Here is a 111,843-nt window from a genome sequence, read left to right as displayed (position 1 = left end):
GGACATTGCTAAACACCTTCGCCCTCTTGCATGAGTGAGTCAATCAACAAGGGCGACAGGTAGCCTGACACGGAGGGCGTTTGAAAAAAGTGCCTCGCCGTAAGGGCGAAACCGCCAGCGGCCGTTACCGCAGGAATGGATATGTACACCAAGAAAGAGAATGGTCGTCTGTCAGGACGCCTTCGCGAGCAGGCTCACTCCCACAGTTTAAATAGGCGCATACCCGACGCCCGGGCACTCGCACAACAGCGGGGAAGAATGTTAGCGTGCTTGGCATTCTCCACGCCCGACGAGCCCTCCTCCCATGAAAAAGACCGTCCTCGCCTTCAGCCGCGTCACCCCCGAAATGGTCGAACATCTCAAGCAAGACTTCGACGTCATCGTGCCAAACCCGAAAAACGGCGACATCAACGCCCAATTCAACGAAGCCCTGCCCCACGCCCACGGCCTGATCGGTGTCGGTCGCAAACTCGGTCGCGCACAGCTGGAGAACGCCGCCAAGCTGGAAGTGGTGTCCAGCGTCTCGGTCGGCTACGACAACTACGACGTTGCCTACTTCAACGAACGCGGGATCATGCTCACCAACACCCCGGACGTGCTCACCGAAAGCACCGCCGACCTGGCGTTTTCCCTGCTGATGAGCAGCGCTCGTCGTGTTGCCGAACTGGACGCCTGGACCAAGGCCGGGCAATGGCAAGCCACCGTCGGCGCGCCGTTGTTCGGCACTGATGTACACGGCAAAACCCTGGGTATCGTCGGCATGGGCAACATCGGCGCGGCCATTGCCCGTCGCGGTCGCCTGGGCTTCAACATGCCGATCATCTACAGCGGCAACAGCCGCAAGACCGAGCTGGAACAAGAACTCGGCGCGCAGTTCCGCACGCTGGATCAATTGTTGGCCGAAGCCGATTTCGTCTGCCTGGTGGTGCCGCTCAGCGAAAAAACCCGGCACCTGATCAGCCACCGTGAACTGGCGCTGATGAAGCCAAGCGCGATTCTGGTGAACATCTCGCGTGGCCCGGTCGTCGACGAGCCGGCCCTGATCGAAGCGCTGCAAAACAACCGCATTCGCGGCGCCGGTCTGGACGTCTACGAGAAAGAACCGCTGGCCGAGTCGCCGCTGTTCCAGCTGAAAAACGCAGTGACATTACCGCACATCGGTTCCGCCACCCACGAAACCCGTGAAGCCATGGCCAACCGTGCATTGGCCAACTTGCGTAGCGCCTTGCTGGGCGAGCGGCCGCAAGATCTGGTCAACCCGCAAGTCTGGAAAGGCTAATGACAACGGGCAGACGTTTTTAAGCGTCTGCCCGTTCGTTCAAGCCAATTTGCCATTCCCCTGCAACGCAGGTGGCTTGGGCTTACGGAATACCAACACGTTACCCAGCATCACCAGCACCAGGCCCACCAATGCCGGTGCAGTCCATTGGTAGCCTTCGGCAAATGCCGACACGTTCAACGCCACCACCGGGAACAACACGGTGCAATAGGCCGCGCGTTCTGGCCCCATGCGCCCAACCAAGGTCAGGTAAGCGGTAAAACCGATCACGGAACCGGGAATGACCAGGTACAACAACGAGCCGATGTAACGGGTGCTCCATTCGATGTCGAACGGAATGCCTTTGACCAGGCACCACACCGACAACATCGCCGCGCCATACGCCATGCCCCAGGCGTTGGTGGTCAGCGGTTTCAGACCGGCCTTCTGCTGCAGGCTCGACAGCATGTTGCCGGCCGAGAAGCACAGGGTTCCGAGCAGCGCCAGGCCCAGGCCGAGCAAGGTTTCCGGGCTCGCGGTGTGGCCCGCCAGTTCAGGCCAGAACAGCAGGCCAAGTCCGAACAAACCCAACGCACCGCCCATCAGCACATTGCGGGCGACTTTCTGGCCGAAGAACACCCGCGCATTCAGGGCGTTCCACAACGTTGCGGTAGAAAACACCACGGCGACCAGGCCGCTGGGAATCCACTGGCTGGCTGTCAGGAAACACATGAAGTTGACGCAGAACAGGCACAGCCCCTGCGCCAGACAAATCAAGTGCCCGCGTCGGTTCATCACTTGCAGACGTCGACTCAGCAGCAACATCGCGAACAGCACCAGCGCCGCGAGGCCGAAGCGATAGACGATCGACACCGGAATCGCCACCACGCCCAATTGCCATTTCAAGGCAATCCAGGTGGTGCCCCAGATCAGCACGGTCAGCAAGTACAACGACAGGTTCATGGCAAACACTCCTCAGTAGAGGCTCAGTGTCCTGCGGGCGCTCGGATCGCACTTGCATAAACTTGCGCTTTTGTCCGCGCAGAGGCTGGCAGGCCAACGTCTACGGAGTAGGATGCTAGGCGTTGGAGAGAACCGATCATGCCCGCACTGGAAACGCTGCAAGTCTTTCAAGCCCTCAACCGCTCGCCCAATGCTCGCCTTGAGCACAGCGCCGAGCTCGGTGACGGCATGGCTGCAGCCTTGTGGAGCAACCATCACGACGCCCAGGACTACGAAGCGCCGAGCCATCACACGCTGTCGTGCTACATCGCCGGCGGCACCGGCACCTTCCGCCGCGACCAGCCCGGCACCAAGGGCGGCCCGGACAAGCTGTGCATTCTGCCGGCGGATCACCAGTCAGGCTGGGTGATCAATGGCGACATTCGCCTGGCCCACCTGTATTTCAGCCCCGAACAATTCGCCCTCGGCTGCGTCACGCTGCTGGACCGCGAACCGCGTGAACTGCAATTACGCGAAGGCACTTTCCTCGACGATCCAGCGCAAGCCCGACGCTTTCGACAGATGCTGACCCTCAACTGGGACGAACCCGGCGAACGTTTGCTGACCAGCAGCCTGGCTCATGAAATGCTCAGCCACGTATTGCTTGGCCAGGTCGGCATGCGTGAGGGGTTGCGGCTCAAGGGTGGACTGGCGGCGCATCAGCGGCGGCTGTTGGTTGAGTTCATCGATCATCAATTGGCCGAGGCCATCAGCCTTGGGCAGTTGGCTGCGCTGTGTGCGCTGTCGGAATATCACTTTGCGCGGATGTTTCGCGAGAGCTTTGGTTTGCCGCCGCATCAGTATGTGCTGGCTCGCCGATTGGGCCGGGCGCGGGAGTTGTTGCGCTCGACGTCGCAGCCGTTGGGGGAGATTGCGTTGGCGTGCGGGTTTGCCAGTGCGAGTCATTTCACCAATCGGTTTCGGCAGGCTTTGGGTGGGACGCCTGGGGAGTATCGGCAGGCGTTTTTGCGGTAGTACTTAAGATGATTGGCGCCGGTGAGGCCGCCATCGCGGGCAAGCCCGGCGCCCACATTTGACCGCATTCTCATGAAGGAACTCGATCCCTGTGGGAGCCGGCGGTGCGGCGATTCGACTTGCCCGCGATGAACGATGACGCAGTCTTCGATCAGAACTCCAACGTGCTCGACAACAACACCTGCCGCGAATCCCCCATCGACACAAAGAACCGGCTCGCCGCCGAGGTGTAGTACGTGCGGTCAAACAGGTTCTTCACGTTGAGCTGAAACTTGACCCGCTGCCCTTCAACCTTGGTGTCGTACGTGGCGAACGCATCCGCCACGGTGTAGCTCGGCAGGTCAAAATCGTTCACAGCGTTACCCGCTCGCTCACCGACATAACGCGCCCCGGCGCCGACCCGCAACTGATCGCCACCGACAATGGTGCCAAAGTCATAGACCGCCGACAGCGAGCCGCTGTTCTTGGCGACGTTTTGCAGCTGCTTGCCTTTGTAGTTGGGGTCTTCGGTGACTTCGGCATCGGTGTAGGCGTAACTGCCGATCATGCTCCAGCGATCCGTCAGCTGTCCCGTCACGTCCACTTCCAGGCCACGGGAACGCACTTCGCCAGCAGCGCTGTAGATCGTCACCGGGCCTTCGGAGTTGGCCACCAGCACGTTGCGTTTCTTGATGTCGAACAGCGCGATGTCACCGGTGATGCGCCCCGGCAGGTCGAACTTGGCGCCGATTTCCCAGGCCTTGGCTTCTTCCGGCGCAATGCTGCCATCGAGCACGGTGCTGCTGCCGCTCAAAGGCGCGATGGTGGAGTTGGGTTTGAATGATTCGGTGTAGCTGCCGTAGAACGACAATTCATCGGTGTAGCGATAGACCAACCCCGCGCGTGGTACCCACTTCTGGCCGTTGCTGTCGGTGTTGGCCTTGAACGGCACGCCTTTGCCGGCGTATTGGTCGTATTCCTGGAAGCGCCCGCCCGCGACGAAAACCCATTGATCGGTGAGGTGAATCGAGTCCTGCAGGAAGATCGAGTCGCTGCGCAATTCATCGGTTTGCGCGCTGTCCGCCGGGCTGACGGTGGTGCCGGCGACTTCGCGACCGTAGACCGGATTGACGTAACTGAAGGTGCTCAGGCTTTTCTGGCGGATCAGGTCTTCGCGGTAGATCTTGCGGTACTCGTCATCGACGCCGAACACCAGGTCGTGTTTCATCCCGGCGAACTCGACATTGCCTTCGAGGCTGGCGGTGGTGAAGCGGTCGGTGCTGATCGCATTCTGCGTGCCGTCCATGCTGCGGGTCAGCGTGCCTTTTTTGGTGTCGATGGCGGTAACGCGCACCTGGCTGGCGTCGTAGGTTTCACGGTTCCAGCTGTAGCCGAAGTGGGCGGTCCAGTTGTCGTTGAGTTCGTGATCGGCCTCGAAGTGGTACAGGTCCGAACGGCCTTCCATGTTGTTGAACGGCTCGTCGAGGCGCTCGTTGCGCGAGATGTCCAGCGGGTGGTTGGTGCGCGGATCGATGATCGTGCCACGGTCAAACGGGGTCAGGAACTCGCGGTGTTCGTAGGAGAACAGCAGCTTGGTGCTTTCGCCAAACCAGGCCAGCGACGGCGCCACCAGCGACTCGCGGTGGGTGCCGAAATTGCGCCAGTAATCTTCATCTTCGTGGTCCAGCACCATGCGGTAGGCGAGGCCCGAGGTGCCGAGCGCGCCGGTGCTGTCGAGGCTGCCACCGCTGCCGTTTTTGCCATCGCCATAGGTCGAACCGCGCAGGGTCAGGGCGTTGTATTGCTCAAGTTCCGGCTTCTTGCTGACCAGGTTGACCACCCCGCCCGGGTCTTGAATGCCGTACAGCAGCGAGGCCGGCCCCTTGAGCACTTCGACGCGATCGACGCTTTCATTCATGCCGCGGCCCTGCACGATCGGCATGCCGTCGCGCATGATCGAACCGTTACGGTTGTCACCGAAACCGCGGGTCATCACTGAGTCCTGAGTGCTCGCCAGCGTGTTGCCCTGAGTGATGCCGCTGACGTTGGCCAGCGCGTCATCCAGATTGCGCGGCAGCTGATCGCGAATGACCTGGGCCGGGACGACGTTGACGGTCTGCGGAATTTCCTGGAGCAAGGCCGATGAGCGCATCACCGAACTGGTGGGCGGCGGTTGATAGCTCATGGATTGATCGGCGACCGAGGTGATGGTGGTCGCGCCAAGGTTCAAGGTGCCGGCCGTGGGTACGGGTTCCAGCATCAGGGTTTTGGCATCGGTGCGGCGGAAGGTGAAGCCCGAGCCGCTGAGCAAACGCTGCATCGCTTGCTCGGCACTCAACTGGCCATTGATCGCCGGGGCGGTGAGGCCATACGGCGCTTCATCGGTGTAGACCACGCTGATGCCGGTGACCCGGCTGAAGTCGCTCAGGGCCTGGGGCAGCGGTTTGGCGGCGATGGCGAAACTGAACTGGGCACGCTGTTGCGTGTTGTTGGCTTCAGCCGCCGAGGCAATGCTCGATGGCAGCAAGGCCAGCGCCAACATACTCAGTGCCGAAACACCCAACCACTGTTTGACCGAACCCGATTTTGCCCTGGACTTCATTGCTCATGACCTGTGTAGAACCGCTACGGATGCGAATGACTCGCAGTTTCAGTCACACACGGATGGGGGTTGGGTTTACCTCATCAAAATGTTGAAAATATTTTTGTTTGAGGGATGTGGTGGTGAGTCTGCCCGCCATGGGGGCAGAGGCTTTAGCGCAAAATAATCAGATGCCCCAACACGTTGTGCTGCTCAAACCCCAACACCCCCTGCAACGAACTCAACACCGCTTGCGGATCCTTGCTCGGAAAGCTGCCACTGATTCGCCGTGCCGCCAGCTCATCGTTGAGCAATACAATCCTCCCCGGGTAATAGCGACCGAGGTCCTGCACCACCTCCGCCAACGTCGCCTTGTAATAATTGAGCCAGCCCTGACGCCAGGCCAACTGCGCCTCGCTGTCGACCGCATGCAGTTTTTCCGCCGCGCCCTCGCCATAGGCCACTTGCTGGCCGGCGGTCAGAATTTGCGGCTCGGCGTACTTCTTCGCTGTCACGCCGACCCGTCCTGACAACACCGTGACCTGAGCACCCTGCGGTTGCAGGCGCACTTCAAACTGCGTGCCCAGCACTTTCGCCTGGCCTTGTTCAGCGTCGACCACAAACGGATCACCCGTATGCGTCACGCTGAAAAACCCGGCGCCGCGTCGCAACTGGACGTGCCGCTCACCGCGACTGAAATCCACGGCAATGGCACTGTCGGCATCCAGCGTGACGCGCGATTGATCCGCCAGGGTCACGGTGCGAATTTCCCCCGGCGCCGAGACATAGTCCGCCCCCAGGTCGTCAATCCAACGCGCTGGCTGCCAACCCGCGCCGAGGCCCATCATCAACAACAGGCACGCCGCCATCGCCAACGCCCCCGACCAACGCCGAATGCTGTGGCGGCGCGATTGATTCATGGCATTGAGATAACCCTGCAAGGCGAAAGCGTCTTCATCGGCCAGGGTTCGCGCCGGCGATTCGCTCAATTCCCACAGCACTTGAGCCTGTGCATAAGCCTCGGCGTGTGCGGGATCAGCCTTCAGCCAGTGACTGAACGTGAGTTGATCGCCACTGCTGGGCTGGTCATGCAGCAAGCACAGCCACGCGAAGGCGGCCTGTTCCTGAGCGGGCGTCGGGATGACGCGTTCAAGCTGATTCACGGTGCTTTCCCTGGCGTGCGCGTGGGCGGTTCCCGCAGGCTGGCCTTGCAGGCATCGAGGGCGCGCATCATATGTTTTTCCACGGCACTTTGGGACAAGCCCATGGCTTTGGCGATTTCGGCGTACTTGCGACCGTGGATGCGGTTGAGCAGGAAGATTTGCCGCGTGCGTTCCGGCAAGGCGCGCAGCGCCGCTTCGACGTGACGCAAATCGTTGCCGGCTTCCAGGGCGGCTTGCGGCTCACTGCCATGGCTGTCTGGCGCGTCCGGCATCCAGCCTTCATTGACCCGCACTCGCGTGCCTTCGCTGCGTAAATGGTCGATGGCAATGTTGCCGGCGCAACGTAGCAGGTAGGTGCTGAGTTCCTCGACCTGCACCAGCGGCCGACGCCAGAAACGCAGGAACAAGTCCTGCACCAGGTCCGCCGCCGTCGCCCGACACCCCACGCGCCGGTTCACCAAAGCTTCCATCTGCGAACGCTGGGAAAGAAACACGTGCAGGAAATGCGCGCGTGCCCCGCGGTGTTCATCGTCGTGAGATTCAGGTGGGAGGGTGATCATCGGGTCAGCCTTGCGCACATTCGGCGACGGCCAATCGAGAGCGAACCGGGAGCGTGGTGGTGTCTGTCATGGTGCGACCTTGAAACCGGTAAGGCCGCGTGAAAGTCATCGGGCCAGCGAGGGCGCAATATTAATGATAAATATTCTCATACGCAAAGAGATCTGATTGCCGGATACGGATCGCGCACATCCTGTAGCAGCCTTCGGCAGCTGCTACACAGAACGTGTACCGCCGGAAGCCCGCGAAACCCAGAAACAAGAACGGGCCTGCATCAGCAGGCCCGTTTTCAGGGGTGGAAAGATAAAAAGCGAATCAGCTGTCAGCCGTTTTGCGCGGCTTGCTCGTTCTCGAGAAATTCTTCCTCAAGCAGCTCATCGGCTGCTGCTCGTTCGAACGGCACCACAGCGGCACGTGGTTTGCCTCGCAGTTTGCCGAACAGGTGTTCCAGCGCATGTTCGAGTTTTTCGGCCGCGCCGTCGATCGCCAGTTCCAGGTTATCGGCTTTATGAGTGACAGAAATCGGTTGGTGGCCTTTTGGCCGCGCTTCCAGCTGGCAGCGCATGTCGTGCGGTCCGGGCTTGTCGCCGTTTTCGTCTGACAGGTGGACCTCGACGCGGGTCAGGTCCTCTGCATAACGTTCGAGCGTGCTCTCAATGGTAGTACGTACCCACTCCTCCAGTCGGATGCTGCTTTGAATATGGTTATCGCTGTTGACTTGGATTTGCATAGTTCATCCCTTATTTCAGCTAGCTCGCGAGAGGCCCTTCGGCTAGCCCTTGGGCGTCATCACCGTGACCTCTTACTTACACAATCGGTCTGCGCGCAGAACAATTCAACCCCTAAAAAAAGATAAATATGGATTCGCAAAAAAACCCGGACAACGAGCAAAAGCGCTGTTAAGGTCGGGAGTTGGGTCGACACGCTTCTTTGTCATAATTGCTCACATCTGCTGCTCTGCCAGCGGGTGCAAACTTCGAAAGATCCCCGCCTCCTCCACCAGCCAGTCATGCACCGCGCGCACGCCTGGATGGCTCAAGGCCCCCGGCGCATACAGCAGCATGTAGCGCTTGTGATTGGGCACCGCCAGCCCGAACGGCACGATCAATGTCCCCCGCTCCAGCTCATCGTTGAGCAATGTGCGTCGCGCAATCGCCACGCCCATCCCGGCAATGGCCGCTTCGATGGTCAGGTGATTGCGATTGAAGGTGTGCCCGCGCCGCACGTCGGCGCCCTCGAAGCCAATGGCATTCAAGTAGAACTCCCACTCCGCGTATTCATAACTGCCACGCCAGGCGGTGATGTCGTGCAACAACGGGAAATGCATCAGGTCCGCCGGGCCATGCAGCGGCGGTCGGCCGCGCAGCAGGCTTGGGGCACAGACCGGGAAAATCTGCTCGTCGAGCAAGGCTGTGGATAACAGGCCAGGGTAGCTGCCATCGTTCAGGTCAATGGCCAGATCGAAATCACCTTCGTGCAGCGGCACGCTGCTGTCCTCGGCCACCAGACGCAACTGGATGTCCGGAAAGCGCTGTTGCAGACGTGGCAGACGGGGCGTCAGCCATTTGCTCAGGAACGACGGAATCGAGCGTAGCCGTAGCGTTCCGCTGATCATTCCGGCGTCCAGTCGGCGCAATTCCGCATCAATGCTGCCATACGCCTCGTTGACGGTAATGGCCAGGCGCTGGCCTTCAGCGCTCAGTTCCACCCCTCGCGCACGACGGTGAAACAGGCGGAACCCTAAACGTTCTTCCAGTTGGCGGATTTGCTGACTGACCGCACCCGGCGTGATGTGCAGTTCTTCGGCGCAACGGGTGAACGACAAGTGCCGCGCGGCACAAGAAAACACGTGCAGCCAGACGTAGGTCTGGGCATGCAATTGACGGCTCATTGTTTAGTCCCACTAAAGGCTGTCTTAGGAAGTTTCGTTGGTCACGGCGGACCGAGGTTGGCAGTATCGCCTAGATTGCGCTCGTCCTACAAAAATGGCAGCGATTTCTCTTCCATTGCTTGTATAGGGTTTAGCATGGCTATCAGTGTTTTCGATCTCTTCAAAGTCGGCATCGGTCCGTCCAGCTCCCACACCGTCGGCCCGATGCGCGCCGCCGCAACCTTCGCCCAGGCGCTGGTTGACCAGCATGTGCTGGACGCCGTACGTCGGGTAGAAATCCGCCTTTACGGCTCCCTGTCAGCCACCGGCGTCGGCCACGCGACCGACCGCGCCTGCGTCATGGGCCTGATGGGCGAATGGCCGGACAGCATCGATCCCACGTCCATCGACAGCCGTATCCAGACCTTGCGCGAAACCGGTGAATTGTCCCTGGCCGGTACATCCACAATTGCCTTCAACTGGCAGCACGATCTCCTGCTGCTGGACGAGAGCCTGCCCTACCACCCCAACGCGATGTCGCTGACAGCGTTCGGCGAATCCGGCGAACTCTACGAACAAACGTACTACTCGGTGGGTGGCGGTTTCATCATCGAAGCGGCCCAAGCCGAGTCGGGCATCGCGCCTGCCAGCGATGTAGTGCTGCCGTACGATTTCTCCAGCGCCGCCGAATTGCTCCGGCTCTGCAACCAGCACGGTTTGCGCGTTTGCGAATTGATGATGGCCAACGAATTGGCGTGGCGCAGCGAATCCGAGATCCGCCAGGGTTTGCTGCACATCTGGTCGGTGATGCGCGAGTGCGTTGAGCAGGGTTTGCGTCACGAAGGCATCCTGCCGGGTGGCCTGAACGTGCCCCGTCGTGCGGCGAAACTGCACCGCAGCCTGCTGGAAATCGGCAAGCCGAATGTCATCACCTCCACCCTGTCGGCCATGGAGTGGGTCAACCTGTTTGCCCTCGCCGTGAACGAAGAAAACGCCGCGGGCGGGCGCATGGTCACGGCACCGACCAACGGTGCGGCGGGGATCATTCCGGCGGTGCTGCATTACTACATGAAGTTCAACCCGGACGCGTCGGACGACGACGTGGTTGCGTTCTTTCTGGGCGCGGCGGCAGTCGGCATTCTGTGCAAGAAAAACGCCTCGATCTCCGGCGCGGAAGTCGGCTGTCAGGGCGAAGTCGGTTCGGCCTGCGCGATGGCGGCCGCCGGTCTGGCCGACGTGCTCGGTGCCACCCCGGAGCAACTGGAAAACGCCGCCGAAATCGGCCTGGAACACAACCTCGGCCTGACCTGCGACCCGGTCGGCGGCCTGGTACAAGTGCCGTGCATCGAGCGCAACGCGATTGCCGCGGTGAAAGCGATCAACGCCACGCAAATGGCCCTGCGCGGCGACGGCAAGCACTTCATTTCCCTGGACCGGGTCATCCGCACCATGCGCGATACCGGCGCGGACATGCATGACAAATACAAAGAGACGTCACGCGGCGGTTTGGCGGTGAGCTGGGTGGAGTGCTGATTGCACTGTCTGCGGTCATCTGCGCATTCATGCCCTGAAACGGGCAGGCAAAAAGAAGGCGGGCCGCTTGATGGTCAGGGCACCCGCCTGTTTTCTGCCGTGATCATTGTCCGACAATTTTTCCGGCATGCCCCTTGCTAAGTCACCTCTGAGGCAAAAGGACTTTTGAAACCTCAGCGAGCGATCGGCCGATGGTCTGGTGGTGCGAACCAACCCGGATATGGCCGGTCAACAACTGCACGTTCAATCAGGCGGTGACGCATCATGGACAACCCCTTTCAGGTCATTACCGATGCCTTTGCACCGGATTACCAGATCAACCTGAGCATTCAGGGTCTGGACGGCAGCATCATGCTGACCCTCTCCAACAGCGGCCGCGTGGTGGCCAAACGGATGATCAGTGCCGAACAACGCAATGACCCCAAGCGCCTGAAGCGCCTGGTGCAAAGCATTCAGTTCGGCATCGCCATCGAGCAGGGCCACAGCGCCATGACCATCCTCGAAGCCATGACCGACGGCGACAGTCGCTCCCTGCCACCACCGCCAGTCAAAGGCCGGCCGCGACCTTCGATCCGGCTTTAAAGCTCGCCCTTCTCCACTTCGGGATGTTCACTGGAACCCGCACCGACCTTGCGTTGCGGGTGTTCAATCTTCACCGAAGGGAATTGCGACGAGGCGTAGCGCACCACCAGAATCGAAAACGCCAGCAGCAGAATCCCGCCGCACAGGTAGATGATCCCCACGTCCGGCGGATTGTGGTGCGAGACGTTGGAGATCAGCAGTCGCGTCAGTGCGGTGATCGCCACGTAGATCAGGAATCGTACTGGCATGTGGTTGGTCTTGAAGTAAATCCCGACCATCGCCCCCAGCTCGAGGTAGATGAACAGCAGCAAGATGTCGTCGATCTTGATGTGCCCAGCTTCGATCATCTGCAAGAATTCCATCACCGCTGCGTAAGCGGTCACAGCACCGATGGCGAACAACGCCAGGTAGTGGAACGTCTCGACGAACAGATTGCCCAGGGACTCGGCCAGTTGGTGCACGTTCTGCCGCAGGTTCTCGGCCCAGTTTATTTTCACGATGATGCTTCCTTAGCTCGGTTCGAGCGGATGATGCTGGATTGACGTGACGGTTGTTCTGCATGCAGAAAAAAGGCCAGTCACTCTCGGTGAGATGGTGATGAGTTGTTGCTGGACACTTTTGTGGTGTATCCACTGACGCCATCGCGAGCAAGCTCGGCTCCCACAGGGATCTGTGACGTTCACAAAACCACTGTGGGGGCGACATAGTTCACCTGACAAACGCCAATTTCGGTCTACATTAAAAAGCCACTACCCAAAGCGCAGGGATTCGCTTATCCTTTTCGCTGTATATAAATACAGTGGTCGAAACAGACAACTAATGTGAAGGCATGTGAGGTGGTGAATGGCCGTCGAAGTGGTATACCGCAGCAGCCGAGATCTGGAGCGCTTGTTCATGGATAAAGCCGAAGCTGACCGTCATGACAAAATGCTCGAACTGGCTGAATTGCTGGCTGAAGTGTTGCAAAAAGCCGTTCCGTCCCTGACTGAGCAGCAAGTGGAAGAAGCCGGGATTTACATGGCGAAGAATCGCGATGTGTTCGCCAAGGCATTCAAGAGCCAGCCGGATGCGTTGTCCGAACTGCTGAATGCGCCGGTTGAAGTGGTGGCACAGGCTGAACCTGCCGAGTCGGTTGAAGCCGCTGAGCCGACACCGGCCAAGCCCGCCAAAGCGACCAAGACGCCGAAATAAGCAACGCCCGAATTGAATAGGCCCTGAGTCGAAGGACTCAGGGCCTTTTTCATGTCCCGGACAAAAGAGTCGCTCAGCGGTACAACACTTTCTCTGCCAATTCGTCCGCCACCCGCGCCGGCGAACGTTTTTCCGCTTGGGCATGGGCGAAGACTTCGGTCAGCCGTGAGGCGATTTTTGACAGGTGTGCAGTGATGGTTGTCAGCTCTTCGCCGCGGTGTTTGAGCGAAACGTAGATCAGCCCACCGGAATTGATCACGTAGTCCGGCGCATACAGGATGCCCCGCCGTTCAAGTTGATCGGCGACTTCCAGGTGCGTCAGTTGATTGTTCGCGGAGCCGGCCACCGCCGAGCAGCGCAGTTGTGTCACGGTGTGGCTGTTGAGCACGCCGCCCAGGCCGCACGGCGCAAGGATGTCGCACGGTGTGCTGAGCAGTGCGTCGTTGGCAATCGGGTGAGCGCCCAACTGCTCCATCGCCAATTGCACCTTGCCGTGATCGATATCGCTGACCAGCAGTTCCGCGCCAGCCGCGTGCAGTTGTTCGGCGAGCGCATAACCGACGTTGCCCAAACCCTGGATCGCCACCCGCAGGCCTTCCAGGTTATCGCTGCCCAGACGGGCCATCGCGGTCGCTCGAATACCGGTGAACACGCCCATGGCCGCATGCGGCGCAGGATCGCCGGCCGACGTCGTGCTGGTGACGTGTTGGGTCTGTTGGGCGATGCAATCCATGTCCGCCACCGAGGTGCCGCTGTCGATGGCGGTGATGTAGCGACCGTCGAGCTGATCGATACAGCGTCCGAACGCCTCGAACAGCGCGGCGCGATTTTCCACATGGATCGGGCGAACAATCACCGCCACGCCGCCGCCCTGAGCGAGCCCGGCCAGTGCCGCCTTGTAACTCATGCCTTGCGCCAGGCGTATGGCATCCTCGACCGCGGATTCGTCGCTGGGATAGGCAAGGTAACGACAACCGCCCAGGGCAGGCCCGAGCCGGCTGTTATGAATGGCAATGACCGCCTTCAACCCGGTGACCGGGTCGACGCTCAGATGCAGCGATTCAAGGCGAGTGCTTTGCATGAGAGCGAACATCGCGGGGCTCCCGAATCACTTCTTGTAGTCGCCAGTATAGGCTTGCGCCCAAAAATTGCAGAAGCGCGCCGGAATAAGCGGAGCCACATTGCAGGCTTTCGGACATAACCTGAAACCGGATGTGTGCAGCACTGGACGAATGCCGGAGACGGGGCTAAAACGAGGCATCTGCCGGAGATTTTGATGACGCCCCGCCAACGCTTCTTCGATTGCCTGCAACGTTCACCGCCCGCGCTGTTCGAAGCGGCGCTGTGGATGGCGGTCGAGCACGACTCAAGGCTGAATCCCGAGGCCGTGCTGGCCGACTTCAGCGACCTGACACAGCAAGTCAGCCATGGCTTGCCGATGTTACCGGTCAGCGAGCTGGCCCAGCCGTTGTTGCGGCGGATGAATGACCTGGGGTTCGCGCAGGACGACTTCACGCCGCTGCGCCCGCAAGTGGCCCTGCTCAATAAAGTGCTGGAACTGCGGCGCGGCCAGCCGCTGTCCCTGGGGCTGATTGCGCTGGAATTGGCCAAACGCCTGGAGATCCCACTGGTGGGGGTCAACTTCCCCGGGCACTTCCTGCTGCGGGTGCCGGGCGCCGACCACCTGCTGGACCCTTGTGGCGGACGTCGTTTGTACCCCAACGACTGCCGGGAGCTGCTGCAACGTCAGTACGGTCCGAACATGAAACTCGGCGCCGACCATTTACTGACGGCAGACCCGGTGCAGATGCTGCAACGCCTGTCGCGAAACCTGCGTCAACTGCACCTCTCCCACGATGACTACATAGGCGCCTTGGTCGACGCCGAACGAGTGCTGGAACTGGGCGATGCCAGCGCCGCCGATTACCTGGCCCGGGCCAGCCTCTATCAGCGCCTGGACTGCCCGAATGCCGAGCGTTTCGATCTGGAGCATGCGCTGTTGCTCAGCGACGACCCGATCCAGCGGATTCGCCTGACCGAACGCCTGGGGCACCTGCCGCCCAACTCAATCGTCCACTGAGAACCCCTGCAGGCTCATTCCTACAGTTTGATTTCGGTATGGCCTGCATTTATGCCTGCCACAAGCCCGTTCCCACATATTGATCGAGTGAGGCTTTATGGGGTGTCCGGCTGGTTGGCCGGGTGGGCCTTGATGAACGCTGGATGCGTGGCTGCCAACGCCGCGACCCGGCGAATCCGTGGATACGCTTCGAGGGCGATGTTGAATCGCTCGGCCGCGTACAGCTGAGGGATCAGATAGACATCCGCCAATCCCGGCTCATCGCCAAAGCAATACCCTTGATCCCCGATCAACTGCTCCACCGTCGCCAGCCCCTGGCTGATCCAGTGTCCGATCCACTCCACCACGTGCGGTTCGTCATGGCCTAACTGGCGCAGCTTGTTGAGCACGCTGACGTTGTGCAACGGATGCACATCGCAACCGATCACCGCCGCCACACCGCGCTCGTGTGCACGGGCGGCAAGGTCCTTGGACAGCAGCGGCACCTGTGGATAACGTTCTTCGAGGTACTCGATGATCGCCGGTGACTGAATCAACAGGTCGCCTTCATCCGTGCGCAAGGCCGGCACCCGGCCTTGCGGGTTGATGCTCAGGTAGGCCGGCTGACGATGTTCTCCACCTGGCGATGCAATCAGGTTGATCGGCAGGGCCTGGTAATCCAGGCCCTTGAGCGCCAGCGCAATACGCACCCGATAGGACGAAGTCGAACGGTAGTAGGTATAGAGTTCCATCACCCGATCCTCTTAACGCGCCGGCAGTACTTTGCCGCGGCATTCGCCGAAACCGATGGACGCGAAACCCTCACGGCGGCAACGGCCACGCAGGATGATCTCGTCGCCGTCTTCAAGGAATTTACGCACTTCGCCCGATGCCAGCTCGATCGGCTTTTTACCGCCCTCGGTGATTTCCAGCAGGCTGCCGAACTGACCGTTTTCCGGACCGGACAAGGTGCCCGAACCGAACAGGTCGCCGGCCTGCAACTGGCAGCCGTTGACGCTGTGGTGTGCAACCATTTGCGCCACAGTCCAGTACATGTGTTGGGTGTTGCTGAGCGTCAGGCGATGGGCCGGCAGGTTTTGCTCGCGCAGGCCTTCGGTAAGCAGCAGCACTTCCAGCTCGATGTCGAACCCGCCAGCGGCCTGGTCGCGCTTGTCGAACAGGTACGGCAGCGGCTGCGGATCGCCTTCAGGGCGCGCAGGCTGGGCACGACGGAACGGCTCCAGCGCTTCGGCAGTGACGACCCATGGCGAGATGCTGGTGATGAAGCTTTTTGACAGGAACGGGCCAAGCGGCTGATATTCCCAGGCTTGAATGTCACGCGCCGACCAGTCATTGAGCAGGCAAAAACCGGCGATGTGATCGGCAGCGTCACCGATGGCGATCGAGTCACCCATCTCATTGCCCTGACCGATCCAGATACCCAGTTCCAGTTCATAATCCAGACGTGCGCACGGGCCAAACGTTGGTTCGGTCTGACCGGCCGGCAGGGTCTGCCCTTTCGGACGACGAACGTCAGTGCCCGACGGGCGAATGGTCGAGGCGCGACCGTGGTAGCCGATCGGCACGTACTTGTAGTTCGGCAGCAGCGGGTTGTCAGGGCGGAACAGTTTGCCGACGTTTTGCGCGTGCTCGATGCCTACATAAAAGTCGGTGTAATCGTTGATTTTCGCCGGCAGGTGCATCGTGCAATCAGCCGCCAATGGCAGCAGTTTTGCGCCTTGGGCTTCGATCTTGCCGTGCAGCGTGCTGCCGTCCCTGAACAGTTCGATCAAGCGTTCACGCAGGGCAACACGTGCTTCGCGACCGAGTTCGAAAAAAGCATTCAACTGACCGCCACGGGTCGCTTCGACCGCGGCTTTGGCTGCGCCGTCGAACAGGCCGGCATCCAGTGCCGCCTCCAGATCAAAGATATGGTCGCCAATCGCCACGCCGCTACGCGGGGCCGAACCGTTCACGCTGAACACGCCCAATGGCAGGTTTTGCAGCGGAAAATCGGTATGGCCGTTGGCAGAGGCAACCCAGCTACGAGTGATGGAAGTCTGAGTCATGGGTTATCTCCGGGTCGGGTCGAAAGTGGCGGGCAGCGTGGCCCAGCAGGCATCGTAATTAGTTTGCAGTTGCGGACAGTCGAGGGCAAAACGGCTCGGGCGCAGGACCTGGCTGGTCTCGAACATGAACGCCATGGTGTTGTCGATTTTCGCTGGCGCCAGCTCCGCGTTGATGGCCTTGGTGCAGGTTTCGCCGTCCGGGCCGTGAGCGCTCATGCAACTGTGCAAGGACGCGCCACCGGGCACGAAGCCTTCGGCCTTGGCATCGTAAGCGCCCTGGATCAGGCCCATGAATTCGTTCATCAGGTTGCGGTGGAACCACGGTGGACGGAAGGTTTTCTCGGCGACCATCCAGCGCGGCGGGAAGATCACGAAGTCGAGGTTGGCCAGACCATGCACGCTGGTTGGCGAAGTCAGGACCGTGAAAATCGACGGGTCCGGGTGATCGAAACTAACCGTGCCGATGGTATTGAAACGGCGCAGGTCATATTTGTACGGCACGTTATTGCCATGCCAGGCGACCACATTCAGCGGTGAATGATCAAGCTCACACCCCCACAACTGACCGAGGAATTTCTGCACCAGGGTGGTCGGTTGCTTGAGGTGTTCGTAGTGCGCAACCGGCGTCAGGAAGTCCCGCGGGTTAGCCAGGCCATTGCTACCGATCGGCCCCAGGTCCGGCAGACGCAATGGCGCGCCATGGTTCTCGGCGATGTAACCGCGCGCTTGTGGGTCGAGCAGTTCGACGCGGAATTTCAGCCCGCGCGGCAGCACGGCGATCTCCAGCGGCTCCAGCTCCAGCACGCCAAGTTCAGTGGCAATGCGCAAACGGCCAAGCTCAGGCACCAACAGCATTTCACCGTCGGCGTTGAAGAACACGCGCTCCATGGAGCGGTTGGCGCGATAGCTATGGATGCTGATTCCGGCCGGTTTTTCCGCGCCCGAGTTGGCCGCCATGCTCACCAGCCCATCGATGAAATCGGTCGGCTCGGTCGGGATGTCCAGCGGGTTCCAGCGCAGGCGGTTGGGGGTCACTTCACCCAATGGGCCGCCGGCCAGTTGCCGCTCCAGTTTGACGAACGCCGGATGATTGGCCGATGGCTGTATGCGGTACATCCAGGTCCGCCGCGCTTCGCTGCGAGCCATGGTAAACGCAGTGCCGGAGAACAATTCGGTGTAGAGGCCATACGGGGCTTTTTGCGGGGAATTCTGGCCGACGGGCAGTGAGCCGGGCAACGCTTCACTGCTGAATTCATTGCCGAAGCCGGACTGATAAGCCAGCGCTGGCGCGGTTGAATCAGGGTTCATGGAGCCTCCTGAACGGGGACTAGGCGATGGCCTGTCACTCTGTTGAAGAGGTTCGGCACGCCAGGGTTATTTTTATCGTAATCTGATTACGCATAACGTAATTTGATTGGTATTGACCGTCAAGCTATAAAGACGCCCATTCGTCCCGGGATCAGACCGCCTCCATGGAAACGCCGCGCAACAACGACAAACAGAAAGTCCGCTCGGCCGAGGTCGGCACTGACATCCTCAAGGCCTTGGCCGAGCTGTCGCCCTCGACCTCCCTGTCGCGCCTGGCCGAACACGTGCAGATGCCGGCCAGCAAGGTTCATCGTTATTTGCAGGCGCTGATCGCCAGCGGCTTTGCCGAGCAGAACCCGGCCACCAACCATTACGGTCTCGGCCGTGAAGCCTTGCGTGTCGGGCTCGCTGCACTCAACAGTATGGACGTGCTGAAAGTCGGCGCCCTGCCCCTGGCCGAGCTGCGCGATGAGCTGAATGAAACCTGTTTTCTGGCGGTGTGGGGCAATCAGGGCGCGACCGTGGTCCACATCGAACCGGCGGTGCGTGCGGTAACCGTGGTGACGCAATTGGGTTCGGTGCTGCCATTACTCAGTTCGTCCACTGGCCTGGTGTTTGGCGCTTATCTACCGAAACGGGAAACCGTGGACTTGCGCAATCAGGAACTGCACAACGCCACGGACCATATCTTGGCGGACGATCAAACCTATACGGCCTTGTGCGAACAGATCCGCGAGCGCGGCCTGCATCATGTGCATGGGTTGTTGATGCCAGGGGTGGATGCCTTGTCGGCACCGATATTCAACGCCGTGGGGAATGTCGCGGCGGTCTTGACCATTGTCGGCCCGACCTCGTTGTTTCACGCCGACGAAAACGGCCCGGCGGCGCAGCGATTACTGGCGGCGACGCGGGCCGTGAGCTGGCGGATGGGGTATGAGGCATCACCGATGTCTCAAGACCGGAGCTGATCAGCTCCGATCAATCATCCTCGGGATAACGCCTGGATGTGGGTCCGACCGTCAACCGATCACGTGGGTCGTACTCTCGGGGGTCCAGTGCGGCACAGCCACCGCCGTGACATAACTGATTCCAACCGGCACGCCCGTGACGGCGGAGAGCACGTCGCTCAGATCCCTGATTGTGGACAGCAGGCCAAATGCTGAGGCCGCCGATCCTACCGAGGCGACTTTACCCAGGTACATGACGATTGCCCCACGCCACGCGGTAGCAAAATGCGCATTGGCGCCTGCAGAGTCGCCATGGCTGGATGCAATGATGCCTTGCACGATCGAATGACTGATCTTCAACACGCTGACAACGAAACCCACCGGCGGGACAAAGATTGAAATCACATCCAATGCCACTTCGAGAAGAATCTTTGTCTCCTGCCAGAACGCTTCGGCTGGCGAAGTGGTCAGCACATCCAGATCATCAAGCGAGCGATCAATCAGGCTTTCGTATTCGGCCTTGAAGTTGTAGACCGGATAAGTACCGCCTAACCCGGGCACTGGCTGCGAACCTCGCGGATCACCGGACTTGCTGATGTAAGCGCCGACCCTGTCCCTCCCACGCAAACCGGCCAGACTCAGAAGATGCTCACCCAAAATGCGATCGTTCTCGATAGCCTTGGATAAATCACCGACCCAGATAAAGGCTTTGCCGGGCGAATTCGGGACATAGGCGAACTTCACATGCCCCTCACCAAAAACATACCCTCCCGTGATGCGCGCACCTTCAAGCCAGAATTCGTAAACCCCTTCGCCAGAAGATAGTTTTATAGCAGAACCGGCTCTTTGCACGCCGTGAGCTTCGTGCCCAATAGCAAACAGTCTTTCGCTCAATCCAACAAACCGACACTCTTGGCTTTCGCAACCGCTTGCGTCCGGCGCTCCACACCCAACTTCCCGTGAATTCTCCGTGCATGTGTTTTCACCGTGTGCAAGGAGATAAACAACTGCTCGGCTATTTGTTGATTTGAATTGCCCAGCGCAATCAGCTTGAGCACTTCCACTTCACGCAGACTGAGTGGATTGATTTCACTCACCGGCAGATTTTTTTCCGAACGGTCCCAAGCCTCCTCCAGTACCGGCAAAAGATCAGGCTGACGCAATTGCAACTCACTGAGCGCCTGGTGAAGGCTATGGTGCCTGGAGAGATTCAATCCTTTGCGCAACCCATCCCGGGCGCCGACCATGTCACCGTTCTGCCACGCGACTTCAGCCGCGGCGAACAGCAATTCAACCTCCAGCGCCCGCATCCCTGCGCGTTGCGACTGCTCAAGTGCCTGGGCGAAATGGTTCAGCGGGTCTTTGGCCTGATGCAGAGCGACCTTTGCCAACACCAACAGATAATCGATACGCGCAATCAACATCAGGGTCGCGGGAGGCGCCTGCCTCGCATGCGGACCACGATAGTGGCGCAGTACACGACTGAGCGCCTCATGAGCCAGTTCCGGGCGCCCCTGCTGAAGCCAGAATTGACTGCTGATCTGCAACAGCACACCGCGGTAAACGGTGTCAGGAATCTGCCGTTGCTGCATCAAGCGCTCGGCATCGCGCAGCTGGACAAAGGCTTGGGCGTAGTCGCGCTGATTGGCCGCCACCTGCGCCAAACCGAGGAAACCGTAAAGCACCCGTTTGTCGTGGTTGCGCAAACAGATGAGCAGCCCCGCTTCGAAATACGCGGCAGCCTGCGCATCCAGGCCCTGGCACAAACTCAAGCGCCCACGGTGCAAGGCAATTCGCCCGAGCAGGGGCTCGGCGATCCGCGGCTGTTGAGTGAGCAAGCCCTGAACGTTGGCGAGCAACTGGTCGGCTCGTTGAGGGGCTCCACGTTGCTCCAGCAATTGCGCATGATCGAGCTCCAGCAGCCCTTCGAAAACCAGCGAGCCTTGCGCCCGCGCCAGGCACAACGCATCGCGGTTTATCGCCTGCGCCACTTCGAGCTCCCCCCTGAGCAGGGCCTGTTGCGTCAGACCCGAAAGGCACATCAAGCGCACGGTCCACAGGTCAGGACAGAGCTCGCTCAGCGCCTCAAGAAAATGCGCGCGCGAGCCCTCCATACGCCCTTGCAAATGCAGCAACCAGCCCTGCTGCGCCTGCCACCGTGCGATCAGTTGTCGCTGCTGGACCGCCGAGGGTTGTGGGGTAAAGCGCGACAACTGTTCGATGCAATCGGCGGCTTGCTCGAATCGTCCGGCAAACAACAATGCCGCAGTGATCAAACCGACCAATTGCGCTGAGCCGAACATAAGCTCTGCGCCTTGATGCTCATACAAACGCAACAACAGCACGACCGTCTGCTCCTCGAACAAATGCTCGAAACTGAAGTGCTGCAACAGACTCACCGCGACCTCAAACTCTTCAGCCAGCAGCGCCTGCTCGAACGCCGCTTTCCAATCCAGTTCAGCGGCGAACCACTGACAGGCGCGGCGATGCCAGGAACGTCCGGCCGGCCATTGTTCATCTCGCATCAATTGCATGAGTGGAGGGAAGATCTGCAGCCAGTCGGCCGAGTCCTGCCAGGGCTCGATAAAGCCCCCCAGATCCTGCAACGTCTTCAGGCATTGCGCGCCCTCCCCTGCGCCAAACAGGTGATCGCACAAACGTGCATTGAAGCGAGGCAAATGCGCGAGCACCCGCCAGGCCTCTGTCAACTCAGGGGTCAGGCTGGTAAACAGTTCGTGTTCGAGGTAATCGAGCAACGTGTCAGGTCGGCTGTGATGCGGGTCGTTACGCGACCAGTCGCATTTTTGCAGCAGCGCAACGCGTACTCCAGCACACCAACCTCCGCTGAGCTGGATAATCTTGCTGGCGGCGGTGCTTGCATCGGCCGGTGTCAGGTGGCGCAACAGCGAGGCAACCTCGGTTTGGTTGAAGGCCAGCGTGGCGCGCTCGCATTCGTACAATTCGTCATCGAGCAGCAACCGCGGCCAGTTGCATTGCGGGCGACGGCGGGCGCCCAGCCACCAGGTCAGCGCCGGGCTGCTGACGGCCAGCATGCGATCCAGCAGCTGATCGAGTTCCGGGTTCGGAACGCGGCAATAGTCATCCAGAAACAGCCAGGTCGGCACTTGCAATCGAGCCATCGCGCCAAGCATCGCCGGCTCTTCTGACGAAGCCAGCCCCAGCGCTTCTGCCACGCTCTGACGAAAATCCGCCGCGCTCATCACCCTGCCCGACAACGGCAACCAGCACACCCGGCACTGCGGCGGCGCCTGCAACAGGCAGTCGGCAAGCAGCGCCGACTTGCCACTGCCAGCGGGTGCGCAGATCAATTTCACCCGCGCGGTAGACGCCAGCAACGGCTCGCTCAAGCGCTCACGCGACAGGTGATGAGAAGACAGACGGGGCAGGAATCCGGAACGGTCCAGACACGGAGTCATGGCGGTCATTGCAGCGTGCCTTTTTATAATTGTGAGGCCACCCTAGACCTGTCTAACCCGCTTGTTGAGAAGTATTCAGGGCGTTGATCGACAGCCATAAAAAAGGCGACCCATCGGTCGCCTTTTGCACGGTGAATGGATAAAGCCCTTACCGAACCCCCTCCGCACGCAGCGCCGATGGCGTGTAATCGGCGATCTTGGCTTCGAAGCCAAACTCGAAACTGTGCTTCTCTTCGTTCTTCATCCCCAGCGCGATGTATCGGCCGGCGATGATGTCGTAGAGCGCTTCCAGCGTGTACGCCTGAGTCTGGTGATCGTAGTAATACTGAGCATGCCCTTCAGCCACTCGCCACAGTTGCCCGCGACCGTCGTAGTGATCCGCCAGCGCCACTTGCCAACTGTCTTCATCGATGTACATGTGGCGCTTGGCGTAAATGTGGCGCTCACTCGGCTTGACCGTGCCGACCACTTCCCAGACACGGTGCAGTTCATAGCGGGTCAGGTCCTGATTGATGTGCCCGGCCTTGACGATGTCGTCGTATTTGAGGTTTGGCGAGTCGAGTTTGTAGCTGTTGTACGGAATGTACATTTCCTTCTTGCCGATCAGTTTCCAGTCGTAGCGATCCGGCGCACCGGAGAACATGTCGAAGTTGTCGGAGGTGCGCAGACCGTCAGCGGCGGTGCCCGGGCCGTCATAGGCCACTTGCGGGGCGCGACGTACACGACGCTGGCCGGCGTTGTAGATCCACGCCAGACGCGGTTCCTTCACCTGATCGAGGGTTTCGTGCACCAGCAGCACGTTACCCGCCAGACGCGCTGGCGCGGTGACCGACTGTTTGAAGAAGGTCAGCACGTTGGCGGACTTTTCCGCATCCAGGTCCTTCATCAGTTGCGGGACGGCGATTTCTTCCTCGAAGCGGATCGGCGTGTAGCTGCCGTTCGTTTGCGGGGTCACCTGGGTGATGATGCGTTTGAGGTTACCGCCGTGGTATCGGGTGATGTGGTTCCACATCACTTCGACGCCGTTCTTGGGAATCGGGAACGCGTAGTAGCGGTTGCCGGTGAAACCGGCCAGGCCGTTACCATCGTTGATGGTGGTCACGTTCAGCGCACTGCGCTTGGCCGACTCGTAGATTTCCGGCGGCACGGCCACGGTGCGATGGGTCGGGTAGACCGGGATCTTGTAGGTTTCCGGGTAGCGCTTGAACATCGCCACCTGGCCTTCCGACAGTTTGTCCTTGTACTTGTCGACGGTCGCCGGGGTGATCACGAACAGCGGTTTTTCGCTGGCGAACGGGTCAGCGAGAAAGCCTTTGCTGTCCACCGCGCCAGCGTTTTTTGGAAGGCCACCGGTCCAGGCCGGGATCGAGCCGTCGGCGTTACCGGCCTTCTCGGCCCCCAGCGGCGTGAGGCTGGTGCCGAGTTTGTTGGCTTCTTCCGGCGACACTGCCGCCATCACGTTGGCGGCCAGCAAACTCAGGGCCAGGGCGCTGCATTGCAGAATCATCTTGCGCATTGAAATCATCCTTCTCAGCCAGATCAGAAGTTCACGCCGAAGCTCAGCGCCACGAAGTCGCGGTCTTCGAGGACGTTGTAGTCACCGCCGAAGAAGTCGGTGTAACTGAGGCTCGCGGTATAGGTGTTGCGATAGTCGGCATCGACACCGACGCTGACCGCCTTGACGCCTTCGTTGAACAGCCCGTTGGGGCCGTAACCGGCAACGTCATGGGACCAGGACAGGTTGGGCTTGAGGTTGACCCCGGCGAACACGTCGGCGTAATCGAGGATTGCCCGGGCGCGGTAGCCCCACGAGGTCGAGGTGACAAAGCCTTCGGTGTCGCCACCGAAACCGTACTGGCCGTACACCGAGTCGCGGCCGTAACGCAGCTGACTGCGCCCCTCCAGACCACCGACGTGAACCACGGCCGCTTCGCCCACCACGGTCAGTCGTTGCGCGCCCAGTACCTGATCGAAGAACTGCGTCAGGGTGCTCTGGATTTGCGTGACTTCCTTGCGGCGGTAGCCTTTGTTGTCAGCGCCAGGCGTGGTGGCAATCGGTGATGCAGCACCACCGGCAATCGGGTTGAGCAAGGCCAGGGTCAGGTCGTTGGTGTTGACCTGTACCGGGGCGTTCGGGCGATAGCTGATCTCACCGCTCCACGCCGTGCCGGTCGGCAAGGTGGTGGAGAAGCTCGCGCCATACAGACGAATGTCTTCCGGGTAATCGAGGTAGTACTGGCCGCGACCGAGCATCACGCTCTGCGCCAGCCCCGAACCGCTACCGGGTGCCAGACGGTTGGCGATACCGACCATGCCCGGCAAGCTGGCCAGTGTCGACGCGCCGGCCGTGACGGTGCCCACCGTCGGTGTGCGGCTGTGGTAGTTCATGAAGTACAGGCCGTACTCGGTGTCATCACCGAGCCAGCGCAATGCGGTGCCCCACTGCCCGGAGTCCCGCGCATCGCGGTCGCCACCGCGGGGAACGACCACGCCTTCGCGGGTCACTTGAATCGGTTGGCCAAACGCGGCTGCCAGCGGCGCCAAAGGAGCAATCGCCGGGCTGCCGACGGTGTAGTTGTTGTTGCAACCGTCCGCCGCCACGTCGACAGCGAAGAACGTGCCGCAGTTGTCGAGAACGGTCTGGTCCCACTCCAGTTGGTAGAACCCGTCGACCGAGAGCTGATCCGTCAGGCCTTGGGAAACGTACAGCATGTTCACGGGGATCAGGCCTTCCTTGATCTCGGCACCGGGGCGACGGAACGCAGAAACGTCGATCGGGTTGATGCTGTTGATCGAGTTGCCGATGAAGGTACTTTCACCCCAGCTCACTACTTGCTTGCCGGCGCGCACGCTGCCCGGAAGCTCAGCGATGGAGTAGTTGTGATAAACGAAGGCGTCGAGGATTTGCGCGCCGGAAGACTTGGCGCCTTCCTTGCGGCCGTGGTCGCTGATTTGTTTGAACGGACGATCTTCATCCTGCAATTCGAAGTCGTACCAATACTTGCCCCGCACGAACACACCGGTGTCGCCGTACTTCAGTTCGAGGTCGTGGATGCCCTTGACGATTTTGGAAAAGGTTTCGCCCTTCCCGAAGTTCTGCCGTCCGTCATCCCCGGTCGACGACTGCCCGGTCCCGCCGTTGACGGTGCCCACCAACGATTTCTCGGCATCGCGCATGCCCCAACTCGCGCCGACGGACAGTGAGGAGTCAAACGTGCCCTCGATCTCGCCGATATTGAATGAAACAGCCTGCGCCTGGGCACAGCAACCCAAGGCCACCGCAGCGGCCAGCGCTTGCGGTTTGAAGATGGCGCGCATTGTTGTTTTTGTCATGCGTCTTCCCCGGTGAGTGACAGAAGGCCCCACCCTACTGCCGCAACCGGGGAGCGATAAGCGCACCAAGGAGGTATTCGCGGTGTACCTCTAAAGGATGAATGGCCAGACGGGCCGCGGCTTTGCGCCGGGCATCGATGGGCTGGATGGAGGGTTATCAGTCAGACGCATGGGCCTGGCGACCACCGACCTGTAGCAGCTGCGGAGCAACGCGAGGCAGCTGCTACCTGGGTGTGGCCAGCCGGGACTGTTACTCAGGCTGCAACACTGCATGTCGCGAATCGCTATTTTTCCTTTGAGCTCAACGGCTTATTCTTGCCGGGCTTTCACGGTGAACCGCCGGACAGCACGAAGCCATGGCGTGTGATCAACCCACGCCATCGGCGACAGAATCCAGATGAATCGACGCTTTTTCGATTGATCGCCCCGTGTACACAGACGTTGATTTGTAGCTCCTGATCCAACGTCTTACTTGGCCGCTGCGTTTGCAGCGGCCTTTTTTATGGGCGACATTCCAAGATTAGTAGACTGACAAACGAGCAGAGTTGCAGACAGTTCTCTATATACCTTTTCGCTAATCGAGTGCGCGGCTATCGGTGGCAGTTCAACTCTATTTATCGACCCCCTACACAGACTTCGGAAAGCGACTACAGGACTCAGTAAACACGCGAAGCGCAACAGCTATTAAGGTTAATTACAGCTCAGCCATCAATACTAACTACGGCTGACTTCAATTTAACCAAGAGCCGTTTTTTCATGAAACCCGTCATCTACAACAAACACCACGCCACCCAGAGTTCCAACAGCCGCGTACGTTTTCTGATTTTTCACTACACGGCCGGCAACTTCTCCAGTTCGGTCAATGCATTGACCGGCCCGAATGTCAGCGCACATTATCTGGTTCCGGACATCACCGATCCGAGTTACTTGAACGCCGGCTACACCGGGCAGGAAGTCTTCAGCCTCGTCGACGAAACCAAACGTGCCTGGCATGCGGGTGTCAGTCAGTGGGGTAACCGCAGCAACCTGAACGACACGTCTATCGGTGTCGAAATCGTTAACCTGGCGACATTCAGCCAAGGGGTGTTCAATTTCCCGCCGTATCAGCCAGAACAAATTGCTGCGATTGAAGATCTGGCGCTGAACATTCTTGAGCGCTATCCGGATATCCGCCCGACCCACGTCTTGGGCCACTCTGACGTTGCGGTCGGCCGCAAGAGTGACCCAGGGCCGAAGTTTCCCTGGCAGGCCCTGTACTTGAAAGGCATTGGTGCCTGGTTCGACGATACCACCCGCGACGCCTATCTTCAGCAATACAACGAAACCGGCATTCCAGCCCGAACCGAATTGCTCAAGCAGTTCAAAACCTATGGCTATGACGTTTCAAATGCGTCTACCGATCAAGGCTTCATGCAACTGGTTCGAGCCTTTCAGTTGCACTTTCGCCCTCAAACATACGACGGAATCATGGACGTGCAAACGGCGGCGAATCTGGCCGCATTGGTTCGCAAGTACTTTCCTTGATTATCGCTGCAGCTCCGAACACTAAGCACCAGCAAGGTCATCAACAGTGACCTTGCTGGCCTCCATCAAAGCGAATACTTCTGCAAATTTCCCATCATTTCCTTCAGCGCTTCAATATTGTCCTTAGGATGCGCCGCGCCCTCGAAATCACAAATCTGCTCCCACTGCGCCGCTACATCCTCCGGCGAGAACCCCACCCGCGGATCGAACCCGGCACCGAGGCTGCGTTCCCAGCGCACCTTGCCCATCCAGCCGCCACCGACTTCAAACAAACCGGAAGTCTCCTTGCAGTTTTCACTGGCCAGGTACACCACCAGCGGGCTGACCAGTTCCGGTTTGAGTTGTTCGAACACTTGCGGCGGGATGAGGCCTTCGGTCATGCGCGTGCCGCCAGTCGGAGCGATGGCGTTGACCAAAATGTTGTTCTTGCGCCCTTCAATAGCGAGGGTGCGAGTCAGGCCGTAGAGGCCGAGTTTGGCCATGCCGTAGTTGGACTGGCCGAAATTGCCATAGATGCCCGAGGTCGACGCGGTGAAGATCACGCGGCCATAGTTTTGCTCGCGCATGTGCGGCCAGGCGGCGCGGGTGACTTTGTAGGCGCCTTCGACGTGGACGCGGTAAACCAGGTCCCAGTCGGCGTCATCCATCTTGTGGAAAGTTTTGTCGCGCAGGATCCCGGCGTTGTTGACCACCACATCGACACGGCCGAAAACATCGAGCGCGTGCTGGACGATTTTGTCGCCGTCGGTAACCGAATCATGGTTGGCTTCGGCGATACCGCCAGCCTCACGAATCTCGGCGACCACGCGATCTGCTGCGGACGCGTTGGCACCCTCACCTTGCGCCGAGCCGCCGAGATCGTTGACCAGCACTTTGGCGCCCTGTTTGGCGAACAGCAGCGCGTGTGCCCGGCCCAGGCCGCCGCCTGCACCGGTGACGATCACGACTTTATCTTCGAAGCGCACAGACTCATTCATGGGGAGAACTCCAGCAGGCCAGGGACAATAAGCCCGAGTGTCAGGCACGGCGCTGCGGGTCACAATGAATAGGGGTGAGGCTGAATGGTGCCCGATAAGGCAGGGGGATAATCAGGAGTACGCGAACCTGCGCGGCGGCAAAATCAGCCGATCACGAAACTCCAGATAGTGCTTGAGCACCTGCACCGGCGCTTCAGTCTGTGGGTAATGGCCAATCTCGGCCAGCAGAACCGTGTCCGGATTGGGGATCAGCTCCCGATAGCGCGCGACCATGTGTGCACCGGAAATGGGGTCGACCTCGCCATCAATGACACGCAACGGCACTTCACCGCGCTGCATGGCGTCGACCCAACGATCGCGATGGACTCGCCGCTCCGGGATATAGGTAATGAGCTTGTGCATGATTCGTGGGCCGTGATTGCTCTCGACCAGCCCCCAGAAATCATCCATCTCACTTTCAGTCGGCCGGGTCATCCGCCCGAAAATCTGCCGAAAACTCTTCACCAGCGCGTCACGCGTGAAGGCGCGGCCAATCATCCAGCCCAAGGGGCTGAGCAGCAGCTTTTGCGCCAGCAGCGGACGATGGGTTTCGGGAAACAGGCCACCGTTGAGGAACACACAACTGGCGAGGTGAATGCGGGTTTCGTAATGCCGGGCCAACAGTTCCTGCGCCACGCTGTCGCCATAGTCGTGAGCCAGCACGTGCACCGGTTGGGTGACACTCAAATGCGCCAGCAACGCCTGTTGCAAGTCCGCCTGTTCGAGCAGGCTGTATTCGTGGTCCACCGGTTTGGCAGAGTCGCCGAAACCGAGCATGTCGCAGGCAATCACTCGATAGCGTTGCGCCAGTGGCTGCCACAAGTAATGCCAATCCCAACTGGCAGTCGGAAAGCCATGAATGAGCAACAGCGGCTCACCCTGCCCGGCCGTCCAATAGCGAATGGTCTGGCCACGGAATACGAACGTCTGGCCGCGTTTGCGCCAGACACACAGGGGGATCTCGGCGAGTGGCATTAGAGTTTATAACCCGGGTCTTGTTGATCGAGTTTACGTAGCAGCGCCGGCCAGGCCAGCGCGCCACCCATCCCTTGAGCACTTTTGGTCACGCCGGCGATCATCGCCTTGGCGCCCGCCAGAATCTGCGGTTGGATGGCGATCAATTCGGCGCCGCCATTCTGCGCCAGCACCTGAATATCGCAGGCGCGCTGGAAGGTAAACATCATCAGAAACGTATCGGCGATGGTGCCACCACAGGTCAGCAAACCGTGGTTGTGCAGCATCAGGAAATTGTTTTCACCGAGGTCGGCTTGCAGGCGTGCCTTCTCTTCATGGTTCAGCGCCACGCCTTCATACGCGTGGTAAGCCAGGCTGGACAGGACAAACAAGGATTGCTGACTGATCGGCAGAATGCCCTGTTTTTGCGCCGAGACTGCAACACCCGCCGCGGTGTGGGTGTGCAGTACGCACACCACATCGTGGCGAACTTCATGCACGGCGCTGTGAATGGTGTAACCCGCCGGGTTGATCTCGTAAGGACTGTCCATCAACTTGTTGCCGGCCTGATCGACCTTGACCAGGCTTGACGCGGTGATTTCGTGAAACATCAGCCCGAACGGGTTGATCAGAAAATCTTCGGTGCCCGGCACCTTGGCCGAGATGTGCGTAAAGATCAGATCGTCCCAGCCATGCGCGGCGACCAAACGATAACAGGCCGCCAGATCGACGCGAGTTTGCCACTCGGCGGCACTGACCTGACCTTTGACACTGTGGGGTGACTGGACGGGAGCAACATTCACGGCAAGACCTCCTGTTCTTATTGTTCTGCTGTCGTCACAGCAGTCTAGTCAGCCCCCGGTTTTCGTGTAGTTGCATTGGCAGCCAGCTTGATGGCCTAGCGAGTCAGCGGCGCAATGAGTCTGGATCCATGTCAAAGGACCGACGCCAGTAACCCTGTAGCGAACAGACTCAGTTGCCTCGTCAGAAGTATGACGAGCCTCATCTTCAGCGCAAAGCGCTGACCAATTCTTCGAGCCAGGGCTCGGCATCGGTTTCCGGGGTCACTGTTTCGCTGGCGTCCAGACGCAGCATCGGAAGTACTTCATGCAGCCCCAGCTCACCGAACAATTCGTGCATTTGTTCGCCGCCGCCACAGAACGTATCGCCATAGCTCGCATCGCCCAAGGCGATGACCGCTCCCGGCAGGCCGCGCCAGGCGCCGGGCAGTTGATCGCGAATCATCGAATACAACGGTTGCAGGTTGTCCGGCAATTCACCCATGCCGGTGGTCGACGTCACCGCCAGAAACGCTTGCGGTTCGAAAGCCAGGACATCGGCCAGTGACGCGCGCGGGTTGTGCAGGGTTTCGTGACCGGCAGCGTTCAAAATTTTTGCGGCGTGACGGGCGACTTCTTCAGCCGTGCCGTACACCGAGCCGGAAATAATGGCGACTTTCATCAATCTGATCCTGAAACTGAGTGAAAGACCGGATATTAACAGCAGGACCTGCATTGTTCTTTTAGAATGCAACACACCCTCAAACCGGAAAGGACTCTCCGATGATCAATGCTCAACTGCTGCAAATGGTGATCAACGCTTCCAACGACGGCATCGTGATCGCCGAAAAGGAAGGCGAGCAGGACAAGATCCTGATTTACGTCAACCCGGCGTTCGAACGACTGACGGGTTACACCAGCGAAGAAATCCTCTATCAGGATTGTCGTTTCTTGCAGTCGGGCGACCGGGATCAGGAAGCGCTTCCAACCATACGCGACGCATTGAACAAGGAAGGATCCTGCCGGGAAATCCTCAGGAACTACCGCAAGGACGGCACGCCTTTCTGGAATGAACTCTCGCTATCGACAGTGAAAGACCCGAACGACGGGCAGACTTATTTCGTCGGTGTGCAGAAGGACGTCACGACGCAAGTCAAAGCACAGCAGCGCGTGGCGCAACTGGAATCACAGTTGGCCGAGGCGCTCGCCGAACTATCTGCGCTGAAAGCGACGAACGGCGCAAACAAAACTGCGAATTAAGTGTCATTAACTACAATCACCAATGACTTTGTAACTATACCTTTCGAGCAAGCCATGCAGCGCGACGCACTCCTCACTCAGGATGAGCTGGATTTCATCCAGACCATGCAACACAACCCGCAGCTCAATGTGCGGGATGCGACGTCGAGCCTGCTCGTCAACGGTGGTTCGCAGATACGTGATTTGCTCACGCGCCTCGCCGCTCATGAGCAAGTCACCATCCAGGCCAATTTCGAAAACCAGCAAATGACCTTCCCCCTCCACCTGGTGGAAGACGAGTTTCATGCGCTGCATTTGCGTCTGGGTGTGCCAAGCATTTACGAAGACGGGCCAATGGTCCGTCCTTGGCGCTTGGTCCTGGAAGAACCGGTGGCGCTGGAAAACGCCAAAGGCCAGCCAGGCACGATGTATGTGCATGAAGTGTCGTGCAAAGGGGTTTTGCTGGAAGTCCGCAACAAGACCAAGCCACCCAAGCATTTTGCCTTGTGGTTCAGCCCGTCCGGCTATGAACGGATTGCATTGCGCGGCAGCTTTGAGCGTGAAACCGAACAGGGCTTTTACGCCTACGAGTTGAGCCAGTCTGACAAGGACGAAACCGAACGTCTGCGCCAGTACATCCTTCAGCAACATCGCCTGACACACCCCGCCCTACATATCTGAATCTCAGGTATCCAGATTTCCCGCCAGGAACTGTTTCAGACGCTGGCGCATCACCGTCCCCTCATTCCCCAGACAACCGATCGATGACCCGGCCAGGCTTTCCTGAGCCAGTTCCGACGTGTCGCCGGCGAGCAACAATCGACAATCCAGGCTCATAGCCAGGCGATTTAGCCGCCGGGGCAATTCTGCGGTCGGCGCGTGATTGGACACCAACACCAACGCCTGGGGTTTGACCCGCTCACAGATCAGGGTCAACTCGTCGAAGGGCTGACCAATCGCCAGCACCTGAATCGCCGAATCGACACTGCTCAAGTACAGCGCGGTGATCAGGACTTCCAGCTCACGGGCCTGGTCGGCCAATGCACAGACGATGATTCGACGTGGCTGCATGACACGCACCAGCAGCAGCCTTTGCAACACGCGAGAACGTAGAAAGCCGTCCAGAAAAAGCCACTTGCTGGTCAGGCCGAAGGCTTCATGGTGGTGCAGCAATTGCTTCCAGAGCGGCAGCAAAATGTCCTCGAACACCACTGAGAGCGGGTAACTGGAGAAGATCTGCCCATAAACCTGCTCCAACTGCAACTCGTCAAAGGCCTTCACCGCGGCCAGGACTTGTTCCTGCCATTGGGTGTAGTCAGCCTGAACGAGTTCGTTGGGAATGATCTGCGCCAGCGCCTTGAGCGGTTCGATCTTGGCGAGGATCTTGCCAACCTTGCTGACTGCGACGCCGCGCTCGACCCAGTCGAGAATGCTACGAACGCGCTCGATATCGGCCATCGAGTACAAGCGATGCCCACTTTCGGTGCGCAAAGGCTGGATCAGACCATAACGCCGCTCCCAGGCACGCAGCGTAACCGGGTTGATCCCCGTCAGACGCGCTACCTCTCGAATTGGAAATAGCTCTTCCTGCTCAATGGAAAGCTTCACCTGCGCGGTAGTAGATGTATCGTCAGTCAGTACCGGCATCAGAAAATCGACATCCCTGGTCAAATTGGATCCCATTTAACCCTCCCCCTCCCGGACTTTTCAAGGCATTTATTAACGACAAACAATGTTGGGGGCTTGGCCATAATCAGGAATAATCCTTGCTTGTCTCAAGTCGCAGCCCACCACCCCGGTGCTGTGCCTGGCGAAACGCCTACCCGGTGTACCGCAAACGTTCACGGAGATACATGATGTCTACCTCACCCGTCACCCTGATGGTTGCGCGCCGCGTGGCCGAAGGGCGCTATCAAGACCTGATGGCCTGGTTGCGCGAAGGCGAGCAACTGGCCACCGATTTTCCCGGTTATCTGGGCTCTGGCGTGCTCGCTCCGCCGCCCGACGATGACGAATTCCAGATTATTTTCCGCTTTGCCGATGAGCAGACCATGCACGCCTGGGAACACTCTGCGTCGCGCACAGCCTGGCTGGCACGCGGCAGTGACCTGTTTGCCCACAAGACGGAACATCGCGTCAGCGGGATCGAGGGCTGGTTCGGCGCGGTCGGTCAGCGCCCGCCCCGCTGGAAACAGGCGGTAGCGATCTGGCTGGCGTTCTTTCCAGTGTCCCTGTTGTTCAACTTTATCCTGGGGCCTTTGCTGAACGAAGTGAGCCTGCTGCCACGGGTGCTTGTCAGCACGCTGTGCCTGACGCCGTTGATGGTCTACTTCTTCATTCCGTTGTCGACCCGCCTGCTGGCCAACTGGCTGAATAGCACACCGGCACGGCCATTGACTGTCCAGCCTTCCACACAGAACCGCTAAGCCGTCACCAACATAGGTACACGCCTCCCGTCGCTGGTATAGTTTTGCTCTTACCGCGACGCGAGCCGTTCATGACCTCTTCCGCAGCCCCAATCCTCATCACCGGTGCCGGCCAGCGTGTCGGCCTGCACTGTGCGCAGCGTTTGATCAAAGACGGCCAACGGGTGATCTTCAGCTACCGCAGCGAACGCCCGGGCGTCCAGGCATTGCGCGATCTGGGCGCTCTCGCTGTGTTTGCCGACTTTTCCACTGAAGCAGGGATCCTGGCGTTCATCAGCGAGCTGAAAACCCACACTGACAGCCTGCGGGCGATTGTCCATAACGCCTCCGAATGGCTGAGCGAAACACCGGACAACGACGCCGCTGCCTTCACCCGCATGTTCAGCGTGCACATGCTTGCGCCTTACCTGATCAACCTGCACTGTGCCGACTTGCTGCAACGCTCGCACCCGGCGGACATTGTGCACATCAGCGATGACGTGACCCGCAAGGGCAGCAGACGGCACATCGGCTACTGCGCCAGCAAAGCCGGGCTCGACAGCCTGACCCTGTCCTTCGCCGCGAAATATGCGCCGACAATCAAGGTCAACGGTATCGCGCCCGCCCTGCTAATGTTCAACCCCGAGGACGACGCGGCTTACCGCGCCAAGGCACTGGCCAAGTCCGCGCTGGGCATCGAACCTGGCAGCGAAGTGATCTACCAGAGCCTGCGCTACTTGCTCGACAACCCTTATGTCACCGGCACCACCCTGACCGTCAATGGCGGAAGGCACCTCAAATAAGATGCCCCGCGAGGATGTTCCATGACGCTGATCCTGCCCCAGAACGCACTGTCCCAAAGCTACCGCGAGATCCTCATCGGTCTTGGTGAAAACCCGGATCGCGAAGGCCTGATCGACACCCCGGTGCGCGCAGCCAAAGCCATGCAGTACCTCTGCCATGGTTACGAACAAAGTGTTGAAGAGATCGTCAATGGTGCGCTGTTCGCCTCTGACAACGATGAAATGGTCATCGTCGACAACATCGAGCTGTACTCGCTCTGCGAACATCACCTGCTGCCCTTCATCGGCAAGGCCCATGTGGCTTATATTCCAACGGGCAAGGTGCTGGGCCTGTCGAAAATTGCGCGACTGGTGGACATGTTCGCCCGGCGCCTGCAAATCCAGGAAAACCTCACCCGGCAAATTGCCGATGCGGTGCAACAGGTGACCGGCGCGGCAGGCGTCGCGGTGGTCATCGAAGCCAAACACATGTGCATGATGATGCGCGGTGTCGAGAAACAGAATTCAACCATGAACACCTCGGTGATGCTCGGCGCCTTTCGCGAGTCGAGCAACACCCGCCAGGAGTTCCTGCAATTGATTGGACGGAGCACGTCGTAATGCCACAACTTCAACCAGGCATGGCACGCATCCGGGTCAAGGACCTGTGCCTGCGGACTTACATCGGAATCAACGAGGATGAAATCCTCAACAAGCAGGATGTGCTGATCAACCTGACCATCCTGTATGCGGCCCAGGAAGCAGTGCGCGACAACGACATCGATCACGCGCTGAACTACCGCACCATCACCAAGGCAATCATCGCCCACGTTGAAGGCAATCGCTTTGCCCTGCTGGAACGCCTGACCCAGGAAATCCTCGATCTGGTCATGGCCAACACGTCGGTGCTGTACGCCGAGGTTGAAGTCGATAAACCTCACGCCCTGCGATTCGCCGAGTCGGTGTCGATTACGCTCGCGGCAAGCCGCTAAGCTTCAAGCTTCAAGCTTCAGGCGTTAAGCTACAAGCCACCGCAATCCATCTTGCAGCTTGAAGCTTGCCGCTTGAAGCTGCCTCGCAGAGGCCCCCATGACCGATCAACAACGCCTGGAACTTGAAGCCGCCGCCTTTCGCCGACTGGTAGCGCATCTGGACAGCCGCAAGGATGTGCAGAACATTGACCTGATGAACCTCTCCGGTTTCTGCCGCAACTGCCTGTCCAAGTGGTACAAGGCCGCCGCCGACGAACGCCAGATCGACGTCAGCCTCGATGACGCCCGCGAAGTGGTGTACGGCATGCCGTACGCCGAATGGAAAGCCCAATACCAGCAAGAAGCCAGCGCCGAACAACAAGCGGCGTTCGCCAAAGGAAAACCCAATGAGTGATTTGAACACCCTGCGCGCCAGCCTCAAGAGTGGCGAACACGCCTTTGCCGACACCCTGGCCTTCATCGCCGCCGGTTACGACTATCAGCCACAGGCCTTCAACAACGGTGGTGTGGAAAACGCAGCCGGTCAGAACGAAGGTTCGTGCAAAACCCTGGGTCTGGCGCTGCTGGAGGGCTTGAGCGATGAAGAAGCGCTGCTGGCGTTTGGCGAGCATTACCGCTCGGTGGTGGCAACGCCTGAAGGCAGCGACCACGGCAATATCCGCGCGCTGATTGCTCATGGGCTGGCTGGTGTGAAGTTCACTCAGCAACCGCTCACTCGCCGCTGATTCACGCCTGACTGCACATCCCGACTTTTAAGATTGACCCGGCCACTTTATTTCGTTTGCCCCAAACCGCTGCTCACGGCTTAGATAAAAAGAAGCATCCCTTCTTCAGAGTCGGTCATCCATGAGCAGCGAATCCATCAGCCGGTCGATCAACATCGTTCATCCTGTCACGCTCAGCCACGGCAAAAATGCCGAGGTCTGGGACACCGATGGCAAACGCTACATCGACTTCGTCGGTGGCATCGGCGTACTGAATCTCGGCCATTGCCACCCGCGCATCGTCGAGGCCATTCGCGAACAAGCCACCCGCCTGACCCACTACGCGTTCAACGCCGCCCCGCATGTGCCCTACCTCGAACTGATGGAGCGTCTGAGCGCGTTCATTCCGGTGGATTACCCGGTCAGCGGCATGCTCACCAACAGCGGCGCGGAAGCAGCGGAAAACGCCCTGAAGATCGTCCGTGGCGCCACCGGGCGCACCGCCGTGATCGCCTTCGACGGCGCCTTCCACGGCCGCACCCTCGCCACCCTCAACCTCAATGGCAAGGTCGCCCCCTACAAACAGAAAGTCGGCGTGCTGCCCGGTCCGGTGTTTCACTTGCCCTACCCGAGCAAGGACAACGGCGTGACCTGCGCCGAAGCGCTGAAGGCCATGGACCGACTGTTCAGCGTCGAAATCGATGTTGAAGACGTGGCCTGCTTCATCGTTGAACCGGTGCAGGGTGAAGCAGGCTTCCTCGCGATGGACGTGGAGTTCGCCCAAGCGCTGCGCACGTTCTGCGATGAAAAGAACATCCTGCTGATCGCCGATGAAATCCAGTCCGGCTTCGGCCGCACCGGCGAGCGTTTTGCGTTTTCGCGGCTGGGCATTGAGCCAGACCTGATCCTGCTGGGCAAAAGCATTGCCGGCGGCGTGCCGCTGGGCGCGGTGGTCGGGCGCAAGGCATTGCTCGACACGTTGCCCAAGGGCGGTCTGGGCGGCACTTACTCGGGCAATCCCATCGCCTGCGCTGCCGGGTTGGCGACGCTGGATGAAATGACGGATACCAACCTGCGAGCCTGGGGCGCGCAGCAGGAAGAAGCGATCGTCAGCCGATATCAAGCCTGGCGCGCCAGCAAACTTTCACCGTATCTGGGGCGCTTGACCGGTATTGGCGCGATGCGCGGCATCGAGTTGGCCCATGCCGACGGCACACCGGCGCCGGCCCAGTTGACGCAATTGCTGGCGTTGGCACGAGAGGCAGGCTTGCTGCTGATGCCCAGCGGCAAGTCGCGCCACATCATCCGCCTGCTGGCACCGCTGACCACCGAAGCCTCCGTGCTCGAGGAAGGGCTGGACATCCTTGAGGCCTGCCTCGCGAAACTGTCCTGACAGCAAAATGAGCTCAGGGACTGACATAGCGAATTATGGTCGCTTGTTGTCCCTGAATTCGCGTCGCAATACTGACCAAAACCCCCTTTACCTAGCGAGATCGTCACCACCTACAAACCGAGGCAGTCATGTATCACGACAATATAATTTATAAGAAAAAGTCTAACGATCCTCAATTCCTGCTCGGCGTAGCCGTGGTGCTGTTTCTTGGCTCCTACCTGATGAACCTGGGTAACAGCGCCCTCAGTCATTTTCTGCAACCGCTGCTGGGCAATGCCCCGGACAGCCTGACCGCTCGCAACATTGCCATTGGCCTGGGCATCGCTGCACTGGGCACGCTGAACTTCCATGTGCTCGGGCGGTTGAAGTTCAAGGTACAAACCACGGTGGTGTGGGTCGAGTTGCTGATTCTGTTTCTGGCATTCTTCGACACCTTCGATCTCTCCTACAGTTTCATTCTCGACAAGGTCGGTTTCCTCATCATCCAGGGCGCCGCCACCACCTTGTACATCTCTGCCGTGGCCATTGTGATCGCGTTTGTACTGGCGTTGATCGGCGCGGTGGCGAAGCTGTCGAACAACGGCCTGGCCAATGCGCTCGCGTCGTTCTACACCTCGTTCTTTCGTGGCGTACCGCTGCTGATTCAGATCTACCTGATTTACCTGGGTCTGCCGCAACTCGGCTATGTGGTTGACGCCGTGCCGGCCGGCATTCTGGCGCTGTCGCTGTGCTACGGCGCCTACATGACCGAAATTTTCCGTGCCGGTATCCAGAGCATTCCGGTCGGTCAGTGGGAAGCGTCACGAGCGCTGAACATCAGCCCGTTCAAAACCCTCAGCCGCGTGATCATGCCCCAGGCCTTGCGGGTGATCATTCCACCGACCGGCAATCAATTCATCGCCATGCTCAAGGACAGTTCGCTGGTGTCGGTGATCGGTGTCTGGGAACTGATGTACCTGGCCAAGACCCAGGGCCGTGCAGACTTCCGCCACCTGGAGATGCTGATTACTGCGGCAATGATTTACTGGGCGCTGTCGTTCATTCTCGAACGGGTGCAGGCGCGGATCGAAAAACGGGTCAACCGTTCCACGGCAAGGGGCTGATACGTGATGACTCGAACCAATACCGCTGAACAGCTTCACCTGGCTGCGACTGTAAATCCCGGTCCTTCAATGATTTCGATCACCGGCCTGAACAAGTGGTACGGCAATTTTCACGCCTTGCGCGATGTTGACCTGACAGTCGCCACTGGCGAAATCCTGGTGGTGTGCGGACCGTCGGGTTCGGGCAAGTCGACAATGATCCGCTGCATCAACCACCTGGAAAATTTCCAGAAAGGCCACATCCAGGTCAATGGCATCACCCTCACCAGCGAAGCGGAAAGTGTCAGCGCCGTGCGCAGCGAAATCGGCATGGTGTTTCAGAGCTTCAACCTGTTCCCGCACTTGAGTGTGATGGACAACCTGACCCTGGCCCCGCAACTGGTGCAAGGCGTGTCGTCTGCCGAGGCGAAAAAACGCGCACAGCTTTACCTCGAACGCGTGCGCATTGCCGAACACGCGCACAAATATCCGTCGCAACTGTCCGGCGGTCAGCAGCAACGCGTGGCCATTGCGCGGGCGCTGTGCATGAATCCCAAAGTGATGCTGTTTGACGAACCGACCTCCGCACTGGACCCGGAAATGGTCCATGAAGTGCTGGACGTCATGAGCGAACTGGCCACCGACGGCATGACCATGATCTGTGTGACCCACGAGATGGGCTTCGCCAGCAAAGTCGCGGACCGTGTGTTGTTCATGGACCAGGGCCAGGTCATCGAACAAGCCACCCCGGCCGAGTTTTTCAACAACCCGCAGACCGAACGCGCGCAGAAATTCCTGTCGCAAATCATCGGTCACTGAGAAGCGCTTTACCCCCCGCATAACAATAACGAAAAGTGGAGATGGACATGCTCAGTAGAAAACGCGCAATCACCCTCGCAGCCTCCCTGTCACTGTTGTTTGTCGGCGTCGCCAATGCCGGCGCCGTGCTGGACAAGATCCAGAGCAGCAAGACGATGACCGTCGCCACCTCGGCGACCTGGCCACCGCAGGGGTTTATCAATGACAAAAACGAAATCGACGGTTTTGACATTGATGTTTCCAAAGAGATCGCCAAGCGTCTCGGCGTCGAGGCCAAATTCATCACACCCGACTGGGACGTGATTACCGCAGGCAAGTGGAATGGCCGCTGGGACGTGTCTGTGGGCTCGATGACGGCGACCAAAAGTCGTGCGCGGATTCTCGATTTCCCGGGCACCTATTACTACGTTCCCTATGTGTTTGCAGTGCACAACAAATCCACGGTCACCGACCACAAAGCCCTCAATGGCAAAACCATCGGCGTCGAAGGCGGCACCACGTCCGAGGATTATTTCAGCCAGGCGCTGGCCATCGAAACCACCGACGTGCCGCCCGTTGTCTACGACGTCAAAACCGAGAAAATGAAGACTTACTCCGGCTCCGTCGGCCCACTCGACGACCTGCGCCTGGGCGACGGTACCCGACTGGATGCGATCCTCACGCAACGCAGCACGCTGGATGCCGCCGTCAAGAAGGGTTATCCGTTGCGCGCCGTCGACAACGGTGTGGTGTTTTACGAACCGTTGGCCGTTGCCACCGACAAGGGTGACCCGGAGTTGAAGGCCAAGCTGGGTGAAATCATCGGCGAAATGCACAAGGACGGCACGCTGACCAAGCTGTCGGACAAGTGGTACGGCGTCGACTACTCGACCATCAAGTAAACGCCCCCCTTTCTGTGGGAGCAAGCAGGCTCACTCCCACAGAGAACCGACTCTTCAAGGATTGACCATGTCCTTCCCCAACACCTGGTATTCCCGGACCTCGCTGCCCCGCCCAGCCAGGTCTGAATTGAACACGGACGAAACCTGCGACGTGTGCATCATCGGTGCCGGCATCGCCGGCCTCACGGCGGCCCTTGAGCTGACCCGCCGCGGCAAGCGCGTGATCATCCTCGAAGCCCATCAGGTCGCTTGGGGCGCGTCTGGACGCAATGGCGGCGTGGTCTCGCCGGGCTGGGCGGAAGGGTCTGGCGCGATTCGCAAGAAACTTGGGCTGGAACACGCCAGGGCGCTGTTCCAGATGTCGGTCGAAGGCGTGGAGATTGTCCGCCGCAACATCGCTGAATTGGCCCTGAGCGGTTGCACGCCGTCCGCCGGCACGATTCGGGTCAAGCGCTACGACGACGGTGCCGGCGTGAAAAGCCACATTGACGCCATGCGCCGCGATTTCGGGTATGAACTCAACTTTCTCGACACCGCGCAAATCCGCGAACGGGCACACACGTTGCGCTATTTCCAGGGTGTCGAAGACCCGAACGCCATGCATTTCCACCCGCTCAATTATTGCCTGGGCCTGGCCCTGGCCATCGAAACGGCTGGAAGCAGGATTTTCGAGCAATCGAAGATGCTCGCCTGGCACCGTGAAGGCAGCGACAACATCATCAAGACCGGGCATGGCACCGTGTGCTGCAAGGACCTGGTGTTCTGCGCCGGCGGTTATGGCGGCGCCGAGTTGCAAAAGCTCTGCCGCGCGTACCTGCCCATCGCCACCTATGTGGTGTTAACCGAACACCTGGGCGACTCGATCAAAAACGTCCTCGATTCCGGCGCGGCTTTTTCCGATGACCGCCGCGCGTCTGACTACTATCGCATCGTCGAAGGCGATCGCCTCCTCTGGGGTGGACGGATCACGACCCGCAACGAACAGAACGAGCAAGCCCTGGCGGCGATGCTCAAGGCCGACATGGTGTCGGTCTACCCGCAACTGGCACCGGTAAAGATCGAATTGGCCTGGTCCGGTCTGATGGGTTACTCCACCAATAAAATGCCCAACCTGGGGTTATTGGAACCGGGTGTTTGGGCCTGTACTTCATTTGGCGGTCACGGTCTGAATACCGGCTCGATTGGTGGGCGGGTGATTGCCGAGGCGGTGTGCGGGGAAACGAAGCGGTATGAGTTGTTCAAGCCTTACCTGCTGGACTGGAATGGCGGGCCGTTCGGGCGCGTGGCCGCCAATGCGATCTATCAATCGCTGAAAGTGATGGATTTCGTTCAGGAGCGGCTCAAAGGCTGAAGGTCTGACGCCCCGCCTGTGGGAGCGAACTTGCTTGCGATGACATCGATCATTCAACATTGATGTCGACTGAAACACCGCTATCGCGAGCAGGCTCACTCCTACAGTTTCTTCAGCGCGCCTGGCCCTGCTTCATACTGCGTAGGGTGAGCGGCTATCGCCCAGGCGATACGCGCTAGTTTATTGGATCCCCAGCAGGTTGGCCTTGCCACCCGTGCTGTACTGCCTGGGCACCAAGCCAACGGACGCAGCAAAATCGCGACTGCATCGGTACTGCTGACCATCGCCCATCTCCACAGCCAATAGGCTGGCGGTGATCGGCCCGACACACGGCAAGCTCAGCAAACGACTACCCAGCTCGGCAGGTTGCCGAAAAAATGCATCACCTGCGGTCGTGAGAACTTTTTGCGAAACACCTCACGACCCGACTTATCCTGACCGTGAAGGTGGAAACTGTGTTTACCGAGATCGATACCGATCAGCGCTGACTCGCTCATGATGATGGCCTGCGAAAACAAAACACCCTGCGAAAGCGTAGCCCTCGCAGGGTGTGGGGTGACCATCTCATTAAACCGGCCGAGGCCGGTTTTTTCATTTCGACGATCTCAGAACGTGGCGTTCTGCAGGTCGTCCAGGTAACGCTCGGTGTCCAGTGCCGCCATGCAGCCGGCGCCGGCCGAGGTGATGGCCTGACGGTAAACGTGGTCAGCCACGTCACCGGCGGCAAAGATACCTTCAACGCTGGTCGCCGTGGCGTTGCCTTCACGGCCGCCCTGCACCACCAGGTAGCCGTCTTTCAACGTCAGCTGACCTTCGAACAACGAGGTGTTCGGGGTGTGGCCGATGGCGATGAACACGCCGTCGACTTTCAGCTCGTCGAAGCTGCCGTCGTTGTTCTTCAGGCGAGCACCGGTCACGCCCATGTTGTCGCCCAGGACTTCGTCCAGGTTCGAGTTCAGTTTCAGCTCGATTTTGCCTTCGGCAACCCGGGCATTGAGCTTGTCGATCAGGATCTTCTCGGCGCGGAAGGTTTCGCGACGGTGGATCAGGGTCACCTTACTGGCGATGTTGGCCAGGTAGAGCGCCTCTTCAACCGCGGTGTTGCCGCCGCCGACCACAGCCACTGGCTTGTTGCGGTAGAAGAAACCGTCGCAGGTCGCGCAGGCCGACACGCCTTTGCCCATGAATGCTTCTTCCGACGGCAGGCCCAGGTAACGAGCGCTGGCGCCGGTCGCGATGATCAGTGCGTCGCAGGTGTACTTCGCGCTGTCGCCGATCAGGGTGTACGGCTTGGAAGCAAAGTCCACGGCATTGATGTGATCGAAAACAATCTCGGTCTCAAAACGCTCGGCGTGCTCTTTCATGCGCTCCATCAACACCGGGCCGGTCAGGCCGTGGACGTCGCCCGGCCAGTTGTCGACTTCGGTGGTGGTGGTCAGCTGACCGCCGGCTTGCATGCCGGTGATCAGCAGCGGCTTGAGGTTGGCACGGGCGGCATAGACCGCAGCGCTGTAACCGGCAGGGCCGGAACCGAGAATAATCACTCGCGAATGACGGACTTCAGACATGACCTGCTCCTGTTGACCGGCCCTGAACAACGGGCGCGGAACGCCGGGTTGCCGGCGGGAATAAAAAAGGACCGTGGTTGACCTTGGGGAAGGCTTGAGTACGACAGTCCTGCAAAAAGATTGGGTGCAGCGTATCGAGGGGGCGAAGATTAAGGAAATACGGTTTAACAATCCAGCTCATAGGCGGTCTCTATCCCACTGCGGCGACTATATAGGCGTCTTTGTTACAGTGAATGTCGATACCGCCGCCGCGCTTTCCCCCTTTCGGCAAAGCCGGTAAGGTCGGCGCGTTTCCCTCTGCCCGGAGCACGTTATGCCCGCACCCGTCCTGTCCGGACCGCAATACCTGCGTGAAGGCCTCAAGTTGGTCCTCAGCCCCAGCCTGCGTTTATTCGTGTTGTTGCCGCTGGCCATCAACCTGGTGCTGTTCGTCGGATTGATTTATCTGGCTGGCCATCAATTCAGTGTGTGGGTCGATACGCTGATGCCGACCCTGCCCGACTGGCTGAGTTTTCTCAGCTACATCCTCTGGCCAATTTTTGTGGTGCTGGTGGTGTTGATGGTGTTTTTCACCTTCACCATGCTCGCCAACGTCATCGCCGCGCCCTTCAACGGCTTCCTCGCGGAGAAAGTCGAAGTGGTGGTGCGCGGCACCGACGACTTCCCGTCCTTCAGTTGGGGCGAACTGATCGCCATGATTCCGCGCACCCTGTCCCGGGAGATGCGCAAACTCGGCTACTTCCTGCCTCGGGCGATCGGGCTGTTCATCCTGTCCTTCATCCCGGTGGTCAACATCATTGCCGCGCCGCTGTGGCTGTTGTTCGGGGTGTGGATGATGGCGATCCAGTACATCGACTACCCGGCAGACAACCACAAGCTGGGCTGGAACGAGATGCTCGCCTGGCTGCGGCAGAAGCGCTGGCAGAGCATGAGCTTCGGCGGCAGCGTGTATCTGGTGCTGTTGATCCCGGTGGTCAACATTCTGATGATGCCGGCCGCCGTGGCGGGCGCGACGTTGTTCTGGGTGCGTGAGCGCGGCGCGGAGAATCTGGTGGCCCAGCGCTGATCAGGTCATAAATCCATCATCAAAGCGCCACAATGACGACATGGCCTCAGCCCACACTGAGGTCATGACGACAGCTCTGCATATCACCCTGATCACTGAAACATTCCCTCCGGAAATCAACGGCGTGGCCAATACCCTTGGCCGTTTGTGCGACGGTTTGCGCGCGCGCGGGCATCAGGTGGAATTGGTCCGGCCACGCCAACTGTGTGATCTGCAGATGAGCAGTGACGATGATTTGCTGTTGTGCCGCGGCTGGCCGCTACCGGGCTATCCCGGCCTGCAATGGGGCCAGTCGTCGATGCACAAGTTGCTCAGGCGCTGGACCCGGCATCGCCCGGACGTGCTCTACATCGCCACTGAAGGGCCGCTGGGTTTGTCTGCATTGCGTGCGGCACGGCGGCTGGGGATTTCGGTGGTCAGCGGCTTTCACACCAACTTTCAGCAGTACTCCAACCAATACGGACTGGGGTTGCTGACGCGATTGCTGACTCACTACCTGCGCTGGTTCCACAACCGTTCGACCCTGACCCTGGTGCCGAGCCCCAGTCAGCGCATGGAGCTTGAGCGTCGCAGCTTCGAACGCCTGGCATTGCTCTCCCGGGGGGTCGACAGCCAATTGTTTCATCCGAGCAAAAGGCTGGCATCGCTGCGGGAACAATGGGGATTGGCCGAGAACGACATCGCGATCATTCATGTCGGGCGCTTGGCCCCGGAGAAAAACCTCGGCTTGCTCAAGCGCAGTTTCGACGCACTGAAGGCCACTTATCCCCAGCGCAACCTGCGTTTGATCGTGATCGGCGACGGCCCCCAACGAGCGACGCTGGAGCAGGAACTGCCCGAGGCGGTTTTCTGCGGTTCGAAACGCGGCGAAGCGTTGGCCAGTCACTACGCATCCGGTGACGTATTTCTGTTTCCGAGCATGACCGAAACGTTCGGCAATGTGGTGCTTGAGGCATTAGCGTCGGGATTGGGGGTGGTCGCTTACGATCAGGCGGCCGCCGCTCAACATATCCGTCATGGCTATAACGGCGTGCTGGCGATGCCGGGGGATGAAGAGGCGTTCTGTGATGCGGCAGTGTGGCTGCTGGAAGAGCGCGAGACCTTGCGCTGCGTGCGCCTGAATGCGCGACAGCATGCGAGCCGGCAGGGTTGGGCGGCGATTATCGAGCAGTTCGAGGGGCAGTTGCGGGGGGCTTGTGTGGGGGAGTTGGTGGTGCCGACTGCATCGACTGTCCCTTGATGGTTGGTGACATTGGGTCAGTCATCGCGAGCAGGCTCACTCCTACAGGGGTTCTGTGTCGTGCACAAAACCTGCGGGAGCGAGCCTGCTCGCGAAGAGGCCCTTCCAGACGCGACTTAAACCAACGTCATCAACGCCTCTCGGCTGAACGGCAGGATGTCTTCCTCTCGACCGTCTCGTACTTTTTGCGCCCAATCCGGATCAACCAGCAACGCACGCCCCACCGCCACCAGATCGAATTCGTCGTTGTTCAGACGCTCCAGCAGTTTCTCCAGGCTCGCCGGCTGGGCAATCTTGTCGGTGTTGACCATGAACTGCAGGAACTCGCCATCCAGGCCCACGCTGCCCACGGTGATAGTCGGTTTGCCCGTCAGTTTGCGGGTCCAGCCGGCCAGGTTCAGCTCGGAACCGTCGAATTCCGGCTCCCAGAAACGGCGCGTCGAGCAGTGAAAAATATCCACGCCAGCGTCGGACAACGGCTTGAGGAACTCGCCCAGCGCTTCCGGGGTTTGCACCAGACGCGCGGTGTAATCCTGCTGCTTCCATTGCGAGAAACGGAAGATGATCGGGAAACCTTCACCGACCGCGGCGCGCACCGCTTGAATCAGTTCGATAGCAAAACGTGAACGGTTGGCCAGATCGCCACCGTATTCGTCGGTGCGCTGGTTGCTGCCTTCCCAGAAGAACTGGTCGACCAGATAGCCGTGGGCACCGTGGATTTCCACGCCGTCCATGCCGATGCTCTGGGCATCCTTGGCGGCTTGGGCGAACGCGGCGATCACGTCCTGAATATCCTGTTTGGTCATGCCATGAACCACGACCTGACCGTCTTTCAGTTTTTCTGACGGGCCGTAACCCGGCACGTTCGCATCCGGTTCGGTGCCGATACGGCGCACGCTGCCGACATGCCACAGCTGTGGAACGATCTTGCCGCCTTCGGCATGCACCGCATCGACAACTTTCTTCCAGCCGGCCAGCGCGGCTTCACCGTAGAAATGTGGCACGTTCGGGTAGCCGTTCGACGCCTTGTGACCGACGGTGGTGCCTTCGGTGATGATCAAGCCGACGCCTGCGGCGGCGCGACGACGGTAGTACTCGATCACTTTGGAATTAGGCACGCCACCCGGCGAAAACGAACGGGTCATCGGCGCCATGACGACGCGGGTCGGCAGTTCGAGGGTGCCGAGGTGGAACGGTTTGAACAGGGCTTTAACGGGCATGGGGCACTCCACGAAAACGATATCGACGGGATGGAATTTTATGACGGCGATAATATGTGCAGTTCAAAGCCAAGCCCAGCACTATTGATCTGAGTGATTAAGGGACAAAAGGCAGGCAGAAAAAATCGCAGCCCGAGGGCTGCGATTTTTTGGGGGGGTCAGCTCAGCGCTTTTTCAATCGCATGCACGATCGTCGGATCATCCGGCGCCGTACGCGGGGAAAACCGCGCCAGCACACGACCGTCCTTGCCCAGCAGGAATTTTTCGAAGTTCCAGGTAATGTCACCCGGGAATTCCGCGCCCTCGCCCGCCAGCAGGCGGTACAGCTGATGACGCTCATGACCGTTGACTTCCAGCTTGCTGGACAACGGAAAGGTCACGCCATAGTTGAGGCTGCAAAACTCCTGGATTTCCTGTTCGGAACCCGGCTCCTGCCCGGCAAACTGGTTGCAAGGCAAGCCGAGTACGCTGAAACCCTTACCTTTGTATTGCTGGTAGAGGTTTTCCAGCGCCGCGTACTGTGGGGTCAAGCCACATTTGGAGGCGACGTTGACCACCAGCACGACTTGCCCTTTGAAAGGCGCCAGCGGTAGCTCCTGTCCATCCAGGGCTGTCAACTTAAGGTCGTGAAAAGCACTCATGACGAACTCCAAATTCCCGTGTTCTTCTCGAAACAGCCACTTGGCAATGCCGCCAGGGACAGCCGCCGACTAAAAAGGCGCCCTCGGGCGCCTCTCCAGTTCTCTGAGCTTAGCGCAGAAAATCAGTGGTGATGGCCACCTTCGCCATGGACGTGACCATGAGCGACTTCTTCCTGGCTGGCGTCACGGATGTCGATGATCTTGACCTGGAAATTCAGGCGCTGACCGGCCAACGGGTGGTTGCCGTCGACGGTGACATCGTCGCCGTCCAGATCGCGAATGGTGACGATCTGCATCTGGCCGTCCGGAGCGGATGCGTGGAACTGCATACCTACTTCCAGCTCGTCGACGCCTTCGAACATGCTGCGGCTCAACGTGCTGACCAGTTCGGCAGCGTATTCGCCGTAGGCATCTTCAGGTTCAACGGCTACGGTCAGCTCGTCGCCGACAGCTTTGCCTTCCAGAGCCTTTTCCAGGCCCGGGATGATGTTACCTGCGCCTTGCAGGTAGACCAGCGGCGCGCCACCGGCGGAGCTGTCGATGACCTCACCAGCGTCGTTGGTCAGGGTATAGTCGATGGAGACAGCCTTATTGGCGGCGATCAGCATGGGGCGAGACCTTTTGCATAAGAATGAAGAAAGGCCAAGTTTAGCGAAGCCATCGCCCGAAAGCGAACACAACCCGGACGGAAGGTTGGCGACGCCAGGCGCAACGGTCACCGGTTTCCATCAGGATGAGGACGGGCATTGGGTGGCCGAGCTTTCCTGCGGCCATACTCAGCACCTGCGCCACCAGCCACCGTGGCAATCGCGTGCCTGGGTCCTGGATCCCGCGCAACGTATTGAAAAAATAGGCCAGCCCTTTGATTGCGGTTGGTGCGCACAAGGCCCGGTTAGCGATAACCTTGGCGACTGAATTTCGGTAGATCGTCAGGTATAAACGATCGCCTTTGCCATGCTCCCTTAGAGAATCCGCATGCAAACTTTTTTTATCGCACCCACCGATTTTGGTGTGGGTCTGACCTCCATCAGCCTCGGGCTGGTGCGCACCCTTGAGCGTGCCGGCCTCAAGGTCGGTTTTTTCAAACCGATTGCCCAGCCACACCCGGGCGACACCGGCCCGGAGCGGTCCACCGAACTGGTGGCGCGCACCCACGGTTTACGGCCACCGCAGCCGCTCGGCCTGGCGCACGTCGAGCGCATGCTCGGTGATGGCCAGCTGGATGAGCTGCTCGAAGAAATCATCACCCTGTATCAGCAAGCCGCCGTCGGCAAGGACGTGCTGGTCGTGGAAGGCATGGTCCCGACCCGCAGCGCCAGCTACGCCGCGCGGGTCAATCTGCATTTGGCCAAGAGCCTGGATGCCGACGTGATTCTGGTCTCCGCGCCAGAAAGCGAAGCCCTGACCGAGCTCTCCGGCCGCGTGGAATTGCAGGCCCAATTGTTCGGCGGGCCGAAGGACCCGAAAGTACTCGGCGTGATCCTCAACAAGGTCAAGACCGACGAAAGCATGGACGTCTTCGCCACGCGCTTGAAAGAACACTCGCCGTTGCTGCGCAGCGGTGATTTCCGTTTGCTGGGCTGCATCCCGTTCCAGCCGGAATTGAATGCGCCGCGCACCCGCGACGTCGCCGACCTGATGGGCGCACAAATCCTCAATGCCGGCGATTATGAAACCCGGCGCATGACCAACATCATCATCTGCGCCCGCACCATGCGCAACACCGTGGAGCTGCTCAAGCCCGGCGTGCTGGTGGTGACACCCGGTGATCGCGACGACATCATCCTCGCCGTCAGCCTCGCGGCCATGAACGGCGTGCCGCTGGCCGGCCTGCTGCTGACCAGCGACACCCTGCCCGACCCGCGCATCATGGACCTTTGCCGTGGCGCCTTGCAGGCCGGTTTGCCGGTGCTGTCGGTGAGCACTGGCTCCTACGACACCGCGAACCAGTTGAACGGTTTGAACAAGGAAATCCCGATCGACGACCGCGAGCGTGCGGAGATCATCACCGACTTCGTCGCCAGCCATCTCGATGCCAACTGGCTGCACCAGCGCTGCGGTACCCCGCGTGAGATGCGCCTGTCGCCCGCCGTGTTCCGTTATCAATTGATCCAGCGTGCCCAGGCGGCGAACAAACGCATCGTGTTGCCAGAAGGCAGCGAGCCGTTGACCGTACAAGCCGCGGCGATCTGTCAGGCCCGTGGCATTGCCCGTTGCGTGTTGCTGGCTAAACCGGCGGACGTCGAAGCCGTCGCCCGCGCCCAAGGCATCGAGCTGCCGCCGGGGCTGGAAATTCTCGACCCGGACCTGATCCGCGAACGCTATGTCGAGCCAATGGTTGCCCTGCGCAAAAGCAAAAGCCTCAACGCGCCGATGGCCGAGCAGCAACTGGAAGACACTGTGGTGATCGGCACCATGATGCTGGCGCTGGATGAAGTCGATGGCCTCGTCTCCGGGGTCATTCACTCCACCGCCAACACCATCCGCCCGGCCCTGCAGCTGATTAAAACCGCGCCGGGCTGCACCTTGGTGTCGTCAGTGTTCTTCATGCTGTTCCCCGAAGAAGTGCTGGTCTACGGCGACTGTGTGATGAACCCGCACCCGAGCGCCAGCGAACTGGCCGAGATCGCCCTGCAAAGCGCCGACTCGGCGGCCGCGTTTGGCATCACTCCGCGCGTGGCGATGATCAGCTATTCCAGCGGAGAGTCCGCCAGTGGCGAAGAAGTCGAGAAGGTCCGCGAGGCGACGCTGCTCGCCCACGAACAGCAAAACTCGCTGCTGATCGACGGCCCGTTGCAGTACGATGCCGCCGCCAACGAAACCGTCGCCCGGCAACTGGCCCCCAACAGCCAGGTCGCCGGTCGCGCGACGGTGTTCGTGTTCCCCGACCTGAACACCGGCAACACCACCCACAAAGCCGTGCAGCGCAGCGCCGACTGCGTGAGTCTCGGGCCGATGCTGCAAGGCCTGCGCAAACCGGTGAACGACCTGCCGCGCGGTGCGCAAGTCGATGACATCGTCTACACCATCGCGTTGACCGCGATCCAGGCTGCCAACCGACCTATGGATGTTTAAATGCTGGATTCCCTGCCTGCCGCCATGCGCGGCGTGATTGCCTCGTTGTTGTTGGCCCTCAATACCATTCTGCTGTGCTCGTTTCTGTTCTGCGTGGCGATTTTCAAGGTGCTGCCGTTCGCCATCACCCAGCGTTTCACGCGCTGGCTGATGAGCCACACCCATGAAGCGTGGATCAGCAACAACAAGGCCTGGATGAACCTGGTCTGCCGCACCCGCTGGCACCTCAGTGGCCTGGAAAGCCTGGACTATCGGCACTCGTACCTGATCACCAGCAACCACCAGAGCTGGGTCGACATCATGGTGCTGCAATACGTGCTCAACCGTCGCATCCAGCCGCTGAAGTTTTTTCTCAAGCAGGAGCTGATCTGGGTGCCGGTGATTGGTCTGGCGTGGTGGACGCTGGGCTTTCCGTTCATGAAGCGCTATTCCAAGGCGTACCTGGAAAAGCACCCGGAGAAGAAAGGCAAAGACCTGGAAACCACCCGCAAGACCTGCGCGAAGTTTCGCAACAGCCCGGTGGGGATTTTCAACTTCGTCGAGGGCACGCGCTTCACCGAAGGCAAGCATGCCCAGCAGAAATCACCGTTCAAGTATTTGCTCAAACCCAAGGCCGGTGGCATTGCGTTTGTGCTGGATGCGATGGGCGAGCAGCTGGAGTCCATCGTCAACGTGACGATTCACTATCCGGGCGGCCGTCCGGGCTATTGGGATTTGCTCTGCGGGAATGTGAAGGACGTGGTCGTGCATTTTCAGGAGCTGAAGATACCGCCGCAGTTTATTGGCAAGAACTACGACCAGGATGGCGAGTATCGATTGCAGTTTCAGGGGTGGATCAACCAGCTGTGGCTGGATAAGGATGCGTTGCTGGGGCAGATGCACCGGGAGTATCCAGCCAAGTCTTGAGGCGCGCGTTCCGGCCTCATCGCGAGCTTGCTCGCGATGGCGATCTTAAGGACACAAAAAAACCCGCCGATGATCACTCATCGGCGGGTTTTTTATGGCCGGCTTAGCGCTTAGATCGCGCCGCGGCCACGCAGCAGATCCAGCACCTGCTTGACGCTCTCTTCCAGCGACAGCGACTGGGTATCGACCACAAGGTCAGCATCCAGCGGCACATCGAACGGGAAGGAATCGCCCGGGATGTTATCCCCGGCCGCCGCGTACAGACCCTGCGGGTCACGTTCGGCGCAAACAGTCGGCGAGGCCTGGACGTAAACGGTCAGCAAACGCTCCTTGCCGATCAGTTCCCTGGCCTGCTCACGACCTTCAGCACTCGGTGCAACGAAGGCTGCGAGGGTCAGCAAACCGGCTTCGTTGAACTGACGCGCTACGTGTGCCGCACGACGCCAGTTCTCGGTACGCCCGGCGCGATCCTGTGGCAGACCTTTGTTCAGGTCATGGCGCAGGTTCTGACCATCGAGCACAAACACCGCACGGCCCATGTCGAACAGCTTGCGTTCAACCGCGTAGGCCAGGGTGCTTTTACCAGCGCCCGACAGGCCGCTGAACAACACGGTGGCCGGTTGCTGGCCGAAGCGCTGGGCGCGTTCTTCAGTGGCGACGTGAGCGAGCTTGCCATGGTGCGTAGCGCTGCCATGGGCCACCGGCTGAGCGATGATCATGCCAGCGGCGACGGTGCCATTGGTCAAACGATCAATGACGATGAACGAACCGGTGGTGCGGTTACTTGCGTAACCGTCCAGCGCGATGGCCGCGTCGAGGCTGATCTTGACCCGACCGATTTCGTTCAGTTGCAAGGCGCTGGCCGGACCTTCTTCCAGGGTGTTCACGTCAACGCGGTTGACGATGCTGGTAATCGAACCCGGCACGTAAGTGGTAGCGCGTTTGATGTCGTATTTCTTGCCCGGCAACATCGGCTCTTCGGCCATCCACACCAGCATGGCGTCGAAGGCGTCAGTCACTTGCGGCAGGTTGTCGGCGTGTACCAGCAAGTCGCCGCGGGAGATGTCGATTTCGTCTTCCATGGTCAGCGTCACTGCCTGGCCTGGACCGGCATGCTCCAGCTCACCTTCGAAGGTGACGATGGATTTCACGCGGCTGCTCTTGCCTGACGGCAGCACAACGACTTCGTCGCCCTTGTGCACGACGCCGCTGGCCAGGGTGCCGGCGAAACCACGGAAGTTCAGGTTTGGACGGTTGACGTACTGCACCGGGAAACGCAGGTCGGTGTAGTTGCGGTCGCTGGCGATTTCGACGGTTTCCAGAATTTCCATCAGCGACTGGCCGGTGTACCACGGCGAGCGCTCGGACTTGTTCACCACGTTGTCGCCCTTGAGCGCCGACATCGGCACGAAGGCCATGGTGGTCGGCTTGAAGGCGATGCCTTCGGCGAACTTCAGGTAATCGGCCTTGATCGACTCAAAGACATTTTCGTCGAAGCCGTTGAGGTCCATCTTGTTGATGGCCACAACGATGTGTTTGATGCCCAGCAACGAAGCGATAAAGCTGTGGCGACGGGTCTGGGTCTGCACGCCATAACGGGCGTCGACCAGGATGATCGCCAGGTCACAGGTGGATGCACCGGTGGCCATGTTGCGGGTGTACTGCTCATGGCCGGGGGTGTCGGCGATGATGAATTTGCGCTTGGCGGTGGAGAAATAGCGGTAAGCGACATCGATGGTGATGCCCTGCTCACGCTCGGCCTGCAGGCCGTCGACCAGCAACGCCAGGTCGATGTCATCACCGGTGGTGCCGACTTTCTTCGAGTCGCGGGTAATGGCTTCCAGGTGATCTTCGTAGATCATCTTGGAGTCGTGCAGCAGGCGCCCGATCAGGGTGCTCTTGCCGTCATCGACGTTGCCACAGGTCAGAAAGCGCAGCATTTCCTTGCGTTCGTGCTGGCCCAGGTAGGCGAGGATGTCCTCGCTGATCAAATCAGATACGTGCGACATGACAACCCCTTAGAAATAACCCTGACGTTTCTTTTCTTCCATCGAGCCTGCGCCATCGTGGTCGATGACCCGGCCCTGGCGTTCGGAAGTTCGCGTCAGGAGCATTTCCTGAATGATGTCGGTCAGCGTGACAGCCTCGGACTCGACCGCACCGGTCAGCGGGTAGTCGCCGAGCGTACGGAAACGGACCTTCTTCTTGACGATGCGCGCCTTGTCTTCATCGCTCAGGTGATTGAGCAGACGTTCGTCGTCAATCATGATCCAGGTGCCATTCATTTCGATGACGTCGCGTTCGGCGGCGAAATACAGCGGCACAATCGGGATGCCTTCGAGGTAGATGTACTGCCAGATGTCCAGTTCGGTCCAGTTCGACAACGGGAACACACGAATGGATTCGCCCTTGTTGACGTTGCCGTTGTAGACGTTCCACAGCTCTGGACGCTGGTTTTTCGGGTCCCAGCGGTGCTTGGTGTCGCGGAAGGAATACACGCGTTCTTTGGCGCGGGATTTCTCTTCGTCACGACGGGCACCACCGAAAGCGGCATCGAAACCATACTTGTCGAGGGCCTGCTTGAGGCCTTCGGTTTTCATGATATCGGTGTGCTTGGCACTGCCGTGGGTCAGCGGGTTGATGCCCTGTGCAACGCCATCGGGGTTCACGTGTACCAGCAGGTCAAGGCCGAGCTCTTCGACCATGCGGTCGCGGAACGCGTACATTTCCTTGAACTTCCACCGGGTGTCGACGTGCATCACCGGGAACGGCAGCTTGCCCGGGAAGAACGCCTTGCGCGCAAGGTGCAGCATCACGGCGGAATCTTTACCGACGGAGTACAGCATCACCGGGTTATCGAACTCGGCGGCGACCTCGCGGATGATGTGGATGCTTTCGGCCTCCAGCTGTTTCAGATGCGTCAGTTTGTCGACCATGGCTACTCACGAAAACGATCTTATGGACGGCCAGCGGGCCGTGTTCGAGCGAAGAATCCTAGCACAGCGACCTCTTCTAATCAGGACGCCAACTAGATCGAAAGGGTATATGAATATACCCCCTCGTTTGGGCGCCACAGCCCCATGCGGAAGCAAACGCCCTCCCACATTCTTGAAGGGTGCTGTTCACAGAATTTGCACAAACCCTCAAATAGGATTGGGGCAATCAATGAAGATATGTTCGAGGGCAAACCGGCGCGCCAGATAATCACCCAGTGCCTGGACACCATAACGCTCGGTGGCGTGATGGCCGGCGGCGATGAAGCTGATGTCGTTTTCCCGCGCGCTGTGAAAGGTCTGCTCGGAGGCTTCGCCACTGAGGTAAAGATCGACACCGGCCAACACTGCCTGATCGATGTAGCCCTGACCGCCGCCCGTGCACCAACCGACCCGGCGAATCATCTCGCTGCCTTCGATCAGCAGCGGCTCGCGGCCCATGACTTCCTGCACGCGACGGGCGAAATCACGCGGCGTCATCGGTTCGCTCAACGAACCGACCAGGCCAACAACTTTAAGATTGTCCGGATCCAGCGGACCTTCGACGGTGATGTCGAGCTGACGTGCCAGTTGCACGTTGTTGCCGACTTCCGGGTGCAGATCCAGCGGCAAGTGATAAGAAAGCAGGCTGATGTCGTGCTTGAGCAAGGTCTTCAATCGACGCTGTTTCATGCCGGTGATGCACGGGTTCTCGCCTTTCCAGAAATAACCGTGATGCACCAGCACCAGATCGGCCTCGGCTTCGACCGCCGCGTCCAGCAGTGCCTGGCTGGCTGTGACGCCACTGACAATGCGCATCACTTGCGGCCGGCCCTCGACCTGCAAGCCGTTGGGGCAATAATCGGCAATTTTGGCGCTGGAGAGGTAACGGTCGGCTTCTTCGACCAGGGTGCTCAGGGCGACGGCCATAAAAGACTCCTAAATATCCCGTTCAGAGGCGCGCTTGGCCTCGTATAATGCGCGACATTATGGGCGGTCTCATACCGCCTGCAACCTTTCAGGAAGTGCTTAATGCTCAAGGCGCTGCGTTTTTCCGGCTGGCCGCTGTTGGCCGGCGTGCTTATCGCTCTTTTGATAATTCAGCGTTACCCGCAGTGGGTCGGGCTTCCGAGCCTCGACGTGAACTTGCAGCAAGCACCGCAAACCACCAGTGTGCAACAGGGGCCGGTGTCCTATGCCGACGCCGTGGTCATTGCCGCACCTGCGGTGGTCAACCTGTACACCACCAAGGTCATCAACAAACCGAATCACCCACTGTTCGAAGACCCGCAGTTTCGCCGCTTCTTCGGGGACAATTCGCCCAAACAGAAGCGTATGGAGTCGAGCCTGGGTTCTGGCGTGATCATGAGCCCGGAAGGTTACATCCTGACCAACAACCACGTAACCACCGGGGCCGACCAGATTGTCGTGGCGCTCAAGGATGGCCGTGAGACCCTGGCTCGCGTGATCGGCAGTGACCCGGAAACCGATCTCGCGGTATTGAAGATCGACCTGAAGACCCTGCCGGCAATCACCATCGGCCGTTCCGACAACATCCGCATCGGCGACGTGGCGCTGGCCATCGGCAACCCGTTCGGTGTCGGCCAGACCGTGACCATGGGCATCATCAGCGCCACCGGGCGCAATCAGCTGGGCCTGAACAACTACGAAGATTTCATCCAGACCGACGCTGCGATCAATCCCGGCAACTCCGGCGGTGCGTTGGTGGACGCCAATGGCAACCTGACCGGCATCAACACGGCGATTTTCTCCAAATCTGGCGGCTCGCAAGGCATCGGGTTTGCGATCCCGGTCAAACTGGCGATGGAAGTGATGAAGTCGATCATCGAACACGGCCAGGTGATTCGCGGCTGGCTGGGCATTGAAGTGCAGCCGTTGAGCCAGGAACTGGCGGAGTCGTTCGGTCTGTCGGGACGTCCGGGGATTGTGGTCGCGGGGATCTTCCGTGACGGTCCGGCGCAGAAAGCCGGCCTGCAATTGGGTGATGTGATTCTCAGCATCGACGGCGAACCGGCCGGCGATGGTCGCCGTTCGATGAACCAGGTCGCGCGGATCAAGCCGACGGACAAGGTCACGGTTCAAGTAATGCGCAATGGCAAGGAGCTAAAGCTCACTGCCGAGATCGGCCTGCGCCCACCACCGGCACCGGTCAAAGAGAAAGAAGAAGAGTAACAGCCCCCCAGATCCCTTGTGGGAGCGTGGCTTGCCCGCGATGGCAACACCGCGGTGTATCAGGTACACCGCGTTATCGTTCATCGCGGGCAAGCCACGCTCCCACAGGGGCGGTGGTGGTTTAGAGGTCGCCGAGGCCGTCGATCAGCGCCTGGTTCTGCTCCGGTGTGCCGATGGAGATCCGCAGGAACTGGGCAATCCGCTCCTGCTTGAAGTGCCGAACGATCACGCCTTGCTCTCGCAACTTCGCCGCCAGCCCTGCCGCATCGTGCTTCGGATGACGGGCAAAAATGAAGTTGGCTGCCGACGGCAACACCTCAAACCCCTTCGCCTCAAGTTGCCCGACGACCTTGTCGCGACTCTCGATCACCAGCTGACAGGTCTTGTCGAAGTACTCACGATCCTCAAACGCCGCCGCAGCCCCGACAATCGCCAGGCGATCCAGCGGATAAGAGTTGAAGCTGTTCTTGATCCGCTCCAGCGCCTCGATCAAGTCCGGATGCCCCACCGCCAAGCCAACCCGCAGGCCGGCCAGTGAACGGGATTTGGACAGGGTCTGAGTCACCAGCAGGTTCGGATAACGGTCCACCAACGTGATCGCCGTCTCTCCGCCAAAGTCGATGTAGGCCTCATCTACCACGACCACTGAATCCGGGCTGGCCTTGAGGATCTGCTCAACGGCGTCAAGCGCCAGCAGGCAACCGGTCGGTGCATTCGGGTTCGGGAAGATGATCCCGCCGTTTGGCTTGGCGTAGTCGGCCGGGTTGATCTGGAACTGCTCGTCCAGCGGCACCGCGTCGAACCTGATGCCATACAACCCGCAGTAAACCGGATAGAAGCTGTAGCTGATGTCAGGGAACAGCAGCGGCTGATCGTGTTGCAGCAGACCGTGGAAGATGTGCGCCAGGACTTCATCGGAACCGTTGCCGAGGAACACCTGATTGCCTTGCACGCCGTAGTACCTGGCAACAGCCTGCTTGAGCAGGTCGCTGTTCGGGTCCGGATACAAACGCAGATTATCGTTCAGCTCGGTCTGCATCGCCGCCAGGGCTTTGGGCGATGGACCGTACGGGTTTTCGTTGGTGTTGAGCTTCACCAGTTTCGTCAATTTTGGCTGCTCGCCCGGCACGTAAGGCACCAGGCTCTTGACGAAGGGGCTCCAGAATTTACTCATCTTCAGTTCCCCTGCTTGTCGTCAATGATGCGGTATTCGGCGCTGCGGGCGTGGGCGGTCAGCGACTCGCCACGGGCCAGTACCGAAGCCGTCTTGCCCAACTCGGACGCACCCTGCTCGGAACAGAAGATGATCGAGGAGCGTTTCTGGAAGTCGTACACACCCAGCGGCGAAGAAAAACGCGCGGTGCCAGACGTCGGCAACACGTGGTTCGGACCGGCGCAGTAGTCGCCCAAGGCTTCGGAGGTGTGACGGCCCATGAAGATCGCGCCCGCGTGACGGATCTGCGGCAACCACGCCTGCGGATCAGCGACCGACAACTCAAGGTGTTCCGGTGCGATGCGGTTGGCCACTTCGATGGCTTGTTCCATGTCGCGGACCTTGATCAACGCGCCCCGGCCATTGATCGAGGTTTCGATGATCTCGGCGCGTTCCATGGTTGGCAGCAGCTTGGCGATGCTCGCGGCGACCTTGTCGAGGAATTCGGCGTCCGGGCTGACCAGAATCGCCTGGGCGTCTTCATCGTGCTCGGCCTGGGAGAACAGGTCCATGGCGATCCAGTCCGGATCGGTCTGGCCGTCGCACACCACGAGAATCTCGGACGGACCGGCGATCATGTCGATACCGACCTGACCAAACACATGACGCTTGGCGGTGGCGACATAGATGTTGCCCGGGCCCACCACTTTATCGACCTTCGGCACGCTTTCGGTGCCGTAAGCCAGCGCGGCAACCGCTTGGGCGCCGCCGATGGTGAACACGCGGTCGACGCCGGCAATGCAGGCCGCAGCCAGTACCAGCTCGTTGATTTCACCGCGCGGGGTCGGCACCACCATGACCACTTCGGTCACGCCCGCCACTTTGGCCGGGATCGCGTTCATCAGCACCGAAGACGGATACGACGCTTTGCCGCCCGGCACATACAGACCGGCGCGATCCAGCGGCGTGACCTTCTGGCCCAACACCGTGCCGTCGGCTTCGGTGTAGCTCCAGGAATCCTGTTTCTGTTTTTCGTGGTAGCTGCGCACGCGGGCCGCGGCTTTTTCCAGTGCTTCACGCTGCGGCACGGTGATCCGGGTCAGGGCCAGTTCCAGGCGCTCACGCGGCAGGATCAGGTCGGCCATCGAGGCGACTTCGAGGCCATCGAACTTCTGGGTGAATTCCACCAGCGCCGCATCGCCACGCTCGCGCACGGCTTTGATGATGTCCAGCACCCGCTGATTGACCGAGTCGTCAGACACACTTTCCCAGCTCAGCAGATGATCCAGATGATGTGCGAAATCCGGGTCAGCAGCGTTGAGTCGGCGAATTGCAGTCGGTGCGGTCATAGCGAGAGCCTCATAGGAATGGCAAAAACTCAGGTGCCCGAAGCTACCATCGATCCGCTTGGGCACCTGAGAATTCTGGCTATGAGGCGGATAGACGGGCGCGACTTAACGTCGCGCAGGTGAATCAGCCGCGGTGTCGAGACTCCACTGCCTTGCGCAGGGTGTCGATCAACGCCTGGATACGGGCGTGCTGCATTTTCATCGAAGCTTTGTTGACGATCAGCCGGGAGCTGATGTCGGCAATGAAATCCTGAGGCTCCAGGCCATTGGCCCGCAGGGTGTTGCCGGTGTCGACCACGTCGATGATCTTGTCGGCCAGACCAATCAGCGGCGCCAGTTCCATCGAGCCGTACAGCTTGATGATGTCAACCTGACGACCCTGCTCGGCGTAGTAGCGCTTGGCAACGTTGACGAACTTGGTGGCAACCCGCAGACGGCCTTTGGGCTCGACATCGCCGACACGGCCGGCGGTCATCAGCTTGCACAGGGCAATGCGCAGGTCCAGAGGCTCGTACAGGCCCTGGCCGCCATATTCCATCAGCACATCTTTACCGGCGACGCCGAGGTCCGCGGCACCATGCTCGACATAGGTCGGCACGTCGGTGGCGCGCACGATCAGCAGACGTACGTCAGGCTGGGTCGTGGGAATGATCAGCTTGCGGCTCTTGTCCGGATTCTCGGTCGGCACGATGCCCGCTTCAGCCAGAAGCGGCAGGGTGTCGTCAAGGATGCGGCCCTTGGACAGTGCGATGGTCAACATGGGAAACGTCAGTCCTTATCAAGGTACTCATGCCCGGTCGCAAATGGCGCCGGACACACATCGAGCCGGAAACCGGCTCGACTTCAACAATTCAACGGGCATGTCCTTATGCCCATGCAGCAACTACTAGCCCGGTACGCGGCGGATCTTGGCGCCGAGCATCTGCAGTTTCTCTTCGATGCACTCGTAACCACGGTCGATGTGGTAGATGCGGTCGATCAGCGTGTCGCCTTCGGCGATCAACGCCGAGATCACCAGGCTGGCCGAAGCACGCAGGTCGGTGGCCATAACAGGCGCGCCTTTGAGCGTCTCGGTGCCGGTAACGATGGCAGTGTTGCCTTCGACCTGGATCTTGGCGCCCATGCGGTGCAGTTCGTAAACGTGCATGAAGCGGTTTTCGAAGATCGTCTCGATCACAGCGCCCGTGCCTTCGGCAATGGCGTTGAGGGAGATGAACTGCGCTTGCATGTCGGTAGGGAACGCCGGGTATGGGGCAGTCCGCACGTTGACGGCTTTTGGCCGCTTGCCGTGCATGTTCAGCTCGATCCAGTCTTCGCCGCAGGTGATTTCGGCACCCGACTCGCGGAGTTTTTCCAGAACGGCTTCGAGGATGGTCGGATCAGTGTCCTTGACCTTCACACGACCGCCGGTCACGGCAGCCGCCACCAGGTAGGTGCCGGTTTCGATGCGGTCAGGCATCACTTTGTACGTGGTCGGGTGCAGACGCTCAACGCCATCAATGGTGATGGTGTCGGTGCCGGCGCCAGTGATCTTGGCACCCATGGCGATCAGGAAGTTCGCCAGGTCGATGACTTCAGGCTCACGAGCGGCGTTCTGCAACACGCTGCGGCCCTTGGCCAGAGCGGCCGCCATCATGATGTTTTCGGTGCCGGTCACGCTGACGGTGTCGAAGAAGAAGTGCGCGCCACGCAGGCCACCTTCAGGCGCCTTGGCCTTGATGTAGCCGCCTTCGACGTCGATGACCGCACCCATGGCTTCAAGGCCACGGATGTGCAGGTCAACCGGACGCGAACCGATGGCGCAACCGCCAGGCAGTGCGACTTCGGCTTCACCGAAACGGGCAACCATCGGGCCCAGCACCAGGATCGACGCACGCATGGTTTTAACCAGTTCGTACGGTGCGATCAGGGTCTTGATGGTGCGCGGGTCGATTTCGACGCTGAGCTTCTCGTCGATCACCGGCTCGATGCCCATGCGACCGAACAGCTCGATCATCGTGGTGATGTCGTGCAGGTGCGGCAGGTTGGCCACGGTTACCGGGCCATCACACAGCAGGGTGGCAGCCAGGATCGGCAGGGCAGAGTTCTTTGCCCCGGAGATGCGGATTTCGCCATCAAGACGAACGCCACCGGTAATAATCAATTTATCCATAAGAATCTCGACGCCCTTGGGCTCAGGTGCGCTCGGCCCAGGCCGCGCTGCTGAAAAATTTCATAGTGACCGCATGGATGCTGCCATCGGTGATCCATGGGTTCAAATGGGCATAGATCTGCTGCTGACGCTTCACCGGGCTCAACGCCGCCAGTTCATCGCTAATCACGTTCAGCTGGAAATTGCAGCCTTCGCCCTCAACTTCTACCAACGTTCCGGGCAGCTTTCCTTCAAGGAAGCTCTTCACTTCTACGGCCTGCATGCTCAACCTCAATCGGCGCCCTGTGCGCACGGGTCGGACATCATACAAAAAAGCCCCGCGCCTGCGAACCCCGCTAAGCAGGACTCTGACGGGGGGCTTCCTTATAGATGCGGTCAGGGGTGCGCCAACAGCTCGGTCAATTCGCTGACCTGAGCGATTTCACGCATGTCTTCGGGCATCCCACGGATGCTCAGCGCCTTGCCGGCCGCCTCTGCATCACGCATGAAGCACAGCAGCAGCGACAATCCGACGCTGCTGGACTTCAACACTGCCGAGCAGTCGACCACCAGTTCGGTAGCCGCGCTCGATTTAATCAACGCCTGCCCCTGCTTGCGCAAGCCAGGGGCCGTGAGGTAGTCCAGCATGCCGCTAAGCCGAAGTTCGCCGGACTCGCTCATGCGAATGGCCGACACACTCATTGGGCTGGCTTCTCAGTCGATGCCTTGGCTTTGGCGACTTCCCCGGCCCAACCGTTAATGGTCTTGTCCAGGTCGTTGCCATTGCGCTGCATCGCATCCGCGAACTGGTCACGGAACAGCTTGCCGATGTTGATACCGTTGATGATGACGTTGCGCAGTTTCCACTCGCCATTGATCTTTTCCAGTGTGTAAGACACCGGATAGATCGCGCCGTTACTGCCTTTGACGGTCATGCCGACGCTGGTGCGATCGCCCGATTCATCTTTGGCCGGGTCAACGGTGATGCCCTGATTGTTGTACTCGAGCAGCGCATTGCCATAAAACTGGAACAGACCCTTCTTGAAGTTTTCTTCGAAGGTTTTCATCTGTGCCGGCGTGGCTTTGCGTGAGTACTTGACCGTCATGATGCTCTTGGAGATGCCTTCGGCATCCACCACAGGTCCGACGATGGTGTTCAGCGCCGTATAGAAGTCCTGTGGATCCTGCTTGTACTTCTCTTTGTTGGCCGACAGATCGGCCAGCATCCGGTTGGTGGTGTCCTGTACCAGATCGTGCGCGGTAGGCGCCGCCACGGCGTTAGCCATCAACGGCAGCGCCGTGAGTACTACCAACAGGCCACGTCGCAAGGTAGAGATCATTCAAAAGCTCCTCATTTGGCGTCTTTGCTAACGGTATTGAGCAGGAATTTACCGATCAGGTCCTCAAGCACCAGCGACGACTGGGTGTCGTGGATGGTCCCACCATCCTTGAGCAAGGCTTCTTCGCCGCCCACGCTGATACCGATGTATTTCTCGCCCAACAGGCCAGCGGTCAGGATAGATGCAGTGGAGTCGGTCGGCAGGTTATCTACGCGCTTTTCCAGTTGCATGGTCACCCGACCGGTGAAGCTGTCGCGGTCCAGATCGATTGCGGTGACCTTGCCGATGGTGACACCGGCCATGGTCACTTTAGCTCTGACCGTCAAACCGGCGATATTGTCGAAGTACGCATAAAGTTTATACGTGTCGGTGCTCGGGCTCGGGGACAGACCACTCACCCGCAACGCCAGCAGCAATAAAGCCAGGATGCCAGCCAACAAGAAAAGGCCGACACCGATTTCCAGGGTGCGGTTTTGCATCAGAAATCTCCAAACATCAAGGCGGTCAAAATAAAGTCCAGGCCGAGTACAGCCAAAGAGGCATACACCACGGTCTTGGTAGTGGCACGACTGATCCCCTCGGAAGTGGGCTCACAGTCATAGCCTTGGAATACGGCGATCCAGGTCACGACGAACGCGAAGACGATGCTTTTGATGATGCCATTGAGCACGTCATCAGTGAACGTCACGCTGTTTTGCATGTTCGACCAGTACGAACCTTCATACACACCGAGCCAGTCGACGGCCACCCACGAACCGCCCCAGATACCCACCACGCTGAAAATCATTGCCAGCACCGGCAGGGAAATGAAGCCGGCCCACAAGCGCGGGGCGACGATGTATTTGAGCGGGTCGACACCAATCATTTCCAGACTGGAGAGCTGTTCGGTGGATTTCATGTTGCCGATTTCCGCCGTCAGCGCCGAACCGGCACGCCCGGCAAACAGCAACGCCGTCACCACAGGTCCCAATTCACGCAATAGCGTCAGCGCAACCATCTGCCCGACCGCCTGCTCCGAGCCGTAGCTGGACAGGATGTTGAAGCCTTGCAGCGCCAGCACCATCCCGATGAACACGCCGGAGACGACAATGATCACCAGGGACATCACGCCGACAGAATGGAGCTGCTTGATCAGCAGGCCAAAGCCGCCGCCGATGCCACCGCGACCGAGCAAGGCATGGAACAGGAAAATCGTCGAGCGGCCGAACACCGCCAGCGCGTCGATGGCGGCATGGCCAAACCGGCGCACGCGCTCTATTAATGAAATCTTGCGCATCAACGCTTCCCCAGAAGATCTGCGCGGTAATCCGTCGCTGGAAAGTGGTATGCGACCGGACCGTCGGGTTCGCCGGTCATGAATTGACGGATCCGTGGCTCCTGCGAGTTCATCAGTTCCGCGGGAGTCCCCTGCCCCAACACCTGGCCTTCGCCGACGACATAGATGTAGTCGGCGATGCTCGCGGTTTCGGCCAGATCGTGGGACACCACGATACTGGTGATACCGAGCGCGTCGTTGAGCAGGCGGATCAGGCGCACCAGTACGCCCATGGCAATGGGGTCCTGGCCGACAAAGGGCTCGTCGTACATGAGGATCTGCGGATCGAGGGCAATCGCCCGGGCCAGCGCAACACGACGCTTCATGCCACCGGACAACTCGTCAGGCATCAGGTCGATGGCGCCACGCAAGCCCACGGCCTGCAATTTAAGCAGGACGATGTCGCGGATCATTTCTTCCGGCAGCTCGGTATGAACGCGCAGCGGAAACGCGACGTTCTCGAACACATCGAGGTCGGTAAACAGGGCGCCGCTCTGGAACAGCACCCCCATGTGTTTGCGCGCATCGAACAGATCACTGCGCGACAACTTGGGCAGGTTCTGGCCGTTGACCCAGACTTCGCCCTTGGTGGGACGCAATTGTGCGCCCATCAATCGCAACAGCGTGGTTTTGCCACACCCGGAAGGCCCCATGATGCCGGTGACCTTGCCGCGCGGGATACGGATATCGACGTTATTGAAAATGCTGCGCGTACCGCGCTTGAAGGTCAGTCCCTTCAGCTCGACCGCGTAGGCGTTATCGGCACTCATCTAAACTCCTTGCGATGCAGCCTCTCACTCGGACGCCTGGCTCTCTGACGAAAGCACATACCTCCCCGGGCAGGCCGAACTGGCGGCGAACTATATCACTGCAAAGGCCTGCCCCCCAAGGCCCAAGCCCGACCATGTTCAGTAACATGACAGGCAAAAAGCCTTGTTTAGAGGGGATTCGGTTACAGGGAATGACAAAGCGTGACGAACTAGCGTGAGGGTTTTGATCATTACCGCTATAATCGCCGCCTTTTCATCAGGCTATACGATTTCTGACATGAGCCAATCCAGCGACCTGATTCAATCAGCACAACGCACCATCCGCCTCGAACTGGAAGCCGTAGAAGGCTTGCTGCCCCACATCGACGCTGATTTCGTACGCGCTTGCGAGATGATTCTGGCCAGCAAAGGCCGCGTGGTGGTGGTCGGCATGGGTAAGTCCGGGCACATCGGCAACAAGATCGCCGCCACCCTGGCCAGCACCGGCACCACGGCTTTTTTCGTGCACCCGGCCGAAGCCAGCCACGGCGACATGGGCATGATCACGCGAGACGACATCATCCTGGCCCTGTCGAACTCCGGTTCCACCAACGAAATCGTCACCCTGTTGCCCCTGATCAAGCGTCTGGGCATACAGTTGATCAGCGTGACCGGCAACCCGGAATCACCGCTGGCCAAGGCTGCCGAGGTCAATCTCAACGTTCACGTCGAACACGAGGCCTGCCCGCTGAACCTGGCACCCACCTCCTCTACCACTGCCGCGTTGGTCATGGGCGACGCCCTGGCCGTTGCGTTGCTGGAAGCGCGCGGCTTTACCGCTGAAGACTTCGCCTTTTCCCACCCCGGTGGTGCGCTGGGCCGGCGTCTGCTGCTGAAAGTGGAAAACGTCATGCACGCCGGGCAAGAGCTGCCACAGGTTCAACGCGGCACCTTGCTCAAGGACGCGTTGATGGAAATGACCCGCAAGGGTCTGGGCATGACCGTCATTCTGGAAGCCGACGGCAAGCTGGCAGGGATCTTCACTGACGGTGATCTGCGCCGCACACTGGATCGCAGCATCGACATCCACAGCGCCACCATTGACCAGGTCATGACCGCACACGGCAAGACCGCCCGCGCCGAAATGCTCGCCGCCGAGGCCCTGAAAATCATGGAAGACCACAAAATCAACGCGCTGGTCGTGGTCGACAGCGAAGACCGTCCGGTCGGCGCCTTGAACATGCACGACTTGCTGCGCGCAGGAGTAATGTAATGAGTTCGGACCTGCTGCAACGCGGCAAACAGATCAAACTTGCCGTGTTCGACGTCGACGGCGTGCTGACTGACGGACGCCTGTACTTCCTCGAAGACGGCAGTGAGTTCAAGACGTTCAACACCCTCGACGGTCAAGGCATCAAGATGTTGATGGCGGCGGGCGTACAGACGGCTATCATCAGCGGCCGCAAGACCCCGGTGGTCGAACGACGAGCAAAAAACCTCGGCATCCCGCACCTTTATCAAGGTCGCGAGGACAAACTGGTGGTACTGGACGAACTTCTGGCCCAACTCAACCTAAGCTATGAACAAGTGGCCTATCTCGGTGACGACCTGCCGGACCTGCCGGTGATTCGCCGCGTCGGCCTCGGCATGGCGGTAGCCAACGCTGCCAGCTTCGTGCGTGAAAACGCCCATGGCATTACCGTCGCCCGTGGTGGCGAGGGTGCCGCTCGCGAATTCTGCGAATTGATCCTGCGCGCCCAGGGCCGCCTCGATGCGGCCAACGCCGCGTACCTGTGAGCCCATTATGCTGAGCAAAAAGTTTCGTAACATCCTGTTGTTCAGTTGCATCGCGGCGCTGTTCGCTGCGGTCGGCTACTGGAACATCAGCCCGGAACGCTTTCTCGACAAGACAGTTGCCCCTGTCGACGAAAGCGCGATCGACTATTACGCACTCAACGCCCACAGCGTGCAGTACCTGCCGGACGGCAAATTGCAGTACGAAATGACGTCCGACAAGGTCGAACACCTGAAAGTGTCCGAGGTCACGCTGCTGACCAACCCCGACCTGAACATGTTCCGCGGCACCCAGTTTCCCTGGCACGTCCAGAGCGAACATGGGGAAGTCAATCCAGACGGCACCCAGGTCGAGCTGATCGACTCGGTACGCATTACCCGTTTCGACGAAAAGAACCGCAGGACCCTGATTACCACCACCCGTATGACTGTGTTCCCGCAGCAGCAATATGCGCAGACCGACCAACCCGTTAGAATCGACGGCGCTGGCGGTGTATCGACAGGCAACGGAATGAAAGCGTACTTGAAAGAAAGCAGGATACACCTGCTATCTAACGTAAGAGGACAGTATGAGGCTCGTTAAAACCCTCCCTATTTTGCTCAGTCTGGGCGCAGCACTGGGAAGCGTGAGCGCCTGGGCTCTGCCGAACGATCAAGAGCAGCCAATCCGCATTCAGGCCGACGATGCCCAACTGGACGACAAGAATGGCGTGGCCACCTATAAAGGTGACGTGATCATCACCCAGGGCTCGATGATCGTTAAGGGCAACACCGTGACCATCACTCGTACGCCGGCTGGCGACATCGACGTGGTGACTTCGGTGGGCAACCTCGCCTACTTCGAGCAACTGCAGACCGCTGGCGACACCAAGCCTGTCCAGGGTTGGGGTGTGACTATCCAGTACCACGCCGCGCAAAACCGCGTCGTGCTGATCGACAAGGCAAAAGTTGTCGACAAGGACAACAACACCACCCAGGGCGAGAAAATCGTCTACGACACAGTCAAGAAGCTTGCGAGCGCTGGCCGTGCGACAGGCAACAAGGTCACCGAGGCGCGTCCACGCATCGACATGGTGATCCAGCCGAAGAAGAAAACCGACGAGCAGAAGGCCCAGTAATGGCAACTCTGAAAGCTCAGCATCTGGCCAAGAGCTACAAGAGCCGCCAGGTCGTGCGCGACGTCAGCCTGTCGATCGACAGCGGTCAAATCGTCGGCCTGCTGGGTCCCAACGGCGCCGGCAAGACCACCTGCTTCTACATGATTGTCGGCCTGGTGCAGGCCGATCAGGGCCGTGTGCTGATCGATGATCTGGACGTCAGCCACCAGCCGATGCACGGTCGTGCAAAGGCCGGTATCGGCTATCTGCCGCAAGAAGCGTCGATTTTCCGCAAACTCTCGGTGGCCGACAACATCATGGCGATCCTCGAGACCCGCAAGGAACTCGACAAGGCCGGGCGTCGCAAAGAGCTGGAAAGCCTGCTGCAGGAATTCCACATCAGCCACATCCGCGACAACCTCGGCATGAGCCTGTCGGGTGGTGAACGCCGCCGCGTGGAAATCGCTCGCGCACTGGCCACCAATCCGAAATTCATCCTGCTCGACGAACCTTTCGCCGGCGTGGACCCGATTTCGGTCGGCGACATCAAGCAGATCATCTACCACCTCAAGGCCAAAGGCATTGGCGTGCTGATCACTGACCACAACGTCCGTGAAACCCTGGATATCTGCGAAACGGCCTACATCGTCAACGATGGCCAGCTGATTGCCGAAGGCGACTCCGCCACTATCCTGGCCAACGACCTGGTTAAAGAAGTTTACCTGGGCCATGAGTTCCGCCTGTAAGCGTTGAGGTGTCTGGCTAGTCGACTGAGCGCTTACGACGATAAAAATCAACAGGTTTTTATTGTTACAGCGCTCTAGGCAAACACTTCAGTTTCAGGCATATAATTTGCTTATGTTTGGCGCTCCGGCGCCCTGTAGTGGATGGCGCATGTGCGCCGGCGAATAAGGTGTTAAGCCCCTGCCATGAAACCATCGCTAGTCTTGAGAATGGGCCAGCAGCTGACGATGACACCGCAGCTGCAACAGGCCATCCGCCTGCTCCAATTGTCGACCCTGGACCTGCAACAGGAAATCCAGGAGGCCCTGGAGTCCAATCCGATGCTCGAACGCCAGGAAGAAGGCGACGACTTCGACAACGCCGACCCCTTGGCCGACAAAGCCGAACAGCAACCCAATGCCGATGTTTCGGAACCCTCCTACCAGGAAACCGCCCCGACGGTGGACAACCTCGAGGAAGGTGACTGGAACGAGCGCATTCCCAACGAACTGCCCGTCGACACGGCCTGGGAAGACGTCTACCAGACCAGCGCCAGCAGCCTGCCGAGCAACGATGACGACGAATGGGACTTCACCACTCGCACTTCGGCTGGCGAGAGCCTGCAAAGCCACCTGCTCTGGCAACTGAACCTGGCACCGATGTCCGACACCGATCGCCTGATCGCCGTGACCCTGATCGACTGCATCAACAATCAGGGCTACCTGGATGAAACCCTGGAGGAGATCCTCGAAGCCTTCGATCCGGAACTGGACATCGAACTGGACGAAATCGAAGCCGTCCTGCACCGCATCCAGCAATTCGAACCGGCCGGCATCGGCGCTCGCAACCTGGGCGAATGCCTGCTGCTGCAATTGCGCCAATTGCCCGCCAAGACGCCTTGGCTGGCCGAAGCCAAGCGCCTGGTCTGCGACTACATCGATTTGCTCGGCAGTCGCGACTACAGCCAGCTGATGCGCCGCATGAAGCTCAAGGAAGATGAACTGCGCCAGGTCATCGAACTGGTCCAGAGTCTCAACCCGCGCCCCGGCTCGCAGATCGAATCCAGCGAAGCCGAGTACGTCGTTCCAGACGTGATCGTGCGCAAGGACAACGAACGCTGGCTGGTGGAACTGAACCAGGAGTCGGTTCCAAGGCTGCGGGTCAACGCCCAGTACGCCGGGTTTGTCCGTCGCGCCGACACCAGCGCCGACAACACCTTCATGCGCAATCAGCTGCAAGAGGCCCGCTGGTTCATCAAGAGCCTGCAAAGCCGCAACGAAACCCTGATGAAAGTTGCCACCCAGATCGTCGAGCATCAGCGCGGCTTCCTCGAATACGGCGACGAAGCCATGAAGCCGCTGGTCCTGCATGACATCGCCGAAGCGGTAGGCATGCACGAATCGACGATTTCACGGGTGACCACGCAAAAATTCATGCATACCCCTCGGGGTATTTATGAGTTGAAATACTTTTTCTCCAGTCACGTCAGCACCTCCGAAGGCGGCGAATGCTCGTCCACGGCGATCCGCGCGATCATCAAAAAACTGGTTGCCGCGGAAAATCAGAAAAAGCCGTTGAGTGACAGCAAGATCGCTGGTTTACTGGAGGCACAAGGCATTCAGGTGGCTCGCCGCACCGTCGCCAAGTACCGCGAATCCTTAGGGATCGCGCCTTCGAGCGAACGCAAGCGGTTGATGTAGAGCCACGCCACAGCGTTCCAGTGGTAGATCATCTGATCTACCGCTTTATGCACTGGCAACGAAGGAGAAGCTGTATGCAAGTCAACATCAGTGGACACCAACTGGAAGTGACCGAACCCCTGCGCACCTACATCGGCGAAAAACTCGAACGATTAGAGCGGCATTTCGACAAGATCACCAACGTGCAGGTCACGATGACGGTCGAGAAGCTGAAGCAGAAAATCGAAGCCACCCTGCATATTCCCGGCAGTGAAGTGGTCGCCAACGCGGAGCATACCGATATGTACGCGGCGATCGACTCACTGACCGACAAGCTGGATAAACAACTCAAAAAGCATAAGGAAAAGACCCAGAGCCTCCTCCAGGGTGCAACCGGTCGTTAACACTCCCAACCCATGATCCGACTTGAAAACATCCTGACCCCCGGCCGTTCCCTCGTGAACGTGCCGGGCGGCAGTAAAAAGAAAGCCCTCGAACAAATTGCCAACCTGATCGCCCGGGAAGTGCCGGATCTGGAGATGCAAGATGTCTTCGAGGCTTTGATTGCCCGTGAAAAACTCGGCTCGACCGGTTTTGGCAACGGCATCGCCATCCCCCACTGCCGCCTGAAGGATTGCAAGTCGCCCATCAGCGCCTTGATGCACCTCGACGCCCCTATCGATTTCGACGCCATCGACGGCGCTCCGGTTGACCTGTTGTTCGTACTGCTGGTCCCGCAAGCGGCTACCGATGCGCACCTTGAACTGCTCCGCCAGATCGCCAGCATGCTCGATCGCAAGGAGGTGCGGGAAAAACTGCGTAGTGCTCAGAGCAACGAAGCCTTGTATAAGGTTGTTCTGGAAGAGCAAAACGGTCACTAATCATGCGCTTGATCATCGTCAGTGGCCGTTCCGGCTCAGGTAAAAGTACCGTACTCGATGTTCTCGAGGACAACGGCTACTACTGCATCGACAACCTGCCCGCCGGCTTGCTGCCGGAACTGGCCGAACGCGCACTGATTCATACCGAATTGGCACAGCCGTTGGTCGCCGTGTCCATCGATGCGCGTAACCTGCCGAGCCACCTGTCACGCTTTCCCGAACTGCTCGAAGAAGTCCGTAGTCGGCACATCAAGTGCGATGTGCTGTACCTGGACGCCGACGAAGAAACCTTGCTCAAGCGCTTTTCCGAAACCCGTCGGCGTCACCCGCTGAGCACCCCCAACCGTTCGTTGGCCGAGGCGATCGAGGACGAAAGCAATCTGCTGGGTCCGATCGTCGATCTGGCCGACCTCAAGATCAACACCACGAATCTGAACCTGTACCAGCTGCGCGACACCATCAAGCTGCGCCTGCTGAACCAGCCGGAAGCCGGTACTGCCTTTCTGGTCGAGTCGTTCGGATTCAAGCGCGGCATGCCGGTGGACGCGGACCTGGTGTTCGACGTGCGTTGCCTGCCCAACCCTTACTGGAAGCCGGAGCTGCGTGCGCAGTCGGGGCTCGATCAACCGGTGGCCGAGTACCTCGCCGCTCAACCAGACGTCGAAGAAATGTTCCAGGACATATCGTCGTATCTGCTCAAGTGGCTGCCGCGCTTTGCCGCCAGCAACCGTGCTTATGTCACCATTGCCATTGGCTGCACCGGCGGGCATCACCGCTCCGTCTACCTGACCGAACGTCTGGGCCAGGTTCTGCAACAATCCCTGAAGAACGTCCAGGTCCGCCACCGCGACCTCAGCTAAAGGATTCACACCGCGATGCCTGCTCTGGAAATCGAAATCATCAACAAGCTGGGCCTGCATGCCCGTGCTTCTGCAAAATTCGTCGGGGTCGCCGGCGAGTTCAAGGATTGCACGATCAGAGTAGGACGCACTCCGGAATCCACGGTCGACGGCAAAAGCATCATGGCAATGATGATGCTCGCTGCGGGCAAGGGCACCAAAATCTATATCAGCACCGAAGGCGAAGACGCGCAAAGGGCACTGGATGCGTTGAAGGCCTTGATCGACCGTTATTTCGACGAAGGCGAGTAAACGCCAGTCCAGACCAAAGCCGCTCAGTAACCCGATAAAAAAGGCGCACCACCCAATCAGGTGGCGCGCCTTTTTTGTGACAAGCGAGTTTAGCTGCCCGCCACCGTCATGCGCTCGATCAAAACAGAACCCGTACGAATGTTGCTGCGCAGCTCCAGGTCATTACCCACCGCCACGATCTGCTTGAACATGTCGCGCATATTGCCGGCAATGGTCACTTCCTGGACCGCGAACTGGATTTCGCCGTTCTCGACCCAGAAACCCGCCGCACCACGGGAGTAATCCCCGGTGACCATGTTCAGGCCCTGCCCCATCAGTTCGGTGACCAGCAGGCCACGGCCCATGCGGCGCAGCAAAGCGGCCTGATCTTCATCGCCGTGGGTGACGAACAGGTTGTGCACGCCGCCGGCGTTGGCAGTGCTTGGCATCCCGAGTTTGCGCCCGGAATAGGTGCCAAGGATGTACGACACCAGCTCACCCTTTTCGACGAACGGTTTGGCGTAGGTCGCCAGACCATCGCCATCAAACGCGGAACTGCCCAGGGCGCGCATCAAGTGCGGACGTTCGTCGATGGTCAACCATTCCGGGAACAGCTTCTGACCCAGCGTACCTTCGAGGAACGACGATTTGCGGTACAGGCTGCCGCCGGAAATCGCCGACAGGAAGCTGCCGAACAAACCACCCGCCAGCTCGGCGGAAAACAGCACCGGCACCTCGCAAGTCGGTACCGGACGCGCGCCCAGACGGCTCGCCGCCCGTTGCGCGGCACGTTGGCCAATGCTCACCGGGTCGGCCAGCAAATTGCCCTGACGGTTCACGTCGTACCAGTAATCACGCTGCATCTGGCCATCAGCCTCGGCGATCATCACGCAGCTCAGGCTGTGGCGGGTCGACGCGTAGCCACCGATAAACCCGTGGCTGTTGCCGTACACGCGGCAACCCTGATGAGTGCTGAGGGTGGTGCCGTCGGCATTTTTGATCCGGCTGTCGGTGGCAAACGCAGCGGCTTCGCAGGCCAGCGCTTGTTCGATGGCTTGTTCCGGGGTGATGTCCCATTGGTGGAACAGGTCGAAATCCTGCAGGTCGCGAGCCATCAGCGCGGCATCAGCCAGGCCCGAGGCTTCGTCTTCGGAGGTGTGCTTGGCGATGGCGAGCGCCGCCGCGACGGTTTCGCGAATGGCCTCAGGACCACTGGCCGAGGTACTGGCCGAGCCTTTGCGCTGACCGACGTACAAGGTGATGCCAAAGCCCTGATCGCGGTTGAATTCGACGGTTTCGACCTCACGCTGACGCACCGAGGTGGACAGGCCCTGCTCCAGGGACACGGCAACTTCGCAGGCGCTGGCGCCCTGACGCTTGGCTTCAGCGATGATCTGCTCGACTTGTTCTTGCAGTGCCGGCAACGCTTGTGGGCCGACGCTTTCAACTGCACTCATGCTGTTCTCCACTCAAATTCTGCTTTCGGTAAGGCCTTCGAGCGACCGGGCCGGACAAGTGGCCCCCGACTGGTTATCATGGCGGCGTTTCTTTGCGGACGGCCACCATGGTTGATTCTTACGACGACTCCCTCGATACGGGAGAAAAAAGCAAATCCCAGGTTAAACGCGAGCTTCATGCTCTGGTTGACCTTGGCGAGCGCCTTACAACACTCAAGCCTGACTTGCTGGCAAAACTGCCGTTGACCGACGCTATGCGTCGGGCCCTGGCCGATGCGCCCAAGCACACCGCGAATATCGCGCGTAAACGGCACCTTATGTTCATCGGCAAACTGATGCGCGATCAGGACACTGCCGCCATTCTGACCTTGCTCGATCAACTCGATGCCTCCACCCGGCAGTACAACGAACGTTTCCATGGCCTGGAACGCTGGCGCGATCGCTTGATCGCGGGCGACGATGCAGTCCTGGAGAAGTTCGTGCTCGACTACCCGGAGGCTGATCGTCAGCAATTGCGCTCCCTGATCCGTCAGGCCCAGCACGAACTGGCGACCAACAAGCCACCGGCATCGAGCCGTAAAATCTTCAAGTACATCCGAGAGCTGGACGAGACTCAACGCGGTCTGCGCTAAGTCCCGAATCGGGTGAACCGCATGCGGTTCACCCGAAGCTCCATCCCTGCTTACGATCCTGTGCCACCCACAGTGATCGCATCGATTTTCAGCGTTGGCTGGCCGACACCCACCGGCACCGACTGCCCATCCTTGCCACACGTCCCCACGCCGCTGTCCAGCGCCAGATCGTTACCGACCATCGACACCTTGCTCATGGCTTCCGGACCGTTGCCGATCAACGTCGCGCCTTTGACCGGGGCGGTAATCTTGCCGTCTTCGATCAGGTACGCCTCGCTGGTGGAGAACACGAACTTGCCGCTGGTAATGTCCACCTGGCCACCGCCGAGGTTGGCGCAGTAGATGCCGCGTTTGACCGAAGCGATGATTTCCGCCGGATCGCTTTCGCCCGCCAGCATGTAGGTGTTGGTCATGCGCGGCATCGGCAGGTGCGCGTAGGATTCGCGACGACCGTTACCGGTACGGGCCACGCCCATCAGACGCGCATTGAGCTTGTCCTGCATATAGCCTTTGAGTACGCCGTTTTCGATCAGTGTGGTGCACTGGGTCGGGGTACCTTCGTCGTCGACGCTCAGAGAGCCACGACGGCCTGCCAGCGTGCCGTCATCGACGATGGTGCACAGCTTGGAGGCAACCATCTCGCCCATGCGCCCGCTGTACGCCGAACTGCCCTTGCGGTTGAAGTCGCCTTCCAGACCGTGGCCGACCGCTTCGTGCAGCAGCACGCCGGACCAGCCGGAACCCAATACCACCGGCAACGTACCGGCCGGCGCCGGAATGGCTTCCAGGTTGACCAGTGCCTGACGCAACGCTTCACGGGCGTAGCCCATGGCGCGGTCGTCACTGAGGAAATAACGGTAATCGGTACGTCCGCCACCGCCATGCCCACCGCGCTCGCGGCGACCGTTTTGTTCAACGATCACGCTCACATTGAAACGCACCAGCGGCCGTACATCGGCGGCCAGGCTGCCATCGGTGGAGGCCACGAGGATGCGCTCCCAGACGCCGGCCATGCTCACGGTCACTTGCTGGATGCGTGGATCGAGGGCGCGTGTGGCTGCATCGATGCGCTTGAGCAGTTCGACTTTCTCGGCGCGGGAGATCACTTCCAGCGGGTTGTCCGGTCCGTATAACTGGGCAACGTCCTGGGTGGTGAACGCCTGCACCGTGCCATTTTGCCCGGCGCGGGAGATCGAACGCGCGGCACGGGCCGCGGCACCGAGGGCTTCCAGGGTGATGGCATTGCTGTACGCAAAACCGGTTTTTTCACCCGATTGCGCACGCACGCCGACGCCTTGGTCGAGGTTGAAGCTGCCTTCCTTGACGATCCCGTCTTCCAGCGCCCAGGACTCGGAAATCTGCCCCTGGAAATACAGGTCGGCGGCATCGATGCCCGGGCCGGCCAGATCACCGAGTACGCCTTGCAGGCTCTCGATCGTTACGCCACCGGGCGCCAGGAGGTGTTCACTGACTGAGGACAACAACTCGCTCATATGCTTTACGCCTTAAATTCATCGTTCTGAGGCAGGTCGCTGGGCGCCCTGCGAGAAAAAACGCCGGTGACTGGACACCGGCATCCGCGCCCTGATGGACGCCTGTTCGCTGCTATCGCGTTCGGCCAGCAGCACGGCCTCGCCTTGATCCTGTTGTGCCAGCACCCGGCCCCAGGGGTCGACGATTGCGGCATGTCCCCAGGTTTCTCGCGGCCCCGGATGCGTTCCACCCTGAGCGGCCGCCAGCACATAACATTGAGTCTCGATGGCCCGGGCACGAATCAGCACATCCCAATGCGCCGCGCCGGTCACCGCCGTAAACGCCGACGGCGCGGTAATCAACTCCGCCCCGGCAGCCCGTAATTCGCTGTACAGCTCCGGGAAGCGCAGGTCGTAACACACCGTCAGGCCGACTCGCCCGACCGGCGTATCCGCAACCACCACGCCACCGCCATAAGCATAGTCATCGGACTCACGATAACGCCCGCGATTGTCCGCCACGTCCACGTCAAACAAGTGCAGCTTGTCGTAGCGCGCTACTGTTTCGCCATGATCGTTCACCAACAACGAGCAGGCATGCACCTTCGCCGTCGGTTGATCCACCGGCGGCAACGGCAATGTGCCTGCCACTATCCATAACTTGAGGTCGAGGGCGGTCTGTTTCAACCATGGCAGGATAGGGCCTTCACCCAATGCCTCGGCGCGGCCGATGTCGGCAATGTCGCGCCGGCCCATGGCGGCGAAGTTTTCCGGCAGCACGGCGAGTTGCGCACCACCGGCCGCTGCCTGTTCAAGCAGCCGGCGAGCCTGAGCCAGATTGGCCAGCACATCGCTTTGGCTGACCATTTGAATCACCGCTACCGACATGGCCTTTCCTTACTCGAGAAGTGTCCGCCAACCTGTAGCAGCTGGCGAAGCCTGCGTCCGGCTGCTACAGGATCGGCGTCGCTAATTGGAATATGTTCGGCCATGCTACTCCATCAGGCTGGGACATGGCTTTTGAAAAAGAGCGTCAAAAAGGTTTGTCGTAGGTAATCTGCGGCTCTTTCCACGGGCCCTTGACGGTGTATTTCACGCTGGCAAATCGGGAGACGCGGTCACCGATCAGTTTGTCGATCAGGAACAGCGCACCGCCAACAGCCGGCGCGCCGACAATCAGCGCCGCAATCGGCAAGTTGTTGGTCACCGGCAAGGACACCAGCAACTTGGCGTCGATCTGATCACCCACCAGGTTCAAGGTGCCATCAAGTTCTACGTTGCTGGACGGACCGGTCATCCGGATCGGCTCGCGGGTGACGTAGACGCCATTGGTCCCGACCAGCAATCCCTTGACCCGGTCATAGCTCAGGCCTTTGCCGAACAGGTCGGAAAAGTCCAGGCGCAGCCGGCGGCCGATGGAGTTGAAGTTCAGCAGGCCGAAGACTTTCAGGGCCTGGGCACTGCCCTCGACCTCAACAAACTGGCCTTTGGTCAGCGATGCATCCAGGGTGCCGGAGAAACGCTTGCTGGCCAGCCAGGCCGGTGAACCCGGCCAGCGACCGTCAACATCCATATGAAACTCTTCGCTGGTGACACTCGGCGCAAACCCCCAGCCCTTGAGGACATCGGCGAGATTTTTGCCGCTGATCCGCCCCTTGTACCAACTGCTGGAGCTACCGGGCACACCTTCCCAGCCGCCACTGCCTTGCAACAGAATCCCTTTGAGGCCCATGTCGAGGTTGTTGAGTGCAATACCTTTGGCAGTCGGACGGATTTTCAGCGACCAGCCACCCACCAGATCCTGCCCTAGGAAAAGCTGGTTGATGGTGATGTCCAGTGCCGGAATCTTTGTCGGGTCGACCGTAGCCAGTGGATCGGGCGAGTTTTCGTCGGCCACCACCTTCGGATCCGGCGCGGGCAGCCGCACGTATTGCAGATTGACCGCGATCGGTGCGCCTTTCGCATCGGGAACACCGACGGTGCCCTTGACCTGCTGGCTGTCGAGTTGCAACGCCCAACTGGCAGGCTTTCGGTTCACTTGCACGGACGCCTGATCGAGGGTCGTGCCCAGAGCGCTGAGCTTGCCAATCTTTAAGTCTGCACTGCTGAAGAACTGCTTGGCACTGCCCCCCGGATCCTGACCGGCGTACTTGCCCACCAGATCCTGCCAGGGACCGACATCCAGCTCCGACAGCACACCGCGCACCCGCAGGCCTTTGGCGCCGGGTAATACGGCATCGCCACCACCGAGGAACAGCTCACCACGACCGTCGGCAAAACTGCCGCTAGGGGCTGCAAACGTGAAGTTTGCCAGCTGACCATAGTTGACCCAGTAGCGCCGCTCCGGCCCTTGCAGGGTCATGCGAAACGTCGTGTCACGGCTGTCATCGGCCGTCATGCCGAACGGGGCCGGCAGATCGACCTTCACGCCTTTCAGGCTGGAATTGACCATCAACTGACTGTCAGCACCGTCCAGGTTCAGCTGCAACTGATACGGGATGACCCCGGAAACCGGCAACGGCTGAGTCACGCTCAACCAGTCCGTGAGTTTCTTGACCTCGACCTGACCGGAAGCCGTGACGCGTGTCTTGATGTTGCCCGCGCTGCCATCGGCGAAAATCCGTGCGGTGACAGGCCTGTCAAAAGCCCGCGCGCTAATGTTCTGTCCGCTCAAACCCTTGGTGCTGTCAAAGCGGAAATCACCCTTGAGTTGGGTCAATTCCAGCGAGGGATCGGCCAGCTTCAGGCGCGCCTTGGCGGTCTTGAAATCGACGAGAATCTTCGGTTGCTCGTCTTTGGCCAGCGGGATATCCAGGTTCAACGTGCCTTGCAGATCGCCCTCACCCTCCCACTTGGCGAATGTGTCTGCGGTGCCGATCGGCGCTTCCTGGAGAATTTTCAGGCCATCGCCCAAGCCGCCGGCGAATCCGCCGTCGAGGTACAGATGGACGTTTTTGCCATCGGGGACATGGGGGATATTGACGTAGATATCGCGCACCTGAGTGTCGAGCAACTGGCCCTTGCTGGCCAGAACCCGCACCCCACTGTCTTCCACAAACACATCACCGGTGACCTTGCTCACATGCGGCCAGCCCGGCTGGAACGCCAGTTCGGCATCGTGCACCTTGAAGAACAGGCTGATGCTGCGGGCAGTGTCGGCCGCACCATGGTTCAGCGAGCCCTGATACTGGAAGAAACCTTCGTCTACCGCGCCCTTTAGAATGGCCGTACGCAACCATTCGTCAAGCGCAGGGCTGAGCATGGTCGGCAGGTATTTGGCGGTGTAGCGACCGTCCCCCTCGACCATGCCGACCCGCAGGTCCATGTAGTCTTCCAGGGTGTGATCAAAATGCAGGCGGATCAGGAAGTCACCGGCAATCTTGCCCTCTTCGCCAAGAACCTTGAGGTACGGCGCGATCAGGGTGAAGCCTTCTTTGTCGAGCTTCCAGGTCAGCGTCGCGTTGGCCTGAAGGTATTGCCATGGCTTGGCGAAAATCGGGTCCAGGTGCAGGACAAAGTCCTTGCTGTCCATGCGCAACTCACCCTTGCCGAGGTCACCGCTGATGCTGCCGCTGACATTCCGCGCGGCCGGTGCGCCGTGATAGGCATCAAAACCGACCCGGTCGAGGTTCGCGGCGAAGCTGAACTTGCTGTCGTCGGTGGCATTGGGGCGCACGTCGATCAGCACATTGCGCAGCCCACCGGTCACTTTGAGCTTTTCCACCGCCGTGGCGACACCTTCGGGCAGTGGCCCCAGGGCGTTCAGCAATGGCGTGAGCGGGGTGAGGTCGACGCGGTCGGCTTGCAGGTGCCAGAGCTCCTGGACCTTGTCGGTGGCTGAGGTTTGTGTGAGTTGCAGATGGGATTCCCAGCGCGTCTCGCCAAAATTCATGGCCAGGGAATCCAGCGTCACCACCACGCCTTCAGTGCTGCGTTGGAAATAGCCATTGAGCGCCAGATTGTTGATCTGGATGGGCTTGCGTTCGGCGTAGGCACCTTTGACTTGCGGTGCGTTCAAGCGAATGGCCGCGGATTGCAGTTCGCCCTTGCCCCAATTGATCCAGAGCTCGCCGCCGGCCTTGATCTCGGAAAAATTCCATTGCTGGGTGAGGCGTTCGGGCAGCCATTTCGACCAGTCGCTTTGCGGCAAGCTCACGTAAGCCTCGGCTTCACCGTCCTTCCACTGACTGGCCTGAATGCGGGTGCGCAGGCTCATGGCAACTGGCTGGCCATCGGGCAAGGTCATTCGCGCATCGAGGCGTTGGCGAGAAGCACCGGTTTTCAGATTGAAACCGACGTAGGTCAGGGTCAGTGGCGGCTGGTCCAGGGGCTGCAAGGTCACCTGACTGTCAATCACCGACAACTGCTGGACCATTTGCATGCGATTGAGCAACTGCTCTGGATCGAGTGGCTGATCTTTCTGCACCGGCAAACCTTCCAGCGCCCACTGACCGTCGTCGCCTTCCTTGAGGCTGATCTTCAAACCATTGAGTTCAAGGTGAGCGATGCGCACCTGGCGCGCCAACAGGCTTTCCCAAATGTCTGGCACTGCACGCACCTGATCCAGATGAAGGGCATTGGCGCCTTCGCCGACGGTCACGTCATGGGCCAGCAGAATCGGCGCAAAACCACTCCAGTTACCTTCCAGCTTGCCGATTTGCAGCGGCATGCCCAACGCTTCGGTGGCTTTGGTTTCGACGTCGGCACGGTATTCGGCCACCAGAGGCGTCAGCTCTCGGCCGAGGCTGACGTAAAACGCCATCAACACGAGTACCAACGCGCACAGGCCCAGACCCCAACGGGTCAATGCAACCAAAATGCGTGTCAGACGTTCCATGTCAGGTGGCTCCCATGGCAAAAATGCTGCAAAAAGCTGAGGCCAGCCGTTCTATTAAGGTTGAAACACCGCGATTCAGAGCAGCACCACGTCGTATTGTTCCTGGGAATACATGGTTTCCACCTGGAATCGGATCGTGCGTCCGATAAACCCTTCCAGCTCGGCCACGTTGCCTGACTCTTCGTCGAGCAAACGGTCGACGACTTTCTGGTTCGCCAATACACGATAGCCTTCCGCTTGATAGGCGCGCGCCTCGCGGAGGATTTCGCGGAAAATTTCATAGCAGACCGTTTCCGGCGTCTTCAACTTGCCGCGGCCCTGACAGCTGCTGCACGGTTCGCACAGCACTTGCTCAAGACTTTCGCGGGTGCGCTTGCGGGTCATCTGCACCAGGCCCAACTCGGTGATGCCGATGATGTTGGTCTTGGCGTGGTCGCGTTCCAGTTGCTTCTCGAGCGTGCGCAACACCTGGCGCTGGTGTTCTTCGTCTTCCATGTCGATGAAGTCGATGATGATGATCCCGCCCAGATTGCGCAGGCGCAGCTGACGGGCAATGGCGGTGGCGGCTTCGAGGTTGGTCTTGAAAATGGTTTCTTCAAGGTTGCGATGGCCGACGAACGCCCCGGTGTTGACGTCGATGGTGCTCATGGCTTCCGCCGGATCGACCACCAGGTAACCGCCGGACTTGAGCGGGACTTTGCGCTCCAGGGCTTTCTGGATTTCGTCTTCGACGCCATACAAATCGAAAATAGGCCGCTCACCCGGGTAATGCTCCAGGCGATCGGCGATTTCCGGCATCAGTTCGGCGACGAACTGTGTGGTTTTCTGGAAGGTTTCCCGGGAATCGATGCGGATCTTCTCGATCTTCGGGCTCACCAGGTCACGCAGGGTGCGCAACGCGAGACCGAGGTCTTCATAGATCACACTCGGCGCGGCAATGGTTTTGATTTGTTCGTTGATCTGATCCCAGAGACGGCGCAGGTAGCGGATGTCCATGAGGATCTCATCGGCGCCCGCCCCTTCGGCAGCAGTGCGCAATATAAAACCGCCGGCTTCCTTGATGCCTTCTTTGGCCACGCAATCGGTGACCACTTGCTTGAGGCGCTCGCGTTCGGCCTCGTCTTCGATCTTCAGCGAAATGCCGACGTGAGCGGTACGCGGCATGTACACCAGATAGCGCGACGGAATCGACAGCTGCGTCGTCAGGCGTGCGCCTTTGGAACCGATCGGGTCCTTGGTGACCTGGACCACCAGGCTCTGGCCTTCATGGACCAGGGCGCTGATGCTCTCGACCGCAGGGCCTTCACGCAGGGAGATTTCCGAGGCGTGAATGAATGCTGCGCGGTCCAGGCCGATGTCGACGAACGCCGCCTGCATGCCTGGTAAAACCCGTACGACCTTGCCTTTATAGATGTTGCCGACGATCCCGCGCTTTTGCGTACGCTCGACGTGGACCTCTTGCAGAACACCGTTTTCGACCACCGCCACGCGTGATTCCATCGGCGTGATGTTGATCAGAATCTCTTCACTCATGGCAGGGTCTCGTTCAGGCATGTTCACGATAATGGCTACATCTTGTCAGTACGACGCTCAGCGCGCGTTAAGTGTTTGCCAACAGGGTATGCCGAAATGGCCGAGCAGTTCTGCGGTTTCGCACAGCGGCAACCCGACGACCGCCGAATAACTGCCATTGAGCCCGGCAACAAATACCGCACCCAGGCCCTGAATGCCGTAACCACCCGCCTTGTCGCGTGGCTCGCAGCTGGCCCAATAGGCTGCCGCTTCGTCGCCACTGATGTTGCGAAACCGCACCAGGCTGCGCACCACCCGAGACTCACAGCGTTCGGCATCGAGTACGGCAATGGCCGTCAGCACTTCATGTTCACGACCGGCCAACAGCATAAGCATGGCGCACGCATCGGCTTCGTCCACCGGTTTGCCAAGAATTTTGCCTTCCAGCACCACGGCGGTGTCGGCGCCCAACACGCAAAAATCAGCGTCGGACACGACGGTCCCGCGCCCGGCCTCGGCTTTGCCGCGCGCGAGGCGCTCGACATAGGCCGACGGGGATTCTTGAGGAAAAGGGGTTTCATCGATGTCCGCGCTGATGGCGGAGAACGGCACGCCGATCTGCGTGAGCAGTTCACGCCGACGCGGCGAGCCTGAGGCGAGGTATAGCTGTTTCATCAAGACATCTCCCTGTCGAGGTGCGGGCCAATGCCTGACCGAATTAATTGATTTTGTAGCGCCGACGCAGACCACGCAAACCGTAGCTGACCCAGGGCCACAACAACGCGCTGACCAGTGCCGGCAGCACCAGCGCCAGGGTGGGTTGACGGTTACCGGTCAAGGCACTCAGCCACAACTGAACAAGCTGCGCCAGGCCGAAGATAACCAGGATCACCAGGCTCTGTTGCCACATCGGGAACATGCGCAAGCGCTGTTGCAGCGACAACACCAGGAAGGTAATCAACGTCAGGATCAATGCGTTCTGGCCAAGCAACGTGCCGTACAGCACGTCTTCAGCCAAGCCCAGGCACCACGCGGTGACCATGCCGACTTTTTGCGGCAGGGTCAGCGCCCAGAACGCGAGCAGCAACGCCAGCCACAACGGGCGGAGGATTTCCATGAACTGCGGCAGCGGTGAAACGCTGAGCAACAGGCCGATCGCGAACGTCAACCAGACAATCCAGCTGTTTCGGGAGGCTTTGACGCCGACCATTATTCTTGTCTCCCAGTGGCAGCCGGTTCGGAGACAGGCGGTTTGACAGCAGGCTTCACGGCCGGCGGTTTACTGGCGGCAGGCGGCTTGGAAGCAGCGGGTTTGGCCGGTTTGGCGGGGGTTGCAGGAGCAGGCGTTGCTGGAGCCGGCGCAGCGGCCGCCGGCGTGACGGCAGGTGCAGCAGGCGCCACGGTTGCCGCCGGAACCGGTTTAGGAACGGTGGCCGGAATGATCGGACCGCCGCCGTGCTGATCCAGCGCCTCTTGTGCCTGGGCCGCTTCGTTGGCGCGCTCTTCGGCCGTGCGGCCATCGCTGAACACCAGCAGCAAATAACGGCTGCGGTTCAGCGCGGCGGTTGGCACGGCACGCACGATGGCAAATGGCTGGCCGGAATCGTGAATCACTTCTTTGACCGTCGCCACGGGGTAACCCGCCGGGAACCGCTGACCCAGGCCGGAGCTGACCAGCAGATCACCTTCCTTGATGTCGGCGGTATCCGCTACGTGACGCAACTCCAGGCGCTCCGGGTTGCCGGTGCCGCTGGCAATCGCCCGCAGACCGTTGCGGTTCACCTGCACCGGAATGCTGTGAGTCGTATCGGTCAGCAGCAAGACACGGGAGGTGTAGGGCATCAACTCGACCACCTGCCCCATCAGGCCGCGGGCATCGAGCACCGGCTGGCCAAGGATCACACCGTCGCGCTCACCCTTGTTGATGATGATGCGATGGGTGAACGGGTTCGGGTCCATGCCGATCAACTCGGCCACTTCGACCTTCTCGTTGACCAGCGCGGAAGAGTTGAGCAACTCGCGCAGCCGAACGTTCTGCTCGGTGAGGGCGGCAAGCTTCTGCATGCGCCCCTGCAACAGCAGGTTTTCGGTCTTGAGTTTTTCGTTTTCGGCGACGAGCTCGGTACGGCTGCCAAATTGGCTGGCCACACCCTGCCATAGCCGCTGCGGCAGGTCGGTGATCCAGTAAGACTGCATCAGCACCAGCGACATTTGGCTACGCACTGGCTTGAGCAGTGTGAAGCGGGCATCGACCACCATCAGCGCGATCGAAAGCACGACCAGCACCAATAAGCGCACGCCCAGTGAGGGACCTTTGGAAAAAAGCGGTTTAATAAGCCGCTCCTCCCAGGCAAATGTTCTCTTTACTCATACGGCATCAAACCGGCCTGGATGCAGACTGACAGAAGATAAGCGCCAACAGGCAGCACTGCAAAGTGCCGCCTGCGCGCTCAACAGCATAGAGGCTATCCGGCGACTTATTCGCTGGAAAGCAGGTCCATGGTGTGTTTATCCATCATTTCCAATGCACGGCCACCGCCACGAGCAACGCAGGTCAGCGGGTCTTCGGCAACGATCACCGGCAGACCTGTTTCCTGGGCCAGCAACTTGTCGAGGTCGCGCAGCAAGGCGCCACCACCGGTCAGTACCAGACCGCGCTCGGCGATATCGGACGCCAGCTCCGGAGGCGATTGCTCCAGTGCACTTTTCACAGCCTGAACGATGGTGGCCAGGGACTCTTGCAGAGCTTCCAGCACTTCATTGGAGTTCAGGGTGAAAGCACGTGGAACGCCTTCGGCCAGGTTACGGCCACGAACGTCGACTTCACGCACTTCGCCGCCCGGGTAAGCCGTACCGATTTCCTGCTTGATGCGCTCGGCAGTGGATTCGCCGATCAGGCTGCCGTAGTTGCGACGCACGTAGGTGATGATCGCTTCGTCGAAGCGGTCGCCGCCAACCCGTACGGATTCAGCGTAAACCACACCGTTCAGGGAGATCAGGGCGATTTCAGTAGTACCACCACCAATATCGACCACCATCGAACCGCGTGCTTCTTCAACCGGCAGGCCGGCACCGATCGCAGCAGCCATCGGCTCTTCGATCAGGAACACTTCACGAGCACCGGCACCAAGGGCCGATTCACGGATGGCACGACGCTCAACCTGGGTGGATTTGCACGGAACGCAGATCAGCACACGCGGGCTAGGCTGCAGGAAGCTGTTTTCGTGAACCTTGTTGATAAAGTATTGCAGCATCTTTTCGCAGACGCTGAAGTCGGCAATCACGCCGTCCTTCATCGGACGAATGGCAGCAATGTTGCCCGGCGTACGGCCGAGCATACGCTTCGCCTCGGTGCCGACAGCAACGACACTTTTCTGGTTACCGTGTGTCCGAATAGCCACAACCGATGGCTCATTCAGGACGATACCGCGCTCGCGCACGTAAATAAGGGTGTTGGCAGTGCCCAGGTCAATGGAAAGATCGCTGGAAAACATGCCACGCAGTTTCTTGAACATGGGAAAGGGACCCTAGGCAACGCGTGGGTAAAAAAGTGCGGCAAACTCTAACAACGACAGGGATTTTGGGCAAGGCGCCAATATGTTAAATTGGCCGCTTTTCTGTGCACCAACCCCCACAATCGCGGCCTTATGACCGTAGAAATGCGGTAGTGTTCCGACAATCTAACACACGGACGCCGTCCGTTCTGTATTCCACTGGAGAATCGCAATGGCGCTTGAACGCTCCGACGTGGAAAAAATCGCTCATTTGGCCTGCCTTGGCCTTAATGATGCCGATCTTCCACACATCACTTCGGCCCTGAACAGCATTCTGGGCCTGGTCGACGAAATGCAGGCGGTCAATACCGACGGTATCGAGCCGCTGGCCCACCCATTGGAAGCCAGCCAGCGCCTGCGTGCAGACGTCGTGACCGAGACCAATCATCGCGAGGCTTATCAGTCCATCGCACCAGCGGTCGAAAACGGCCTGTACCTGGTTCCGAAAGTCATCGACTAAAGGGAAAGAGCCTGCAATGCATCACATGACTCTGGCCGAGATCGCCCGCGGACTCGCCGAAAAAAAGTTTTCTTCCGAAGAGCTGACCAAGACCCTGCTGGCGCGTATCGCCCTGCTTGATCCTCAGCTCAACAGTTTCATCAGCCTCACCGAGGACCTGGCGCTCCAGCAGGCGAAAGCCGCTGACGCACGCCGGGCCAATGGTGAGAGCGGCGCCCTGCTCGGCGCGCCGATTGCCCACAAAGACCTGTTCTGCACCCAGGGCATCCGTACCAGCTGCGGCTCGAAGATGCTCGACAACTTCAAAGCCCCGTACGACGCCACCGTCGTCGCCAAGCTGGCGGCTGCCGGGACCGTGACCCTGGGCAAGACCAACATGGACGAATTCGCCATGGGGTCGGCCAACGAGTCGAGCTACTACGGCCCGGTGAAAAACCCATGGAACCTGGAATACGTGCCTGGCGGTTCGTCCGGCGGTTCGGCCGCCGCGGTTGCCGCGCGCCTGCTGCCTGCAGCCACCGGCACCGACACCGGCGGCTCGATCCGTCAGCCAGCGGCCCTGACCAACCTCACCGGCCTGAAACCGACGTACGGTCGTGTTTCGCGCTGGGGCATGATTGCCTACGCCTCCAGCCTCGATCAGGGCGGCCCGATGGCACGCACTGCCGAAGACTGCGCGATTTTGTTGCAAGGCATGGCCGGCTTCGATCCAAAGGACTCCACCAGCATCGACGAGCCTGTGCCGGATTACCGCGCCAGCCTCAACGATTCGCTGCAAGGCCTGCGCATCGGTGTGCCGAAGGAATACTTCAGCGCCGGTCTCGACCCGCGCATTGCCGAGCTGATCCACACCAGCGTCAAGGAGCTGGAAAAGCTCGGCGCCGTGATCAAGGAAATCAGCCTGCCGAACATGCAGCACGCGATTCCTGCGTACTACGTGATCGCGCCGGCAGAAGCCTCGTCCAACCTGTCGCGTTTCGATGGCGTGCGCTTTGGCCATCGTTGCGAGAACCCGAAAGACCTGATCGATCTGTACAAGCGTTCCCGTGGCGAAGGTTTCGGCCCGGAAGTGCAGCGCCGGATCATGGTCGGTGCCTACGCGCTGTCGGCCGGTTACTACGACGCCTACTACCTGAAGGCCCAGAAGATTCGTCGCTTGATCAAGAACGACTTCATGGCTGCCTTCAATGAGGTCGACATCATCCTCGGCCCAACCACGCCGAACCCGGCCTGGAAGCTCGGCGCCAAGAACAGCGACCCGGTCGCTGCCTACCTGGAAGACGTCTACACCATCACCGCCAACCTCGCTGGCCTGCCGGGCTTGTCCATGCCGGCCGGTTTCGTCGATGGCCTGCCGGTGGGCGTGCAACTGCTCGCGCCGTATTTCCAGGAAGGTCGCCTGTTGAACGTTGCCCACCAGTATCAGTTGAACACTGACTGGCACACCCGCACCCCAACCGGCTTCTGAGGAGACACACATGCAATGGGAAGTCGTGATCGGGCTGGAGATTCATACCCAGCTCACCACCCGGTCGAAAATCTTTTCCGGTAGTTCCACCACCTTCGGTTCCGAGCCGAATACCCAGGCCAGCCTGATCGACCTGGGCATGCCCGGCGTATTGCCGGTGCTGAACCAGGAAGCGGTGCGCATGGCGGTGATGTTCGGTTTGGCGATTGACGCCGAGATCGGCCAGCACAACGTGTTCGCCCGTAAAAACTATTTCTACCCGGATTTGCCGAAGGGCTATCAGATCAGCCAGATGGAATTGCCGATCGTCGGCAAGGGCCACCTGGACATCGCCTTGGAAGACGGCACGATCAAACGTGTTGGCGTGACCCGTGCGCACCTGGAAGAAGACGCCGGTAAAAGCCTGCACGAAGAGTTCAACGGTGCCACCGGCATCGACCTGAACCGTGCCGGCACGCCGCTGCTGGAAATCGTCTCCGAGCCGGACATGCGCAGCGCCAAGGAAGCCGTGGCTTACGTCAAGACGATCCACGCGCTGGTGCGTTACCTGGGCATCTGCGACGGCAACATGGCCGAAGGCTCGCTGCGTTGCGACTGCAACGTGTCGATCCGTCCGAAAGGTCAGGTTGAGTTCGGCACTCGCTGCGAGATCAAGAACGTCAACTCGTTCCGCTTCATCGAAAAAGCGATCAACAGCGAAGTACAGCGTCAGATCGAGCTGATCGAAGACGGCGGCAAAGTGATCCAGCAGACCCGTCTGTACGATCCGAACAAGGACGAAACCCGTCCGATGCGCAGCAAAGAGGAAGCCAACGACTACCGTTACTTTCCCGATCCGGACCTGCTGCCCGTGGTCATCGAAGATTCGTTCCTCGACGACGTGCGCGCGACCCTGCCAGAACTGCCACCGCAAAAACGCGAGCGTTTCCAGGAGCAATTCGGTCTGTCGGTCTATGACGCCAGCGTGTTGGCGACCAGCCGCGAGCAAGCCGATTACTTCGAGAAAGTCGCGAGCATCGGCGGCGACGCCAAACTGGCGGCGAACTGGGTAATGGTCGAGTTGGGCAGCCTGCTCAACAAGCAAGGCCTGGACATCGAAGACTCACCGGTTTCGGCCGAGCAACTGGGCGGCATGCTGCTGCGCATCAAGGACAACACCATCTCTGGCAAGATCGCCAAGGTCGTGTTTGAAGCGATGGCCAACGGCGAAGGCAGCGCGGACGAAATCATCGACAAGCGCGGCCTCAAACAAGTGACCGACACAGGTGCGATTTCGGCGGTGCTGGACGAAATGCTTGCGGCCAATGCCGAACAGGTTGAACAGTACCGCGCGGCAGACGAAGCCAAACGTGGCAAGATGTTCGGCTTCTTCGTCGGCCAGGCCATGAAAGCCTCCAAAGGCAAGGCCAACCCGCAACAGGTCAACGAACTGCTGAAAAGCAAGCTCGAAGGCTGATGAGCATGGAGCCAGTTTCAAAGCCTGGCTCCACCCCCTGTGGGAGCGAGCTTGCTCGCGATTGCGGTTTTGCATTCAACAATGAGTTGGCTGTCAGGACGCAATCGCGAGCAAGCCCGCTCCCACATTTGTTTGTGGAAACCTTTAAATGAAGCGTCTACTCGGTGCCTGCGCCCTGCTCGCTCTGCTGGCCGGTTGCGCCAGTAACGATGTCATCGATCCACACGGCTACGACAAGACCGGTACGGCGTCCTATTACGGCGCCAAACACCAAGGTAAACGCACCGCCAGTGGCGAGCGTTTCGACAAGAATTCCATGACCGCCGCCCACCGCCAGTTGCCCTTCGGCACGCGGGTGAAGGTCACCAACCTGAACAACGACAAGTCCTGCGTGGTCCGCATCAACGACCGTGGGCCGCATACCCGCGGGCGCCTGATCGATCTGTCCCATGCAGCCGCCGAACGCCTGGGCATGATCAGCAGCGGTACCGCCAAGGTTCGCGTGCAAGCCCTCGACGACTGACAGACGGAGTACCGACCATTTTCGGACTTGCCGATGTACCCCTGATCAGCCTGATTGAACTGCTCAGTGGCCTGGTTCTACTGATTATCGGCGCGGAGCTGATGGTGCGCGCGGCCGTGCGCCTGGCAGCGCGACTGCATGTGCGCCCACTGATCATCGGCCTGACCATCGTCGCCCTCGGCAGCAGTGCGCCGCAGATGGCCGTCAGCCTGCAAGCCACCCTGGCGGACAATGCCGACATTGCCGTCGGCAGCGTGATCGGCAGCAGCATTTTCAACATTCTCGTCACCCTCGGGCTCTCGGCGCTGATCATTCCGCTGCGGGTTTCGCGCCAACTGGTGCGCCTGGATATTCCGCTGATGATCGGCGCCAGCCTGCTGGTGTTCGTGCTGGCCTGGAATGAACAACTGACCCGCACCGATGGCATGATCCTGCTGGCGGCACTGGCGCTGTACCTGGGCTTGCTGTTGCGCCAGTCGCGGCACTCGGCCCGCCCGCCATCGAGCGATCCCCTCAGTCAGGCCGCGCCCTGGTTCAGCAGCCTGCTGATGATCGTGGCGGGGCTGGCGATGCTGGTCTACGCCGGGCATCTGCTGCTGGGCGCCGCCGTGGTGGTGGCAACCGACCTTGGATTGTCGGAACGGATCATCGGCCTGACCATCGTCGCCATCAGCACCTCCCTGCCGGAACTCGCCACCTCCCTGATCGCCGCCCTGCGCGGTCAGCGCGACATTGCCGTGGGTAACGTGATCGGCAGCAACCTGTTCAACCTGTTGGGCGTGCTCGGCGTGACAGCGTTGATCGCGCCGTCACCGCTGTCGGTATCACCCAACGCCCTGGATTTCGACTTGCCGGTGATGCTCGGCGTCGCGGTGTTGTGCCTGCCGTTGTTCTACACCGGCTACCGGGTGACCCGGGCCGAAGGTTTGCTGTGCCTGGGTTTGTACCTGGCTTACGGGCTGCACGTGGTGTCGTTCACCACCGGCATGCCGCTGGCCGGCAAGCTCGAACACCTGATGCTGTTTTTCGTTCTGCCGGCGCTGGTGGCGTTTTTGCTGTTCACGTCGCTGCTCGCCTGGCGTCGCCAACACCACAAGAGGGATGTGCCATGACCGACAATAAAAAACCTGGCGTTGAAGTCCGCCGCCAAGTGATGGGCGACGCTTTCGTCGACCGCGCACTGGGCAATGCCACCGAATTCACCCAGCCGTTGCAGGATTTCGTCAATGAACACGCGTGGGGCGCTGTGTGGAACCGCGAAGGCCTGGAACTGAAAACCCGCAGCCTGATCACCCTCGCCGCGCTGACCGCGCTGAAGTGCCCGCAGGAATTGAAAGGCCATGTGCGCGGTGCATTGAACAACGGCTGCACCGTGGAAGAGATTCGTGAAACGCTGCTGCATTGCGCGGTGTATGCCGGTGCGCCGGCGGCGATAGATGCATTTCGGGCGGCGCAGGAAGTGATTGAGAGTTATCAGAAGCCGGAATAAAAATCCGGCATTTGTGGTGATTGTTCAGCCGTCATCGCGAGCAGGCCCGGAAAAACAACCCAAAATCCCAGGGCTAGATCCACCCACCCCACTGCAACAAAAAGATCCCGACGTTGGTGGTCACCGCCGCCATCAACGTGGTGATGACGATGATCGCCGCCGCCAGTTCATGATTCCCCTCAGCCTGACGGGCCATCACAAAACTGGCCGCCGCCGTCGGGCTGCCAAAATACAAAAACAGAATCCCCAACTCCGCCCCACGAAAGCCCCACAGCCACGCCCCAAGGGTCGTCAGCACCGGCAGGCCGATCATCTTCACCAGGCTGGAACTGAGCGCCATATCGCCGCTCTTGCGCAGCGCCGCCAGCGACAGCGTGCCGCCAATGCAAATCAACGCCAGCGGCAACGTGGTCTGCGCCAGGTACTGCCCGGACGTCTCCAGCCACCCCGGCAAACCGATCTTGAAATAGGCAAACGGCGCCGCCGCGAATACGCTGATGATCAGCGGATTGCCCATCACGCTTTTGCAGATGCTCCACGGATCGGACTTGATCACCGGGCTGTACACCGCCAGCACAATGGTCGACAGCGTGTTGTAGAACAGGATCACCAGCGCCGCGAGAATCGCCCCGAGGGAAATCCCGTAGGCGCCGTACATGCTCGCCGCCAGCGCCAGGCCGATGACCCCGTTGTTGCCGCGAAACGCGCCTTGGGTATAAATCCCCCGGTCTTCGCGCGGGCACTTCCAGATCGCCCAGACCCAGGCAATGGCGAAACTCACCAGCGTGGCCATCGAGAAGTAGATCAGCAGCGCCGGTTGCAGCGCCGCGTGCAGGTCCGCATGCAGAATGCCCAGAAACAGCAACGCCGGCATGGTGACGTTGAACACCAGGGCCGACGCGGTGTGGATGAAATTGTCGTTGATCCAGCCAATGCGCTTGAGCAGCACACCCAGAAACAGCATGGCAAACACCGGCGCGGTGATGTTCAGTGTTTCGAGGAAGATTGCCAGCATGCCGGGGGGAACCTTGGGTGAGCGTCGTTAGGGGGCTAATAATAAGCCACTCAGCCCTTCGGCGTCTGTTAGACCGCTATCGCGAGCAAGCTCGCTCCCACATTTGTCCTGCGAAAAACACACAATCTGCGCACGACGAAAATCCCTGTGGGAGCGAGCTTGCTCGCGATGAACGATAACGCGGTCTCAGGTGATCGGCGCAGGGTTGAACAGGGTGATGTCGTTATGCAGCTTGTGCTGCTCGGCCCACGTCTGCTTCTTGCCACTGGCCACGTCCAGGTAGTAGTGGAACAACTCCCAGCCGAGGTCTTCGATCGACGCCCGCCCGGTGGCAATCCGCCCCGCATCGATGTCGATCAAATCCGGCCAGCGCTGCGCCAGTTCTGTACGGGTCGACACCTTCACCACCGGCGCCATCGCCAGGCCATACGGCGTACCACGGCCGGTGGTGAACACATGCAGGTTCATCCCCGCCGCCAACTGCAACGTCCCGCAGACAAAGTCACTGGCCGGGGTTGCGCAGAAAATCAGGCCCTTGCGCTTGAAACGCTCGCCAGGGCCAAGCACCCCATTGATCGCGCTGCTGCCGGACTTGACGATCGAGCCCAGGGATTTCTCGACGATGTTCGACAACCCGCCCTTCTTGTTGCCCGGCGTGGTGTTGGCGCTACGGTCCGCTTCGCCCTTGGCCAGATACCGGTCGTACCAGTCCATTTCCCGCACCAGTTCCTGAGCGACTTCTTGAGTTTCCGCTCGCGAGGTCAGTAAGTAGATCGCGTCGCGCACTTCAGTCACTTCGGAAAACATCACCGTCGCACCGGCACGCAGCAACAAGTCCGAGGCATAACCCAGCGCCGGGTTAGCGGTGATGCCGGAGAACGCATCACTGCCGCCGCACTGCATGCCCAGAATCAGCTCGGACGCCGGCACGGTTTCCCGGCGGCGCTGATCGAGCTTCTTCAAACGGGTTTCGGCCAGCGCCATGATCTGCTCGATCATCTCGGTGAAACCGTGACTCGAATCCTGCAGGCGGTACAACCACGGCTCGCTCAGATCCACCGAGCTGTCGTTCTCGTGCATCACCTGCCCGGCCTGCAATTTCTCGCAACCCAGGCTGATCACCAACGCTTCGCCACCCAGGTTCGGGTTACGCGCCAGGTTGCGCACAGTACGAATCGGGATGTACGCATCGGCCGCCGTAATCGCCACACCACAGCCGTAGCTGTGGGTCAGCGCGACCACGTCGTCGACGTTCGGGTACTTGGGCAGCAACTCGTCCTTGATGCGCTTGACCGCATGATCCAGCACACCGGTGACGCACTGAACGGTCGTGGTAATCCCCAGGATATTGCGCGTGCCGACAGTGCCGTCGGCGTTGCGATAACCCTCGAACGTATAGCCGTCGAGCGGGGCTTGCGCCGCCGGCACTTCGGTGGACAGCGGCAAGCTATCCAGCGGCGGTGCGGTGGGCATGCGCAGTTGATCTTCCTTGACCCAGCTGCCGCGCGGAATCGGCTGCAACGCGTAGCCAATAGTCTGGCCGTAACGAATCACCTGCCCGCCTTCGGGAATGTCTTCCAGCGTGACTTTGTGGCTTTGTGGCACGAAGTCCACGGTCACCAGACCATCGGGAAACTCGGTGCCGGCCGGCACGCCCTGGTCATTGACCACGATCACTACGTTGTCCCGCTCGTGCAGACGGATGTAGCGCGGCGAGTCGGAATGTTCAATCAACTGCATGACGCCGCTCCTCAGGAATGCGCTTGTGACAATTTGTTGTTTTTTTCAGGACCGCTGACTGGCGGCTCCTGGAGTACCACGCGTTTGATCGGACCAACGATCACCAGGTAGCTGAACACCGCCACCAGTGCGTTGCAACCGACAAACACCAGCGCCCATTTGAACGAGCCGGTGGAGCTGATGATGTAGCCGATCACGATTGGCGTGGTGATCGACGCGATGTTGCCGAACATGTTGAACAGGCCGCCACTCAAACCGGCGATCTGCTTTGGCGAGGTATCGGACACCACGGCCCAGCCCAACGCGCCCACTCCTTTGCCGAAGAAGGCCAGGGCCATGAAGCCCACGACCATCCATTCGATGTCGACGTAGTTGCAAGCCACGATGCTGCTGGACACCAGCAGGCCCGCGATGATCGGCGCCTTGCGGGCGAAGGTCAGGGAGTGGCCCTTGCGCAGCAGGTAGTCGGAAATCACACCGCCCAACACACCACCGATAAAACCGCAGATCGCCGGCAACGAGGCAATGAAACCGGCCTTGAGGATGGTCATGCCGCGTTCTTGCACCAGGTACACCGGGAACCAGGTCAGGAAGAAGTAGGTGATGGCGTTGATGCAATACTGGCTCAGGTAGACGCCGAGCATCATGCGATTGGTCAGCAGCTGACGCACGTAGTCCCATTTCGGGCCTTCAGCCGGTTTGCCGGCGGCTTGCCCTTTGCCTTTGTCCTGGTCCATGTCGACCATGCCGCCGTTCTCGGCGATGTGCTTGAACTCGGCCTCGTTGATCATCGGGTGCTGACGCGGACTGTGGATAACTTTCAGCCAGATCAGCGAGAACACGATGCCGATGCTGCCCATCACCACAAACACATGCTGCCAGCCGAACGTGTAGACGATCCAGCCCATCAGCGGTGCAAACAGAACGGTGGCGAAGTATTGCGCCGAGTTGAAGATCGCAGACGCAGTACCGCGTTCAGCGGTCGGGAACCAGGCCGCAACGATGCGTGCGTTACCAGGGAAGGATGGCGCTTCGGCCAGGCCGACGAGGAAGCGCAGCATGAACAGCGCAACGATCGCCGTGGACATGCCGAACTCACCGACGTAGCCCTGGAGCACGGTGAACAGCGACCAGGTGAAGATGCTCAGTGCGTAGACTTTTTTCGAGCCGAAACGGTCCAGCAGCCAGCCACCGGGAATTTGCCCGGCCACATAGGCCCAACCGAATGCAGAGAAGATATAACCGAGAGTGACCGCGTCGATGCCGAGGTCTTTTTGCAGGCTCGAGCCCGCAATGGCGATGGTAGCCCGGTCGGCGTAGTTGATCGTGGTCACCAGGAAAAGCATGAGCAGGATCAAATAGCGGACATGGGTCGGCTTGGTCGCTTGCATGTAGATGTACTCCCACTGATTATTTTTATGCGCGGGTGGAGCTATTTACAGGGGTTGCGGCATCGATGCCGATACCGCGGCGTTTCCTGTCAGGAGCCGATGTAAGAGGTCTTCACCACGGTGTAGAACTCTTGCGCATAGCGACCTTGCTCGCGGGATCCATAGGATGAACCTTTACGCCCGCCGAATGGAACGTGGTAATCCACGCCTGCGGTCGGCAGGTTGACCATCACCATCCCGGCCTGGGAATGGCGCTTGAAGTGGTTGGCGTACTTCAACGAGGTGGTCGCGATACCCGCCGACAGACCGAACTCGGTGTCGTTGGCCATGGCCAGTGCCGCTTCGTAATCCGCGACGCGAACCACGTTGGCCACCGGACCGAAGATCTCTTCGCGGCTGATGCGCATCGCGGCTTCGCTGTCGGCAAACAGCGTTGGCGCCAGGTAGTAGCCTTCGGTGTCGCAGGTCACCAGACCACCGCCACTGACCAGACGCGCACCTTCGGACTGGCCGATGTCGATGTACTTCATGTCTTGCTCAAGCTGAGCCTGGGAAACCACGGGACCAATGTCAGTACCGGTTTTCAGCGCATGGCCGACCTTGATCGACTTCATGCGTTCGGCCACGGCTTCGACGAATTTGTCGTGGATGCCGGCCGTCACGATGAAACGGCTGGAAGCAGTGCAACGCTGACCGGTGGAGTAGAACGCGCTCTGCACCGACAGCTCGACCGCTTGCTTGAGGTCAGCGTCGTCGAGAATGATCTGCGGGTTCTTGCCGCCCATTTCCAGCTGAACCTTGGCTTGACGCGATACACAGCTGACCGCGATCTGACGACCGACACCGACGGAACCGGTGAAGCTGATGCCGTCGACTTTCGGGCTCTGCACCAGCGCATCGCCGACCACCCGACCGCTGCCCATCACCAGGTTGAACACGCCAGCCGGGAAGCCTGCGCGGGAGATGATTTCGGCCAGGGCCCAGGCGCAACCGGGTACCAGATCCGCTGGTTTCAGCACGACGCAGTTACCGTACGCCAGGGCCGGGGCAATTTTCCACGCGGGGATGGCGATCGGGAAGTTCCACGGGGTGATCAGGCCAACCACGCCCAATGCTTCGCGAGTCACTTCAACGTTCACACCCGGGCGTACCGACGGCAAATAGTCGCCGGACAGACGCAGGGTTTCACCAGCGAAGAACTTGAAGATGTTACCGGCGCGAGTCACTTCGCCGATGGCTTCAGGCAGGGTCTTGCCTTCTTCACGGGCCAGCAAGGTACCGAGTTCTTCGCGACGGGCGAGGATTTCAGTACCGACTTTATCCAGCGAGTCGTGACGTGCCTGAATGCCCGACGTCGACCAGGCCGGGAACGCGGCGCGAGCGGCGTCGATGGCGGCGTGGACTTGAGCCAGATCGGCTTTGGCGTAGTGACCGATGGTGTCGGTCAGTTCGGACGGGTTGATGTTGGCGCAGTAATCACTGCCCCCCACCCATGCACCGTTGATGTAGTTATCAAAACGCTTTGCATCTGCCACAACAATTCTCCTCACGCAAAAGGCCGCTGATCACTCAGCGGCCCTGTTAAATCGGATGTGTTACTGCGCACCTTGCTTGTCGATCAGCGCGGCGAGCATTTCGTACTCTTCGGCCGTCAGATCGGTCAGCGGTGCACGCACAGGACCTGCGTCGTAACCGGCAATTTTTGCCCCGGCCTTGACGATGCTCACCGCGTAGCCGGCTTTGCGGTTACGGATGTCCAGGTAGGGCAGGAAGAAGTCGTCGATGATCTTGCCAACGGTGGCGTGATCCTCGCGAGCGATGGCGTGGTAAAAATCCATCGCGGTTTTCGGGATGAAGTTGAACACCGCCGAGGAGTAAACCGGCACGCCCAGGGCTTTGTAAGCAGCGGCGTAGACTTCAGCGGTCGGCAAACCGCCCAGGTAGCTGAAGCGATCGCCGAGGCGACGACGGATCGACACCATCAGTTCGATATCGCCCAGGCCATCTTTGTAGCCGATCAGGTTCGGGCAGCGCTCGGCCAGACGTTCCAGCAAAGGAGCGGTCAGGCGGCAGACGTTACGGTTGTAAACCACCACGCCGATTTTCACCGATTTGCACACGGCTTCAACGTGGGCGGCAACGCCGTCCTGGCTGGCTTCGGTCAGGTAGTGCGGCAGCAGCAACAGGCCTTTGGCGCCCAGGCGCTCGGCTTCCTGTGCGTACTCGATGGCTTGACGGGTCGAACCGCCCACGCCGGCCAGGATCGGAACGCTGGTTTCGCAGGTGTCGACGGCAGTCTTGATGATTTCCGAATATTCGCTGGCCGCCAGAGAGAAGAACTCACCGGTGCCGCCCGCGGCGAACAACGCCGTGGCGCCGTATGGGGCCAGCCATTCGAGACGCTTGATGTAGCCCGCGCGATGGAAATCGCCCTGAGCATTGAAATCGGTGACCGGGAAAGACAACAGGCCGGAAGAGAGGATGGACTTCAGTTCTTGTGGATTCATTATTCGAACACCCTGAGTAGCAACGTATGTGTGTGAGGAAACCGTTCAGCTTTCGCCGAGTTGTAGGTCATCGTACAACTTAAATAATAACCGTCAACTGCATTTCATCGCCGTCTGCATTTTTATGTAGGAGAGGTTCTTTCCTTGACGTAGGAAATTTCTCGGCTAAGATCGAATTAACTGTATATGCATACAGTTAATTCGAAATCTGCCTACGACATATCAAGGAGCTAGAAATGTCAGGTCTACACACTCAATCCCAGGAAAAACCCAAGCAGGTCATTACCGTTCTGGATGATCTTTTCAATGAGCACGGCATTGCCATCAGCGGCCATGAATTGCTGGTGCTGCACTTGGGCACACCTCACAACCACGCCTCTCAACCGTCCGCCTCCCCTTCCGGCAAAGCCTTGAATGGCAAGCCGCAACTGAGGTTCGAGGGGGGTGAACACACGGCTATCGGGGATGGCACCCTGCTGCGTTTCATCAAGGATGCCCCCGCGATCCCGGCCTCACAGGTCGAACTGCATTTGCCCAACGGGCTGGCGCTGACCTATGGCCAGGTTGTTGCGCTGGGCGGTGATTTCTACGGAATTCCCGAGCAACCGATCAGCGAAGGCGCCACCGCTCCGGACCGAGTCCAGCGCTTCTCCAACGCATTCAACTCGCTGGCGGTGCTGCCGGCCGCGAATGCCGAGGCCAAGCTGATCCTCGGGGTCATGCAAAAGGAAATCGCCGCCGTGAAGCAGGCGATCCAGGACGGCAAACAGCCTCACGAGGTCTATGACGCCCTCGGAGATACGTTGTCGGAGGAGTGGAACAAGATCACCGGCGGCGGCAGTTTCGTCTCGGCGCTATTCCCGTTGGGGCGTTATCTGAAACTCGCCGCCAACAATACTGACCACTTTGCCGAAGGGGCACTGGCAGCCTATATCGCCGGCCACACTGCGGCCGTGCAGCAAGCCGTGCTGGCGAAAAACAGTGGTGATGAAAAACAGCTCGAAATCGCCTACGCGATGAATGCGTTTGCCGATCATTACCTGACTGACCTGTTTTCCGCGGGCCACCTGCGTGTACCGCGCAAGCAACTGGCGGCGGTGGTCACACCCAGCGACCTGGGCTCGTTGATCACCCGTTTCATGCACGACGAAGACAGCAAGTTCGGCCTCAATGTGCGTAATGGCAACGCCGATCAATGGCGCGCGTATGGCGACAAACGCTATTTCGACGCGATCGACAGCGCCAATCGCGTGCAGGTCAATCAAGCGGTTCAGCTGTCTGCGGATGAGATCTTCACGGCGTACCTCAGCGGTGTCGCTCCATCGCCCAGCAACTTCAGCGCCTTGAAAAAGCTGCCGGACTTGCAAGCCGCGCTGAACCCGGCCGGCAATTTCTCGCCGCTGTTCAGGGTCGAGGGCAGCAAGGTGCTGCGGCGCAAGGACGTCAACAACCTGAACGACACCGCCACCATCGACGACTGGTGGGGCTGGAGCACTTATTTGCTGCTCAAGGACTACACACCCACCGGCAACGTTGCCTGATAAGGAGATCCATGATGACGATCAAAGTGAAACTGGAACTGGCTTCGGGCCAATCTATGAACGGGGCGCCGTTGGAGTTGTTGTCCAAGGGCGTGGTGATTGCGCGGGCGGTGGTGAATGAACGGGGGGATGTGGTGTTTGATGCCAAGCCTGGGGTGGCTGGATTGGCGGTGAGGGTGGATCGTTCGATCCTGCGTATCAGCTAACTTTTTCATCAGGGCTGAAGGCCCTGTCGCGAGCAAGCTCGGCTCCCACAGGTTTTCACAAGACACTGTGGGAGCCGGGCTTGCTCGCGATGGCATTCCAGCAGACAGCAGAAAATTGCGACCGGAAAATTAACCCCGCTGCGCCTCAGCCTCTTCATGCGCATGACGCAACCGCTCGCGGCTATTCGTCAGGTGCAAACGCATTGCGGCCCGCGCCGCATCGGAATCCTGACGGGCGATGGCGTCGTAAATCTCTTCGTGTTCACGGCTCAGGCGATTCATGTAGTGCTGCTGGTCGTCATGGGCCAGGCGCGCGGAGTTCAGCCGCGTGCGCGGAATGATGCTGGTGCCGAGGTGGGTCATGATGTCGGTGAAGTAGCGGTTACCGGTCGCCAGCGCGATTTGCAGGTGGAACTGGAAGTCCGAGGCGACCGCATCGCTGGCATGCGAAGCGCTTTCGTTGAGGGCGTCCAGCGCAGCTCTCATCAAACCTAGTTGCTCGTCGCTGCGGCGTTGCGCGGCGAGGCCGGCGGACTCCACTTCGAGGCTGATGCGCAACTCCAGAATCGCCAACACGTCACGCAGAGTGACCACCGTTGCCGGATCGATGCGAAAGCCGCTCGGGCTCGGGGTATCGAGCACGAAGGTGCCGATGCCATGGCGGGTTTCAACCTGCCCGGCCGCCTGCAAACGGGAAATCGCCTCGCGCACCACCGTGCGGCTGACGCCATGAGCATCCATGATCGCCGACTCGGTGGGCAATTTGTCGCCGCGCTTGAGGTGACCGTCGCGGATCTGCTCGGACAGCACCGTCACCAATTCCTGTGCGAGGCTGCGGCGCTTGCGAGGGAGGCGTGGTGCGTCGATCGGGTTTTCCATGGTGAACATCTGTCTCGAAAATTCGGCTGAAACCGCATCATAGCTCAACGCGGTTGTACGATCACCGTCAGCATCCACTATCCCTGTGGGAGCGAGCAAGCTCGCTCCCACAGGGATAGTGGTGTTTATGCGGTCACGGTCTGGTCCACCAAATGGCCGTTCTCGATTCGAACATGCCGTGGGTGGAAACGCTTCAGGCTGCTGCGGTGCCCGACGCTGATGATGCTCAACCCCGGCAACTCGTCGATCAACGCTTGATACAGCGACCCTTCATCCTCTTCATCCATCGCCGAAGTGGCTTCGTCCATGTACAGCCATTGCGGTGCATACAGCAGCGCTCGGGCAAACGCCAAACGTTGCTGTTCACCCGGCGAGAGCATGCGCTGCCAGTGGTTCGCCTCATCCAGACGTGCAACAAGATGCGGCAAACGGCAGGTTTCCAGCACATGGACGTAGCGTTCCTGCGGATAGATATCACCCGCCTGTGGATAACTCAGCGCCTCACGCAAGGTGCCAATCGGCAAGTATGGCTTTTGCGGCAGGAACAGGTAGCGCGCCGACGGCAGACGGATACTGCCGTGGCCGGCTGGCCACAGATGCCCCATCGCGCGCAACAAGGTCGACTTGCCGCTGCCGGAACGGCCGCTGAGCATCACGCGATCGCCCTCTTCCACCGTCAGGTCGGCGTTGGTCAGCAGGTGACGACCGTCTGCCAGATCGAGGCCGAGGTTGTGGATCTTCAGTTCATCGCCCTGATTCTGTACGTCGATGGCCGGTTGGCGCTCTTCGTTGTCGGTCATGGCCTGACGGAAACTCAGCAGACGATCACAGGTGGCACGCCATGAGGCGAGGTCCTGATACGCGCTGATAAACCAGCTGAAACTCTCTTGCACGTTGCCGAACGCCGAGCTGATTTGCATCAGTTCACCGAGTTCGATCTTGCCGGCGAAGTAACGCGGCGCAGCGACCATGAACGGGAAAATGATCGCGGCCTGACTGTAACCGGCGGTGAAGAATGTCAGGCGCTTGGACACTTTCATGATGTCCCAGAAGTTGTGCCAGACCATTCCGAAACGGCTGCTCAAGCGACGATTTTCATTCGGCTCGCCGTTGTACAACGCGATACTTTCGGCATTCTCACGAACCCGGACCATGGAGAAACGCAGGTCGGCTTCGAAGCGTTGTTGTTGGTTGTTCAGGCCGATCAAGCGACGACCGATCAAATGCGTCAGCCAGCTACCGACCACGGCGTAGACCAGTACACACCAGAACATGTAGCCGGGAATGGTAAAACCGAACACTTCAATGCTGCCCGAAACGCCCCACAAAATGATCGAGAACGACACCAGGCTGACGACGTTGCGGATCAGCCCGATGCCCAGGCTCAGGGTGTTGGCCGTAAAGTTGTTGAGGTCTTCGGAAATCCGCTGGTCCGGGTTATCGGTGTAACCGCCCTGCTCCAGCTGGTAGTAGTTTTTGTTGCCGAGCCAGCGGGCAAAGTGTTTCTCCGTCAGCCAGGCTCGCCACCGGATCGTCAGCATCTGCGTCAGGTAGAGCCGGTACACCGCCCCGACAATCGCCACGGCGGCAATCGCGCAGAAATACAGAATCAGCTGCCAGAACGCCGCTTCATCCTTCTTCTGCAAGGCGTTGTAAAAATCCTTGTACCAGGTGTTGAACCACACCGAGATCCCCACGCTGATCAACGACAGGGCAATCACCGCGATCAGCAGCGTCCAGGCCTTGCCCTTCTCTTCACTTTGCCAATAGGGCGTGATGATCGCCCAGACCTTGCGGAAAAACTGCCCGCGCACGGCATCGTTGACCGCGGAATATTCAGCGTTCTGATTCATGGATAAGGCTCGATAAAGAAAAGTACACACACGAACCGATCATAGTTGATCGGCTCGAGTTATCGCGAGGGGTGGCGATGATCGTTCAGCGCCCGTTCAGCGGCGCACCGGACGTTTCTGCAGTTTGCGCTGCAGGGTACGGCGGTGCATGCCCAGGGCGCGGGCCGTGGCCGAGATGTTGCCTTCGTGCTCGGTCAGCACGCGCTGGATGTGCTCCCACTGCAAACGGTCCACCGACATCGGGTTTTCCGGCACCAGGGTGTCGAGGTCGGCGTGCTCGGACAGCAAGGCTGCCAGCACGTCGTCGGCGTCGGCCGGTTTGCACAGGTAATTGCAGGCACCGCGCTTGATCGCCTCGACGGCGGTGGCGATGCTCGAATAACCGGTGAGGATCACCACGCGCATTTCCGGGTCCAGTTCCAGCAGCTTGGGCAGCAAGACCAGGCCCGAGTCGCCGTCCATTTTCAGGTCCAGCGCGGCGTAATCCGGCAGGTCGGCCTGGGCGATGGTCAGGCCTTCTTCGGCAGAGCCGGCGGTGCTGACGCGAAAACCACGGCGGGCCATGGCGCGGGCCATCACGCGGGTAAAGGTTGCATCGTCGTCGACCAACAGCAAATGCGGCAGTTCTTCGCCTTCAACCTGGATATCGTCACTCATGTTCGTCTCCTCGGGCGACACGGGGCAGGCGCAGCTCGGTGAGCGTGCCGCCTTCCTCATGACTGTAGAGTTTCACTGAGCCGCCGGCGCGTGTCACGCTGGCCTTGCTCAAAAACAGGCCCAGGCCGAAACCTTTGCCCTTGGTGGTAAAAAACGGTTTGCCGATCTGTTCGGCGATGGCCAGCGGCACACCGGCACCGTGATCGCGGATGCTGATAGTCAGGTCTTCGGCGTTCCAGTCCAGCGTCACCTGCAGCCCTTCAGGGCACGCATCAGCAGCGTTGTTCAGCAAATTCAGCAGCGCCTGGGTCAGGTCCGGTGGCGGTGCCATGCGCGGCACAGTGCCTTGGCCCAGGCGCTGGAAGCGGTAACTGGCTTCCGGGCGCATCAGGTGCCAGCGGTTCAGCGCTTCGTCGAGCCAGTCGGTGACGTCCTGCATTTCCACCGCCAAACGGCGATTGGCCTCGGCGGCGCGCACCAGTTGCTGCAAGGTCTCTTTGCACAGCTTGACCTGATCCTGCAGCACACTCAAATCGTCCTGCAACAACGGGTCGTGGTGGTCCTGGCGCATTTCCTTGAGCAACACGCTCATGGTCGCCAGCGGCGTGCCCAATTCATGCGCCGCGCCGGCGGCTTGCGTCGCTACCGCCAGCAATTGCTGGTCACGCAGACCTTCTTCACGCCGAATCGCCCGCAGCTCTTCCTGACGGCGCAGCTCTTCGGCCATGCGCGCGGCGAAAAACGTAATGACCGCCGCCGCCAGTGCGAAACTCAGCCACATCCCATAGACCTGCAGGTTCTCCCGGGCAATCGGGAAGGTTTGCAGCGGATAGAACCGCGCGAGCAGCAAGGTGTACATCGTCAACGCGATACCCGACAGAATCACCGAATAGCGCCATGGCAACGTCACCGCGGCGATGGTCAGCGGCACCAGGTAATACGAGACGAACGGGTTGGTCGAGCCACCGGAGAAATACAGCAGGGCACTGTGGATAAACAGGTCGCAGGCCAGTTGCAGCGCATATTCCAGCTCGGTGACCGGCCACGTCGTGCGCAGCCGAACCGCGGTAAATGCGCACAACAGCGTCGAGCAACCGAGGGTCATGGCCAGTTGCACCCACGGCAGCGGCAGCAGGTCGAGCCAATAGGCCAACCCGACGGAACCGGCCTGAGCGGCGAGCACTAACGTGCGGATGAACGTCAACCGCCAGAGGTTCTGGCGAGTGGCAGAAGTGATTTGAACGGGGGCGAGCATGAGCTCTCCTGATGAGCGCTCCAGGCGGATCGCACGGAGTATAACCAAGCACGGGGGCTGACAGGCAAAAGTGCGGCAAACGGCCACATGGCAGAAAGTTCTGCGGCGGCTATAAGGCCGCTATCGCGAGCAAGCTCGCTCCCACCTTGAAATGCATTCCCCTGTGGGAGCGTGGCTTGCCCGCGATTGACCGCGAAGCGGTCACCTGTCGCTATCTGTATAGAAGTTGTAACTGTGCGAACCGGATCAATAAAGCTAGAGTCTGATGGTTTCACGCAGGCTCGGACCTGACACCTGCGCATCGCCCAAGGAGCTTTCATGCACACATTGCGCCGCTGCACCGCCCTCCTCGCCCTGAGTGCCGGCACCCTCGCCAGCCTCCCGGCCCTCGCCGCCGACGAGCTGCATTACAACCAGATTTCCCTGCGCGCCGAAGTCAGCCAGGAAGTGGCCCGCGACCTGATGATCGTGACCCTTTATACCGAAGACCAAAACACCGACCCGGCCAAACTCGCCGCCGACGTCAGCACCACCATGAACAAAGCACTGGCCCAGGCCAAACAGGTCAAAGACATCACCCTGCGCCAGGGCAGCCGCAACAGCTACCCGATCTACGACACCAAGGGCCAGAAAATCACCGGCTGGCGTGAACGCGCCGAACTGCGCCTGGAAAGCTCGGACTTCGCCGCCCTGTCGAAACTGACCGGCGAACTGCTCACCGACCTGAAAATGGGCGGCATGGACTTCGCCATCGCCACACCAACACGCAAGGCCAGCGAAGACGCACTGCTTAAAGAAGCCGTGACCGCCTTCAAGGCTCGCGCACAACTGGCGACCGATGCACTGGGTGGCAAGAGCTACAAGATCGTTAACCTGAACCTGAACAGCAACGGTTATCCACAACCGTACATGCGCGCCCCAATGATGATGAAAGCCGCCTCGATGGATGCCGCACCGGTGACACCGGATGTTGAGGCGGGCACCAGTCAGGTCAGCATGACGGCGGATGGCGCGATTGAAGTGTTGATGCCTTGATTTGATAAGACGTACATAAAAACGGCGATCACTGGAGTGAACGCCGTTTTTTTTGCCTGCCAGAAGTCGGGGTGAACCCTTCAATTCTTTGGCGAATGATAGGCCGCCATCGCGAGCAAGCTCGCTCCCACAGTGGATCTACGGTGAGCACAGTATTTGTGTACGACATAAATCCTGTGGGAGCGAGCTTGCTCGCGATGAACGATAACGTGGTCTCTGAACTACTATGCTGGATCGACGTTATCCAGTGCCCGATTCACCGCCAGCTCTGCCAGCATGATGATCTGCTGAATCGCCAACACCGTATTACGCTGCGGGCCGATCAGGTTCGCGGCGAAATCACTGGTCATGACACTGGCGGAGGCCAGTGATTCGCAGGCTTGGGCCAGCAGGCTTTCGGTGTCCATGTTCGGGGCGATCATGTACATCGTGCTGGGACGGCGGGGTTTTTCGGTGTATTGGGATGGGGAATCGAGGTAGTAGTCGAGGGCGCGTTTTATGGCTTCGTGGTCTTTGAGTAATGTTTCGGCGCGTAAGTCTTCAGCTTCGGTTTCGGGGGTGGTGGGTGGATCGGGGATTAGCTTGTCCATGGAATGCTCCTACTTATAAATGGGAGCCATCCAATGTCGTTTCCACACGACAATTAGGTGGCGGCTGCACGCAGGGTGGAAATACCGGTTAGTAGGACCCGGCCAGACCGAAGTCTGCCCACGCACAGCCGCCATGACGCAGTTTGCAGACGAAAGAAGACGTCGGCAACGATTACGATGGTCCAGCTATGCGGCTACTAAAAGATCCAGGTTTCCACACCCGGTCGCTGAAATCGCAGCGACCGCCAGAGATTAGGGGCACTGCTTCCTACCCGGCAACCTGAAAAATGCGTGGGAAAGCTCTGTGTTTTTTACACATCGTTCAACACAAAAATGGAACGCGGAGCGTCCCTGGCGGCATTCCCACGCGGGAGCGTGAGAACGATCAGTTGGGGGGCAGCAGAAAGAGATTGGTCGGCTGTCAGGCCGCCATCGCAGGCAAGCCAGCTCCCACAATTGGATTGGGTTTACCTGATGGGGATCGGTTGGCTGTGAGGCCGTATTCGCGAGCAGGCTCGCTCCCACATTTTGAATTGGGTGTATCTGGTAGAGATTGGTCGGCTGTCAGGCCGCCTTCGCGAGCAGGCTCACTCCTACACGGAGTCCGCGTACCGCCCTTGCTTCTCACCACTCAACGGGCCGAGCGTTAGCTCGCCTACAGCTTTTGATCTTGACGCACCGCCCCCTCGAGAGGCCGAGTGGAGGTTCTGCGCAGTGGGCAACCCGGCATGGATGCCGGGTTAGCCGCCCCCGGCCATGGATGGCCGATGGCGGCGGGCCCACGGAGCAGGACCGGAGCGAGGGCATGCCGAGCCTGGGCGAGGCACCGAACGAAAGGGGCAAATGCGCTTTGGTTACTTTGGCGCACTTCCAAAGTGACTCGCTGTAAGAGCGAAACCATTAGCGGCCGTTACCGCAGGAATGGATATGTACCCCGCCATCGAAAAAAGGCGCCACCAATAAAAAGCCAAGGTTGCACCCAGTACCACCCATAAACGTGCAGCCCACGACCGTGCGCCAACTGTCGCCAATAATGTACTGATTAGACCAACAACCAAGATGTCCACTGACAAACACCTGCCAGTCAAACTGCACCCACCCCCACAACAAACCCGTTAAACAACAAATACCTACCACACGGTCCCAAACTCAACAGCCCCCACGCCCGGCGCAAAATACTCTCAATCCCAAAAAGCCACCCACCCAACCCATTCAACCCCCAAAACGTGGGTATAAATAAGTAACACCACGCTCCAACCGGGTGCGCAAGCCCCGCCAATCGCCCCGCCGCGGTGCGCCGGTTGCACCGAAAAAAACCTGCGCAAACGGTCAAATGCGCCTGAATTTATACAAATGCGACATTAAGGTACGTACGTGCCACTGTTTAACGCCTGTGGTCGCTCTGGATCTTGCATTGGGTACGGCCCCTGCATAAGTATCCGCAGGTCGACTCACGAGGTCGTCCTCTAATTCCAAAAATGACAACAATCATGAGGCCACCATGCTTAAACACGCGGTCATTCCGTTTTTAGTCGGCGCCAGCTTGCTAGCTAGCGCACCCTTCGCCCAAGCCGCGACTAACCTGGTGTTCTGCTCCGAAGGGAGCCCGGCCGGTTTCGATCCAGGTCAATACACCACCGGAACCGACTTCGACGCCTCTGCAGAAACCATGTTCAACCGCCTGACCCAGTTCGAGCGCGGCGGCACCGCCGTGATTCCTGGCCTGGCGACCAGCTGGGACATTTCCCCGGACGGCCTGACGTACACCTTCCACCTGCGTGACGGCGTCAAGTTCCACACCACCCCGTACTTCAAGCCGACTCGTGAGTTCAACGCCGACGACGTGCTGTTCACCTTTAATCGCATGATTAACAAGGATGACCCGTTCCGTAAGGCGTACCCGACTGAATTCCCGTACTTCACCGACATGGGGATGGACACCAACATCACCAAGATCGATAAAGTCGACGACAAAACCGTCAAGTTCACGTTGAAAGAAGTGGATGCCGCGTTCATCCAGAACATGGCCATGAGCTTCGCCTCGGTGCAGTCCGCCGAGTACGCAGCCCAGCTGCTGAAAGAAGGCAAAGCGGCAGACATCAACCAGAAGCCGGTCGGCACGGGTCCGTTCGTATTCAAGAGCTACCAGAAAGACTCCAACATCCGCTACACCGGGAACAAGGACTACTGGAAGCCTGACGACGTCAAGATCGACAACCTGATCTTCGCCATCACCACCGACCCGTCGGTGCGTATCCAGAAGCTGAAGAAGGGCGAGTGCCAGATCACTCTGTTCCCACGTCCAGCCGACTTGAAGGCGCTCAAAGAAGACAAGACCCTGAAAGTGCCTGATCAGGCCGGTTTCAACCTGGGTTACATCGCCTACAACGTGATGGACAAGATCAAGGGCAGCGACGAGCCGAACCCGATGGCCCAACTGAAAGTGCGTCAGGCACTGGACATGGCCGTCAACAAGCAGCAGATCATCGACTCGGTTTACCAGGGCGCAGGCCAACTGGCCGTCAACGCCATGCCGCCAACCCAGTGGTCTTACGACACCACCATCAAAGATGCTCCGTACAACCCTGAGAAAGCCAAAGAGCTGCTCAAGGAAGCCGGCATCAAGGAAGGTACCGAGATCAACCTGTGGGCGATGCCGGTACAGCGTCCTTACAACCCGAACGCCAAACTGATGGCTGAAATGCTGCAGTCCGACTGGGCCAAGATCGGCATCAAAGCCAAGATCGTGACCTACGAGTGGGGCGAGTACATCAAGCGCTCCAAAGGCGGCGAAAACGGCGCGATGCTGATTGGCTGGAGCGGCGACAACGGTGACCCGGACAACTGGCTGAACGTGTTGTTCGGCTGCGACTCGCTGCAAGGCAACAACTTCTCCAAGTGGTGCGACAAGAAGTTCGACGGCATCGTTAAAGAAGCCAAGCGCACAACCGACCAGGCCAAGCGCACCGAACTGTACAAACAGGCGCAACACGTCCTCAAAGATGCAGTTCCAATGACACCTATCGCTCACTCGACGGTGTTCCAACCAATGCGCAACGAAGTGCGGGATTTCAAGATCAGTCCGTTTGGCTTGAACTCCTTCTACGGCGTCAGCGTCAGCAAATAAGGTTTTGCAACGGCGACGTTTTTGACGTCGCCGTTGCTTTATCTGCCGAGAAAGCAGGAAAACTCTTACATCCGTTTCCTCCGCGTACTACGGCGGTGGAGTCGGACGCGTTGCCATTTCCTACGAGTCTTTAGGACTCTACGCATTTACTGCCAGATCCACGGCTCATACCGTCGGGTTCTGACCAGCTCATGCGTGGGCTCTCGGTTATTGCTGAAAGGCATGGTTTGAAGTCAGTGATCCTCCACGTCCCAGGACGGGACGGCGGCTCATTGTCAAAACACTCGTGATTACAAGAGGGAGCGTCATGCGCCATTCCTTGGTTTTATCCGCATTACTGGGCACCGGCCTGTTGGCCGCCACATCCATCCAGGCCGCCAATAACAGCCTGGTGTTCTGCTCTGAAGGCAGCCCCGCCGGTTTCGACACGGCGCAGTACACCACTGCGACCGATAACGACGCCGCCGAGCCGCTGTACAACCGTTTGGCAGAGTTTGAAAAAGGCGCGACCAATGTCGTACCGGGCCTGGCCACTCGTTGGGATATTTCCGAAGACGGCCTCAAGTACACCTTTCACCTGCGCGAAGGGGTGAAGTTTCATACCACGCCCTACTTCACGCCGACCCGCGACTTCAATGCCGATGACGTGCTGTTCACGTTTAATCGCATGCTCGACCCGCAACACCCTTTCCGTAAGGCTTATCCGACCGAGTTCCCGTATTTCAACGGGATGAGCCTGAACAAGAACATCGCCAAGGTCGAAAAGACCGGGCCGCTGACCGTGGTCATGACGCTCAACAGCGTCGACGCCGCGTTCATCCAGAACATCGCCATGAGCTTCGCCGCCATCCTGTCCGCCGAATACGCCGACAAGTTGCTGGCCGTTGGCAAACCGAGCGACATCAACCAGAAGCCGATCGGCACTGGCCCGTTTGTGTTCAAGAGTTACCAGAAAGACTCCAACATCCGTTACACCGGCAACAAGCAGTACTGGGACCCGAGCCGGGTCAAGCTCGACAACCTGATTTTCGCCATCAACACCGACGCCTCGGTGCGGGTGCAGAAACTCAAGGCCAACGAGTGCCAGATCACCCTGCACCCTCGCCCTGCCGACGTGTCCGCGCTGAAGCACGACGAAAAACTCAAGCTCATCGAGAAGCCAGGTTTCAACCTCGGTTACATCGCCTACAACGTTCGGCACAAGCCTTTCGACCAGCTCGAAGTGCGACAGGCGCTGGACATGGCGGTGAACAAGCAAAGCATTCTCAACGCCGTCTACCAGGGTGCCGGGCAGTTGGCCGTCAATGCCATGCCGCCGACCCAATGGTCGTACGACGAAACGATCAAAGACGCCGCCTACAACCCGGAAAAAGCCAGGGAATTGCTCAAGGCTGCCGGCGTGAAGGAAGGCACTGAAATCACCCTGTGGGCGATGCCCGTTCAACGCCCTTACAACCCGAACGCCAAGTTGATGGCCGAAATGCTCCAGGCTGACTGGGCAAAAATCGGCCTCAAAGTGAAGATCGTCAGCTATGAATGGGGCGAGTACATCAAGCGCACCAAGAATGGCGAGCACGACATCAGCCTGATCGGCTGGACCGGGGACAATGGGGACCCGGACAACTGGCTCGGCACGCTTTACAGCTGCGACGCCATTGGCGGCAACAACTACTCCATGTGGTGTGATCCGGCTTACGACAAGCTGGTCAAGCAGGCCAAGGTCGTCACCGACCGCGACCAACGCACCATCCTGTACAAACAGGCGCAGCAGTACCTCAAACAGCAGGTGCCGATCACGCCAGTCGCCCACTCGACGGTTAACCAGCCGTTAAGCGCCAAAGTCGAAGGGTTCAAAGTCAGCCCCTTCGGCCGCAACGTGTTCTCGGGCGTCAGTATCGACCAATAACCGATTAGCCAGAACGCTGGGGGCGTATTACGCCCTCACGCAAGCGTATTGCCGTAATTCGTCAATCCGGCCTGCAGCAAACGTTTGCGATGCCTTGAATGTGTTCTAAACCAATAGCCGGATCACCAATAAGACCGGCATTAAAAAAAGAAAGTAAGGAGCTTCACCCATGAAACTGAGCAGCACCGCGTTATTGGCCTTGGCCATCAGCAGCGTAACCGCCTCGGCGTACGCAGAAACCCAGAGCCAGGCATTCACCCCGGTGACGGTTAACACCAAAAGTGCACAAGCTGATGCAACTGGCTTCGTCGAAGGTCAATCCATCTCCGGCACCACGCGTAACTGGTACGCCAACGAACAACTGAAACGTGGCGGCAAGTTCACTTACCGCAAAGACGGTGTCGCCACCCCGACTGATCGTCGTATCAACTGGGTTCAAGGCACCATCGTCAAGTACAACTCCGGTTTCACCGAAGGCACTGTAGGTTTCAGCACCGAAGTGGCCGCCTACAACGCTGTTGCTCTGGAGCGCGATCGCGAGAACCTGGCCTCCAACAACGGTGGCGCACCGGGCTCCCGCCCAGGCGCGGGCAACAACCGTACCCTGACCAAAGAAGGCGGCGACGCTCAAGGTCAGTGGAGCAAGCTGGGCCTGGCCAACGTCAAGGCTCGCATCTCCAACACCACCCTGACCGCCGGCCGCATGAACTTCAGCAGCCCGCAGGTCGATGTGATCGGCAACCGTGCCCTGCCTTCGAGCTTCCAGGGCGTCGCGGTCCACAGCGAAGAGCTGAACAACCTGGCTTTCGACCTGGGGACCTTTGACCGCGTTTCGCCGCGTACCGAAGAAAGCCTGAGCAAGTTCCGCTCCGAATACCAAAACATTACTGCTGAGACCGATCACGTTAATACGGCAGGCCTCACCTATACCCCTTTCGCCAGCCTGACCACCAGCCTGTGGGCGACCCAGGCCGAAGACTTCTGGAACCAGTACTACTTCGGCGCCAGCCACGTGTTGGGTGACAGTTCGGTACTGAGCCTGACCACCGGCCTGAACTACTACAAGACCGTCGATGAAGGTAAGAGACTGCTGGGCGAAATCGACAACCAGGCCGGCTCCCTGTCGTTTGGCCTGACTCACCAGGCTCACACCCTGACCTTCTCGTACCAGGAAATTAACGGTAACGAGTACTTCGACTACCTGCACGAAACCAACGGCATCTACCTGGCCAACTCCCTGCTGTCGGACTTCAACGGCCCGAACGAGAAATCCTTCCAGATCGCCTACGGCCT

106 protein-coding genes and 2 pseudogenes (1 of these 108 only partly in view) are annotated in these 111,843 nt (G+C 59.6%); 50 read left to right on the top strand and 58 right to left on the bottom strand.

Annotated features, from left to right (window positions below):
- The first annotated feature begins 304 nt into the window (after window positions 1-304).
- Entirely contained in the window at window positions 305-1,279 is a 975-nt protein-coding gene (locus SB725_RS24060; RefSeq protein WP_027924596.1) for a 2-hydroxyacid dehydrogenase, read from the top strand.
- 39 nt (window positions 1,280-1,318) lie between these two features.
- On the opposite strand, the gene SB725_RS24055 is transcribed toward SB725_RS24060, so the two are convergent.
- Window positions 1,319-2,221 (bottom strand): DMT family transporter, encoded by a 903-nt coding sequence (locus tag SB725_RS24055; protein ID WP_027924595.1) that lies wholly within the window; start codon window positions 2,219-2,221, stop codon window positions 1,319-1,321.
- A 138-nt stretch (window positions 2,222-2,359) separates the two neighbouring features.
- Here SB725_RS24055 and SB725_RS24050 point away from each other — a divergent pair, with 138 nt between their 5' ends.
- Window positions 2,360-3,235 (top strand): helix-turn-helix domain-containing protein, encoded by an 876-nt coding sequence (locus SB725_RS24050; RefSeq protein ID WP_027924594.1) that lies wholly within the window; start codon window positions 2,360-2,362, stop codon window positions 3,233-3,235.
- Between the two features lie 151 nt (window positions 3,236-3,386).
- Here SB725_RS24050 and SB725_RS24045 read toward each other — a convergent pair whose 3' ends face one another.
- From SB725_RS24045 to SB725_RS24025, 5 genes are all read right to left on the bottom strand, one after another.
- Window positions 3,387-5,816, bottom strand: a complete 2,430-nt coding sequence (locus SB725_RS24045) for a TonB-dependent siderophore receptor (protein WP_410922657.1) — start codon at window positions 5,814-5,816, stop codon at window positions 3,387-3,389.
- Window positions 5,817-5,968: 152 nt separating this feature from the next.
- Window positions 5,969-6,958, bottom strand: coding sequence for a FecR family protein (locus SB725_RS24040; RefSeq protein ID WP_027924592.1), 990 nt, complete (start codon window positions 6,956-6,958; stop codon window positions 5,969-5,971).
- Window positions 6,955-7,518, bottom strand: coding sequence for an RNA polymerase sigma factor (locus SB725_RS24035; RefSeq protein ID WP_027924591.1), 564 nt, complete (start codon window positions 7,516-7,518; stop codon window positions 6,955-6,957). The genes SB725_RS24040 and SB725_RS24035 overlap by 4 nt, the downstream gene beginning before the upstream one ends.
- 320 nt (window positions 7,519-7,838) lie before the next feature.
- Window positions 7,839-8,246, bottom strand: coding sequence for an HPF/RaiA family ribosome-associated protein (locus tag SB725_RS24030; RefSeq protein WP_027924590.1), 408 nt, complete (start codon window positions 8,244-8,246; stop codon window positions 7,839-7,841).
- A gap of 213 nt (window positions 8,247-8,459) precedes the next feature.
- Window positions 8,460-9,407 (bottom strand): LysR substrate-binding domain-containing protein, encoded by a 948-nt coding sequence (locus SB725_RS24025; RefSeq protein WP_027924589.1) that lies wholly within the window; start codon window positions 9,405-9,407, stop codon window positions 8,460-8,462.
- Between the two features lie 135 nt (window positions 9,408-9,542).
- Between SB725_RS24025 and SB725_RS24020 the strand changes: the two genes are divergently transcribed.
- Both SB725_RS24020 and SB725_RS24015 read left to right on the top strand, forming a co-directional pair.
- Window positions 9,543-10,919 carry an L-serine ammonia-lyase gene (locus SB725_RS24020; protein ID WP_027924588.1) on the top strand — a complete coding sequence of 459 codons (1,377 nt, stop codon included), beginning with the start codon at window positions 9,543-9,545 and terminating at the stop codon, window positions 10,917-10,919.
- Window positions 10,920-11,183: 264 nt separating this feature from the next.
- Window positions 11,184-11,501 (top strand): DUF3509 domain-containing protein, encoded by a 318-nt coding sequence (locus tag SB725_RS24015; protein WP_027924587.1) that lies wholly within the window; start codon window positions 11,184-11,186, stop codon window positions 11,499-11,501.
- Here the strand turns inward: SB725_RS24015 and SB725_RS24010 are convergent.
- Window positions 11,498-11,998, bottom strand: coding sequence for a phosphate-starvation-inducible protein PsiE (locus SB725_RS24010; RefSeq protein WP_027924586.1), 501 nt, complete (start codon window positions 11,996-11,998; stop codon window positions 11,498-11,500). The two genes, SB725_RS24015 and SB725_RS24010, sit on opposite strands and share 4 nt — an antisense overlap.
- A gap of 346 nt (window positions 11,999-12,344) precedes the next feature.
- Between SB725_RS24010 and SB725_RS24005 the strand changes: the two are divergent.
- Window positions 12,345-12,584: pseudogene (locus tag SB725_RS24005) on the top strand (YebG family protein); the annotation flags it as partial.
- A gap of 181 nt (window positions 12,585-12,765) precedes the next feature.
- On the opposite strand, the gene SB725_RS24000 reads toward SB725_RS24005, so the two are convergent.
- Window positions 12,766-13,785 (bottom strand): Glu/Leu/Phe/Val dehydrogenase family protein, encoded by a 1,020-nt coding sequence (locus tag SB725_RS24000; RefSeq protein ID WP_027924584.1) that lies wholly within the window; start codon window positions 13,783-13,785, stop codon window positions 12,766-12,768.
- A 183-nt stretch (window positions 13,786-13,968) separates the two neighbouring features.
- On the opposite strand from SB725_RS24000, the gene SB725_RS23995 reads away from it, so the two are divergent.
- Entirely contained in the window at window positions 13,969-14,772 is an 804-nt protein-coding gene (locus SB725_RS23995) for a SirB1 family protein (RefSeq protein ID WP_027924583.1), read from the top strand.
- A 95-nt stretch (window positions 14,773-14,867) separates the two neighbouring features.
- On the opposite strand, the gene maiA is transcribed toward SB725_RS23995, so the two are convergent.
- Genes maiA through hmgA form a run of 3 tightly spaced genes read right to left on the bottom strand, consistent with a single transcriptional unit; the run spans window position 14,868 to window position 18,128 of the window.
- Window positions 14,868-15,503, bottom strand: a complete 636-nt coding sequence (gene maiA / locus SB725_RS23990) for a maleylacetoacetate isomerase (RefSeq protein ID WP_027924582.1) — start codon at window positions 15,501-15,503, stop codon at window positions 14,868-14,870.
- A gap of 12 nt (window positions 15,504-15,515) precedes the next feature.
- Window positions 15,516-16,820, bottom strand: a complete 1,305-nt coding sequence (fahA, locus tag SB725_RS23985; RefSeq protein WP_027924581.1) for a fumarylacetoacetase — start codon at window positions 16,818-16,820, stop codon at window positions 15,516-15,518.
- A gap of 3 nt (window positions 16,821-16,823) precedes the next feature.
- The gene (hmgA, locus tag SB725_RS23980) at window positions 16,824-18,128 is read right to left on the bottom strand and encodes a homogentisate 1,2-dioxygenase (RefSeq protein ID WP_410922656.1); all 1,305 of its coding nucleotides are present in this window, start codon (window positions 18,126-18,128) and stop codon (window positions 16,824-16,826) included.
- Between the two features lie 164 nt (window positions 18,129-18,292).
- On the opposite strand from hmgA, the gene SB725_RS23975 reads away from it, so the two are divergent.
- Window positions 18,293-19,096, top strand: a complete 804-nt coding sequence (locus SB725_RS23975; protein WP_027924579.1) for an IclR family transcriptional regulator — start codon at window positions 18,293-18,295, stop codon at window positions 19,094-19,096.
- A 51-nt stretch (window positions 19,097-19,147) separates the two neighbouring features.
- Here SB725_RS23975 and SB725_RS23970 read toward each other — a convergent pair whose 3' ends face one another.
- The 4 genes from SB725_RS23970 to SB725_RS23955 form a co-directional block, all read right to left on the bottom strand.
- Window positions 19,148-19,969, bottom strand: a complete 822-nt coding sequence (locus SB725_RS23970; RefSeq protein ID WP_156428506.1) for a hypothetical protein — start codon at window positions 19,967-19,969, stop codon at window positions 19,148-19,150.
- Window positions 19,966-22,521 carry a LuxR C-terminal-related transcriptional regulator gene (locus tag SB725_RS23965; protein WP_027924577.1) on the bottom strand — a complete coding sequence of 852 codons (2,556 nt, stop codon included), beginning with the start codon at window positions 22,519-22,521 and terminating at the stop codon, window positions 19,966-19,968. The genes SB725_RS23970 and SB725_RS23965 overlap by 4 nt, the downstream gene beginning before the upstream one ends.
- Before the next feature lie 139 nt (window positions 22,522-22,660).
- Entirely contained in the window at window positions 22,661-24,028 is a 1,368-nt protein-coding gene (locus SB725_RS23960; RefSeq protein ID WP_410922655.1) for a DUF1329 domain-containing protein, read from the bottom strand.
- 23 nt (window positions 24,029-24,051) lie between these two features.
- Window positions 24,052-25,845, bottom strand: a complete 1,794-nt coding sequence (locus SB725_RS23955; protein WP_027924575.1) for a DUF1302 domain-containing protein — start codon at window positions 25,843-25,845, stop codon at window positions 24,052-24,054.
- Window positions 25,846-26,601: 756 nt separating this feature from the next.
- On the opposite strand from SB725_RS23955, the gene SB725_RS23950 reads away from it, so the two are divergent.
- The gene (locus SB725_RS23950) at window positions 26,602-27,369 is read left to right on the top strand and encodes an N-acetylmuramoyl-L-alanine amidase (protein ID WP_027924574.1); all 768 of its coding nucleotides are present in this window, start codon (window positions 26,602-26,604) and stop codon (window positions 27,367-27,369) included.
- 65 nt (window positions 27,370-27,434) lie between these two features.
- Here SB725_RS23950 and SB725_RS23945 read toward each other — a convergent pair whose 3' ends face one another.
- From SB725_RS23945 to SB725_RS23930, 4 genes are all read right to left on the bottom strand, one after another.
- Window positions 27,435-28,346, bottom strand: coding sequence for an SDR family oxidoreductase (locus SB725_RS23945; protein ID WP_059181601.1), 912 nt, complete (start codon window positions 28,344-28,346; stop codon window positions 27,435-27,437).
- 111 nt (window positions 28,347-28,457) lie between these two features.
- A complete protein-coding gene (locus SB725_RS23940) occupies window positions 28,458-29,360 on the bottom strand; it encodes an alpha/beta fold hydrolase (RefSeq protein WP_027924572.1) in 903 nt (300 codons plus the stop codon).
- Window positions 29,360-30,142: a class II aldolase/adducin family protein gene (locus SB725_RS23935; protein ID WP_059181602.1), complete on the bottom strand. Its 783-nt coding sequence runs from the start codon at window positions 30,140-30,142 to the stop codon at window positions 29,360-29,362. Before SB725_RS23935 ends, SB725_RS23940 begins: the two co-directional genes overlap by 1 nt.
- A 205-nt stretch (window positions 30,143-30,347) precedes the next feature.
- Entirely contained in the window at window positions 30,348-30,800 is a 453-nt protein-coding gene (locus SB725_RS23930; RefSeq protein WP_059181603.1) for a flavodoxin, read from the bottom strand.
- A gap of 101 nt (window positions 30,801-30,901) precedes the next feature.
- Here SB725_RS23930 and SB725_RS23925 point away from each other — a divergent pair, with 101 nt between their 5' ends.
- Window positions 30,902-31,378, top strand: coding sequence for a PAS domain-containing protein (locus SB725_RS23925; protein ID WP_059181604.1), 477 nt, complete (start codon window positions 30,902-30,904; stop codon window positions 31,376-31,378).
- A 54-nt stretch (window positions 31,379-31,432) separates the two neighbouring features.
- On the top strand, window positions 31,433-32,038 hold the full coding sequence (locus SB725_RS23920; protein WP_027924568.1) for a hypothetical protein: 606 nt from the start codon (window positions 31,433-31,435) through the stop codon (window positions 32,036-32,038).
- A gap of 3 nt (window positions 32,039-32,041) precedes the next feature.
- Here the strand turns inward: SB725_RS23920 and SB725_RS23915 are convergent, their stop codons facing one another.
- A complete protein-coding gene (locus SB725_RS23915; protein ID WP_032833574.1) occupies window positions 32,042-33,040 on the bottom strand; it encodes a MerR family transcriptional regulator in 999 nt (332 codons plus the stop codon).
- A gap of 173 nt (window positions 33,041-33,213) precedes the next feature.
- Here SB725_RS23915 and SB725_RS23910 point away from each other — a divergent pair, with 173 nt between their 5' ends.
- From SB725_RS23910 to SB725_RS23860, 11 genes are all read left to right on the top strand, one after another.
- The gene (locus SB725_RS23910) at window positions 33,214-33,783 is read left to right on the top strand and encodes an antibiotic biosynthesis monooxygenase (protein WP_027924566.1); all 570 of its coding nucleotides are present in this window, start codon (window positions 33,214-33,216) and stop codon (window positions 33,781-33,783) included.
- A 71-nt stretch (window positions 33,784-33,854) separates the two neighbouring features.
- Complete coding sequence (gene folM / locus SB725_RS23905; protein WP_410922654.1) at window positions 33,855-34,565, top strand: dihydromonapterin reductase; 711 nt, start codon at window positions 33,855-33,857, stop codon at window positions 34,563-34,565.
- Between the two features lie 21 nt (window positions 34,566-34,586).
- The gene (gene folE / locus SB725_RS23900; protein ID WP_027924564.1) at window positions 34,587-35,165 is read left to right on the top strand and encodes a GTP cyclohydrolase I FolE; all 579 of its coding nucleotides are present in this window, start codon (window positions 34,587-34,589) and stop codon (window positions 35,163-35,165) included.
- Window positions 35,165-35,536, top strand: coding sequence for a dihydroneopterin triphosphate 2'-epimerase (gene folX / locus SB725_RS23895; RefSeq protein ID WP_027924563.1), 372 nt, complete (start codon window positions 35,165-35,167; stop codon window positions 35,534-35,536). Before folE ends, folX begins: the two co-directional genes overlap by 1 nt.
- Window positions 35,537-35,633: 97 nt before the next feature.
- Window positions 35,634-35,930, top strand: coding sequence for a DUF1244 domain-containing protein (locus SB725_RS23890; protein WP_007944633.1), 297 nt, complete (start codon window positions 35,634-35,636; stop codon window positions 35,928-35,930).
- The gene (locus tag SB725_RS23885; RefSeq protein WP_027924562.1) at window positions 35,923-36,261 is read left to right on the top strand and encodes a HopJ type III effector protein; all 339 of its coding nucleotides are present in this window, start codon (window positions 35,923-35,925) and stop codon (window positions 36,259-36,261) included. The genes SB725_RS23890 and SB725_RS23885 overlap by 8 nt, the downstream gene beginning before the upstream one ends.
- Window positions 36,262-36,382: 121 nt before the next feature.
- Window positions 36,383-37,633 (top strand): aspartate aminotransferase family protein, encoded by a 1,251-nt coding sequence (locus tag SB725_RS23880; protein WP_410922653.1) that lies wholly within the window; start codon window positions 36,383-36,385, stop codon window positions 37,631-37,633.
- A 128-nt stretch (window positions 37,634-37,761) separates the two neighbouring features.
- Window positions 37,762-38,736, top strand: a complete 975-nt coding sequence (locus SB725_RS23875) for an amino acid ABC transporter permease (RefSeq protein ID WP_027924560.1) — start codon at window positions 37,762-37,764, stop codon at window positions 38,734-38,736.
- 69 nt (window positions 38,737-38,805) lie between these two features.
- A complete protein-coding gene (locus SB725_RS23870) occupies window positions 38,806-39,534 on the top strand; it encodes an amino acid ABC transporter ATP-binding protein (protein WP_032833571.1) in 729 nt (242 codons plus the stop codon).
- A 47-nt stretch (window positions 39,535-39,581) separates the two neighbouring features.
- Entirely contained in the window at window positions 39,582-40,415 is an 834-nt protein-coding gene (locus SB725_RS23865) for a transporter substrate-binding domain-containing protein (protein ID WP_027924558.1), read from the top strand.
- Between the two features lie 67 nt (window positions 40,416-40,482).
- Complete coding sequence (locus tag SB725_RS23860; RefSeq protein WP_410922652.1) at window positions 40,483-41,766, top strand: NAD(P)/FAD-dependent oxidoreductase; 1,284 nt, start codon at window positions 40,483-40,485, stop codon at window positions 41,764-41,766.
- A 186-nt stretch (window positions 41,767-41,952) separates the two neighbouring features.
- Here the strand turns inward: SB725_RS23860 and SB725_RS23855 are convergent.
- The 3 genes and pseudogenes from SB725_RS23855 to trxB all read right to left on the bottom strand — a co-directional run.
- Window positions 41,953-42,126: pseudogene (locus tag SB725_RS23855) on the bottom strand (transposase); the annotation flags it as partial.
- Window positions 42,105-42,263, bottom strand: a complete 159-nt coding sequence (locus SB725_RS23850; protein WP_410922651.1) for a hypothetical protein — start codon at window positions 42,261-42,263, stop codon at window positions 42,105-42,107. The pseudogene SB725_RS23855 and the gene SB725_RS23850, both read right to left, overlap by 22 nt.
- A 108-nt stretch (window positions 42,264-42,371) precedes the next feature.
- Window positions 42,372-43,334, bottom strand: coding sequence for a thioredoxin-disulfide reductase (gene trxB, locus SB725_RS23845; RefSeq protein WP_410922650.1), 963 nt, complete (start codon window positions 43,332-43,334; stop codon window positions 42,372-42,374).
- Window positions 43,335-43,647: 313 nt separating this feature from the next.
- On the opposite strand from trxB, the gene cysZ reads away from it, so the two are divergent.
- Window positions 43,648-44,400, top strand: a complete 753-nt coding sequence (cysZ, locus tag SB725_RS23840; protein ID WP_027924555.1) for a sulfate transporter CysZ — start codon at window positions 43,648-43,650, stop codon at window positions 44,398-44,400.
- Between the two features lie 40 nt (window positions 44,401-44,440).
- Window positions 44,441-45,640: a glycosyltransferase family 4 protein gene (locus SB725_RS23835; RefSeq protein ID WP_027924554.1), complete on the top strand. Its 1,200-nt coding sequence runs from the start codon at window positions 44,441-44,443 to the stop codon at window positions 45,638-45,640.
- A gap of 116 nt (window positions 45,641-45,756) precedes the next feature.
- On the opposite strand, the gene SB725_RS23830 is transcribed toward SB725_RS23835, so the two are convergent.
- The 3 genes from SB725_RS23830 to SB725_RS23820 all read right to left on the bottom strand — a co-directional run bounded on the left by SB725_RS23830 (window position 45,757) and on the right by SB725_RS23820 (window position 48,109).
- Window positions 45,757-46,860: an NADH:flavin oxidoreductase gene (locus SB725_RS23830; protein ID WP_059181609.1), complete on the bottom strand. Its 1,104-nt coding sequence runs from the start codon at window positions 46,858-46,860 to the stop codon at window positions 45,757-45,759.
- Window positions 46,861-47,018: 158 nt separating this feature from the next.
- Entirely contained in the window at window positions 47,019-47,501 is a 483-nt protein-coding gene (locus SB725_RS23825) for a glutathione peroxidase (protein ID WP_027924552.1), read from the bottom strand.
- Window positions 47,502-47,623: 122 nt separating this feature from the next.
- Entirely contained in the window at window positions 47,624-48,109 is a 486-nt protein-coding gene (locus SB725_RS23820) for a peptidylprolyl isomerase (RefSeq protein ID WP_045061434.1), read from the bottom strand.
- Between SB725_RS23820 and SB725_RS23815 the strand changes: the two genes are divergently transcribed.
- From SB725_RS23815 to SB725_RS23805, 3 genes are read left to right on the top strand one after another with little or no spacing between them, the layout of a single operon-like run.
- Window positions 48,078-48,416 (top strand): DUF3565 domain-containing protein, encoded by a 339-nt coding sequence (locus SB725_RS23815; protein ID WP_081743972.1) that lies wholly within the window; start codon window positions 48,078-48,080, stop codon window positions 48,414-48,416. The genes SB725_RS23820 and SB725_RS23815 overlap by 32 nt on opposite strands.
- A gap of 60 nt (window positions 48,417-48,476) precedes the next feature.
- Entirely contained in the window at window positions 48,477-50,576 is a 2,100-nt protein-coding gene (gene pta / locus SB725_RS23810) for a phosphate acetyltransferase (protein WP_027924550.1), read from the top strand.
- Entirely contained in the window at window positions 50,577-51,482 is a 906-nt protein-coding gene (locus tag SB725_RS23805; protein ID WP_027924549.1) for an acyltransferase, read from the top strand. It abuts the gene before it with no gap.
- Between the two features lie 110 nt (window positions 51,483-51,592).
- On the opposite strand, the gene cysN is transcribed toward SB725_RS23805, so the two are convergent.
- The 3 genes from cysN to SB725_RS23790 form a co-directional block, all read right to left on the bottom strand.
- Window positions 51,593-53,491 carry a sulfate adenylyltransferase subunit CysN gene (gene cysN, locus SB725_RS23800; protein WP_027924548.1) on the bottom strand — a complete coding sequence of 633 codons (1,899 nt, stop codon included), beginning with the start codon at window positions 53,489-53,491 and terminating at the stop codon, window positions 51,593-51,595.
- 9 nt (window positions 53,492-53,500) lie between these two features.
- Window positions 53,501-54,418 (bottom strand): sulfate adenylyltransferase subunit CysD, encoded by a 918-nt coding sequence (cysD, locus tag SB725_RS23795; protein WP_027924547.1) that lies wholly within the window; start codon window positions 54,416-54,418, stop codon window positions 53,501-53,503.
- A 207-nt stretch (window positions 54,419-54,625) separates the two neighbouring features.
- Window positions 54,626-55,384 (bottom strand): Nif3-like dinuclear metal center hexameric protein, encoded by a 759-nt coding sequence (locus SB725_RS23790; protein ID WP_027924546.1) that lies wholly within the window; start codon window positions 55,382-55,384, stop codon window positions 54,626-54,628.
- A 102-nt stretch (window positions 55,385-55,486) separates the two neighbouring features.
- Here SB725_RS23790 and algW point away from each other — a divergent pair, with 102 nt between their 5' ends.
- Entirely contained in the window at window positions 55,487-56,647 is a 1,161-nt protein-coding gene (gene algW, locus SB725_RS23785) for a Do family serine endopeptidase AlgW (RefSeq protein ID WP_027924545.1), read from the top strand.
- A gap of 121 nt (window positions 56,648-56,768) precedes the next feature.
- Here algW and hisC read toward each other — a convergent pair whose 3' ends face one another.
- From hisC to SB725_RS23735, 10 genes are all read right to left on the bottom strand, one after another.
- On the bottom strand, window positions 56,769-57,821 hold the full coding sequence (gene hisC / locus SB725_RS23780) for a histidinol-phosphate transaminase (RefSeq protein ID WP_027924544.1): 1,053 nt from the start codon (window positions 57,819-57,821) through the stop codon (window positions 56,769-56,771).
- Between the two features lie 2 nt (window positions 57,822-57,823).
- Complete coding sequence (gene hisD, locus SB725_RS23775; RefSeq protein ID WP_027924543.1) at window positions 57,824-59,149, bottom strand: histidinol dehydrogenase; 1,326 nt, start codon at window positions 59,147-59,149, stop codon at window positions 57,824-57,826.
- 124 nt (window positions 59,150-59,273) lie between these two features.
- The gene (gene hisG, locus SB725_RS23770; protein WP_007942738.1) at window positions 59,274-59,909 is read right to left on the bottom strand and encodes an ATP phosphoribosyltransferase; all 636 of its coding nucleotides are present in this window, start codon (window positions 59,907-59,909) and stop codon (window positions 59,274-59,276) included.
- 126 nt (window positions 59,910-60,035) lie between these two features.
- The gene (gene murA, locus SB725_RS23765) at window positions 60,036-61,301 is read right to left on the bottom strand and encodes a UDP-N-acetylglucosamine 1-carboxyvinyltransferase (RefSeq protein WP_027924542.1); all 1,266 of its coding nucleotides are present in this window, start codon (window positions 61,299-61,301) and stop codon (window positions 60,036-60,038) included.
- A 22-nt stretch (window positions 61,302-61,323) separates the two neighbouring features.
- A complete protein-coding gene (locus SB725_RS23760) occupies window positions 61,324-61,563 on the bottom strand; it encodes a BolA family protein (RefSeq protein WP_007912386.1) in 240 nt (79 codons plus the stop codon).
- A gap of 113 nt (window positions 61,564-61,676) precedes the next feature.
- Complete coding sequence (locus SB725_RS23755) at window positions 61,677-61,982, bottom strand: lipid asymmetry maintenance protein MlaB (RefSeq protein WP_027924541.1); 306 nt, start codon at window positions 61,980-61,982, stop codon at window positions 61,677-61,679.
- Window positions 61,979-62,620 carry a phospholipid-binding protein MlaC gene (locus SB725_RS23750; protein ID WP_027924540.1) on the bottom strand — a complete coding sequence of 214 codons (642 nt, stop codon included), beginning with the start codon at window positions 62,618-62,620 and terminating at the stop codon, window positions 61,979-61,981. Before SB725_RS23750 ends, SB725_RS23755 begins: the two co-directional genes overlap by 4 nt.
- Before the next feature lie 11 nt (window positions 62,621-62,631).
- Entirely contained in the window at window positions 62,632-63,099 is a 468-nt protein-coding gene (mlaD, locus tag SB725_RS23745; protein WP_027924539.1) for an outer membrane lipid asymmetry maintenance protein MlaD, read from the bottom strand.
- Window positions 63,099-63,896: a lipid asymmetry maintenance ABC transporter permease subunit MlaE gene (gene mlaE, locus SB725_RS23740; RefSeq protein ID WP_027924538.1), complete on the bottom strand. Its 798-nt coding sequence runs from the start codon at window positions 63,894-63,896 to the stop codon at window positions 63,099-63,101. The genes mlaD and mlaE overlap by 1 nt, the downstream gene beginning before the upstream one ends.
- Window positions 63,896-64,705, bottom strand: a complete 810-nt coding sequence (locus SB725_RS23735) for an ATP-binding cassette domain-containing protein (RefSeq protein WP_027924537.1) — start codon at window positions 64,703-64,705, stop codon at window positions 63,896-63,898. The genes mlaE and SB725_RS23735 overlap by 1 nt, the downstream gene beginning before the upstream one ends.
- A gap of 277 nt (window positions 64,706-64,982) precedes the next feature.
- Here SB725_RS23735 and SB725_RS23730 point away from each other — a divergent pair, with 277 nt between their 5' ends.
- From SB725_RS23730 to SB725_RS23685, 10 genes are all read left to right on the top strand, one after another.
- The gene (locus tag SB725_RS23730; protein ID WP_027924536.1) at window positions 64,983-65,957 is read left to right on the top strand and encodes a KpsF/GutQ family sugar-phosphate isomerase; all 975 of its coding nucleotides are present in this window, start codon (window positions 64,983-64,985) and stop codon (window positions 65,955-65,957) included.
- Window positions 65,957-66,481 (top strand): KdsC family phosphatase, encoded by a 525-nt coding sequence (locus tag SB725_RS23725; RefSeq protein WP_027924535.1) that lies wholly within the window; start codon window positions 65,957-65,959, stop codon window positions 66,479-66,481. The genes SB725_RS23730 and SB725_RS23725 overlap by 1 nt, the downstream gene beginning before the upstream one ends.
- A 7-nt stretch (window positions 66,482-66,488) precedes the next feature.
- On the top strand, window positions 66,489-67,061 hold the full coding sequence (gene lptC / locus SB725_RS23720) for an LPS export ABC transporter periplasmic protein LptC (RefSeq protein ID WP_027924534.1): 573 nt from the start codon (window positions 66,489-66,491) through the stop codon (window positions 67,059-67,061).
- Window positions 67,048-67,596 carry a lipopolysaccharide transport periplasmic protein LptA gene (lptA, locus tag SB725_RS23715; protein ID WP_027924533.1) on the top strand — a complete coding sequence of 183 codons (549 nt, stop codon included), beginning with the start codon at window positions 67,048-67,050 and terminating at the stop codon, window positions 67,594-67,596. Before lptC ends, lptA begins: the two co-directional genes overlap by 14 nt.
- Window positions 67,596-68,321 carry an LPS export ABC transporter ATP-binding protein gene (gene lptB, locus SB725_RS23710; protein ID WP_027924532.1) on the top strand — a complete coding sequence of 242 codons (726 nt, stop codon included), beginning with the start codon at window positions 67,596-67,598 and terminating at the stop codon, window positions 68,319-68,321. The genes lptA and lptB overlap by 1 nt, the downstream gene beginning before the upstream one ends.
- Window positions 68,322-68,504: 183 nt before the next feature.
- Window positions 68,505-69,998 carry an RNA polymerase factor sigma-54 gene (locus SB725_RS23705; RefSeq protein ID WP_027924531.1) on the top strand — a complete coding sequence of 498 codons (1,494 nt, stop codon included), beginning with the start codon at window positions 68,505-68,507 and terminating at the stop codon, window positions 69,996-69,998.
- Window positions 69,999-70,072: 74 nt separating this feature from the next.
- A complete protein-coding gene (gene hpf, locus SB725_RS23700; RefSeq protein ID WP_027924530.1) occupies window positions 70,073-70,381 on the top strand; it encodes a ribosome hibernation-promoting factor, HPF/YfiA family in 309 nt (102 codons plus the stop codon).
- A 12-nt stretch (window positions 70,382-70,393) separates the two neighbouring features.
- Window positions 70,394-70,858 (top strand): PTS IIA-like nitrogen regulatory protein PtsN, encoded by a 465-nt coding sequence (gene ptsN, locus SB725_RS23695; RefSeq protein ID WP_027924529.1) that lies wholly within the window; start codon window positions 70,394-70,396, stop codon window positions 70,856-70,858.
- A gap of 2 nt (window positions 70,859-70,860) precedes the next feature.
- Window positions 70,861-71,718 (top strand): RNase adapter RapZ, encoded by an 858-nt coding sequence (rapZ, locus tag SB725_RS23690; RefSeq protein WP_027924528.1) that lies wholly within the window; start codon window positions 70,861-70,863, stop codon window positions 71,716-71,718.
- A gap of 15 nt (window positions 71,719-71,733) precedes the next feature.
- Window positions 71,734-72,009: an HPr family phosphocarrier protein gene (locus SB725_RS23685; RefSeq protein ID WP_027924527.1), complete on the top strand. Its 276-nt coding sequence runs from the start codon at window positions 71,734-71,736 to the stop codon at window positions 72,007-72,009.
- Window positions 72,010-72,098: 89 nt separating this feature from the next.
- Here the strand turns inward: SB725_RS23685 and pmbA are convergent, their stop codons facing one another.
- Window positions 72,099-73,445, bottom strand: a complete 1,347-nt coding sequence (pmbA, locus tag SB725_RS23680; RefSeq protein WP_027924526.1) for a metalloprotease PmbA — start codon at window positions 73,443-73,445, stop codon at window positions 72,099-72,101.
- A 107-nt stretch (window positions 73,446-73,552) separates the two neighbouring features.
- Between pmbA and yjgA the strand changes: the two genes are divergently transcribed.
- The gene (gene yjgA, locus SB725_RS23675; protein WP_027924525.1) at window positions 73,553-74,077 is read left to right on the top strand and encodes a ribosome biogenesis factor YjgA; all 525 of its coding nucleotides are present in this window, start codon (window positions 73,553-73,555) and stop codon (window positions 74,075-74,077) included.
- 50 nt (window positions 74,078-74,127) lie between these two features.
- Here the strand turns inward: yjgA and tldD are convergent, their stop codons facing one another.
- The 8 genes from tldD to mreB all read right to left on the bottom strand — a co-directional run bounded on the left by tldD (window position 74,128) and on the right by mreB (window position 85,413).
- Window positions 74,128-75,570 carry a metalloprotease TldD gene (gene tldD / locus SB725_RS23670; protein ID WP_027924524.1) on the bottom strand — a complete coding sequence of 481 codons (1,443 nt, stop codon included), beginning with the start codon at window positions 75,568-75,570 and terminating at the stop codon, window positions 74,128-74,130.
- Window positions 75,571-75,588: 18 nt separating this feature from the next.
- On the bottom strand, window positions 75,589-76,437 hold the full coding sequence (locus SB725_RS23665) for a carbon-nitrogen hydrolase family protein (RefSeq protein WP_027924523.1): 849 nt from the start codon (window positions 76,435-76,437) through the stop codon (window positions 75,589-75,591).
- A 145-nt stretch (window positions 76,438-76,582) separates the two neighbouring features.
- Window positions 76,583-80,386 (bottom strand): YhdP family protein, encoded by a 3,804-nt coding sequence (locus tag SB725_RS23660; protein ID WP_410922649.1) that lies wholly within the window; start codon window positions 80,384-80,386, stop codon window positions 76,583-76,585.
- A gap of 75 nt (window positions 80,387-80,461) precedes the next feature.
- Window positions 80,462-81,919, bottom strand: coding sequence for a ribonuclease G (gene rng / locus SB725_RS23655; protein WP_027924521.1), 1,458 nt, complete (start codon window positions 81,917-81,919; stop codon window positions 80,462-80,464).
- Between the two features lie 57 nt (window positions 81,920-81,976).
- The gene (locus tag SB725_RS23650; protein ID WP_027924520.1) at window positions 81,977-82,573 is read right to left on the bottom strand and encodes a Maf family protein; all 597 of its coding nucleotides are present in this window, start codon (window positions 82,571-82,573) and stop codon (window positions 81,977-81,979) included.
- A 43-nt stretch (window positions 82,574-82,616) separates the two neighbouring features.
- Window positions 82,617-83,108, bottom strand: coding sequence for a rod shape-determining protein MreD (mreD, locus tag SB725_RS23645; protein ID WP_027924519.1), 492 nt, complete (start codon window positions 83,106-83,108; stop codon window positions 82,617-82,619).
- Window positions 83,108-84,232 carry a rod shape-determining protein MreC gene (gene mreC / locus SB725_RS23640; RefSeq protein WP_081743970.1) on the bottom strand — a complete coding sequence of 375 codons (1,125 nt, stop codon included), beginning with the start codon at window positions 84,230-84,232 and terminating at the stop codon, window positions 83,108-83,110. Before mreC ends, mreD begins: the two co-directional genes overlap by 1 nt.
- 143 nt (window positions 84,233-84,375) lie before the next feature.
- A complete protein-coding gene (gene mreB / locus SB725_RS23635; RefSeq protein ID WP_002555108.1) occupies window positions 84,376-85,413 on the bottom strand; it encodes a rod shape-determining protein MreB in 1,038 nt (345 codons plus the stop codon).
- 211 nt (window positions 85,414-85,624) lie between these two features.
- Here mreB and gatC point away from each other — a divergent pair, with 211 nt between their 5' ends.
- From gatC to SB725_RS23605, 6 genes are all read left to right on the top strand, one after another.
- Complete coding sequence (gene gatC, locus SB725_RS23630) at window positions 85,625-85,912, top strand: Asp-tRNA(Asn)/Glu-tRNA(Gln) amidotransferase subunit GatC (protein WP_007901429.1); 288 nt, start codon at window positions 85,625-85,627, stop codon at window positions 85,910-85,912.
- 16 nt (window positions 85,913-85,928) lie between these two features.
- Window positions 85,929-87,380: an Asp-tRNA(Asn)/Glu-tRNA(Gln) amidotransferase subunit GatA gene (gatA, locus tag SB725_RS23625; RefSeq protein ID WP_027924517.1), complete on the top strand. Its 1,452-nt coding sequence runs from the start codon at window positions 85,929-85,931 to the stop codon at window positions 87,378-87,380.
- Between the two features lie 10 nt (window positions 87,381-87,390).
- A complete protein-coding gene (gene gatB / locus SB725_RS23620; RefSeq protein WP_059181616.1) occupies window positions 87,391-88,836 on the top strand; it encodes an Asp-tRNA(Asn)/Glu-tRNA(Gln) amidotransferase subunit GatB in 1,446 nt (481 codons plus the stop codon).
- A 148-nt stretch (window positions 88,837-88,984) separates the two neighbouring features.
- On the top strand, window positions 88,985-89,359 hold the full coding sequence (locus SB725_RS23615; RefSeq protein ID WP_027924515.1) for a septal ring lytic transglycosylase RlpA family protein: 375 nt from the start codon (window positions 88,985-88,987) through the stop codon (window positions 89,357-89,359).
- Between the two features lie 50 nt (window positions 89,360-89,409).
- Window positions 89,410-90,471, top strand: coding sequence for a calcium/sodium antiporter (locus SB725_RS23610; protein WP_027924514.1), 1,062 nt, complete (start codon window positions 89,410-89,412; stop codon window positions 90,469-90,471).
- The gene (locus SB725_RS23605) at window positions 90,468-90,848 is read left to right on the top strand and encodes a carboxymuconolactone decarboxylase family protein (protein ID WP_027924513.1); all 381 of its coding nucleotides are present in this window, start codon (window positions 90,468-90,470) and stop codon (window positions 90,846-90,848) included. The genes SB725_RS23610 and SB725_RS23605 overlap by 4 nt, the downstream gene beginning before the upstream one ends.
- A 73-nt stretch (window positions 90,849-90,921) precedes the next feature.
- Here SB725_RS23605 and SB725_RS23600 read toward each other — a convergent pair whose 3' ends face one another.
- The 5 genes from SB725_RS23600 to kdgD form a co-directional block, all read right to left on the bottom strand.
- Window positions 90,922-91,863 (bottom strand): AEC family transporter, encoded by a 942-nt coding sequence (locus tag SB725_RS23600; protein WP_027924512.1) that lies wholly within the window; start codon window positions 91,861-91,863, stop codon window positions 90,922-90,924.
- Between the two features lie 186 nt (window positions 91,864-92,049).
- The gene (gene garD / locus SB725_RS23595; protein WP_027924511.1) at window positions 92,050-93,603 is read right to left on the bottom strand and encodes a galactarate dehydratase; all 1,554 of its coding nucleotides are present in this window, start codon (window positions 93,601-93,603) and stop codon (window positions 92,050-92,052) included.
- An 11-nt stretch (window positions 93,604-93,614) separates the two neighbouring features.
- Window positions 93,615-94,994 (bottom strand): MFS transporter, encoded by a 1,380-nt coding sequence (locus SB725_RS23590; RefSeq protein ID WP_410922648.1) that lies wholly within the window; start codon window positions 94,992-94,994, stop codon window positions 93,615-93,617.
- Window positions 94,995-95,083: 89 nt separating this feature from the next.
- On the bottom strand, window positions 95,084-96,529 hold the full coding sequence (locus SB725_RS23585) for an aldehyde dehydrogenase family protein (RefSeq protein WP_410922647.1): 1,446 nt from the start codon (window positions 96,527-96,529) through the stop codon (window positions 95,084-95,086).
- Between the two features lie 60 nt (window positions 96,530-96,589).
- A complete protein-coding gene (gene kdgD / locus SB725_RS23580; RefSeq protein ID WP_027924508.1) occupies window positions 96,590-97,501 on the bottom strand; it encodes a 5-dehydro-4-deoxyglucarate dehydratase in 912 nt (303 codons plus the stop codon).
- A gap of 236 nt (window positions 97,502-97,737) precedes the next feature.
- On the opposite strand from kdgD, the gene SB725_RS23575 reads away from it, so the two are divergent.
- Window positions 97,738-99,042 carry a phospholipase gene (locus tag SB725_RS23575; RefSeq protein ID WP_410922646.1) on the top strand — a complete coding sequence of 435 codons (1,305 nt, stop codon included), beginning with the start codon at window positions 97,738-97,740 and terminating at the stop codon, window positions 99,040-99,042.
- Between the two features lie 14 nt (window positions 99,043-99,056).
- Entirely contained in the window at window positions 99,057-99,248 is a 192-nt protein-coding gene (locus SB725_RS23570) for a hypothetical protein (RefSeq protein WP_027924506.1), read from the top strand.
- A 129-nt stretch (window positions 99,249-99,377) separates the two neighbouring features.
- Here SB725_RS23570 and SB725_RS23565 read toward each other — a convergent pair whose 3' ends face one another.
- The 4 genes from SB725_RS23565 to SB725_RS23550 all read right to left on the bottom strand — a co-directional run bounded on the left by SB725_RS23565 (window position 99,378) and on the right by SB725_RS23550 (window position 103,892).
- The gene (locus tag SB725_RS23565; protein WP_027924505.1) at window positions 99,378-100,127 is read right to left on the bottom strand and encodes a FadR/GntR family transcriptional regulator; all 750 of its coding nucleotides are present in this window, start codon (window positions 100,125-100,127) and stop codon (window positions 99,378-99,380) included.
- A 125-nt stretch (window positions 100,128-100,252) separates the two neighbouring features.
- Complete coding sequence (locus SB725_RS23560; protein WP_027924504.1) at window positions 100,253-101,980, bottom strand: ABC transporter ATP-binding protein/permease; 1,728 nt, start codon at window positions 101,978-101,980, stop codon at window positions 100,253-100,255.
- A gap of 96 nt (window positions 101,981-102,076) precedes the next feature.
- Window positions 102,077-102,637, bottom strand: a complete 561-nt coding sequence (locus SB725_RS23555; RefSeq protein WP_027924503.1) for a response regulator transcription factor — start codon at window positions 102,635-102,637, stop codon at window positions 102,077-102,079.
- Window positions 102,630-103,892: an ATP-binding protein gene (locus SB725_RS23550; protein ID WP_027924502.1), complete on the bottom strand. Its 1,263-nt coding sequence runs from the start codon at window positions 103,890-103,892 to the stop codon at window positions 102,630-102,632. The genes SB725_RS23555 and SB725_RS23550 overlap by 8 nt, the downstream gene beginning before the upstream one ends.
- 318 nt (window positions 103,893-104,210) lie before the next feature.
- On the opposite strand from SB725_RS23550, the gene SB725_RS23545 reads away from it, so the two are divergent.
- Window positions 104,211-104,927, top strand: coding sequence for an SIMPL domain-containing protein (locus SB725_RS23545; RefSeq protein WP_027924500.1), 717 nt, complete (start codon window positions 104,211-104,213; stop codon window positions 104,925-104,927).
- Window positions 104,928-105,151: 224 nt separating this feature from the next.
- Here SB725_RS23545 and SB725_RS23540 read toward each other — a convergent pair whose 3' ends face one another.
- On the bottom strand, window positions 105,152-105,517 hold the full coding sequence (locus tag SB725_RS23540) for a DUF6124 family protein (RefSeq protein WP_027924499.1): 366 nt from the start codon (window positions 105,515-105,517) through the stop codon (window positions 105,152-105,154).
- A gap of 1,501 nt (window positions 105,518-107,018) precedes the next feature.
- Here SB725_RS23540 and SB725_RS23535 point away from each other — a divergent pair.
- The 3 genes from SB725_RS23535 to SB725_RS23525 all read left to right on the top strand — a co-directional run.
- A complete protein-coding gene (locus SB725_RS23535) occupies window positions 107,019-108,644 on the top strand; it encodes an ABC transporter substrate-binding protein (protein WP_027924498.1) in 1,626 nt (541 codons plus the stop codon).
- Window positions 108,645-108,951: 307 nt separating this feature from the next.
- On the top strand, window positions 108,952-110,550 hold the full coding sequence (locus SB725_RS23530; RefSeq protein ID WP_059181619.1) for an ABC transporter substrate-binding protein: 1,599 nt from the start codon (window positions 108,952-108,954) through the stop codon (window positions 110,548-110,550).
- A 169-nt stretch (window positions 110,551-110,719) separates the two neighbouring features.
- Window positions 110,720-111,843: the 5' portion of an OprD family porin gene (locus SB725_RS23525; protein WP_027924496.1), read on the top strand. Its footprint extends 289 nt past the window's final position; 1,124 of the gene's 1,413 nt are visible here — the first part of the coding sequence; it begins with the start codon at window positions 110,720-110,722; the stop codon falls past the right edge of the window.

This window comes from Pseudomonas sp. SIMBA_041, assembly GCF_046535095.1.
In the GTDB taxonomy this organism is placed as follows: Bacteria; Pseudomonadota; Gammaproteobacteria; order Pseudomonadales; family Pseudomonadaceae; genus Aquipseudomonas; species Aquipseudomonas mucoides.
This window is presented reverse-complemented; position numbering and strand designations above follow the sequence as displayed.

Bases quoted from the DNA above. Each gene is read 5' to 3' on its own strand.
- SB725_RS23650 (WP_027924520.1), bottom strand. From the start codon at position 82,573: ATGAAACAGCTATACCTCGCCTCAGGCTCGCCGCGTCGGCGTGAACTG.
- SB725_RS23870 (WP_032833571.1), top strand. From the start codon at position 38,806: ATGATTTCGATCACCGGCCTGAACAAGTGGTACGGCAATTTTCACGCC.
- SB725_RS23725 (WP_027924535.1), top strand. From the start codon at position 65,957: ATGAGTTCGGACCTGCTGCAACGCGGCAAACAGATCAAACTTGCCGTG.
- gatB (WP_059181616.1), top strand. From the start codon at position 87,391: ATGCAATGGGAAGTCGTGATCGGGCTGGAGATTCATACCCAGCTCACC.
- SB725_RS23825 (WP_027924552.1), bottom strand. From the start codon at position 47,501: ATGAGTGCTTTTCACGACCTTAAGTTGACAGCCCTGGATGGACAGGAG.
- kdgD (WP_027924508.1), bottom strand. From the start codon at position 97,501: ATGAATCCACAAGAACTGAAGTCCATCCTCTCTTCCGGCCTGTTGTCT.
- SB725_RS23555 (WP_027924503.1), bottom strand. From the start codon at position 102,637: ATGAGTGACGATATCCAGGTTGAAGGCGAAGAACTGCCGCATTTGCTG.
- SB725_RS23565 (WP_027924505.1), bottom strand. From the start codon at position 100,127: ATGGAAAACCCGATCGACGCACCACGCCTCCCTCGCAAGCGCCGCAGC.
- SB725_RS23995 (WP_027924583.1), top strand. From the start codon at position 13,969: ATGACGCCCCGCCAACGCTTCTTCGATTGCCTGCAACGTTCACCGCCC.
- tldD (WP_027924524.1), bottom strand. From the start codon at position 75,570: ATGAGCGAGTTGTTGTCCTCAGTCAGTGAACACCTCCTGGCGCCCGGT.
- SB725_RS23925 (WP_059181604.1), top strand. From the start codon at position 30,902: ATGATCAATGCTCAACTGCTGCAAATGGTGATCAACGCTTCCAACGAC.
- mreB (WP_002555108.1), bottom strand. From the start codon at position 85,413: ATGTTCAAGAAACTGCGTGGCATGTTTTCCAGCGATCTTTCCATTGAC.
- pta (WP_027924550.1), top strand. From the start codon at position 48,477: ATGCAAACTTTTTTTATCGCACCCACCGATTTTGGTGTGGGTCTGACC.
- SB725_RS24035 (WP_027924591.1), bottom strand. From the start codon at position 7,518: ATGATCACCCTCCCACCTGAATCTCACGACGATGAACACCGCGGGGCA.
- SB725_RS23750 (WP_027924540.1), bottom strand. From the start codon at position 62,620: ATGATCTCTACCTTGCGACGTGGCCTGTTGGTAGTACTCACGGCGCTG.
- SB725_RS23530 (WP_059181619.1), top strand. From the start codon at position 108,952: ATGCGCCATTCCTTGGTTTTATCCGCATTACTGGGCACCGGCCTGTTG.
- SB725_RS24055 (WP_027924595.1), bottom strand. From the start codon at position 2,221: ATGAACCTGTCGTTGTACTTGCTGACCGTGCTGATCTGGGGCACCACC.
- SB725_RS23755 (WP_027924541.1), bottom strand. From the start codon at position 61,982: ATGAGTGTGTCGGCCATTCGCATGAGCGAGTCCGGCGAACTTCGGCTT.
- SB725_RS23945 (WP_059181601.1), bottom strand. From the start codon at position 28,346: ATGAATGAGTCTGTGCGCTTCGAAGATAAAGTCGTGATCGTCACCGGT.
- SB725_RS24030 (WP_027924590.1), bottom strand. From the start codon at position 8,246: ATGCAAATCCAAGTCAACAGCGATAACCATATTCAAAGCAGCATCCGA.
- SB725_RS23605 (WP_027924513.1), top strand. From the start codon at position 90,468: ATGACCGACAATAAAAAACCTGGCGTTGAAGTCCGCCGCCAAGTGATG.
- pmbA (WP_027924526.1), bottom strand. From the start codon at position 73,445: ATGAGTGCAGTTGAAAGCGTCGGCCCACAAGCGTTGCCGGCACTGCAA.
- SB725_RS23950 (WP_027924574.1), top strand. From the start codon at position 26,602: ATGAAACCCGTCATCTACAACAAACACCACGCCACCCAGAGTTCCAAC.
- SB725_RS24000 (WP_027924584.1), bottom strand. From the start codon at position 13,785: ATGTTCGCTCTCATGCAAAGCACTCGCCTTGAATCGCTGCATCTGAGC.
- SB725_RS23790 (WP_027924546.1), bottom strand. From the start codon at position 55,384: ATGGCCGTCGCCCTGAGCACCCTGGTCGAAGAAGCCGACCGTTACCTC.
- SB725_RS23830 (WP_059181609.1), bottom strand. From the start codon at position 46,860: ATGCCCGTTAAAGCCCTGTTCAAACCGTTCCACCTCGGCACCCTCGAA.
- murA (WP_027924542.1), bottom strand. From the start codon at position 61,301: ATGGATAAATTGATTATTACCGGTGGCGTTCGTCTTGATGGCGAAATC.
- garD (WP_027924511.1), bottom strand. From the start codon at position 93,603: ATGCAGTTGATTGAACATTCCGACTCGCCGCGCTACATCCGTCTGCAC.
- SB725_RS23885 (WP_027924562.1), top strand. From the start codon at position 35,923: ATGAGTGATTTGAACACCCTGCGCGCCAGCCTCAAGAGTGGCGAACAC.
- hisD (WP_027924543.1), bottom strand. From the start codon at position 59,149: ATGACCGCACCGACTGCAATTCGCCGACTCAACGCTGCTGACCCGGAT.
- SB725_RS23890 (WP_007944633.1), top strand. From the start codon at position 35,634: ATGACCGATCAACAACGCCTGGAACTTGAAGCCGCCGCCTTTCGCCGA.
- SB725_RS23560 (WP_027924504.1), bottom strand. From the start codon at position 101,980: ATGAATCAGAACGCTGAATATTCCGCGGTCAACGATGCCGTGCGCGGG.
- rapZ (WP_027924528.1), top strand. From the start codon at position 70,861: ATGCGCTTGATCATCGTCAGTGGCCGTTCCGGCTCAGGTAAAAGTACC.
- ptsN (WP_027924529.1), top strand. From the start codon at position 70,394: ATGATCCGACTTGAAAACATCCTGACCCCCGGCCGTTCCCTCGTGAAC.
- SB725_RS23865 (WP_027924558.1), top strand. From the start codon at position 39,582: ATGCTCAGTAGAAAACGCGCAATCACCCTCGCAGCCTCCCTGTCACTG.
- SB725_RS23535 (WP_027924498.1), top strand. From the start codon at position 107,019: ATGCTTAAACACGCGGTCATTCCGTTTTTAGTCGGCGCCAGCTTGCTA.
- gatC (WP_007901429.1), top strand. From the start codon at position 85,625: ATGGCGCTTGAACGCTCCGACGTGGAAAAAATCGCTCATTTGGCCTGC.
- trxB (WP_410922650.1), bottom strand. From the start codon at position 43,334: ATGTCTGAAGTCCGTCATTCGCGAGTGATTATTCTCGGTTCCGGCCCT.
- folX (WP_027924563.1), top strand. From the start codon at position 35,165: ATGCCACAACTTCAACCAGGCATGGCACGCATCCGGGTCAAGGACCTG.
- SB725_RS24025 (WP_027924589.1), bottom strand. From the start codon at position 9,407: ATGAGCCGTCAATTGCATGCCCAGACCTACGTCTGGCTGCACGTGTTT.
- SB725_RS23815 (WP_081743972.1), top strand. From the start codon at position 48,078: ATGGAGACAGCCTTATTGGCGGCGATCAGCATGGGGCGAGACCTTTTG.
- cysN (WP_027924548.1), bottom strand. From the start codon at position 53,491: ATGTCGCACGTATCTGATTTGATCAGCGAGGACATCCTCGCCTACCTG.
- gatA (WP_027924517.1), top strand. From the start codon at position 85,929: ATGCATCACATGACTCTGGCCGAGATCGCCCGCGGACTCGCCGAAAAA.
- SB725_RS23600 (WP_027924512.1), bottom strand. From the start codon at position 91,863: ATGCTGGCAATCTTCCTCGAAACACTGAACATCACCGCGCCGGTGTTT.
- SB725_RS23965 (WP_027924577.1), bottom strand. From the start codon at position 22,521: ATGACCGCCATGACTCCGTGTCTGGACCGTTCCGGATTCCTGCCCCGT.
- folE (WP_027924564.1), top strand. From the start codon at position 34,587: ATGACGCTGATCCTGCCCCAGAACGCACTGTCCCAAAGCTACCGCGAG.
- SB725_RS24050 (WP_027924594.1), top strand. From the start codon at position 2,360: ATGCCCGCACTGGAAACGCTGCAAGTCTTTCAAGCCCTCAACCGCTCG.
- SB725_RS23850 (WP_410922651.1), bottom strand. From the start codon at position 42,263: ATGAGCGAGTCAGCGCTGATCGGTATCGATCTCGGTAAACACAGTTTC.
- maiA (WP_027924582.1), bottom strand. From the start codon at position 15,503: ATGGAACTCTATACCTACTACCGTTCGACTTCGTCCTATCGGGTGCGT.
- hisG (WP_007942738.1), bottom strand. From the start codon at position 59,909: ATGTTGACCATCGCACTGTCCAAGGGCCGCATCCTTGACGACACCCTG.
- SB725_RS23910 (WP_027924566.1), top strand. From the start codon at position 33,214: ATGTCTACCTCACCCGTCACCCTGATGGTTGCGCGCCGCGTGGCCGAA.
- SB725_RS23960 (WP_410922655.1), bottom strand. From the start codon at position 24,028: ATGCGCAAGATGATTCTGCAATGCAGCGCCCTGGCCCTGAGTTTGCTG.
- folM (WP_410922654.1), top strand. From the start codon at position 33,855: ATGACCTCTTCCGCAGCCCCAATCCTCATCACCGGTGCCGGCCAGCGT.
- SB725_RS23940 (WP_027924572.1), bottom strand. From the start codon at position 29,360: ATGCCACTCGCCGAGATCCCCCTGTGTGTCTGGCGCAAACGCGGCCAG.
- SB725_RS24060 (WP_027924596.1), top strand. From the start codon at position 305: ATGAAAAAGACCGTCCTCGCCTTCAGCCGCGTCACCCCCGAAATGGTC.
- SB725_RS24020 (WP_027924588.1), top strand. From the start codon at position 9,543: ATGGCTATCAGTGTTTTCGATCTCTTCAAAGTCGGCATCGGTCCGTCC.
- SB725_RS23590 (WP_410922648.1), bottom strand. From the start codon at position 94,994: ATGCAAGCGACCAAGCCGACCCATGTCCGCTATTTGATCCTGCTCATG.
- SB725_RS23930 (WP_059181603.1), bottom strand. From the start codon at position 30,800: ATGAAAGTCGCCATTATTTCCGGCTCGGTGTACGGCACGGCTGAAGAA.
- SB725_RS23735 (WP_027924537.1), bottom strand. From the start codon at position 64,705: ATGAGTGCCGATAACGCCTACGCGGTCGAGCTGAAGGGACTGACCTTC.
- hisC (WP_027924544.1), bottom strand. From the start codon at position 57,821: ATGAGTAAATTCTGGAGCCCCTTCGTCAAGAGCCTGGTGCCTTACGTG.
- algW (WP_027924545.1), top strand. From the start codon at position 55,487: ATGCTCAAGGCGCTGCGTTTTTCCGGCTGGCCGCTGTTGGCCGGCGTG.
- SB725_RS23915 (WP_032833574.1), bottom strand. From the start codon at position 33,040: ATGGGATCCAATTTGACCAGGGATGTCGATTTTCTGATGCCGGTACTG.
- SB725_RS23805 (WP_027924549.1), top strand. From the start codon at position 50,577: ATGCTGGATTCCCTGCCTGCCGCCATGCGCGGCGTGATTGCCTCGTTG.
- mreD (WP_027924519.1), bottom strand. From the start codon at position 83,108: ATGGTCGGCGTCAAAGCCTCCCGAAACAGCTGGATTGTCTGGTTGACG.
- rng (WP_027924521.1), bottom strand. From the start codon at position 81,919: ATGAGTGAAGAGATTCTGATCAACATCACGCCGATGGAATCACGCGTG.
- SB725_RS23730 (WP_027924536.1), top strand. From the start codon at position 64,983: ATGAGCCAATCCAGCGACCTGATTCAATCAGCACAACGCACCATCCGC.
- cysD (WP_027924547.1), bottom strand. From the start codon at position 54,418: ATGGTCGACAAACTGACGCATCTGAAACAGCTGGAGGCCGAAAGCATC.
- SB725_RS23920 (WP_027924568.1), top strand. From the start codon at position 31,433: ATGCAGCGCGACGCACTCCTCACTCAGGATGAGCTGGATTTCATCCAG.
- SB725_RS23875 (WP_027924560.1), top strand. From the start codon at position 37,762: ATGTATCACGACAATATAATTTATAAGAAAAAGTCTAACGATCCTCAA.
- SB725_RS23975 (WP_027924579.1), top strand. From the start codon at position 18,293: ATGGAAACGCCGCGCAACAACGACAAACAGAAAGTCCGCTCGGCCGAG.
- SB725_RS23615 (WP_027924515.1), top strand. From the start codon at position 88,985: ATGAAGCGTCTACTCGGTGCCTGCGCCCTGCTCGCTCTGCTGGCCGGT.
- lptA (WP_027924533.1), top strand. From the start codon at position 67,048: ATGAGGCTCGTTAAAACCCTCCCTATTTTGCTCAGTCTGGGCGCAGCA.
- SB725_RS23820 (WP_045061434.1), bottom strand. From the start codon at position 48,109: ATGCTGATCGCCGCCAATAAGGCTGTCTCCATCGACTATACCCTGACC.
- SB725_RS23705 (WP_027924531.1), top strand. From the start codon at position 68,505: ATGAAACCATCGCTAGTCTTGAGAATGGGCCAGCAGCTGACGATGACA.
- SB725_RS23540 (WP_027924499.1), bottom strand. From the start codon at position 105,517: ATGGACAAGCTAATCCCCGATCCACCCACCACCCCCGAAACCGAAGCT.
- SB725_RS23665 (WP_027924523.1), bottom strand. From the start codon at position 76,437: ATGTCGGTAGCGGTGATTCAAATGGTCAGCCAAAGCGATGTGCTGGCC.
- mlaD (WP_027924539.1), bottom strand. From the start codon at position 63,099: ATGCAAAACCGCACCCTGGAAATCGGTGTCGGCCTTTTCTTGTTGGCT.
- lptC (WP_027924534.1), top strand. From the start codon at position 66,489: ATGCTGAGCAAAAAGTTTCGTAACATCCTGTTGTTCAGTTGCATCGCG.
- SB725_RS23955 (WP_027924575.1), bottom strand. From the start codon at position 25,845: ATGACAAAAACAACAATGCGCGCCATCTTCAAACCGCAAGCGCTGGCC.
- cysZ (WP_027924555.1), top strand. From the start codon at position 43,648: ATGCCCGCACCCGTCCTGTCCGGACCGCAATACCTGCGTGAAGGCCTC.
- SB725_RS23760 (WP_007912386.1), bottom strand. From the start codon at position 61,563: ATGCAGGCCGTAGAAGTGAAGAGCTTCCTTGAAGGAAAGCTGCCCGGA.
- lptB (WP_027924532.1), top strand. From the start codon at position 67,596: ATGGCAACTCTGAAAGCTCAGCATCTGGCCAAGAGCTACAAGAGCCGC.
- SB725_RS23685 (WP_027924527.1), top strand. From the start codon at position 71,734: ATGCCTGCTCTGGAAATCGAAATCATCAACAAGCTGGGCCTGCATGCC.
- SB725_RS24015 (WP_027924587.1), top strand. From the start codon at position 11,184: ATGGACAACCCCTTTCAGGTCATTACCGATGCCTTTGCACCGGATTAC.
- SB725_RS23835 (WP_027924554.1), top strand. From the start codon at position 44,441: ATGGCCTCAGCCCACACTGAGGTCATGACGACAGCTCTGCATATCACC.
- SB725_RS23575 (WP_410922646.1), top strand. From the start codon at position 97,738: ATGTCAGGTCTACACACTCAATCCCAGGAAAAACCCAAGCAGGTCATT.
- mlaE (WP_027924538.1), bottom strand. From the start codon at position 63,896: ATGCGCAAGATTTCATTAATAGAGCGCGTGCGCCGGTTTGGCCATGCC.
- SB725_RS23545 (WP_027924500.1), top strand. From the start codon at position 104,211: ATGCACACATTGCGCCGCTGCACCGCCCTCCTCGCCCTGAGTGCCGGC.
- SB725_RS23570 (WP_027924506.1), top strand. From the start codon at position 99,057: ATGACGATCAAAGTGAAACTGGAACTGGCTTCGGGCCAATCTATGAAC.
- hmgA (WP_410922656.1), bottom strand. From the start codon at position 18,128: ATGAACCCTGATTCAACCGCGCCAGCGCTGGCTTATCAGTCCGGCTTC.
- SB725_RS23860 (WP_410922652.1), top strand. From the start codon at position 40,483: ATGTCCTTCCCCAACACCTGGTATTCCCGGACCTCGCTGCCCCGCCCA.
- SB725_RS23550 (WP_027924502.1), bottom strand. From the start codon at position 103,892: ATGCTCGCCCCCGTTCAAATCACTTCTGCCACTCGCCAGAACCTCTGG.
- SB725_RS24045 (WP_410922657.1), bottom strand. From the start codon at position 5,816: ATGAAGTCCAGGGCAAAATCGGGTTCGGTCAAACAGTGGTTGGGTGTT.
- hpf (WP_027924530.1), top strand. From the start codon at position 70,073: ATGCAAGTCAACATCAGTGGACACCAACTGGAAGTGACCGAACCCCTG.
- fahA (WP_027924581.1), bottom strand. From the start codon at position 16,820: ATGACTCAGACTTCCATCACTCGTAGCTGGGTTGCCTCTGCCAACGGC.
- yjgA (WP_027924525.1), top strand. From the start codon at position 73,553: ATGGTTGATTCTTACGACGACTCCCTCGATACGGGAGAAAAAAGCAAA.
- SB725_RS23660 (WP_410922649.1), bottom strand. From the start codon at position 80,386: ATGGAACGTCTGACACGCATTTTGGTTGCATTGACCCGTTGGGGTCTG.
- SB725_RS23880 (WP_410922653.1), top strand. From the start codon at position 36,383: ATGAGCAGCGAATCCATCAGCCGGTCGATCAACATCGTTCATCCTGTC.